The sequence below is a fragment of the Candidatus Sulfurimonas marisnigri genome, assembly GCF_015265475.1.
Taxonomy (GTDB): Bacteria; Campylobacterota; Campylobacteria; order Campylobacterales; family Sulfurimonadaceae; genus Sulfurimonas; species Sulfurimonas marisnigri.
Map to the genome: position 1 here is coordinate 1,325,965 of NZ_CP054493.1, position 115,343 is coordinate 1,441,307.

100 protein-coding genes, 5 tRNA genes and 3 pseudogenes (2 of these 108 only partly in view) are annotated in these 115,343 nt (G+C 32.8%); 38 read left to right on the plus strand and 70 right to left on the minus strand.

What is annotated here, in order from left to right:
* The 4 genes from fumC to mltG all read right to left on the minus strand — a co-directional run.
* On the minus strand, positions 1-1,158 hold the 5' portion of the coding sequence (gene fumC / locus HUE87_RS06730; protein ID WP_194365450.1) for a class II fumarate hydratase. The gene continues 234 nt to the left of window position 1, outside the view; only the first 1,158 of its 1,392 coding nucleotides appear in the window; its start codon is at positions 1,156-1,158; its stop codon lies off the left edge, out of view.
* 1 nt (position 1,159) lies between these two features.
* On the minus strand, positions 1,160-2,116 hold the full coding sequence (mdh, locus tag HUE87_RS06735) for a malate dehydrogenase (protein ID WP_194365451.1): 957 nt from the start codon (positions 2,114-2,116) through the stop codon (positions 1,160-1,162).
* Between the two features lie 184 nt (positions 2,117-2,300).
* Positions 2,301-4,472: an NADP-dependent isocitrate dehydrogenase gene (locus HUE87_RS06740; protein WP_194365452.1), complete on the minus strand. Its 2,172-nt coding sequence runs from the start codon at positions 4,470-4,472 to the stop codon at positions 2,301-2,303.
* 135 nt (positions 4,473-4,607) lie between these two features.
* Positions 4,608-5,528 (minus strand): endolytic transglycosylase MltG, encoded by a 921-nt coding sequence (gene mltG / locus HUE87_RS06745; RefSeq protein ID WP_194365453.1) that lies wholly within the window; start codon positions 5,526-5,528, stop codon positions 4,608-4,610.
* A gap of 43 nt (positions 5,529-5,571) precedes the next feature.
* Here mltG and HUE87_RS06750 point away from each other — a divergent pair, with 43 nt between their 5' ends.
* Positions 5,572-8,643 (plus strand): YhdP family protein, encoded by a 3,072-nt coding sequence (locus HUE87_RS06750; RefSeq protein WP_229855073.1) that lies wholly within the window; start codon positions 5,572-5,574, stop codon positions 8,641-8,643.
* Between the two features lie 10 nt (positions 8,644-8,653).
* On the opposite strand, the gene HUE87_RS06755 is transcribed toward HUE87_RS06750, so the two are convergent.
* Complete coding sequence (locus HUE87_RS06755; RefSeq protein WP_194365455.1) at positions 8,654-9,856, minus strand: ABC transporter permease; 1,203 nt, start codon at positions 9,854-9,856, stop codon at positions 8,654-8,656.
* Complete coding sequence (gene secA, locus HUE87_RS06760) at positions 9,853-12,444, minus strand: preprotein translocase subunit SecA (protein WP_194365456.1); 2,592 nt, start codon at positions 12,442-12,444, stop codon at positions 9,853-9,855. The genes HUE87_RS06755 and secA overlap by 4 nt, the downstream gene beginning before the upstream one ends.
* Before the next feature lie 177 nt (positions 12,445-12,621).
* On the opposite strand from secA, the gene lolA reads away from it, so the two are divergent.
* Positions 12,622-13,137, plus strand: a complete 516-nt coding sequence (gene lolA / locus HUE87_RS06765) for a LolA-like outer membrane lipoprotein chaperone (protein WP_194365457.1) — start codon at positions 12,622-12,624, stop codon at positions 13,135-13,137.
* Positions 13,138-13,222: 85 nt separating this feature from the next.
* On the opposite strand, the gene acnB is transcribed toward lolA, so the two are convergent.
* From acnB to flgL, 4 genes are all read right to left on the minus strand, one after another.
* Positions 13,223-15,808, minus strand: a complete 2,586-nt coding sequence (acnB, locus tag HUE87_RS06770) for a bifunctional aconitate hydratase 2/2-methylisocitrate dehydratase (protein WP_194365458.1) — start codon at positions 15,806-15,808, stop codon at positions 13,223-13,225.
* A 123-nt stretch (positions 15,809-15,931) separates the two neighbouring features.
* Entirely contained in the window at positions 15,932-16,324 is a 393-nt protein-coding gene (locus HUE87_RS06775) for a putative quorum-sensing-regulated virulence factor (protein ID WP_194365459.1), read from the minus strand.
* On the minus strand, positions 16,324-18,540 hold the full coding sequence (locus HUE87_RS06780) for a DNA translocase FtsK (protein WP_194365460.1): 2,217 nt from the start codon (positions 18,538-18,540) through the stop codon (positions 16,324-16,326). The genes HUE87_RS06775 and HUE87_RS06780 overlap by 1 nt, the downstream gene beginning before the upstream one ends.
* Positions 18,541-18,603: 63 nt before the next feature.
* Positions 18,604-20,703: a flagellar hook-associated protein FlgL gene (flgL, locus tag HUE87_RS06785; protein WP_194365461.1), complete on the minus strand. Its 2,100-nt coding sequence runs from the start codon at positions 20,701-20,703 to the stop codon at positions 18,604-18,606.
* Between the two features lie 159 nt (positions 20,704-20,862).
* Here flgL and HUE87_RS06790 point away from each other — a divergent pair.
* The 10 genes from HUE87_RS06790 (at position 20,863) to HUE87_RS06835 (ending at position 28,566) form a co-directional block, all read left to right on the plus strand.
* Positions 20,863-20,946, plus strand: a tRNA-Leu gene (locus HUE87_RS06790).
* Positions 20,947-21,012: 66 nt separating this feature from the next.
* Positions 21,013-21,882, plus strand: coding sequence for a flagellar basal body P-ring formation chaperone FlgA (gene flgA, locus HUE87_RS06795; RefSeq protein WP_194365462.1), 870 nt, complete (start codon positions 21,013-21,015; stop codon positions 21,880-21,882).
* Complete coding sequence (locus HUE87_RS06800; protein WP_194365463.1) at positions 21,879-22,397, plus strand: UbiX family flavin prenyltransferase; 519 nt, start codon at positions 21,879-21,881, stop codon at positions 22,395-22,397. Before flgA ends, HUE87_RS06800 begins: the two co-directional genes overlap by 4 nt.
* 1 nt (position 22,398) lies before the next feature.
* The gene (gene coaD, locus HUE87_RS06805; protein ID WP_194365464.1) at positions 22,399-22,890 is read left to right on the plus strand and encodes a pantetheine-phosphate adenylyltransferase; all 492 of its coding nucleotides are present in this window, start codon (positions 22,399-22,401) and stop codon (positions 22,888-22,890) included.
* Positions 22,875-23,450 carry a dTMP kinase gene (gene tmk, locus HUE87_RS06810; protein ID WP_194365465.1) on the plus strand — a complete coding sequence of 192 codons (576 nt, stop codon included), beginning with the start codon at positions 22,875-22,877 and terminating at the stop codon, positions 23,448-23,450. Before coaD ends, tmk begins: the two co-directional genes overlap by 16 nt.
* 28 nt (positions 23,451-23,478) lie before the next feature.
* Positions 23,479-25,395 carry a methyl-accepting chemotaxis protein gene (locus tag HUE87_RS12865; protein ID WP_272872673.1) on the plus strand — a complete coding sequence of 639 codons (1,917 nt, stop codon included), beginning with the start codon at positions 23,479-23,481 and terminating at the stop codon, positions 25,393-25,395.
* Positions 25,396-25,564: 169 nt separating this feature from the next.
* Positions 25,565-27,187 carry a cation:proton antiporter gene (locus HUE87_RS06820; protein WP_194365466.1) on the plus strand — a complete coding sequence of 541 codons (1,623 nt, stop codon included), beginning with the start codon at positions 25,565-25,567 and terminating at the stop codon, positions 27,185-27,187.
* 69 nt (positions 27,188-27,256) lie between these two features.
* On the plus strand, positions 27,257-27,628 hold the full coding sequence (locus HUE87_RS06825; RefSeq protein WP_194365467.1) for a phosphate-starvation-inducible PsiE family protein: 372 nt from the start codon (positions 27,257-27,259) through the stop codon (positions 27,626-27,628).
* Positions 27,629-27,660: 32 nt separating this feature from the next.
* The gene (locus tag HUE87_RS06830; RefSeq protein WP_194365468.1) at positions 27,661-28,143 is read left to right on the plus strand and encodes a mechanosensitive ion channel domain-containing protein; all 483 of its coding nucleotides are present in this window, start codon (positions 27,661-27,663) and stop codon (positions 28,141-28,143) included.
* Between the two features lie 168 nt (positions 28,144-28,311).
* Positions 28,312-28,566, plus strand: a complete 255-nt coding sequence (locus HUE87_RS06835) for a hypothetical protein (protein WP_194365469.1) — start codon at positions 28,312-28,314, stop codon at positions 28,564-28,566.
* A gap of 292 nt (positions 28,567-28,858) precedes the next feature.
* Here the strand turns inward: HUE87_RS06835 and HUE87_RS06840 are convergent, their stop codons facing one another.
* A complete protein-coding gene (locus HUE87_RS06840; protein ID WP_194365470.1) occupies positions 28,859-29,620 on the minus strand; it encodes a VIT1/CCC1 transporter family protein in 762 nt (253 codons plus the stop codon).
* Positions 29,621-29,862: 242 nt separating this feature from the next.
* Here HUE87_RS06840 and hisS point away from each other — a divergent pair, with 242 nt between their 5' ends.
* The 5 genes from hisS (at position 29,863) to HUE87_RS06865 (ending at position 36,605) form a co-directional block, all read left to right on the plus strand.
* A complete protein-coding gene (gene hisS / locus HUE87_RS06845) occupies positions 29,863-31,074 on the plus strand; it encodes a histidine--tRNA ligase (protein WP_194365471.1) in 1,212 nt (403 codons plus the stop codon).
* Complete coding sequence (locus HUE87_RS06850) at positions 31,075-32,802, plus strand: FMN-binding glutamate synthase family protein (protein WP_194365472.1); 1,728 nt, start codon at positions 31,075-31,077, stop codon at positions 32,800-32,802. It abuts the gene before it with no gap.
* An 8-nt stretch (positions 32,803-32,810) separates the two neighbouring features.
* Positions 32,811-34,640: a biosynthetic arginine decarboxylase gene (gene speA, locus HUE87_RS06855; RefSeq protein WP_194365473.1), complete on the plus strand. Its 1,830-nt coding sequence runs from the start codon at positions 32,811-32,813 to the stop codon at positions 34,638-34,640.
* An 18-nt stretch (positions 34,641-34,658) separates the two neighbouring features.
* Positions 34,659-35,360 carry a serine O-acetyltransferase gene (cysE, locus tag HUE87_RS06860; RefSeq protein ID WP_194365474.1) on the plus strand — a complete coding sequence of 234 codons (702 nt, stop codon included), beginning with the start codon at positions 34,659-34,661 and terminating at the stop codon, positions 35,358-35,360.
* Positions 35,361-35,435: 75 nt separating this feature from the next.
* Positions 35,436-36,605, plus strand: a complete 1,170-nt coding sequence (locus HUE87_RS06865) for a pyridoxal phosphate-dependent aminotransferase (RefSeq protein WP_194365475.1) — start codon at positions 35,436-35,438, stop codon at positions 36,603-36,605.
* Between the two features lie 20 nt (positions 36,606-36,625).
* Here the strand turns inward: HUE87_RS06865 and HUE87_RS06870 are convergent, their stop codons facing one another.
* The 15 genes from HUE87_RS06870 to HUE87_RS06940 all read right to left on the minus strand — a co-directional run bounded on the left by HUE87_RS06870 (position 36,626) and on the right by HUE87_RS06940 (position 52,140).
* Positions 36,626-36,829, minus strand: coding sequence for a hypothetical protein (locus HUE87_RS06870; protein ID WP_194365476.1), 204 nt, complete (start codon positions 36,827-36,829; stop codon positions 36,626-36,628).
* A gap of 50 nt (positions 36,830-36,879) precedes the next feature.
* Positions 36,880-37,830 carry a UDP-3-O-(3-hydroxymyristoyl)glucosamine N-acyltransferase gene (lpxD, locus tag HUE87_RS06875; protein WP_194365477.1) on the minus strand — a complete coding sequence of 317 codons (951 nt, stop codon included), beginning with the start codon at positions 37,828-37,830 and terminating at the stop codon, positions 36,880-36,882.
* Between the two features lie 3 nt (positions 37,831-37,833).
* On the minus strand, positions 37,834-38,307 hold the full coding sequence (gene ilvN, locus HUE87_RS06880) for an acetolactate synthase small subunit (RefSeq protein ID WP_430732971.1): 474 nt from the start codon (positions 38,305-38,307) through the stop codon (positions 37,834-37,836).
* Complete coding sequence (locus HUE87_RS06885) at positions 38,307-40,001, minus strand: acetolactate synthase large subunit (RefSeq protein ID WP_194365478.1); 1,695 nt, start codon at positions 39,999-40,001, stop codon at positions 38,307-38,309. Before HUE87_RS06885 ends, ilvN begins: the two co-directional genes overlap by 1 nt.
* Positions 40,002-40,078: 77 nt before the next feature.
* Positions 40,079-42,202 (minus strand): WD40 repeat domain-containing protein, encoded by a 2,124-nt coding sequence (locus tag HUE87_RS06890; RefSeq protein WP_194365479.1) that lies wholly within the window; start codon positions 42,200-42,202, stop codon positions 40,079-40,081.
* 6 nt (positions 42,203-42,208) lie between these two features.
* Positions 42,209-43,411 carry a threonine ammonia-lyase gene (ilvA, locus tag HUE87_RS06895; protein ID WP_194365480.1) on the minus strand — a complete coding sequence of 401 codons (1,203 nt, stop codon included), beginning with the start codon at positions 43,409-43,411 and terminating at the stop codon, positions 42,209-42,211.
* A gap of 10 nt (positions 43,412-43,421) precedes the next feature.
* Positions 43,422-43,847 carry a CoA-binding protein gene (locus HUE87_RS06900; RefSeq protein ID WP_194365481.1) on the minus strand — a complete coding sequence of 142 codons (426 nt, stop codon included), beginning with the start codon at positions 43,845-43,847 and terminating at the stop codon, positions 43,422-43,424.
* A 53-nt stretch (positions 43,848-43,900) separates the two neighbouring features.
* Complete coding sequence (locus HUE87_RS06905) at positions 43,901-44,680, minus strand: TIGR02757 family protein (RefSeq protein WP_229855074.1); 780 nt, start codon at positions 44,678-44,680, stop codon at positions 43,901-43,903.
* Entirely contained in the window at positions 44,637-45,905 is a 1,269-nt protein-coding gene (locus HUE87_RS06910) for an RNA polymerase factor sigma-54 (protein WP_194365482.1), read from the minus strand. Before HUE87_RS06910 ends, HUE87_RS06905 begins: the two co-directional genes overlap by 44 nt.
* Before the next feature lie 27 nt (positions 45,906-45,932).
* Positions 45,933-46,655: an LPS export ABC transporter ATP-binding protein gene (gene lptB, locus HUE87_RS06915; protein ID WP_194365483.1), complete on the minus strand. Its 723-nt coding sequence runs from the start codon at positions 46,653-46,655 to the stop codon at positions 45,933-45,935.
* On the minus strand, positions 46,642-47,061 hold the full coding sequence (gene tsaE, locus HUE87_RS06920) for a tRNA (adenosine(37)-N6)-threonylcarbamoyltransferase complex ATPase subunit type 1 TsaE (protein ID WP_194365484.1): 420 nt from the start codon (positions 47,059-47,061) through the stop codon (positions 46,642-46,644). Before tsaE ends, lptB begins: the two co-directional genes overlap by 14 nt.
* A complete protein-coding gene (trpD, locus tag HUE87_RS06925; RefSeq protein WP_229855075.1) occupies positions 47,058-48,044 on the minus strand; it encodes an anthranilate phosphoribosyltransferase in 987 nt (328 codons plus the stop codon). Before trpD ends, tsaE begins: the two co-directional genes overlap by 4 nt.
* Entirely contained in the window at positions 48,041-48,289 is a 249-nt protein-coding gene (locus HUE87_RS06930; protein ID WP_194365485.1) for an RNA-binding S4 domain-containing protein, read from the minus strand. Before HUE87_RS06930 ends, trpD begins: the two co-directional genes overlap by 4 nt.
* A gap of 123 nt (positions 48,290-48,412) precedes the next feature.
* Positions 48,413-50,371: an EAL domain-containing protein gene (locus tag HUE87_RS06935; protein ID WP_194365486.1), complete on the minus strand. Its 1,959-nt coding sequence runs from the start codon at positions 50,369-50,371 to the stop codon at positions 48,413-48,415.
* An 80-nt stretch (positions 50,372-50,451) separates the two neighbouring features.
* A complete protein-coding gene (locus HUE87_RS06940; protein ID WP_229855271.1) occupies positions 50,452-52,140 on the minus strand; it encodes a YgiQ family radical SAM protein in 1,689 nt (562 codons plus the stop codon).
* A gap of 173 nt (positions 52,141-52,313) precedes the next feature.
* On the opposite strand from HUE87_RS06940, the gene HUE87_RS06945 reads away from it, so the two are divergent.
* From HUE87_RS06945 to HUE87_RS06955, 3 genes are all read left to right on the plus strand, one after another.
* Positions 52,314-54,005, plus strand: coding sequence for an AMP-binding protein (locus HUE87_RS06945; protein WP_194365487.1), 1,692 nt, complete (start codon positions 52,314-52,316; stop codon positions 54,003-54,005).
* Positions 53,995-54,534, plus strand: a complete 540-nt coding sequence (locus tag HUE87_RS06950) for a flagellar basal body-associated FliL family protein (RefSeq protein WP_194365488.1) — start codon at positions 53,995-53,997, stop codon at positions 54,532-54,534. Before HUE87_RS06945 ends, HUE87_RS06950 begins: the two co-directional genes overlap by 11 nt.
* A 61-nt stretch (positions 54,535-54,595) precedes the next feature.
* A complete protein-coding gene (locus HUE87_RS06955) occupies positions 54,596-55,075 on the plus strand; it encodes a hypothetical protein (protein WP_194365489.1) in 480 nt (159 codons plus the stop codon).
* A 4-nt stretch (positions 55,076-55,079) separates the two neighbouring features.
* Here HUE87_RS06955 and HUE87_RS06960 read toward each other — a convergent pair whose 3' ends face one another.
* Positions 55,080-55,997: a manganese-dependent inorganic pyrophosphatase gene (locus HUE87_RS06960; protein ID WP_194365490.1), complete on the minus strand. Its 918-nt coding sequence runs from the start codon at positions 55,995-55,997 to the stop codon at positions 55,080-55,082.
* Positions 55,998-56,101: 104 nt separating this feature from the next.
* Between HUE87_RS06960 and HUE87_RS06965 the strand changes: the two genes are divergently transcribed.
* Positions 56,102-56,359 (plus strand): hypothetical protein, encoded by a 258-nt coding sequence (locus HUE87_RS06965; RefSeq protein WP_194365491.1) that lies wholly within the window; start codon positions 56,102-56,104, stop codon positions 56,357-56,359.
* Positions 56,360-56,416: 57 nt separating this feature from the next.
* Here HUE87_RS06965 and HUE87_RS12930 read toward each other — a convergent pair whose 3' ends face one another.
* The 4 genes and pseudogenes from HUE87_RS12930 to HUE87_RS06980 all read right to left on the minus strand — a co-directional run bounded on the left by HUE87_RS12930 (position 56,417) and on the right by HUE87_RS06980 (position 60,362).
* Positions 56,417-56,776: a CZB domain-containing protein gene (locus tag HUE87_RS12930; protein ID WP_430732983.1), complete on the minus strand. Its 360-nt coding sequence runs from the start codon at positions 56,774-56,776 to the stop codon at positions 56,417-56,419.
* A 6-nt stretch (positions 56,777-56,782) separates the two neighbouring features.
* Positions 56,783-58,228, minus strand: a pseudogene (locus HUE87_RS06970) (methyl-accepting chemotaxis protein); the annotation flags it as partial.
* Between the two features lie 177 nt (positions 58,229-58,405).
* A complete protein-coding gene (locus HUE87_RS06975) occupies positions 58,406-59,275 on the minus strand; it encodes a radical SAM/SPASM domain-containing protein (protein ID WP_194365493.1) in 870 nt (289 codons plus the stop codon).
* Positions 59,276-59,297: 22 nt separating this feature from the next.
* On the minus strand, positions 59,298-60,362 hold the full coding sequence (locus HUE87_RS06980) for an ADP-ribosylglycohydrolase family protein (protein ID WP_194365494.1): 1,065 nt from the start codon (positions 60,360-60,362) through the stop codon (positions 59,298-59,300).
* Positions 60,363-60,551: 189 nt separating this feature from the next.
* Between HUE87_RS06980 and HUE87_RS06985 the strand changes: the two genes are divergently transcribed.
* Positions 60,552-61,451 (plus strand): AEC family transporter, encoded by a 900-nt coding sequence (locus HUE87_RS06985; protein WP_194367913.1) that lies wholly within the window; start codon positions 60,552-60,554, stop codon positions 61,449-61,451.
* A gap of 10 nt (positions 61,452-61,461) precedes the next feature.
* Here the strand turns inward: HUE87_RS06985 and uvrA are convergent, their stop codons facing one another.
* Together uvrA and HUE87_RS06995 are read right to left on the minus strand one after the other, a co-directional pair.
* A complete protein-coding gene (gene uvrA / locus HUE87_RS06990) occupies positions 61,462-64,293 on the minus strand; it encodes an excinuclease ABC subunit UvrA (protein ID WP_194365495.1) in 2,832 nt (943 codons plus the stop codon).
* A complete protein-coding gene (locus HUE87_RS06995) occupies positions 64,286-65,023 on the minus strand; it encodes a sulfite exporter TauE/SafE family protein (protein ID WP_194365496.1) in 738 nt (245 codons plus the stop codon). The genes uvrA and HUE87_RS06995 overlap by 8 nt, the downstream gene beginning before the upstream one ends.
* Before the next feature lie 131 nt (positions 65,024-65,154).
* Between HUE87_RS06995 and HUE87_RS07000 the strand changes: the two genes are divergently transcribed.
* The 3 genes from HUE87_RS07000 to HUE87_RS07010 are packed head-to-tail and all read left to right on the plus strand — an operon-like array spanning position 65,155 to position 66,811.
* Positions 65,155-65,580: a chemotaxis protein CheX gene (locus HUE87_RS07000; RefSeq protein ID WP_194365497.1), complete on the plus strand. Its 426-nt coding sequence runs from the start codon at positions 65,155-65,157 to the stop codon at positions 65,578-65,580.
* Complete coding sequence (gene fliN, locus HUE87_RS07005; RefSeq protein ID WP_194365498.1) at positions 65,577-65,921, plus strand: flagellar motor switch protein FliN; 345 nt, start codon at positions 65,577-65,579, stop codon at positions 65,919-65,921. The genes HUE87_RS07000 and fliN overlap by 4 nt, the downstream gene beginning before the upstream one ends.
* Entirely contained in the window at positions 65,918-66,811 is an 894-nt protein-coding gene (locus tag HUE87_RS07010) for a hypothetical protein (protein ID WP_194365499.1), read from the plus strand. The genes fliN and HUE87_RS07010 overlap by 4 nt, the downstream gene beginning before the upstream one ends.
* On the opposite strand, the gene HUE87_RS07015 is transcribed toward HUE87_RS07010, so the two are convergent.
* The 9 genes and pseudogenes from HUE87_RS07015 to gltB form a co-directional block, all read right to left on the minus strand.
* Complete coding sequence (locus HUE87_RS07015) at positions 66,808-67,941, minus strand: hypothetical protein (RefSeq protein ID WP_194365500.1); 1,134 nt, start codon at positions 67,939-67,941, stop codon at positions 66,808-66,810. The two genes, HUE87_RS07010 and HUE87_RS07015, sit on opposite strands and share 4 nt — an antisense overlap.
* Before the next feature lie 10 nt (positions 67,942-67,951).
* Positions 67,952-68,905: a tRNA dihydrouridine synthase DusB gene (gene dusB / locus HUE87_RS07020; protein ID WP_194365501.1), complete on the minus strand. Its 954-nt coding sequence runs from the start codon at positions 68,903-68,905 to the stop codon at positions 67,952-67,954.
* Between the two features lie 15 nt (positions 68,906-68,920).
* Positions 68,921-69,937, minus strand: a complete 1,017-nt coding sequence (locus tag HUE87_RS07025; RefSeq protein ID WP_194365502.1) for a hypothetical protein — start codon at positions 69,935-69,937, stop codon at positions 68,921-68,923.
* Positions 69,938-69,950: 13 nt separating this feature from the next.
* Positions 69,951-70,301: an RNA polymerase-binding protein DksA gene (dksA, locus tag HUE87_RS07030; protein ID WP_194365503.1), complete on the minus strand. Its 351-nt coding sequence runs from the start codon at positions 70,299-70,301 to the stop codon at positions 69,951-69,953.
* Between the two features lie 17 nt (positions 70,302-70,318).
* Positions 70,319-70,777: a 23S rRNA (pseudouridine(1915)-N(3))-methyltransferase RlmH gene (locus HUE87_RS07035; protein WP_194365504.1), complete on the minus strand. Its 459-nt coding sequence runs from the start codon at positions 70,775-70,777 to the stop codon at positions 70,319-70,321.
* The gene (locus tag HUE87_RS07040) at positions 70,774-71,337 is read right to left on the minus strand and encodes a thiamine phosphate synthase (RefSeq protein ID WP_194365505.1); all 564 of its coding nucleotides are present in this window, start codon (positions 71,335-71,337) and stop codon (positions 70,774-70,776) included. Before HUE87_RS07040 ends, HUE87_RS07035 begins: the two co-directional genes overlap by 4 nt.
* Positions 71,337-72,182, minus strand: coding sequence for an acetyl-CoA carboxylase, carboxyltransferase subunit beta (gene accD / locus HUE87_RS07045; protein WP_194365506.1), 846 nt, complete (start codon positions 72,180-72,182; stop codon positions 71,337-71,339). Before accD ends, HUE87_RS07040 begins: the two co-directional genes overlap by 1 nt.
* 137 nt (positions 72,183-72,319) lie before the next feature.
* A pseudogene (locus HUE87_RS07050) lies at positions 72,320-73,704 on the minus strand (glutamate synthase subunit beta).
* 2 nt (positions 73,705-73,706) lie between these two features.
* The gene (gltB, locus tag HUE87_RS07055) at positions 73,707-78,146 is read right to left on the minus strand and encodes a glutamate synthase large subunit (RefSeq protein WP_194365507.1); all 4,440 of its coding nucleotides are present in this window, start codon (positions 78,144-78,146) and stop codon (positions 73,707-73,709) included.
* Positions 78,147-78,321: 175 nt separating this feature from the next.
* Here gltB and recO point away from each other — a divergent pair, with 175 nt between their 5' ends.
* The gene (recO, locus tag HUE87_RS07060; protein WP_194365508.1) at positions 78,322-78,939 is read left to right on the plus strand and encodes a recombination protein RecO; all 618 of its coding nucleotides are present in this window, start codon (positions 78,322-78,324) and stop codon (positions 78,937-78,939) included.
* A gap of 4 nt (positions 78,940-78,943) precedes the next feature.
* On the opposite strand, the gene tpx is transcribed toward recO, so the two are convergent.
* Genes tpx through HUE87_RS07105 form a run of 9 tightly spaced genes read right to left on the minus strand, consistent with a single transcriptional unit; the run spans position 78,944 to position 88,465 of the window.
* Complete coding sequence (tpx, locus tag HUE87_RS07065; RefSeq protein ID WP_194365509.1) at positions 78,944-79,516, minus strand: thiol peroxidase; 573 nt, start codon at positions 79,514-79,516, stop codon at positions 78,944-78,946.
* A gap of 40 nt (positions 79,517-79,556) precedes the next feature.
* A complete protein-coding gene (locus HUE87_RS07070; protein WP_194365510.1) occupies positions 79,557-80,111 on the minus strand; it encodes a class I SAM-dependent methyltransferase in 555 nt (184 codons plus the stop codon).
* A 10-nt stretch (positions 80,112-80,121) separates the two neighbouring features.
* Entirely contained in the window at positions 80,122-82,407 is a 2,286-nt protein-coding gene (locus HUE87_RS07075) for a bifunctional diguanylate cyclase/phosphodiesterase (protein ID WP_194365511.1), read from the minus strand.
* A gap of 39 nt (positions 82,408-82,446) precedes the next feature.
* Complete coding sequence (nspC, locus tag HUE87_RS07080) at positions 82,447-83,598, minus strand: carboxynorspermidine decarboxylase (protein WP_194365512.1); 1,152 nt, start codon at positions 83,596-83,598, stop codon at positions 82,447-82,449.
* A gap of 11 nt (positions 83,599-83,609) precedes the next feature.
* On the minus strand, positions 83,610-83,864 hold the full coding sequence (locus tag HUE87_RS07085) for a hypothetical protein (protein WP_194365513.1): 255 nt from the start codon (positions 83,862-83,864) through the stop codon (positions 83,610-83,612).
* Positions 83,865-83,900: 36 nt separating this feature from the next.
* On the minus strand, positions 83,901-84,743 hold the full coding sequence (locus HUE87_RS07090) for an HDOD domain-containing protein (protein ID WP_194365514.1): 843 nt from the start codon (positions 84,741-84,743) through the stop codon (positions 83,901-83,903).
* A 1-nt stretch (position 84,744) separates the two neighbouring features.
* Positions 84,745-85,929, minus strand: coding sequence for a saccharopine dehydrogenase family protein (locus HUE87_RS07095; RefSeq protein ID WP_194365515.1), 1,185 nt, complete (start codon positions 85,927-85,929; stop codon positions 84,745-84,747).
* A complete protein-coding gene (locus HUE87_RS07100) occupies positions 85,929-87,740 on the minus strand; it encodes an MFS transporter (RefSeq protein WP_194365516.1) in 1,812 nt (603 codons plus the stop codon). Before HUE87_RS07100 ends, HUE87_RS07095 begins: the two co-directional genes overlap by 1 nt.
* Before the next feature lie 14 nt (positions 87,741-87,754).
* The gene (locus HUE87_RS07105) at positions 87,755-88,465 is read right to left on the minus strand and encodes a DUF695 domain-containing protein (RefSeq protein WP_194365517.1); all 711 of its coding nucleotides are present in this window, start codon (positions 88,463-88,465) and stop codon (positions 87,755-87,757) included.
* 173 nt (positions 88,466-88,638) lie between these two features.
* Here HUE87_RS07105 and HUE87_RS07110 point away from each other — a divergent pair, with 173 nt between their 5' ends.
* From HUE87_RS07110 to HUE87_RS07125, 4 genes are all read left to right on the plus strand, one after another.
* Entirely contained in the window at positions 88,639-89,880 is a 1,242-nt protein-coding gene (locus HUE87_RS07110) for a porin (RefSeq protein ID WP_194365518.1), read from the plus strand.
* Positions 89,881-90,010: 130 nt separating this feature from the next.
* Entirely contained in the window at positions 90,011-90,538 is a 528-nt protein-coding gene (locus tag HUE87_RS07115) for an FMN-binding protein (RefSeq protein ID WP_194365519.1), read from the plus strand.
* On the plus strand, positions 90,538-91,011 hold the full coding sequence (locus HUE87_RS07120) for a hypothetical protein (protein WP_229855076.1): 474 nt from the start codon (positions 90,538-90,540) through the stop codon (positions 91,009-91,011). The genes HUE87_RS07115 and HUE87_RS07120 overlap by 1 nt, the downstream gene beginning before the upstream one ends.
* Positions 90,995-91,441: a hypothetical protein gene (locus HUE87_RS07125; RefSeq protein WP_194365520.1), complete on the plus strand. Its 447-nt coding sequence runs from the start codon at positions 90,995-90,997 to the stop codon at positions 91,439-91,441. Before HUE87_RS07120 ends, HUE87_RS07125 begins: the two co-directional genes overlap by 17 nt.
* Here the strand turns inward: HUE87_RS07125 and HUE87_RS07130 are convergent.
* Both HUE87_RS07130 and HUE87_RS07135 read right to left on the minus strand, forming a co-directional pair.
* Positions 91,412-92,362 (minus strand): FAD:protein FMN transferase, encoded by a 951-nt coding sequence (locus tag HUE87_RS07130; RefSeq protein ID WP_229855077.1) that lies wholly within the window; start codon positions 92,360-92,362, stop codon positions 91,412-91,414. The genes HUE87_RS07125 and HUE87_RS07130 overlap by 30 nt on opposite strands.
* Positions 92,363-92,365: 3 nt before the next feature.
* On the minus strand, positions 92,366-93,394 hold the full coding sequence (locus tag HUE87_RS07135; RefSeq protein ID WP_194365521.1) for a bifunctional 3,4-dihydroxy-2-butanone 4-phosphate synthase/GTP cyclohydrolase II: 1,029 nt from the start codon (positions 93,392-93,394) through the stop codon (positions 92,366-92,368).
* Between the two features lie 190 nt (positions 93,395-93,584).
* Here HUE87_RS07135 and HUE87_RS07140 point away from each other — a divergent pair.
* The 3 genes from HUE87_RS07140 to HUE87_RS07150 all read left to right on the plus strand — a co-directional run bounded on the left by HUE87_RS07140 (position 93,585) and on the right by HUE87_RS07150 (position 93,844).
* Positions 93,585-93,661 (plus strand) — tRNA-Met (locus HUE87_RS07140).
* 18 nt (positions 93,662-93,679) lie between these two features.
* Positions 93,680-93,754: transfer RNA gene (locus HUE87_RS07145), tRNA-Gln, on the plus strand.
* 13 nt (positions 93,755-93,767) lie between these two features.
* Positions 93,768-93,844, plus strand: a tRNA-Met gene (locus HUE87_RS07150).
* Positions 93,845-93,893: 49 nt separating this feature from the next.
* Here HUE87_RS07150 and HUE87_RS07155 read toward each other — a convergent pair.
* From HUE87_RS07155 to HUE87_RS07220, 14 genes are all read right to left on the minus strand, one after another.
* Positions 93,894-94,676: an ABC transporter permease gene (locus HUE87_RS07155; RefSeq protein WP_194365522.1), complete on the minus strand. Its 783-nt coding sequence runs from the start codon at positions 94,674-94,676 to the stop codon at positions 93,894-93,896.
* Between the two features lie 21 nt (positions 94,677-94,697).
* The gene (locus HUE87_RS07160) at positions 94,698-95,684 is read right to left on the minus strand and encodes an ATP-binding cassette domain-containing protein (protein WP_194365523.1); all 987 of its coding nucleotides are present in this window, start codon (positions 95,682-95,684) and stop codon (positions 94,698-94,700) included.
* A gap of 6 nt (positions 95,685-95,690) precedes the next feature.
* Entirely contained in the window at positions 95,691-96,650 is a 960-nt protein-coding gene (gene wtpA / locus HUE87_RS07165; RefSeq protein WP_194365524.1) for a tungstate ABC transporter substrate-binding protein WtpA, read from the minus strand.
* Position 96,651: 1 nt separating this feature from the next.
* Entirely contained in the window at positions 96,652-97,890 is a 1,239-nt protein-coding gene (locus tag HUE87_RS07170) for a molybdopterin molybdotransferase MoeA (protein WP_194365525.1), read from the minus strand.
* Positions 97,883-98,863 (minus strand): cysteine desulfurase, encoded by a 981-nt coding sequence (locus HUE87_RS07175; protein WP_194365526.1) that lies wholly within the window; start codon positions 98,861-98,863, stop codon positions 97,883-97,885. Before HUE87_RS07175 ends, HUE87_RS07170 begins: the two co-directional genes overlap by 8 nt.
* On the minus strand, positions 98,856-99,230 hold the full coding sequence (locus HUE87_RS07180) for a winged helix-turn-helix domain-containing protein (protein WP_194365527.1): 375 nt from the start codon (positions 99,228-99,230) through the stop codon (positions 98,856-98,858). The genes HUE87_RS07175 and HUE87_RS07180 overlap by 8 nt, the downstream gene beginning before the upstream one ends.
* The gene (locus HUE87_RS07185; protein WP_229855078.1) at positions 99,214-99,600 is read right to left on the minus strand and encodes a ModE family transcriptional regulator; all 387 of its coding nucleotides are present in this window, start codon (positions 99,598-99,600) and stop codon (positions 99,214-99,216) included. The genes HUE87_RS07180 and HUE87_RS07185 overlap by 17 nt, the downstream gene beginning before the upstream one ends.
* On the minus strand, positions 99,593-100,381 hold the full coding sequence (gene fdhD / locus HUE87_RS07190; RefSeq protein WP_194365528.1) for a formate dehydrogenase accessory sulfurtransferase FdhD: 789 nt from the start codon (positions 100,379-100,381) through the stop codon (positions 99,593-99,595). Before fdhD ends, HUE87_RS07185 begins: the two co-directional genes overlap by 8 nt.
* Before the next feature lie 92 nt (positions 100,382-100,473).
* Positions 100,474-101,370: a formate dehydrogenase subunit gamma gene (locus tag HUE87_RS07195; RefSeq protein WP_194365529.1), complete on the minus strand. Its 897-nt coding sequence runs from the start codon at positions 101,368-101,370 to the stop codon at positions 100,474-100,476.
* Between the two features lie 9 nt (positions 101,371-101,379).
* Complete coding sequence (fdh3B, locus tag HUE87_RS07200; RefSeq protein WP_194365530.1) at positions 101,380-101,988, minus strand: formate dehydrogenase FDH3 subunit beta; 609 nt, start codon at positions 101,986-101,988, stop codon at positions 101,380-101,382.
* A 10-nt stretch (positions 101,989-101,998) separates the two neighbouring features.
* Positions 101,999-104,830, minus strand: coding sequence for a formate dehydrogenase subunit alpha (locus tag HUE87_RS07205; RefSeq protein ID WP_194365531.1), 2,832 nt, complete (start codon positions 104,828-104,830; stop codon positions 101,999-102,001).
* A gap of 19 nt (positions 104,831-104,849) precedes the next feature.
* The gene (locus HUE87_RS07210) at positions 104,850-105,053 is read right to left on the minus strand and encodes a twin-arginine translocation signal domain-containing protein (protein ID WP_194365532.1); all 204 of its coding nucleotides are present in this window, start codon (positions 105,051-105,053) and stop codon (positions 104,850-104,852) included.
* Between the two features lie 93 nt (positions 105,054-105,146).
* Positions 105,147-105,935: a TorD/DmsD family molecular chaperone gene (locus tag HUE87_RS07215; protein ID WP_229855079.1), complete on the minus strand. Its 789-nt coding sequence runs from the start codon at positions 105,933-105,935 to the stop codon at positions 105,147-105,149.
* Positions 105,932-107,632, minus strand: a complete 1,701-nt coding sequence (locus tag HUE87_RS07220) for a 4Fe-4S binding protein (RefSeq protein WP_194365533.1) — start codon at positions 107,630-107,632, stop codon at positions 105,932-105,934. Before HUE87_RS07220 ends, HUE87_RS07215 begins: the two co-directional genes overlap by 4 nt.
* A gap of 145 nt (positions 107,633-107,777) precedes the next feature.
* Between HUE87_RS07220 and HUE87_RS07225 the strand changes: the two genes are divergently transcribed.
* The 3 genes from HUE87_RS07225 (at position 107,778) to HUE87_RS07235 (ending at position 111,124) form a co-directional block, all read left to right on the plus strand.
* Positions 107,778-108,887, plus strand: a complete 1,110-nt coding sequence (locus tag HUE87_RS07225; protein ID WP_194365534.1) for an ABC transporter substrate-binding protein — start codon at positions 107,778-107,780, stop codon at positions 108,885-108,887.
* Positions 108,888-108,963: 76 nt separating this feature from the next.
* Positions 108,964-110,472 (plus strand): sensor histidine kinase, encoded by a 1,509-nt coding sequence (locus tag HUE87_RS07230; protein ID WP_347401024.1) that lies wholly within the window; start codon positions 108,964-108,966, stop codon positions 110,470-110,472.
* Positions 110,462-111,124: a response regulator gene (locus HUE87_RS07235; protein WP_194367918.1), complete on the plus strand. Its 663-nt coding sequence runs from the start codon at positions 110,462-110,464 to the stop codon at positions 111,122-111,124. The genes HUE87_RS07230 and HUE87_RS07235 overlap by 11 nt, the downstream gene beginning before the upstream one ends.
* Positions 111,125-111,143: 19 nt before the next feature.
* Here the strand turns inward: HUE87_RS07235 and yedF are convergent, their stop codons facing one another.
* Both yedF and yedE read right to left on the minus strand, forming a co-directional pair.
* Positions 111,144-111,389: a sulfurtransferase-like selenium metabolism protein YedF gene (gene yedF / locus HUE87_RS07240; RefSeq protein ID WP_194365536.1), complete on the minus strand. Its 246-nt coding sequence runs from the start codon at positions 111,387-111,389 to the stop codon at positions 111,144-111,146.
* Positions 111,379-112,595 (minus strand): annotated as a pseudogene (gene yedE, locus HUE87_RS07245) (selenium metabolism membrane protein YedE/FdhT). Before yedE ends, yedF begins: the two are co-directional and overlap by 11 nt.
* A 295-nt stretch (positions 112,596-112,890) precedes the next feature.
* Between yedE and selD the strand changes: the two are divergent.
* A complete protein-coding gene (selD, locus tag HUE87_RS07250; protein ID WP_229855080.1) occupies positions 112,891-113,925 on the plus strand; it encodes a selenide, water dikinase SelD in 1,035 nt (344 codons plus the stop codon).
* A 3-nt stretch (positions 113,926-113,928) separates the two neighbouring features.
* Here selD and HUE87_RS07255 read toward each other — a convergent pair.
* Positions 113,929-114,027, minus strand: a tRNA-Sec gene (locus tag HUE87_RS07255).
* Between the two features lie 59 nt (positions 114,028-114,086).
* Between HUE87_RS07255 and selA the strand changes: the two genes are divergently transcribed.
* Positions 114,087-115,343, plus strand: partial view of an L-seryl-tRNA(Sec) selenium transferase gene (selA, locus tag HUE87_RS07260; RefSeq protein WP_194365538.1) — the 5' portion only. It continues 93 nt past the right edge of the window; only the first 1,257 of its 1,350 coding nucleotides appear in the window; the start codon lies at positions 114,087-114,089; its stop codon lies beyond the right edge, outside the window.

Genomic DNA, 115,343 nt, shown 5'->3' on the forward strand with positions numbered 1-115,343 from the left:
ACAATGATCATTAAATGAAACAATTGAATCTGCCAATAGACGACATGATTGTAAATAATTATATGCAATAACAGGCTTATAAACATTTAACTGAAAATTACCTTGTGATGCACCCATAGAAATTGCAACATCATTCCCAAATACTTGACATGTAACCATTGTTACAGCTTCAGCTTGAGTTGGATTTACTTTACCTGGCATAATTGAAGAACCTGGTTCATTCGCAGGAATTTCAAGCTCACCAATGCCACAACGAGGACCTGATGCTAACCATCTAACATCATTAGCAATTTTCATCATGTCTGCGGCAAGTGCTTTTAGGGCACCATGAGAATAAACCAATGCATCATGTGATGTTAAAGCATGGAACTTATTTGGAGCTGTTATAAAATCATGTCCAGTTAATTCTGTAAGTTTTTTAGCAACCCTTTCACCTAGTTCTGGATGAGCATTAAGCCCAGTACCAACAGCTGTACCACCAAGAGCAAGTTCTCGAACTGCCTCTAGCGAGTCTTTAGTCATTTTTTCACACTTATTAAGCATTTCTACCCAACCACTAATCTCTTGACCTAATGTAATTGGTGTTGCATCTTGAAGGTGTGTACGACCAATTTTAACAATAGATTCAAATTTAGCTGATTTATCAGCAAGCGTAGCTTTAAGCTTTGCAATCGCAGGTAAAACCTGAGTCTCAACTGCTATAACAGAGGCTACATGTAAGGCAGTAGGATAAGTATCATTTGAAGATTGTGATTTATTAACATCATCATTTGGATGTACAAGTTTTTCAACTCTAAAATCTCCACCAAGAATTTCAGTAGCGCGATTAGCAAGAACTTCATTATTGTTCATATTTGACTGCGTACCAGAACCAGTCTGCCATACAACTAAAGGGTAATTACCATCTAATTTGCCAGATAACATATCATCTGCTGCCAAGGCAATAGCATCTGCTTTTTTGGCGTCTAATTTACCCAAATCTTTATTTACAAGTGCGACTGCTTTTTTTAGATACGAAAATGCTCTTGTTATTTCATAAGGCATTGTCTCTTCACCAATAGCAAAGTTTTCAATAGAACGCTGTGTTTGTGCAGCCCAATAAGCATCTATAGGTACTTCTATTTCACCCATTGTGTCTTTTTCTATACGTGTACTCAAATTATTCTCCTTCAAAAAATTTATTTTGATTAAGTGTGTTTATTAACTCTTGAACAGATGCGCATGAGTTTTTAAACATTTCTTGTTCTTTCTCATTTAGAGTTACTTCAATAATTTTTTCAGCACCATTCGCACCTAACATTACAGGTACACCGGAAACTACGTCACTATATCCATATTCACCTTCAAGATAAACAGCACAAGGATGAATCTGTTTTGTGTCTTTTAATATTGCTTCTACCATAATAGATGTAGATTTTGCAGGAGCATAGTAAGCTGAGCCTGTTTTAAGGTGTCCAACAATCTCTGCGCCGCCATGCCGAGTACGAGTCACAATTTCTTTAATCTCATCATCACTTAAAACATCAGTTAGTGGAACACCAGCTACAGTAGAGTAACGAGGTAAAGGAACCATGTCATCGCCGTGACCACCCATAACAGAAGCACGTATTTGACCACCGCCGTATCCAAGTTTTTCTTGAATAAAAGCAGCCATTCTAGAACTGTCTAATATACCAGCCATGCCTATAACACGGCTTCTATCAAAACCACTCTCTTTTAATGCTACATATGTCATAGCATCTAAAGGATTAGAAACCATAATGATTATCGCATTAGGAGAATATTTTGCAATTCCGACAATAACTTCTTTTGTAATATTTGCATTAATCATAAGTAAATCATCACGACTCATACCTGGTAATCTTGGACTACCTGCAGTAACAACAACAACATCACAATTTGTTAAGTCAGACATCTCTTCTGCAACACTTACTACAGTATGACTTCTAACAGCTGATGCTGCTTGACTCATGTCTAACGCTTTACCGCGTGCAACATCAATTTTATTGTCACGAAGGATTATTTCATGGCATGATCCAAGCATTGCTAGGGAGTAAGCTACTGTAGCGCCAACATTACCAGCACCAACTATCCCTACTCTTTTTCCTTGACTCATATGTACTCCTCAGTATAAAATATTATGATATTTTAAACAAATACACTTAAAAAATATGTGCTAACACATGAAATTTAAGTATATAGATATCATATTAAAGACTTATTTTGCCTTTTATATAAAACTAAAAAGTTCCATAAAAAAAGAAAACGATAAGAGGGTCACACCCTCTTATCTTGCAATACTATATGTTGTTTATGATAGCATTTAATGTTGCAGATGGTCTCATCGCAGCTTCAGCTTTCGCGTCATTTGGATGGAAGTAACCACCAATATCTTGTGCTTTACCCTCTGCAGCAAGAAGCTCAGCAATAATAGTATCCTCTTTCTCAGTTAGCTCTTTAGCTACTGGAGCAAATTTAGCTGCTAATTCAGCGTTATCACCTTCGGCAAGTGCTTTTGCCCAGTACTGTGCTACAAAAAAGTGTGAAGCTTTGTTATCTGGCTCACCACATTTTCTTGAAGGTTCTTTGTTATTATCTAAGTAACCATCGTTAGCAATATCTAGAGCAGCAGTTAATGCAGCAAGCTTAGAATCATTGTTTTTTTGACCGATAAATCTTAAAGACTCAGCAAGTGCTAAAATCTCACCTAGTGAATCCCAACGAAGGTGACCCTCAGCTAAGAACTGATCAACATGCTTAGGAGCAGATCCACCAGCACCAGTCTCATATAGACCACCACCAGCTAATAAAGGAACGATTGAAAGCATCTTAGCAGATGTTCCAAGCTCTAGAATCGGGTACATATCTGTAAGGTGGTCACGAAGAACGTTACCTGTTACAGCGATAGTGTTTTTACCTTCACGTACACGAGCATTTGTAAAACGTGTAGCGTCAGTAACTTTCATAAATTGAATATCTAAACCAGTAGTATCAAACTCTTTAAGGAATGCATCTACTTTGATTTTAACTTGTACATCATGAGCACGTTTTTCATCTAACCAGAAGATTGCAGGAATATTTTCAATTTTTGTTCTCTCAACTGTTAAACGAACCCAGTCTTTGATTGGAATATCTTTAGTACGAGACATTCTCCAGATATCACCAGCTTCACACTCAAAACTCATAAGAACGCCATCAGCACCAGTTACGGTAACAGTACCAGCTTCAGCTAATTCAAAAGTTGTTGGGTGAGAACCATATTCTTCAGCTTTTTGAGCCATAAGACCAATATTTTGCATCGTACCCATAGTTGAAACATCGTACTGACCATTTTTAACACAATCAGCTACCATTTCAGCGTGGAACATAGCGTAAGTAGAATCAGGAATAACAGCAACACACTCTACTGCAGCTCCAGTTCTATCCCATTGCTTACCACCTTCACGAACAACTACTGGCATAGAAGCATCAATAATTACATCGTTAGATGCGTTAAAATTAGTAGTACCTTTATCAGAATCAACCATTGCAAGCTTAGGAGAGTCAGACTCTAATGCAGCTAAGAAGTCAGCTTTTATTTCAGCTTCTTTAGCGTGACCAGCAATTTTTTTCTCTAAGTCAGACATACCTTGGTTTGGTTGAACTTTAAGTTCTGCAAATGTAGCTGCATGTTTAGCAAATACATCTTTAAAGAATATTTTGAAAGCATGACCGAACATAATTGGGTCAGAGATTTTCATCATTGTAGCTTTAAGGTGTAGTGACCATAAAACATCATTTGATTTTGCATCTTCAATTGTTTTTTCATAAAAATTATTAAGTGCAGCAATTGACATGAAAGTACCATCAAGAATTTCACCATCAAGTGTATCAACAGAAGTTAATTCTTTACCGTTAAGTGCGATAGTAACTTTTTGTGCTTTTTCAACAGTAACTGATTTCTCATTACCAAAAAAGTCTCCCTTACCTTCCATATGAGCAACATATGATTTAGCATTTTCTGGGAATGCACGTAATTTATGTGGATTCTTTTGAGCAAATTTCTTAACTGCTACTGCAGCACGTCTATCAGAGTTTCCTTCACGAAGAACAGGGTTAACTGCTGAACCCAAACAAGTGCTATATCTAGCCTGAAGAGCTTTTTCTTCATCGTTTGCCGGATTTTCAGGATAGTTAGGAATATCATAACCTTGACCTTGAAGCTCTGCAATACAATCTTTAAGCTGACCAACTGAAGCAGAAATGTTTGGAAGCTTAATAATGTTTCCATCTTCTTGAAGAACAACTTCACCTAACTTTGACAGTTCGTCTTCTGCTAGACCCATTGCAGCTAAAACTCTACCTGCAAGTGAAATATCACTAGTAACTACTTCTACGCCTGCTGCTTTAGTAAAAGCATTAACGATAGGTAATAACGAATAAGTTGCTAAAGCTGGTGCTTCATCAATTTTTGACCAAATTATTTTTGACATTTTTTGTCCTTTAGGTTAATATTTGTTTTTGTTAGTTAGTATTTGAGTTACAAAAACTTATAATGATATAGTACCACTAAGATAAGTAATATTCATATACCTTCTGTTAATAATTAGATATATTTATATTTTGTTTCATTTGGTAACACGCTTAATATTGCTCAAATGTGTAGAATAGTTACATGAGAAATCATGTGTTCCGCTATTTGATTTCATAAAATAGAGATATTTTGTCTGTGCCGGAAATATTGCTGCCCTGATTGCATCAAAGCTAACATTACAAACTGGGATTGACGGGAGCCCCTTGTTTCTGTATGTATTGTATAGAGACGTATCTCCTTTTATTCTACTTGGTGTTACTTTTACATGTGAATATTTTCCATAGTTAAGAGTACCATCCATCTGTAATTTCATTTTTTTATTGAGTCTATTGTATATGACAGAACTTACCAGCGGCATCTCTTTAGTATTAGCCGATTCTTTTTGAATAATTGATGCAACTGTTACAAAATGAAACCATTTCTTTTCATTATAGCTTCCAAATATTTTAACTGACAGGCTTTTCATTTGATCTAACGATGTAGAAAGTAAAATTTTAATTATCATTTTCTCTGTAATACCAATAGGCATTTTATACGTATTTGGAACCAGAGCACCTTCTACATGTGAGGCTTGTGAGTCATACTCTTTTTGTAGAACCTCTCTATCTAATTTTAAATCTTTAGACAATTGATCTAAAAAAACATATGTTGTCTCACCTGGAATTAGTGTTATCTCTTGAAGTGCTGCTTTTGCAGTTGTTAGTTTATATAAAAAATCTGCTCTTCTACTACGTATTGTTCCTATATCTATCCATCCACTTTGAGGAGAGCCTATAACTCTTAAAAGTAGTGAGTCAAGTTTACTTACATTGTAATTTTTATCACTCAAATGTGTTATAATCTTGTTAATAGAACCTTGAGGTATATAGATGACTTTGGGTGAATTTATAGGCTTATTTAGGTAGTACATGAACGACAAAATTATTATTAATACTATTTCAAAAATCCACTTCATACTAATCAGCGCTCTTTCTTTCATTTTATTAACACTTTCTATAATGTTTATACTTCTTCAAAATGGATTGTATATAGATGAAATATCATTTCCAAACTTTAAAGCTAAGAAATTATACATTAAATGGGATGAAAAAGTAAGTGTAATTATAGAAGAGTTAAATGTTGTCAAAGAAAAAAATTCTAAAGATTCTAAGCCAGACTATGAAATGTTTAGTGAAATTTTAAAAAGTACTGTGCATCTTGACAACTGGTTTGAAAAAATTATTATTAAAAAAATATCATTCAATGATATTGAAGGCTCTTTTAAATATATAGACGGTGGAAATGGCTTTTTATCTGCATCTTCCCCTACTTTTTCTCTTGAAAGTAGAATGTTCTTTGAATCACACATGTTTAACATTCAAATAGATGAATATAAAGATAGAAAAAGAGAGTTGCTCGTTAGCGGAAATTTAATCTTAAACACTATTGGTAAGATAGAGCTGATTACTTCATTAAGTATAGATATAAACTGCGATACAAACTTAAATGTTTACGCAATAAGCGATACTAAAAAACTTTCTTATAAAGTAGAGTCTACAAAGAATATAAAAAATAGCAGATACATTGTTGATCTGCTCGATATGAACCCTAAGGCAAAGTACTGGGTTTATAATGCAATTGAGATGTCAAGTCTATCAATTAAAAGTGCTTACGGTTGGCTAGAGTATGATAAAGTAAACGAAGCATATTTAAACCTGCATGTTAAAGCAACTGCTAATGATTTAAATTATACCTATGATAAGGAATTAGAACCAGTAAACACTGCTTATACTGACTTAGAATTTAAAAATGGTGTACTTTATATAAAACCGCAAAACGCTTTTTCCTATGGTTTTTTTCTTGATAAGAGTTGGTTAAAAATTGATTTTTCTAAAAAAGAGGAGCTTCTTTCACTATATCTACTATTTAAAGGAAAGGTTAATAAAGGCTTATTGAGCTTACTAAATAGATATAAAATAACATTACCTTTTATACAGACAGAGGGTGAAGTAGCTACAAACCTGGAACTAAATATCAATCTAAGGTCAGCACAAGTTGTAGCAGTAGGTGATTTTTATGCTAAACAGGGGAAAATAGAGTACCTAGGTTTAGATATAGATGTCTTTGACGCACACGTTTTTTTAAATAATTCACATATTAAAATAAAAGACATGTATGCAAAATACAAAGATATTGCAACCTCGTATGTAGATATGAATTTCAATGCTAGAGAGTCAGCTGGAACCCTGGATTTTAGAGTTAAAGAGATATCTTTGAAAGAGAGAGGTTTAACACTACAAAAGCTTGCGGAGCCTCTACATGTAACTTATGCTATTTCACCACAAAATGATTATTTAAGAGTTGAAAAATCTAACTGGATATTTAAAAATAAACTTTTTAAAGTTTCTTCAATGAAGATACCTTTTGATATAAAAAAATTAACGGCTCAAATACCGATTACTCCTGTAGAAATTCCAAAAATAGCATCTGCTCTTGTGTCAGGTAAAATACTATTTAAACCTATTAGAGCTAAACTAACAATTGACTTGCAAAAATTAAACTATGCAAATATTGAACTAAGCAAACCACCGTCATCTATAGACCTTGTTTACAATAATGGTTTTAGCCTCTCATCCAAAGATAAAATTATTTTAGATATTGACAGTGTTAATTACACATTTGGTAATGCCAGAATAGACTTTAATACAGACAATGTTAGTGTAAAAAATCTCTCTCTTAATATAAGTGATAAATTAAAATCAAAAATCAGTGCCATTTACAGTCTAAAAAAATCAGATGGATATATAGACCTTCATAGCATGGAATTTTCAGATTCTAAACTTGGAGAAATCTTTAAAAATGAGAAAACTACACGCCTACATGTAGAAGCAACAGGTTCAAACATCAATATAACTTCTAAAGAGTATGATTTAGATTATTTGAAGAGAGATGATGAGTGGAGATTAAAATTAAATTCTATAGAGAAAATCGCTAAGAGTTCTAAAGCTTTGAGAGAGTTTGGTTTAACTAATGGAAATTTTTCAATTTTTAAAAAAAATAGTGATAAAAATATAAAGTTTACAGCAAGTAGTGAATACAAGTATAAAATTCTTGTAAAAGACAACACTCCTGTAAAAAACTATCTTGTAAGTGGAGAGATAGAAAAAGAAGTTGGTAGTGTATCTCTAAGAGTAAATGACTCCGTTGATGTAAGCATAAATGATAAAATAAAAATTGAGGCAAATAGTATTGGTATAAATATTAATGAAATTCTGAATTTTATATCTGACAAAAACAACTCTAACAAAAGTAATAACAATCTAAAGCTATCATTAAATGCAAAAAAGTCTTATATATATTTTAGTAAAAATAGATATGCAATATCTGATAATATTGAACTTAAGTATAATAATAATATTACAACTTTAAATCTAGAACATAAGAATGGTAATGCTGATTTTAAGTTTAGTGATGGAAACTTTCATATTTATGGGAGAGATTTCGGTGATTTATTTATGGAAAATCTATTTGCTCACTCCGAGTTTAAAGGTGGTATCTTAGACTTTGCCATAACCGGTACACCGTATAAACATAACGGTATGATTTTTGTAAGAAAAACAACTATTCTTGATTATAAAATTCTAAATAACATACTTGCATTTGTTAACACTATACCATCTCTAGTGACATTCTCACTTCCAGGATACAACAATAAGGGATTAGCAGTCGAAAGTGCATATATGAGCTTTAATTTAAAAAATAATATATATAAAATAGATGATTTGTATCTTAAATCTAAAGAGATTGATATTGTAGGTAAAGGTAATGCCAGCATAAAGAACAACACTATTGATGTTGATCTAAATTTAAAAACAGACTTAGGGAGCACAATATCTAAGATACCTATTGTAGGATATATATTGTTAGGTAAAGACAGTATCTCTACTTCTTTAAAAATAAGAGGGAAACTAGATGATCCAGACGTAACAACTCAAGTTACAAAAGATATAATTGTTGCACCGCTTAATATTATAAAAAGAACTCTTATGCTTCCATTTGAACTTTTTAAAAGCGATGATGATAAAAAGTAATAAGTAGGTTTTACTCATTCCTTAATACAGTTAATATATCTATTTCACTAGCTTTTTTTGCAGGATAATATGATGATGCTACAACAATCGCAAATGCTCCAACAACTATAAGTATAAAGTCTTTAAAGCTTAAGTCAAGAGGTAGTGTAGATGTAGGGTAAACGTCTTTTGGTAAGTGTACTATATCAAAAGTACTTAACACCCATAAACCACTCATACCAAGAATGATTCCAACTAAAATACCGCTAATACCAATAACAATACCTAAATATAAAAATACTTTCTTCACTTCCGAAGATGTAGCACCTAATGATAAAAGCAATGCTATTTCGCTTCGTCTGTTCATTACATTCATTAAAAGAGAAGATATAATATTTATAGCTGCTATTAAAATAATAAGCATTAAAACTATAAATAGAGAGGCTTTTTCTAATTCCAAGGCTGCAAAGAAGTTAAGGTTGTCTTCCCACCAACCTTTTATAACGACACTGTTTGGAAGAAAGTTTTTTAGTTCTACAATGTCAACTTCTGGGTTTTTAGAGAAAATATGAATCCCATTATATTGATTAGTTGGTATATGTAACATAGTTTGAAGAGATGAGAGTGTTGTATAGCTATATGCTTTATCATAAGCAGATAGTCCTGAGTCAAATACACCCTTTACCTTAAACCTTTTTATTTTTGGAGTTATAGAGAGACCGCCTGGCTCTACTTGTGTAAAAATATACATAAGTCTATCATCTATAAAAAGATTGAACTCCTCTTTTAAGGACTTACCAATCAGTATATCAAATTTATTAAAATCACTATTTTGTATAGCCTCGCTTAAAATGCTGTTTACTTTAGCTTCACTTTTAAAATCAACTCCAAATATATAGCCACCCTCTAGCTTTGTTCCACTTCTTGCCATTACAGCAGATTGAACATAAGGACTAAAATGAAGCTGTGGAAATTTATTCTCCAAGTCTATTAATAAATTTTCATTAACTGAGCCATAAAACTTTGGCATAACAGTCAATGGGTAGTTCATAATCGTAAGCTTTTTTTTAAACTCTTTGTCAAAGCCATTCATCAGGGCCATAGCAATCAACAGTACCATTACACCAAGTGAAATTCCTAGAAATGCAAGTAAGGCAGACAAGAAAATAAATGGCTGCTCATTGTCAAATCGTAAAAAACGTTTTACTAGGTATGGTACTATCGATTTTTTCAAGAAACAGAAGCACCATTTCCAGCAAATACACCCTTCTTGGGACCACTTTTACCACAACACTGCTTGTATTTTTTGCCACTTCCGCATGGACATGTGTCATTTCTTGAAATCTTTTTAGAACCATATTCTACATCACTGTCGGAGTGACTAAGTTGTATAGCGGCTGCTGAGTGTTTGCGCTGAAGCTCTAACTGCTCAGCAACTTTTCTAGCTTCTTCTTCTGGATCTTCTACTCTAAACTGAATAATTTGAAGAGTTTTTATCGTGTTGAATTTAATATCACTAATTAATTCTGTAAAAAGATTAAAACTCTCTTTTTTATATTCTACTAATGGGTCTTTTTGGTTGTATGCTCTTAGTCTGATACCGGTTTTCATGTTGTCCATAGCATATAGATGCTCTCTCCAAGCACTATCTAGCTCTTTAAGATACAGCTCTCGCTCTATTTCATTTGAAATTCCATCATCTAATACACTCATCTTATTATCATAAGATTTTTTAATAGTGCTAACTAGAGCCTCTAATAATTCTTCATACTCAAGTGAAGAGAATTCATCTCTATTAAGTTCTAAATTAACCTCTTCGCGTAATAGCTTAAAAACTTTTTCTAAATTGAAATCTTCTTTGTCTCCACCCTCAAATATATCTGAACTTGCTAGAATATGTGCCACATACTCTTCTCTGACTTCATCAACCTTAGATGATATGTCATACTCACTATTAAGTAGTTGAGCTCTAAATTTATAAACTATTTTTCTCTGCTCATTTGCAACATCGTCATACTCAACAATCTGTTTTCTACCTTCGTAGTGCATATTTTCAACTTTTTTCTGAGCTTTTTCAACTGCACGAGTAACCATTTTAGACTCTATATATTCACCATCCTCAACACCAAGACGCTCCATTATAGATTTAATTTTGTCACTTCCAAAAATACGTAGAAGATTATCTTCTAATGATAGATAAAATTGAGTTGTACCAGCATCACCTTGACGACCAGAACGACCACGAAGCTGATTATCAATACGACGATTTTCATGTCTCTCTGTTCCCACTATATAAAGACCGCCAAGCTCTCTAACTTCATCATTTACTTTAATATCAACACCACGACCTGCCATATTTGTTGCAATCGTTACAGCACCTTTTGCACCGGCATTTTTAATAATTTCACCCTCTTGCGCATGGTTTTTAGCATTAAGTACAGTATGAGCAATTTTTTCTTTTTTTAGAACACTGTGTAGCACTTCAGATTTATCAATAGAAGCGGTACCTATAAGTACAGGTTGACCAGTTTTTGAAAGAGTTTTGATTGTATCTATTACAGCTGCAAATTTCTCCTCTTCTGTTTTATAAATTAAATCATTTAAATCTTTTCTAGTAATTGGAATGTTTGTAGGTATAGATATAACATCTAAAGAGTAAATTTGAGCAAATTCCGACGCTTCAGTCTCTGCTGTACCAGTCATGCCAGCTAATTTATCATACATTCTAAAGTAGTTCTGAAATGTGATATCTGCTAGAGTTTGTGTCTCTTCTTTAATGTCAACACCCTCTTTTGCTTCAAGTGCCTGATGAAGTCCTTCTGAAAAACGACGTCCTTCACTAAGGCGACCAGTAAACTCATCAACAATTACAACTTCACCATCATTAATTACGTAATCAACATCTATTTCAAAAAGATAGTTTGCTTTTAAAGCTTGATCCAGTACATGTGGAAGTGAAGAGTTCTCAGCAGAATAAAGATTTTCAACTTTAAACAGCTCTTCTGCTTTAGTTATACCATCTTCAGTTATAAGTACTACTTTGTCTTTTTCATCAACTGTAAAATGTTTTTCTTTTTCTAATTTTAAAGCTATCAAATTTGCGTCAGTATAGTCTTGCATAGTATTATTGGTTGGTCCTGAGATAATAAGAGGAGTTCTAGCTTCGTCAATTAAAATACTATCAACTTCATCAACTATAACAAAGTTATGACCTCTTTGAACCATATTCTCTGCTGAGTAGCTCATATTGTCTCTTAAGTAGTCAAATCCAAACTCATTGTTTGTTCCATAAGTTATATCTGCTGAATAAGCTTCTCTTTTAACAGATGAATCATGCATGTTTTCCAATAAAATACCAACAGATAGACCTAAAAACTCATATAGAGGTCTCATCTCATTACCATCTCTCGAAGCAAGATAATCATTAACCGTCACAAGGTGAACCCCTTTTCCAGTCATCGCATTCAAAACAATAGCCAGAGTTGCAACAAGTGTTTTACCCTCACCTGTTTTCATCTCAGCAATCCTACCCTCGTGAAGGACTATCCCACCAATAAGTTGAACGTCAAAATGTCTCATTTTAAGAGTTCTAACACTCGCTTCTCTAGTTATTGCAAAAGAGTCCTCTAGAACATCTTCTAAAGTTTTTTCCTCTTTTAATACGCTATTTTTAAGCTCAGAAAAAGCATCTTTTAATTCATTATCATTTAGAGCTTGATACTTGCTCTCTAACTCATTTATACTGTTAGCAATCTTCGTATATTTTTTTAATTCACGATCATTTGATGTACCGAATACTTTACCCATTAATGCTTGTAGCATCTCCAACCTTATATGCATCACCATAAATTATTATAATATGGCAATTCTGAAATTGCTATAATTTTATCACACTTATAATTACAATTTGCATAAATTTGTAAATGAATTTTATTATAATTAATATTATATAATATGTAAACAATCGCTTTGATATAATTTTCAACAAAAAGGAATTATTTGAAATACCTACTATTAACTATACTACTTATAGCACAAGCTACTGCCTCGATGAATGATGTAACCTCTTTTGAAGCTGATTTCACACAAAGTATAACTGATGACAAAGATAAAGTTCTAACTTATAGTGGACATATATTAGCCTCTAAACCTCAAAATGCAAAATGGAGTTATACTAAGCCATTTAAAAAAAATGTTTTTATCACTCAATTTGAAGTTACTATAGTTGAGCCTGAAATTGAGCAGGTTATTATTAAAAGAATAGAGTCGAATTTTGATTTTTTTAAAATGATTGCAAATGCTAAGAAGATAGAAAATAATACTTATGAGACAAACTATAAAGAATCAGTATTTAAAATAATTCAAAACAATAATTTAATAGAATCAATATCATATATAGATGAGTTTGAAAACAGAGTTCAAATACTTTTTAAAAATCAAAAACAAAATCACAGTATTGATTTAAAAGTTTTTATTCCTAATTACCCTATATACTTTGACATTATAAGAGATTAAATTTTAAATAACTAAGAAGTTAACGACGCATAAGTTGCGTCGCTATTTGAGTTTGCAAGAGGTAAATCCCTCAAGCAAGAAAAAATTATACTGGTTTAACTGTAATTCCGTATTTATTTTCAGCAACATCACGAGCTTCTAACTTATAGTTTTTAATCTCATTAAAGTTAAGGTATTTGTATACTTTATCTTCTTTACCAGCAAGTTTAGCAGGAACAACATCCATGTACTCTTGAACTGTTGGAATACGACCTAACTTAGCACATAGTGCAGCTAGTTCTGCAGAACCAAGATAAACTTGTGTTCCTTTACCTAAACGGTTATCAAAGTTACGAGTTGATGTTGAAAAAACTGTACATCCCTGACGAGCAGATGCTTGATTACCCATACATAAAGAACATCCAGGAACTTCTGTTTGTGCTTGAATCTCTTTGTACACGTCGTAGTAACCTTCGTTGATAAGCTGTTGCTCATCCATGCGAGTTGGTGGAACAATCCAGAATTTTTCAACTGCATTTTTAGTTTCACCACGCATAACTTCACCAGCTGCACGGTAATGACCGATGTTAGTCATACAAGACCCTAAGAATACTTCATCAATTTTTTCACCAGCAACTTCAGATAATAATTTAACATTATCTGGGTCATTTGGACATGCAAGAATTGGTTCAGTAATGGTGTTAAGATCTATTTCAATAACTGCTGCGTACTCTGCATCAGCATCTGGTTTCATAAGTGTAGGATTAGCTAACCAATCTTTCATCTTACCAATACGACGTTCGATTGTAGTAACATCGGAATAGCCATCTTTAGCCATAGCTTCTAAAAGTGCAACGTTTGATTTGATGTATTCAATAACTGGCTCATTGTTTAATAAAACAGTACAAGCAGCAGCAGAACGCTCAGCAGATGCATCAGATAACTCAAATGCTTGCTCAGCTTTAAGATCAGGAAGACCTTCAATTTCTAAAATACGTCCAGCAAATACGTTGATTTTACCAGCCTTAGGTACTGTTAAGTGACCCTGTTGGATAGCAACATAAGGGATAGCGTTTACAAGGTCACGTAAAGTGATACCGGGTTGCATCTCACCTTTGAAACGTACAAGAACAGACTCAGGCATAGTCAATGGCATAGAACCAGTAACTGCAGCAAATGCAACAGCACCAGATCCAGCTGGGAAAGAGATACCTAGAGGGAAACGAGTATGTGAATCTGCGCCCGTACCAACAGTATCTGGAAGAACCATACGGTTCATCCAAGAGTGAATAACACCATCACCTAGACGTAAAGAGATACCTGAACGGTTAGAGATAAAGTCAGGCAGTGTATGTTGCATTTCAACATCAGATGGTTTAGGATATGCAGCTGTATGACAGAAAGTTTGAAGTACCAAGTCAGCATTGAAACCTAGCGCTGCAAGTTCTTTGATCTCATCACGAGTCATAGGACCGGTAGTATCTTGAGAACCAACTGTGTTCATTTCTGGCTCTACGTACATACCTGGACGAACACCAGCAAGACCAGAAGCTTTACCAACCATTTTTTGTGCAAGCGTGTAACCCTTACCTGTATCAGCTGGTTGTTCTGCAGTTAAAAATTTATCAGAAGCTGGAAGACCAAGAACTGCACGGGCTTTAGACGTAAGGCCACGGCCAACGATCAATGGAACACGTCCACCTGCTTGTACTTCGTCCGTGATAGTATTAGGGTTTAGCTTGAAAGTAGCAACAGTTTTACCGTTGATTTTAGCTTCACCTTTGTATGGTAAAAGTGTTAAAACATCACCTGTTTCCATACCAGAAACGTCCATCTCTAATGGAAGTGCACCTGAGTCTTCACACGTAGCAAAGAAAATTGGAGCAATAGTAGAACCAATAACAACACCGCCAGTGCGCTTGTTAGGAACACCTGGAATATCTACACCCATATGCCATTGAACAGAGTTAACACCTGATTTACGAGATGAACCCGTACCAACAACATCACCAACATAAGCAATTGGGTGACCTTTTGTTTTAAGTTCTTTAAGAGTATCTAATGGGTTGTCCATTCTGTTAATAAGAAGAGAGTTTGCATGTAAAGGAATGTCAGAACGTGTAAACGCTTCAGATGCTGGAGAAAGATCATCTGTGTTTGTTTCGCCTGGAACTTTATAAACAGTTACAGTAATTTCATCAGCGATTGGTGCTTTAGAAGTAAACCACTCAGCGTTTGCCCATGAAGTCATTACTTTAGTAGCAGCTGCATTACCATCTTTGTGTAGTTTTTCAACATCGTTAAATGCATCGTAAACTAAAAGTGTTTTGCTTAGTGCAGCAACAGCAGCGTCAACAACAGCAGTGTTTGAAGAGGCTAAACAATTAACCATAGGAAGAACATTAAATCCACCTAACATCATACCTAGCATCTCTACTGCTCTTGTAGGAGTAATAGTTGCAACTTTAATATTCTCAGCGGCTACATCATTTAAGAAAGCTGCCTTAACTTGTGCAGAATCGTCAACACCTGGTGCTACACGACTTGTAAGTAACTCTAATAACTCATCAGTACATTCAGTTTTGATAAGTTTGATAACAGTTGCAGTTTGCTCTGCAGTTAGTGGTAGTGCTGGAACGCCTAAAGCTTCGCGTTCAGCAACATGTGCTTTATATTCTTCAATAAATGCCATTGTAATTCCTGTTTATTTTAAATTTTATCGATTATATCTAAATATTAGGAAGCAGAATAAACAGTGTTACCATAGTAAACATATTTTTGGTTATTTATTTTATAATTGTGTATATTCGTAACATTATAGAGACCTGAAAATAATTTCAGCCTCAAGTATCTCTCTATCTTTACCTTTATAATTACTTTTTAACCATAAAAGGTATGCATCAGGAATATCTGAATAAAACATTCCCTTGTATTTTCCAAATTCTACTTTTCTTTTTTGTTGAACTTTTAATATTTTTTCTTCACAAGAAGCTTCTAATAGTATATGCTCAAGTAGCAGAGTAAATTCATTAAACTCTAATCTTTTTTTAATAACAAATATATATGTATCAAAATCAAATATACCATTACGTTCAGATACAAAGGCTTCTATCTGCTGTATCTGCTCTACTGAGAGTTTCTCCAGGTTACTTACATGTACACTAAATGAGCTTGCATACTTTGTGAAAATAAAATGTGCTTTAGCCATTAGAGAATTTCACGAATACCTTTAGTATTTGGAGAAGATAAAACACCCTCATTTTCTAGCTGTTCTATAATTCTTGCTGAACGGTTATAACCTATTTGTAGCTTTCTTTGAAGATATGAAATAGAGGTTTTTCTGTCTGATAAAATAACATTTCTAGCATCATTATAAAGTTCATCCAACTCTTCGTATGTTTCATTAGTAGAATTACTAAATTCATTCTCTTCAACTAGAAAGCTTTTATCATAATTTGGTGCTCTTTGAGATTTTATAAACTCAACAATATTTTCTATTTCTGCCTCTGTGCTCCACGGTGCATGCAGACGAACTAAACCAGTAGAACCAGGAGGAGTAAAGAGCATATCACCTTTACCTAGGAGAGATTCAGCACCCTGCTGGTCAAGAATAATTTTAGAATCAATTCTTTGCCCTACTCTATAAGATATACGAGATGGCAAGTTTGCTTTTATTAATCCAGTTACAACATCCACCGATGGTCTTTGAGTCGCAACTACTAAGTGTATTCCAGAAGCTCTTGCCATCTGTGCAAGTCTTGCTATTGAGTGTTCAACATCTTTGCCGCTTGTCATCATTAAGTCAGCTAACTCATCTATAATTACTACTATATAAGGAAAGTGTTCACCACCCTCTTTTTTTACTTTTTCATTATAGTTTTCAATATTTTTTGTTCTGTTCTCACTCATAAGCTCATAACGGCGTTCCATCTCAAAAACCATATTATTAAGAGCTACTATTGCCTGCTTGGGCTTCGTTATTACAGGAGTTAAAAGATGCGGGATATCATTATATATTGAAAATTCAAGCATTTTTGGATCAATCATAAGAAGTCTTAACTGATCTGGGGAATTTTTGTATAAAAGAGATAAAATCATTGCATTTATACCAACACTTTTACCGCTACCTGTAGTTCCAGCGATAAGAAGATGTGGAAGCTTTTTCAAATCAGTAATAAAAGGTTTACCTACTATATCTTTACCTAAAACTATAGTCAATGGTGATGACGACTCCTTAAATATCTGACTATCTAATAGATCTCTTAAGTATATAGTATCAACAGTTGCATTTGGTATCTCTATACCTACCACATCTTTACCAGGTATTGGTGCTTGGATACGTATAGTTTCAGCACTAAGTGCCATTGCCAAATCATCCTGAAGGTTTAAAATCTTTGACACTTTTACATTTGCAGCCGGTTTAAATTCAAAAGTAGATACAACGGGACCTGCGTATGTTCTTACAACATCACCATCTATTTTAAAGTGTGCAAGTTTTTCTATTAAAAAGCCTATTTTATCATCCAACTCACTCTCATCAACACTATGGGCTTTAGAGTTTGGTTTTTGTAAAAAATCTACTGATGGAAGAGTAAAATTTTTGGGCTTTTCCACCTCTCCCTTTTCTATAGAGGCTAATAGCTTTGCATTTTCCTCTAACTCTTCTACAACAATCGCAGAACTTTGCTCTTTTATCTCATGAACTAATTCTAATATATTATGTGGTGTTTCTTGTTTACTTTCCAAATTAGCTTCACTTACCGATGATTCTAAAACTTCGCTACGCTCTTCTTTTCTTAAATATGCCGGTTTATCAATTTCTTGTTCAAACTTTTCTTCAACTTTTTCAATCTCTTGTGTTACATGTACTTTTTTTACCTCTTTAGGCTTTTCTACATGTACTGGTGAAACTCTTTTTTCTACAATAGTTGATTTTTGGTTTTTAGCAGTGTTTTTTTTAAATGCAATTTTATTTTTTACTCGTCCTAAAAATATATCAACCAATTCATGAGCACTTTTATCTAGTATTATAACTAATGAAACAATTGTAATTATTAGCCAAAATATCCAGAGCCCAAATGAACCAATATAAGGAGAGAGAAACTCTACAAAATCAGCACCTACATTTCCTCTTAACTTATCATTTACTAAGAGTGCTTGAGCCAACAAAAAAGAGAAAAAAACTAAAAAAGAAGTTATTGCTAATTCAAATTTTCTTATGTTTAACACAGTGTTTTTATAAAAAAGATACAGAGGTATTAAAGAAGCAAATATATATATGTAAGACATGTAACCAAAATAGTTATGATTATATTTAGCAAAAGTAGCGCCATAACTACCCATTATAGAGTTGTCACCAAGGAGCGTAGCGAATCCAAGATATATCAGTAAACCAAAAATTATTATAAATATAGTATCTTTCAAACTATAGCTGCCTTTAAAAATAGATAATATTAATTAAGGAAGTATAGCCAAAATCGTTCCATATTATAAGTAATTAACTAGGCTTAATTGCGAAACTTTACCAACTGTATATAGCATTGCCGAATAATTATTTGTTAATTGTGTCAACTTCAAAGATGCTTCAGCTAAATCTGTATCTATCACAGATGAACGAAGTGACATTGTTGTAATTTCAAGTATTTGTGTTCTCTCCAATGAGAAAGTAAGAGCATTTGATTGAGCTCCAACTTGAGCATGAGATTTAGACACATGATCTCTTAAGCCTGATAATCTTGAAATTGAGTTTCCTATCCCTATACTTCTCATATCGCTACTTGAACTATCTGGATGCAATTTATAATTTTCAACAGAAGTTATGATTTCATCTAAGGTTTTAAAAAAATCTGTTTTTGGATCACGAATTGTCAGTGCATTATTTGCATTAAAAGACATAACAGACGAATCTGCGCCAACAGTAAAATCACCGCTATTTGAATCATGAATAGAGATTGTAGCCTGCGTACTACTTGAGTTTAAATCTTCAAATTGAACTTTTCCATCATAGCTTAAATAAGTACGTCCATTTGAATTTGAATTTACAATTGCTGAATCAAATTGAGCTTCAGTACCTGGTGCAGCAGCCGGAAAACTACTTGTAACAACCATATTGACAACATCCATCAATTGACGATATGTCATATCATCAGCAGCAACTGCAACTCTTGGAGTTTGCATATTGAAAATATCATAATTTGTTAAGCCACCATCAAGGGAAAAAGTCGAACCAGCGGTAGCAAAATCTATCTGTGCCGTATATGCAATTCCACTAACATTGGTTCCAGAGAGTGTAAATTGTGTGCCATCTAGTGTGCCGGCTGTTCCTTGAGATAGGTCTGCTACTTCTGAAATTTTTGTAGATGGTTGAGCAAAAGCATTTGTTGTTTTCAATATTTGAGGAACATTCGATGATAATTTTGATCCATCTTTAGTAAACTCCGTTCTATCGTACAGTAAAGAGTCTATATTTACTACTCCACTATCATCGGAAGGAGCAAAAGGAGATTTTACAAATTCCTTTACATGTAAATTTGAATTTACTGCTGTGCTTGTAGCAAATATTATTTTATCAAAATCCTTTTCACCACTATCCAATAAGTCTATGTTATTCACATCTGCAGCAACACCACCACTTAAATCTGTAGCACCAACCATATGAAAATCTAATTTACTAGAACCTTTTAACTTATCTTCAATAACTATTTCTCCGGAGCCATTCAAACTTACGTTAACAACATTTAATGATGCTGTGTTTCCATAAAAATCTCCAATCTGATCTAAAAGTGAATCAATTGTGTCAGTATCTGTCATAACTATTTTTTCACTAAATGAGGTTCCATCACTTTGTGCACCTCTAAGGTAAAAATAATGATTATTTGGAGGTACTATAGCATTGTCTGTATCACCCATTAAATCACGTATAGTATCACTACTTACAACAGTCACAGGAGTTCCTGTAACTGTTGCATCTGTAAAGTCAGGATATTTACTACTTAAATTAGTTTGAACAACATTACTTGTTATTTCTCTTTTAACACGAACCTCTTCACCTAAAAACAGTTCAGAACCAGTGAGATTAAATTGTTGCTCTATTCCTGAACCTAAAAATGCATTCCTAGAAACATCATTTCCCATGTATCTGCCATCTGCAGCAATTGGTTTAGTGTCTACTGCTGAACCAGAGAAAAGATATTGACCATTTATAGAAGTATTTGACAAGTTAATAAAATGATCTTCAAGTGCCCTTAATTCTGCTGCTATTGCATCAAGAGAAATACTGTCATTTGTACCATTTGCAGCTTGAACCAGAAGAGTATTCATACGATTTATACTGCTCTCAAATTCATTTAAAACAACATCTGTCTGGTCTGAAGTCTTATATCCACTTTCAGTACTTTTAGTAACTTGTTTTAACGTGATCAACTCATTATCAAGCCTCATGGTATCCGTAAATACGCCTATATCATCACTAGCATATTGAATTTTAAGACCAGACGCAATCTGCTTGTTAACATCAAAAAGCCTCTCATTTGCTCTAGAGCTCTCAGCGGTTACATTTTTGTAGTACATACTAGGTGTTACTCTCATGATGCACCTCCATTTAATCTTTAATATTTTACTATATTTTTGCTTTATCTAATTTAACCAGCAATATAAGTTCCATGCTACATATATCGGCTAAAAAACATTTACTATTCATTTTAAAAATATTTTAAGTTATAAACCACTATCATTCCACTCTTTCATGCCAGAGTGGTGGAACGGTATACACGGCGGATTCAAAATCCGCTGCCGCAAGGCTTAGGGGTTCGAATCCCCTCTCTGGTACCACTTTTTTATAATATCACACTAAATATGTTAGAATTCTAAAACATTTTATATTGGATTATTATTGACATGCTAGCAAAAACTTTTTTTTCACTACTTATCTCTCTAACATTATATTCAAATAACACTCTTAACAAAACATATCATGTAAATACAAAAGATATTAACCTCTCACATATTATTCCACATGTTAAAAGTGATTTAAAGCTATTTTCAATTGAAAAGAGTAAGCATACAAAAAGGGTAAAAACAAAAGATTTATTAAAAACTCTAAAAAAACTTGGATATACAGACTATAATTCAAAAAGTAGCTACACAAACTTTAAATTGAAAAGTCCTATTGATACATCAAAAATAGAGCTAAAACTTATAAACTATTATCAAAGCAAATATGAAAATATTAATATTACAAATATTTTTATCGAGCCAAGAGGTTATTTAGCCTCCTTGCCTAATAACTATACAGTTAATATTAGAGATAGAAATTATCTTTCTAAAAGTGGTGTTTTAGATATCAAAACATCAAATAATAAAAAAATCTTCTTTAACTACAATATAACAGCCACATTATCAGTATATAAAACTAGAAAAAAGATGAAAAAAGATGCTCAATTATCGGCAATAAATGTAAATAAAAAGCGTGTAGTTTTGGATAAATTTGTAGACAAACCAATACAAAATGTAACCAAGGGTAAATATCAAAGTAAACGCCATATATCTAAAAACAAAATCTTAACTATTAGAGATGTCGAAGCATTCAATGTTGTAAAAAGAGGCTCTTTAATAAATATCAGTTTAAGAAGTGACAATATGTCAATCAACTTCAGTGCAAAAGCTCTTCAAGAGGGCAAGATAAATGATATAATAAGAGTTCAAAAAAGCAATGGAAAAAAAATTAAAGTTAGAATTATTGGAAAAAATAGAGCGGAGATGCAATGAAGTTAATAGTAGCTACAAGTGGTGCTAGTGGTGTAAACTTAGGTCTTAAAATACTTAAACTACTCCCATTAGATATAGATAAACATTTTATTATGACAAAAAATTCTGAGATTGTTTTAAATAAAGAGATAAATGTTACTATACATAAAAATGAAGATATTTCTGCGAGCATAGCCTCTGGTTCATTTGGAAGTGATGCTATGATTATTGCACCATGTAGCATGAATACACTTGCAAAAATAGCATGTGGTATTTCTGACAACCTTGTAACAAGATGTGCCAGTGTTATGATTAAAGAACAGAAAAAGCTTATACTTGCTCCACGAGAGATGCCATTTTCTGCAATAGCATTAGAAAATATGCAAAAACTAGCAACTATAGGTGTAATAATTGCACCACCAGTGATGGCTTACTACTCTGAACAACAAACGCTTGATGAGATGGAAAATTTTGTAATTGGCAAATGGTTTGACATGCTAAATATAGAAAATAACTTGTATAAAAGATGGGAATAAAATGAGAAAGACAGCACTTTATCCTGGGACATTTGATCCTATCACAAATGGTCATTTCGACATTATAGAGAGAGCATTAAGACTTTTTGATGAAGTAATAATAGCAGTCGCTATTTCTCAAGATAAAAAACCAATGTTTTCACTTGATGAGAGAATAGAAATGACTAAAGAAGCTGTAAAAAGCTTAAGCAATGTAACTGTTGTTGGTTTTGACAACCTGACAGTTGAGTTGGCAAAAGCACACAATGCAAGCATAATTATCCGTGGTCTAAGAGCCGTGAGTGACTTTGAGTATGAGCTCCAGCTAGGATATCTAAACAATTCTCTAGATGACACTATTGAGACTGTATATCTTATGCCTAAACTTCAAAATGCATTTGTAAGCTCATCAATTGTAAGAAACCTCCTAAAGTTCAATGGTAAAACTGACCACATACTTCCAAAAGAAGTTCAAAAAATAATAGGAAATATGACCTCATGTACATTGCACTAGAAGGGATAGATACCGCTGGTAAAAGCACTCAGATAAGTAATATATCGGAGTATTATCCAGATGCAATAATTACAAAAGAGCCTGGGGCAACAAAAATCGGTAAAGAGATAAGAGAGATGGTTCTTAGCGCTCGTGCTAAAAGTAAAAAAGCTGAATTTCTACTTTTTTTAGCAGATCGTGCAGAACATATAAAAGAGGTCATTGAGCCAAATATATCAAAAATGATTATATCTGACAGAAGTGCAGTAAGTGGTGTAGCTTACGCTTTAGTCCAAGGCGAAATAGATAAAAAAGATTTAATAGGGTTAAATAATTTTGCAACAAACGGCATTTATCCAGAGAAAGTTTTCTTGCTTAAACTAACAAAAAAAGAGCTAGAATTTAGACTTTCTCAAAAAGAGTTAGATGGGATAGAACTTAGGGGTTCACAGTACCTATTGAACATTCAAGATGCTTTGATTGAGGCTACGGAACTCCTAAACTTGGAACTTGTAGAGATAGATGCAACAAAAAGCAGAGAAGAAATAACAAAAGAAATATTAGATAATATTAAGTATTAATTGCCTTAATATAATATGAGGAATATTGATGAATAAGAACACAAGAAATCTTCTATTGGTAATTACTTCCATATTATTCATCAGCATAACAGCCATATATTACACATATGATGAACATAAAAAAGTCACGAGAAAAAATAAAAAGATTATAAAAAAAGAGCAAGTTGAAATTGTTTTTTCAAATAAAAAAACACAAATCGAACAAGCTTTTAAGAAAATGTACGAGAGCGCGAGGACAATCTCTCTACTTCCTTCTGTTAGACAGATAGACAGTGGGAACAGATTGAGTGAAGAAGAGGATATTGTAGCGACTGGAAGATTTTCAGAAGACGCTTTTTCAACTGTTCAACAACTTTACAATGATTTGGTCTCCAACGTTAATGTATCAGAAATATATGCTGTTGCTGATGGACTTGATTTTCAAAAGGGTCAGTTTCCGTTTTTTATGTTTGATTCTTTAGTAATAGGCAATGAACAAGAGCATGAATATGCTAATGTAGTTAATCCAGATTTTCCAGAAGAAGCCGAAGAGGCTGAGTATTTGTACTACCCTACTCAAATTGAATATTTTAAGAATAACTATCCGACATTTAATTATAAAGATTTAAGTGACATACCTGCAGTTTTTTCGCCACTTCTAAGAACTTGTGATAATACTCAATATATCTCAAAATCAACCGGTAATGTAGAAGATAGTTTTGGTATCTTATATTCTATACCTTTTTATAACAATCAAAACAAAGTAAAAGGGATAATTTCTATTATTTTTAGAAAAAACCTACTTGAATCTTTACTAGTTGATGTCCCTTTTATCATAATCACTGACAAGGATAAAAAAGAGGCAAAAGAGATCAGTTTCTCTATGCCAAAGGAGTTCAGTCAGTTTGTTTTGTATAACAAACAAAATGATATCTATATTGCTGATAGACGAGATAAAGAGATTATTTCGTTTGTAAATACTAAAAACAAAAATGCTTCAAACTTTCATGAAGTGACAATTAATACAACTGGTGAGAGCGACTGGAAACTTTTTATGAGAATTCCAGAGACTCTATATACCGAAAATCTTAAACAAGAGAGTGAAATATATATACTAAAAATAGGTTTTATCGTATTTACAACTCTATTCTTGATTATATTCATGATTTATAGAACTAAAAAATTATTAAGCAATGCTAATAGTGGAACAAAAGAGTTTGAAGATGTTGTACATGATTTGATAAACAACATTTCATTATTAGTAGAACAATCATCGAAAAACAAAGATATTCTTTATACTACAAATGAGAGCATAGAAAATAGTTTTTTGATGACAAATAAAAATAGTGAGAGACTACAAATAACTTATAAAGTTTTAGCAGAATTAGTAACTAGTTTAAAAAATGTAATGTCAAAAATAAACGCAAACAGTGCAAAACAAAATGATGCTGTGCATGCTATGAACCAATTAAATGGACAAGCTGGTGAAATCATAAAAGTTATAAATTTCATTAATAAAATTGCAAATCAAACAAATCTATTGGCATTAAATGCCGCAATTGAGGCAGCTCGTGCTGGGCAACAAGGGTTAGGGTTTTCAGTAGTTGCAGACGAAGTTAAACAACTAGCCAATAAAACAAAAAAAAGCCTTATAGAGATTAGTGCAACAACAAAACTTATTACGCAAAGTATAAGCACTATAGGAAGTGATTTAGAGCTTAACTCCCAAGAGATTTCAGATGTATCTGAATATACAAAAGAGCTTGTAGAAAAAGCGGACTCAACAAAAAATGAATTGACAAAAACCATAAGCGCATCAGAGAGTCTAATATTAAATAACCATGAAGTAAAGGAAAATTTAGAGACTCTATTAGAAGGTATGGAAATTATCACTGATTATTCAGAGAAAAATAAAAAATCTAGCGAAGATATTCAAGCCGTTGCACTTAAGAGATTTAATGTTTAAAATATTAGAACACAATTTTTAGATTTAACCCATCATCTATCAGTACAAGCATGGAAACGAGGAAACAAATTTACATATTTGTTTAATGGAATAACTACAAATATTATTTTCTTTTAAATCTTTAATTTTGCTATTATATCCTTATATTCATTTTTACAAAGGTCTTTTTATGGAATCCATTCTACAAATACTTCTCATTACTGCGTTACTTTCAATTTTGATCAATACTTTTTTAAAGAAATATGATTTCCCACCGATAATCGGTTATATTATAGCAGGTGCTTTTGTTACATACGTATTTTCTTTAAGGGATACTAGCCTGCATATCCTTCATGAAATTTCTGAGTTTGGAATTGCTTTTTTAATGTTTACAATCGGTCTGGAATTTTCAGTTACGAACTTTAAAAAGTTAAAAAAAGAAGTTTTTATTTTTGGAACATTTCAGGTAGTTCTAAGTGGCCTGCTTTTTACTATAATATCCAATTATCTATTCCACTTAAGTCCTCAATCATCTATTATAATTGGGTTTGCTTTGGCCCTTTCTTCAACAGCAATTGTTTTGAAAATAATCAATGAAAATCGTGATGTTCAAAAAGATTATGGGCGCATGGTTCTGGGCATCTTACTTTTTCAAGACCTTGCTGTCATTCCTATTCTTTTAATGATTACCTTCTTTAGTACTAGTGGTGTTGCACTTGAAATAATGCTAATCAACACACTCATTAGTGCCATATTGGTCTTACTTATTTTGTTTTTTGCTGGAAAGTATCTTGTTACCCCCTTTTTAAGATTTGTTTTTAATTCACATTCGCATGAACTTTTTATTGCTTCTGTACTATTAATTGCTACTGCAGCATCTTATACCGCTTATCATTTTGGATTTTCTTATTCTCTTGGTGCTTTTATAGGGGGGATGCTACTAGCAGAAACACCATTCAAACATCAAATTCAAGCAGATTTAACCCCATTTCGAGATCTCTTACTTGGCGTATTTTTTGTTTCTGTAGGAATGCAGGTCAGTGTGGAGTTTCTTGTCTCTAACATTGCAGATATATTAGCTGTAATGACAACAGTAATGCTTCTAAAAGCATTTGTGATTTTTTTTATATTAAAGTTTTTCACTGTGGCCTCTAATGCTCTCAAAAGCGCCCTTGCTCTTTCTCAAGTAGGAGAGTTTTCATTTGTAGTTCTCGAACTTGCACGAATAAACGGTATAACAAGCCAGGATATAAACCAGACACTTATTATTGCAGTTGTATTTTCAATGATACTCACCCCTTTTATTGTTAAAAATCTACAAACAATTGTTGAAAAAATTTTACGCTCCAAAGAAAAGCTTACAGAACCATTTTCTACGACAGGAATCAGTGGACACATTGTGGTTTTAGGCTATGGAAGTCTGGGTCAACAGATATGCAAAATTATCAAAGAAAAAGGACTTTTATATATAGCTATTGATAATAAACACAAGCTTGTAAAAACAAGTCAGGAAAATTCAGATCCATTTATTCTTGGAAATGCCAATCAGAAACATATCCTCTGTGATGCTAATGTCAAAAATGCCATGGCTGTCTTAATTACAGTTGAAAATGATGAAGATACTAATAATTTAGTTGAATCAGTTTTTCATCTTTCACCAACAGTAAATATTGTTGTATCAAGTAGAGTTGATAAATCAAAGCTTATGTTCGATAAACGTATACGCTTTTTTGTACACGAACATGAAGAAGTTGCAGCACGGATGACGCTTCATGCGCTCACCTGCAATCTTACGCAAAGTGCAAAACTATAAATAGAGAAGCTCCATCTTGGACAATACTTATCAAAAAAGAGTATACTTCGTAAAAAAAAGGACGTTGCAATGAGAGACTATTTCAGAATTGAAAAAGCTCCTGTATTTATTAAATTTTTTATCACTTTACTTCTTTTTATATTCGTCAGTGATATCCATTCAATCAACTCCTTTTCCAAGCTGGTCGTGGCTCTTTTAGAATTTATTATCATCCTTGAATTAGTTCGTATGCTTGTCGAGTTTTTGTTTAGTGATGAAAATCGTATTAAGTTGAGACTTGTTCTAGATTCTACTATTGTCTTTTTTATACGGGATATTATGTTAATCGCTAATGACAAGCTAGATATTCTGAAGATTGCATATTTATTAGGTATTATTGCAGTTTTATTTATTCTTAGAATTTTTGCAATGAAATATAGCCCTGCAAAACTGGAAAAATAACAACAAATAAAAAAACTAAAGGATTTCAAAAAATGGATAATAGTATCTTTTGGAGCTTAGGAACTCTTCTTATTACTTATATTTCTATTCGCCTTTTTAAGCGCGCTATTAAAAGAGTTGCAAACAGTAAGCATGTTGCAGAAAAAAGAATCTACTATATTGAAAAAGTTTTTGAATTTCTTTTTATAATAACTGCGTTTATTATTTTTGCGTTTATATGGAGTGTTGATATCAAAGGAGTCTCAGTATTTGCTTCTTCTATTTTTGCTATTATTGGTGTAGCTATGTTTGCACAATGGTCTATACTGAGTAATATCACAGCAAGTATTATTATCTTTTTCACATTTCCAGCAAGGGTTGGGGATAAAATAAAAATTGTTGACGGAGATAATAGTATTGAGGGTATTATCAAAGAAATAGCACTCTTTCAAATTGAGCTTAGAGACAGTGAAAACAATCTTGTAATGTATCCAAACAATCTTTTATTGCAAAAACCAGTCATAAAAATAGTTTAAGTACTTTTTATAAGTATTAAAGATTTGATACTTATAAAAAAAAAGGCAAATAGGGTTGAATCTCCACTTTTAAAACAAACATGTCAATCTATCATATTTTTCTACATGTAGAAATAAATCTAATAAAATGCCTCTGTTCAACATACTATCTACAAGTAAATGATTTTTATGCCAACTAAACCAAAAATAGTCTTTACAGGGTATCATCACACAATCAACAGAGGAGTTAATTGTTGTAATATCTTCAATAAAAAGTATAAAAGAAGCGGGTATCTTTGGCAAGACCGTTATAAATTTAAATATATAACGTCCGAAAACTACTTATACACTCTTCTTAGATACATTGAATACAATCATTTAGAGGCAGGTATTTCTTTACATGTAAGTGAATATCCATATACTTTTTGGTTCAGCAATATTTAACTCAAAAAACTATTATTCTTGCACAAACAATTATATTATGATTAATAAGTTTGATATTAAAACGCTGAGTGAGTTTTTAAATAAGCCGATTATAGAAAATAAAATTAGTTTTCTTAAATAAAAACAAAACTAGATAGAAACATTACAATAATAAATGCTTATTTTGATGGATATACGCAGTCAAATATAGCTTTATATTTAAACCTTTCTAAGTCACTGGTATCAAAGGTGATAAAAAGTGGAGTTACTTCTTATACAATATAATAGACTAATGTATTGAATATTTATTATTTTACATTCCACCAATACCAAAAGTTTCTTGCAATATATAACCAGTTAAAAATGCAAGACCAGCGGCTGTTCCACCAGTAAGTAGTGTACGCATGCCAGAAATAAACATTGGTTTAGAAAAGAGAAAGCTTTTTAGCATTCCAACTGTAAAGAACATTATTCCAGCTAGAAATGTACTTAGCATAAACTGCTCCTTCATTTCTAATTGTGGTATAAGAAATGGCATTAATGGTATTCCTCCGGCAAAAATAAATGATAAGAATGTAGTAATAGCAGATTTCAAAGGATTTGCTTTAGTTTTTTGTATTCCGTATTCCTCTGTTATCATTGTTTCTACCCATAAACCCTTATCCTTGCAGATGGTATCTATTATTTCATCAAGGACTTCTCCTTTAAAACCTTTTTCTAAAAATATTTGCTTTATTTCTTCTCGTTCTCCAATTGGATATTTATTTATATGTTCATCTTCGGTTCTTCTAACCCCATCTGCAAATTCTTGCTGAGCATTTATTGATTCATAGTTACTAACAGCCATACTAAAACCATCCGCGAATAGATTTGCAAAACCTAAAACAAGAGCAACCGAGGATGGAAAGCCAGCACCTACAGCGCCTGAAACTATTGCAAATGTCGTTACACATCCATCTATTGACCCAAGAACAGCATCAGAAATATTTTGAGGTGTTTTAAAGTTTTCTAAGCGTCTTTTAATCGCCTCTATCTGATGCTCTCTAATATGCTCCGAATAGTTATTTTGATTCATTACCACCCTCTTTGAGAATCTTAACAGCACTGTTTATGTAAATAATTTTTACTATATTTAAACATTGTTTAATTTTACACTATTGTACTATATAAAATATAGTTTTTCAAATACTTTGATATGATTATAAATCAATATATAACTCAACTATCAATGCTATTTGTAAATCAGATATAAGCAAAAAATGGTATCCTTTCATTTAAATTAAACTTAAATAATATTGCACACTACTAAGGATAAAAATGATTAATTCACTAAGAGGAATGAATGATATTTTAAGTGAGGATTATGAAAGATTTACCTACTTTATCAACACAGCCACAGATATAGCTCAAAAGTATGGTTTTCACTTTATAGAGACTCCACTTTTAGAAGAAACTGCCCTATTTAAACGCTCTGTTGGTGAATCTAGTGATATAGTTGGCAAGGAAATGTATCAGTTTATAGATAAGGGTGAAAACGATGTTTGTCTTAGACCTGAGGGAACAGCCGGTGTTGTTCGTGCATTTGTACAAAAAAAGCTTGATAAAGCAGGTGGAATTCAGCGTTACTTCTATCACGGTTCGATGTTTCGTTACGAGAGACCTCAAAAAGGAAGACTAAGACAGTTTCACCAGTTTGGTGTTGAGAGTTTTGGGGTAGATAGCGTTTACGAAGATGCAACTATGATTATGATGGTTAGCGATATTTTAATAAAGCTTGGTATTGGCTATAGACTTCAGCTTAATTCCCTTGGTGACAACAATTGTATGCCAGATTATCGCACTAACTTAGTTAAATTTGTGCAAGCGTGCAAAGATGATATTTGTGAAGATTGTGTAAGAAGATTAGACACTAACCCTATTCGCGTACTTGATTGTAAAAACTCTAAATGCCAAGAGTTATATGTTAGTGCTCCAAAGCTTATACAAAATCTTTGCCCTACATGTAGCGATGACTTTGAGACTCTTAAGAAAATTTTACAAAACAATGGAATAGATTACGAAATTGACACTAATTTAGTTCGCGGACTTGATTACTACTCTAAAACTGCATTTGAATTTGTAAGTGACAACATAGGAAGCCAAAGCGCAATAGCTGGCGGTGGAAGATATGACAGACTTGTTGAGTTTCTAGATGGTCGCCCTACTCCTGCTGTTGGTTTTGCAATGGGAATAGAGAGACTTATGGAGCTTATAGTTATGCCTGAGAGTGTAAGAAGTGGTTACTATCTTGGTGCTATGGATGATGAAGCTATTGATTTAGTTGTTAGTTTAACTCAGAAAAAAAGAGCTACTGACAGATCTACATGTGAGTACAAAACAAAAAATCTTAAAAACCATCTAAAAGGTGCTGATAAAGTAAACGCTAAATATTGTGCAGTAATAGGCTCAAATGAAATTGCAGATGGTACTATATGGGTCAAAGATTTAGAAAATAAAACGGAACAGACAATACTTTTGGAGGAATTTTAATTGGAAATACTGCATGCAATATGGGCTATATTTATAGACTTTATCGAGTTTTTTTTATTGGCGGGTATTTTTTTAATCGTCATACTATTTGTTTATGACAGATACATACAAAGAAGACATGCACTACTAATTAACTATCCAGTAATAGGACGTTTTAGATACCTATTTGAAGCATTAAGAGAACCACTGCGTCAATACTTTGCAGAAGAGACATTTTATGACTCAAAAGACAAAGTAGACTGGGTATATACAGCAGCTAAAGATAAACCAAATTATAAATCATTTTCAGTTGCACAACCATTTTCAGGTTCAAGATTTATTATTAAACATGCAACAAATGTACTAAATGATGATGAAGTAAGTGATGACATATCTGTTGTTTTTGGTAAAAATAGAGAGATTCCATTCACTTCACATACTCCAATAATCCGTTCTGCCATGAGTGATGGATCACTTAGTCCTGAAGCTGTTCGTGCATTCTCTATCGCTGGTGAAAACTCAAATTTAACTATTAATACTGGAGAGGGCTCACTAACCTCAAACCACCTATTTACACACAAACCTGACCTTAAAAACTGTGACTATCTTGAAATAGTTCAAAGCAGTCCATATGCAGAATTTATATTTAAGATAGGTAGCACACTGTTTAATAATGCAAGAGCTTTGAAATGGTACAGAACAGTATTATTAAACAAAAAAACTCAAAATACATATATATATGACACAACTTCACATGTACTCTTTCGTGTAAACTGGAAAGCACCTCTGGAAGCCTTTCCTAAAGAAGTTCCATCTGATATACCTAACATAATTTTTCAAATGAGTTCAGGACTATATGGTGTTCGTGATGATGATGGAAAATTTGATGAAGTTAAATATCAAAAAGTTATGAAATTTTGTCGTATGACAGAGATTAAGATTGCACAAGGGGCAAAGCAAACTGGCGGAAAACTTTCCGGCTCTAAAGTTACAGCTGATATTGCATACTACAGAGGTGTACCTGAAGGTAAAGATGTTTTTTCACCAAACCGTTTCCCTTTTGCAGACAGCACTTCTCATTTGTTGGATTTCGTAGAAAAACTGCAAGAATTATCTAAAAAGCCTGTTGGATTTAAAATAGTTATCTCTGATGCCAAAGATGTTGAAGAGATAGTAAGGGAAATCTCTGCAAGAAAGTCTGCTGGAAGAAATATTCCAGACTTTATTACAGTTGATAGCGGAGAAGGTGGAAGTGCTACAGCACCACTAGAACTTATGGAGTCAGTTGGTCTAACAACAAACAATGCACTTTTTGTGCTTGACACTCTTCTGAAAAAATATGAAATCAGAGAAGATATTAGCATTATTTCAAGTGGGAAAATTTTAACTCCAGATGATGCTATAATTACTTTAGCTATGGGTGCTGATGCTGTTGGCATTGCTAGAGGTTTTATGATGAGTGGTGGATGTATTCGCGCTAGAATGTGTTCAGGGTTTGGTTCACACGTTTGCCCTGTTGGAATGGCAACTCAAGATGAAAAGAAAAGAGCTTCATACCTAGTTGTAAAAGAAGGTAAAGAGATAGGTAACTATCATACTAATCTGATTAAAGGAATGAAAGTAGTTTTAGAAGTTATGGGAATTAAACACATTAGTAAATTAAACCGAAGTATGCTTACTTTTAAAAACCAAAATGAAGAAATATTTTTTGATGTGGAAGAGTATTTTCATCATAAACTACATGTATAGGAAAATAAATGAATAATTTCGGTCTTGACATTTGGGCAAACAATAACTTTATAATTGAAGATGGGCAAATTAAATTAAACTATAAATGTATGCCATCAATATTACAAATAGTTGAAGAGATTCGTTCTGATAATGTAAAGGGGCCTATTTTGCTAAGGTTTCCTCATCTAATAAAAAGACAGATTAAAACTCTTTACTCGTATTTTGACAAAGCTATACAACACAACAACTATCAAGGTAGTTTCAATGCTGTATTCCCACTCAAAGTAAACCAATTTCCTCATGCGGTAGAAGCTATAACATCACAAGGTGCTACATACAACTATGGATTAGAAGCAGGAAGCAAAGCTGAACTTATCTTAGCAATGAGTAAAACTCCAAATGGGGCCAATATAACAGTAAATGGATTTAAAGACAAAGAAATGATTACTCTTGGTTTTATTGCGGCTCAAAGTGGACATAATATTACACTCACAATTGAAGGACTTGGTGAACTTGAAACCATAATAGAAGTAGCAAAAGAGTGTGATTTAAAAATACCAAATATAGGTATCAGAATAAGACTACATAGTGCTGGAAGTGGAATCTGGGCAAAAAGTGGTGGTATGGATGCTAAATTTGGACTAACTTCAACAGAAATCATAGAGGCTGTTAATCAACTTAAAGAGGCGAAACTATTAGATTGTTTGAGTATGATACACTTTCATATAGGGTCTCAAATGTCAGATATTGCGCCTCTTAAAAAAGCGCTTAGAGAAGCCGGCAATATTTACGCAGAACTTAGAAAAATGGGTGCTTCAAAACTAAATAGCATCAACATTGGTGGTGGTTTAGCAGTAGAATATGACCAACATACTCACTCAAAGTCTCGTAATTACTCTATAGATGAGTTTTCAAGCAGCGTTGTATTTTTACTTGGTGAGATTATGAATGCAAAAAATGTTAAACATCCAGATATATTTACAGAATCTGGAAGATTTATAGTAGCTTCACATGCAGTATTAATCACCCCTGTATTGGAACTATTCACACAAGATTATCAAGAAAAACTACTTAACTTTAAAACAGTTAATCCCCCTCTAATAGAAGAACTTGTAGAGTTAAATAAACTTTTAAACAATACAAACTGTATAGAATATCTGCATGATGCACTTGACCATATGGAATCACTGTTAACACTATTTGATTTAGGTTACATAGACCTGCAAGACCGTTCAAACGCCGAAATTTTAGTTCATAATATTATAAAAAGAGCTTTATATTTAAAGTCGGCAAATCCAACAGATGAGCTTGAACAATTACAAGTAAAACTACAAGAACGCTACCTTATAAATGCTTCTATTTTTCAAAGTTTACCTGACTATTGGGGACTTAATCAGCATTTTCCAGTTATGCCATTACACCACTTAAATACACAACCACTTAGAGCTGCATCTCTATGGGACATTACATGTGACAGTGATGGAGAGATAGGTTTTAATCCAGATAAACCTCTATACCTGCATGATGTGAACTTGGATGAAGAGGATTACTTTTTAGGATTTTTCAATGTTGGTGCATATCAAGAAACATTAGGAATGAATCATAATCTATTTACTCATCCAAGTGAATATACAGTTTACATCAATGATACAGATTATAAAATAACCAACAAAGTTGAATCAAAAAGTATATTGGATATTCTAGAATCACTGGGCTATAACAAAAATATAGTCTCTGATAAACTTAAAAATGATTTATTAGCTTCCAAGTTTATTACAGAAAAAGAAAAAAATGATACACTAGCCAAATTAGAACTATATTTAGATCAAAATGGTTATTTAAGAACAACAAATTAATTATTTAGGACTTTAACCTTGGGACTTTATGCTGAAATAAAAGAAGACTTTTCCAATGCTTATAACAATGATCCTGCACTCAATTCAAAGCTTGATTTTTTATTTAATTACCCTGGTGTTTGGGCTATAGCTTGGTACAGAGTGGCTAGTAAACTGTACAATGCAAACTTTAAAAGTTTTGCCAGAGTAATCATGGGTTTAACTCAGATATTAACAAATATAGATATTCATCCAGCTTCAAGAATTGGAAAAAGAGTTTTCATAGACCATGGAACTGGTGTAGTTATTGGTGAAACAACAATAATAGAAGACGATGTGTTAATATACCAAGGTGTCACTCTTGGTGGCGTATCTCTAACGCATGGTAAAAGACATCCCACTATTAGAAACGGTGCTGTATTAGGTGCTGGTTCAAAGATTCTAGGAAATATAGTAATCGGCGAATATGCAAAGATTGGAGCAAATTCCGTAGTAGTTAAAGATGTTCCAGATAATGCAACTGCCATTGGCATTCCTGCACATGTAATAGAAAAAGGGAGATGTAAAGATCCTCTTATGCATAATATGCTTCCAGATATAAACAAAGAGATGTTTGAATATATGTTAAAAAGGGTTGCAGTTTTAGAACATATATTGGTTGAAGATAATAAAGAGCTACTAGAACAAGACTTAGAACTGGAAAAAATATACGAATCTTTTATTACAGCTATGAAAAATTAAAAAACCACTCCCCCTTAACTCATATATATTATTATTTTAGTATAATGTATTCATTATTTCACCTAAGGGTTTCAAATGCTAACAAGTCGCATTAACGCACTATCTGAATCGATTACAATCGCAATCTCAACGCTCGCACAAGAGCTAAAGTCACAGGGTAAAGATGTCATAAGTTTTTCTGCTGGAGAACCTGATTTTGATACTCCTCAAATTATAAAAGATGCTGCTATAGAAGCTATTAACAGTGGCTTCACTAAATACACTGCTGTTGATGGAATCCCTGCTCTTAAAGATGCTATTGCTAATAAATTAAAGAGGGATAATGGATTAACCTATGCTCCTAATCAAATAATAACCAACAATGGTGCTAAACACTCTTTATTTAATCTTTTCGCTGTAACTATTGATAAGGGTGATGAAGTTATTATCCCCTCTCCATACTGGGTAACATACCCTGAGTTAGTTTTGTATCATGGTGGAACTGTAGTTGAGATAGAAACTCATGACTCCAGTGAGTTTAAAATTACTCCTGAGCAATTAAAAGATGCCATAACAATAAACACTAAAATGCTAGTGCTAACAACTCCGTCAAATCCAACTGGTTCTATTTATACAAGAGATGAACTAATCGCACTTGGAAAAGTTCTAGAAGGTACAAAAGTAATAGTTGCAAGTGATGAGATGTACGAGAAACTTATCTATGACGGTGAGTTCACATCTGCTGCATCTGTAAGTGATGATATGTATCAAAGAACTGTTACCATAAATGGTCTAAGTAAATCAGTTGCTATGACTGGATGGAGATTTGGTTATATGGCAGCTCATGACACTGAACTGATACAAGCTACTAAAAAGCTACAAAGTCAAAGTACTTCAAATATCAACTCTATTACTCAAAAAGCTGCAATCGTTGCTCTAAACGGAGATGCAGATGCTGATATAGAAATGATGAGAAGAGCATTTGCGCAACGTCGTGATGAGGCTGTTAAACTAATTAATGCAATCGATGGATTAAGTGTTTTCAAACCTAATGGTGCATTTTACCTTTTTGTAAATATAAAAGAATTAAGCAATGATTCAATGGAGTTTTGTAAAGAGTTGCTAGCTAAAAAAGGTATAGCTGTAGTTCCTGGCGTTGGTTTTGGAAGTGAAGGTTATTTCAGATTTAGTTTTGCAACAAATATTGAGAGTATAAGAACTGGTATAAAGCGCATCGAAGAGTTTGTAAAAGAACTTAGAGTATAGTATTTTAAAGTAGGTTAAACCTACTTTAGTGATGTAAGTGCTTCTATTACTTCATCAAGATTTTCAAGTGGAATGTGAACTTTCCATTCAGGTTCATTTGCATTTCCAGCTAAAGATATACCAATACTTGCAACTGGTGTACTTTTTTCACCATAAGGTTTATCTATTTTTGTTACAGAAATAACACCTTTTTTTGTTCCATTTAATGCGATAGTTTTTGACATTTAACACTCCTTAATTTTATAGTTTCTTAACCAGAAGGCTAATATGCTAATTATTTAAGTAGTCTAGCAATTTTCACCTGAAGTCTAAGCCACATTTTGTGTTCCATAAGTGGAAATCCTGAAAATGTCTTACCGCTCTCTTTTATACTCTTCGTTATTCCACTTCTTGCTGCAAATGTATTGAAAGGTGCAATTTCCAAGTGACCTGCTGTCGCAGATTGTCCACCCATAACAACATTACGTCCAAGTTTTGTAGAGCCCGCAAGACCAGATTGAGAAACCATTACACAATACTCGCCAATCTCGCAGTTGTGTCCAACCTGAACCAGATTGTCTATTCTGGTGCCTTTTTTAATTAAGGTCGTACCAAACACAGCTCTATCGATTGTTGTTGAACTTCCAATCTCTACATCCTCCTCGATAGCTACATTGCCGTTTTGATAAATCTTTTTATGCTCACCAAGTTTATTGGTAGCAAATCCAAAGCCATCACTCCCTATAGTCGTATTCGCGTGAATAATACAATCATTTCCAATGGTGCAGTCTCTGTAAACAGTTACATTGGGGTAGATAATAGTGTTGTCACCAACAACTGTTTGGGCGCCAATATATACATGTGCTAAAATCGTGCAGTTCTTGCCAATCTTTGCTCCATTTGCTATTTCAGCTTTAGGAGATACTCTGCTCCCCTCGCCTATCTCTGCATATGGCAATTGATCGTCCTCAATCGGAGGAGAAAAATATTTTGATAACACTGCCATCGACCAATAAGGAGAGTCAACCACTAAAGCCGCGCACCCTTGCGGTATATGGCTTTTTAAAGATTTGTCTATTATAACAGCAGCTGCTTTGGTATTTTGTATATCTTTTATATATTTAGAATTTGAAACAAAAGTGACTTCGTTTGAACTTGCTTCTTTAAGTGTATTTAAACCTGTTATTTCAAAACTAATGCCATTAAATTCAGCACCAATTATAGAAGCTACTTCAGTTAAATCCATTTACTATCTCTCAAGTGCTACTGCACCGCTTCTAACAATTTCTTTTGGATTATATCTTTTAATAACTTGTAAAAAATTATCAACTCTTTTTGGTTCATCAGCAACCATAACTATAATAACATTCTCACCAACATTTACTATTTTGCCATTATATGCTTCACAAAGAGTACTTATATCAGTAATATTTTCAGTTACAGGGAACTTTACCAAAGCCATCTCTTTTTCAACCAAGTCTGCATGTTCGTACACTCTAAGAACAGGAATAAGTTTATGCAGCTGTTTCGTAATCTGCTCTATTACTCTTATAGAACCTGATGTAACAATAGTAAGTCTAGAATATCTACTATCAGGTATTGGAGCAACAGTTAAAGATGTAATGTTGTACCCACGACCAGAGAAAAGATCCGTAATACGAGATAAAACACTAGCCTCGTTTACTACAATAACAGAGATAACTCTTCTTTCACTAGCTTCCATTATTTCTCCTTCTTCTCTAATAACATCATGTTAAACAGTGATCCACCAGATGGAACCATTGGCATAACGTTTTCCATTCTTTCAACAACAACATCTATAAATGCAACTATGTTTTTCTCAACAGCATCTTTTAAAGCTGCATCAAATTCATCTTTTGTCTTAACTCTGTATCCGATTCCACCAAATGCTTCAGAAAGCTTTACAAAGTCAGGCTGAACACTTAAATCAGTCTCACTATGTCTTTTATCGTAAAACATTGTTTGCCACTGACGAACCATTCCAAGAAAATTATTGTTAAGAATGATATTTATAACCGGAAGTTTTTGCTCAACCGCAGTCATCAACTCTTGACAATTCATAAGGATTGAGCCATCTCCTGTAAAGTTAACACTTATCTTTTCGGGACAAGCTGATTTTACACCTATAGCCGCAGGAAAACCAAAACCCATAGTACCTAGTCCACCAGAACTAATCCACTGACGAGGTCTTGTGAACGGATAAAATTGTGCAGACCACATCTGGTGCTGCCCAACATCAGTAGAGATATTTGCACTATCACCAAGAAGTTCACCAACACGTTCTATAACCCACTGAGGTTTAATTCTATCTGTATCTTCATGGTATGCTAATGGATGTAATTCATCAAATTGGTTTATTGTATCTCTCCAAGATGAATACTTTTCAGATTTAATTTCAGATGATAACTCTAACATCTCTTTTACAACATTTTTAACATCACCAACGATTGGATAATCAGCATTTACAAGTTTAGAAATAGATGCAGGGTCTATATCTACATGTATAACTCCAGCATTTTTAGCAAATTCAGAAAGTTTACCAGTTACACGATCATCAAATCTAGCACCAAGTCCTATCACTAAATCAGTTTCACTCATAGCCATATTAGCAGCGTATGAACCATGCATGCCAAGCATAGATATAAGTAAATCATCATCGTGACTAAGAGTACCTCTAGCCATAAAAGTCTCAACAGCAGGAATTCCAGTTTTGTGAACTAAATCTCTAACTTCATAAGCAGCATCTGCATTTATAATACCGCCTCCAAGATAAAATAGTGGTCTTTTAGCTTTTGAGATAGCTTCCATAGCTTTTTTAATTTGACGAGGATTACCTTTAACATGAGGCTTGTAAGTCTCAAGATTAAGCTCTAAAGAATAATCAAATTCAGCTATCTGAGCAGTAACATCTTTTGGGATATCTACGTGCACAGGACCTGGACGACCAGTTGATGCAATATGAAATGCTTCTTTGAGTATACGACCTAAATCTTTAGCGTCTGTTACAAGATAGTTATGCTTAGTACATGAACGACTTATACCAACGGCATCAATCTCTTGAAATGCATCGGTACCAATAAGACTCATCGGAACCTGTCCGCTAATTACAACTAATGGAATTGAGTCCATATATGCATCAGCTAAACCAGTTACAGCATTTGTAAAACCAGGTCCACTAGTAATCATTGCAACACCAACTTTACCACTAGCTTTTGAGTAGCCCTCAGCAGCATGTACAGAAGCTTGTTCGTGTCTTGTCAAAATATGTTTAAAGTCATTTTGCTTATAAATCTCATCATAGACATTCATGATAGCTCCGCCTGGGTAGCCAAACACTGTGTCAACGCCCTCTGCGATTAAAGCCTCAATGACCATTTGTGCGCCATTTATTTGCATGAAAGTCTCCTCTAATAAAAAATTTGCTTATTATACCTACCTTCCCTATATTTTACTTTAAAGAAGTCAATATATTTCTATTCTATTATTGATTTAACAATCATTGAGGGTCTCCATTTATTTATAGAACCTTCGGTTTGAGACTCTAAATTTAATTTTGTTTTAGGATGGTTTCTTTTAAATTTCTCAAAAAAAGTAAAAATCTTATCCTCTAACCCATAATATAAAATATAATTTTTAATGCCATTTTCAATATATAATTGTTCTTTTCTCTCTCTTATACTTGCTTCGAGTTGAACAATATAGCAACGTGCAAAAACATTAGCGATTGGAAGAATTTTTGAATTAATTTTCATATATTTATCTAAATTTTTTTTAATTTTAATTGCATCGCCTCTAAATACATATTCGCTTACAGCATATAAATCATAATCCCATAATTTTTGAAGATTTTCACCCTCTATAGTGTTTTGCAAATCATTATAACTCTCTAAAAGATTATATGCTACTGTAATGTCATTATCTCTTATAGCGTTAAAAAATTTATGCCTACTCTCTATTTCGATTATAATATCTTTCGCCTCATTTTTAAAATCTTCAAAATCAAGTAAAATTCTAAGAAGTTTTACCGCAGAGTGAGTGTCATTTTTTTCAATAAATTTTTGTGAGTTTATGTACAAATTGTCGGCGTATTTACTTAAAGAATCATATTCAGAGTACTCTTTTAAAAATGGGTGTATTTTCAGTAGTTCATATACAAGTTTAAAATCTTTTTGAGCAATTGCAATTTTAAACCTTCTATGAATTTGGGCATTAGTTAACAAAGCCTGGATATGTTTTGACTTTTCGCTTATCCCCCGATATGGAGCTAAAATTTCATTAACTTTATCTGCAGCTTTTGGCTCAAGTATATACTTCTGCGCCAACATAAATGATTTTTTCCAATTTAATTCCAGCGATTTATAAACAGGTGTCTCTTCGTATAGTGGGTGTTTTTTTGCCAGCGTATAAGCCTGTGTTATTTTGCCATGCTTTACAAGCAGAACAAACTTATCAAACTCTTCATACTCTTTAATAAGATTATTCATTATCTGTTTTTTACTTGGAATTGTTACAAAATTTCCAAATATACCAACTGCTCTTTTTTTATCACTTTTTCCAAATAATTCTTTTGCTCTTTGTACTGTTTTTTTCCATAAAGTATCTAAAATCAGGTAAGTCTCTGTATATTTTAAAAGTGGATTTTTTTCAATCTCTGCATATATCTGGACGTAATTTTTTTCTCGCAGAAACTGAGTTAATTTATTTTCACCAAGATATATTTCATATAAAATCAACTCTCCACTATCTGAACCAATGATAAGATGCTTGTTGTTTTCATCAAAGTTTATTGAAGTAATTTTATTATTAAGTTTAATATATCTTCTTGATATCAACTTATAACTATGTAAATCGTACACTAAAACATATCCAAGTATACTTGCTAAAAATAAAAATTTATCATCACCAACAGCAACTTGCGTAATGTCGTCATGAATCCCATCAAGTCTTGTGATTATTTTACCGTTATTTGTGTCCCATATTATTGCACTGTTGTTTTTATCAATGCTAAAGAGTCTGTTTTTACTTAAAAACTTAAGTTTCATAACAGGAGCTGAGTGAGCTCTTAACTTATGTATTAATTTCATTGTATTCAAACTAGATATATGTATATTTTTATCATAACTAGCAGTTGCGACCAATTGTGCATTATCACTAAATGATATGTCGTTTACGCAATCAATATGACTAGTAAGGGTAAATGCAAGCTGTCCACTTTCAACATCGGATACAAAAATTTTACCATCATCGCCACCAGAGAACATATATCTGTCTTGAGGGTCAAGTGCGACAGAAGAGACATCTCCGTGATGCCTATCTATCTTAGAGATAATTTTTTTTGTTTTTATGTCATAAAGCCTAGACTCTTTGCAATCAGAACTTATAACAACAAAATATTTTGCATTAGAGCTAAAACCAAAAACATCAGAGCTGTATCTAAAGTGGACTATATTGCACTTAAGCACACTCTTCACATTGAGTGTGCCTATGTCTAAATAGTGCATCGCAGTGGCTGAGTCAACAACTAAAACACTATTCTCATTTATAACTTTAGTATATACGACTGCTTCACTAAAACTACTACTTTTAACAGGTAACATTATATATTAGTCCCTTATGTAGCCCTCTTGTTTTAAAACATTATGAATATCAGCTTGATGCTGCTCACCTTTAGTCTCTACATGTACGGTTACATTTGCATCACCATAGTCAAGTGAAATCGATGTTCTATCATATGAAATATGAACAATATTGGCATTTAATTCTTGAAGAAGCTGTGTAAAATGCATAAGAGAACCAGGTTTATCAATTAGAGTAACGGTCAATTTCATCTTTCTTCCAGACTTCAAAAGACCTTTTTCAATAATAACAGAAAGAAGTGTAACATCCATATTTCCGCCGCTTAGAACTACTGCTACTTTTTTACCTTTTAAATACTCTAACTTTTTATGAAGTAAAGCAGCTACACCAACAGCACCTGCACCTTCAACAACAAGTTTTTGTTTCTCTAGTAAAAACAAAATTGCACTGGCAATCTCTTCATCATCTACGCTGATAAACTTGTCTACGCTACCAAGCATGTATTCTAACGTGATAGGTGAAGTATCACGAACTGCTATCCCGTCAGCTATCGTCCTAACACTGAGTGAATCAACAACTTTTTTAAGATCGTATGAATTTTTAAGGGCTGGAGCACCGGTGGCACTAACACCTATAACTTCAATATTTGAATTTATACTTTTTATAGCGCATGCCATTCCAGATATAAGTCCTCCCCCGCCAACTGGGATGATTACAGCATCCAAATCTTCACATTTATCCAGAATATCTAAAGCCAATGTCCCCTGTCCGGCGATAACCTCTTCATCTTCAAAAGGGTGAATAAATGTTAAAGAGTTTTTCTTTCCATACTCTGTTGCGTATGCATAAGCTTCGTCATAATTACTTCCGGCGAGAATAACTTCTGCACCATAATATTTAACACCATTTACTTTTGTAAGAGGCGTTGATTCAGGCATAATAATCACAGCTTTAATATTAAACTTTAGTGCTGAGAAGGCAACACCCTGTGCATGGTTTCCAGCACTTGCCGCAACAACACCACCAGCTCTTTGCTCATCATTTAATGATGCTATTTTATTGTAAGCACCTCTTATCTTAAATGCGCCGGTTATTTGCAGATTCTCTTTTTTTAAGTAAACTTCACATGCAGATATTTTGCTTAAATATGGTGCATATGATAGAGGTGTATCAACTACAATATCTTTTATACGCTCTTGTGCCTCATATATCTTTTTTATATCTAACAATAAACTTTCCTTACAGAGCTTTATGCTCTATCATACTACACATATTTTGAACAACCATCATTCCAGCATTTTTTGCTCTTTGTGCCGCATCATTATTAACAATCTCTTTTTGAGCCCAAAAAACTTTTACATCTTTGCGTTTTATGCAGGCATCAGCAACATTATCCAGCTCTTTTGATTTTCTAAATATATCAACCATATCTATTGCAAAAGGTATCTCTTCAAGTGAGCGATAAACTTTTTCACCCAAAATCTCATCCTCTTTTGGATAAACCGGAACTATTTTAAACCCTTGTTCTTGAAGATATTTAGCGACTCTATGACTTGCCTTTGAAGCATCAGGAGAAAGCCCTAAAACTGCAATAGTTTTTACACTGCTAAAAATATCTTTTATCTCTTGCTTATTTGAATTAACAGAAGGGAATTCACACTCCATAAAAGTTCCTTATTATTTAATATATTTGAGTGATTATATCAAAAAAGAACCATTTATACATCAATTTTCTCTTGACCTATCCTGTATAAAGCAAAGTCATATTTCAACGGATCATTATTATCAAAAGATTTTAAAGTTTGAGTCAGCTCTATAGCCGCTTGAAGATCATAACTTTTTCTTTGCAAAAGTCCAAGTTTTAGAGAGACATTAAATGTATGCGTATCAAGTGGCATAATTAAGTCTGCTTTATCAATTCCATGCCATAAACCCATATCGATATTATCATCTCTTACCATCCATCTTAAAAACATCATCCACCTCTTAAGTGCACCTGCTCCTTTTGTTTTACTGGTAATTTTTCCTATTAAAAAGTTATAACCTTGTGACTGATGCGGATACTCCACATGTAGAGTTTTTATAAGTTCATTTATTCCATCAATTACACTGTTATTCTTAGTGTAGCCACTCTTAAATATAGCCTCTAGAGTACTTTTTTCATTTAATCTTTTAAGGGCAATAAACAGGGCAATAACATCTTCGCTTTTTTGAAATCTATAGTAGTGATTTTTTAAAGACTCTTTTATCTCATCATCACTTTTTTGTAAAATAGAGAAGTCAAGTGAGTCCAAAAACTTAACTATCTGCTTTACATTTCCATAAGCAAAAAGAGCGCATACCAAAGAGATATTGGGGTCTTTGTAGCGGTGTGCAACTAAAATCGGATCTAGCTTATCATAAGATATCTCACTTGTGCTGTTTCTTTTAAGAACTTCTAAGTCAAGTCTTTTTTTAATGTAAATAATAGAGTTTTTTCCTCTCGCTTGAACCTGCAATGTTTAACTGTTTTCTATACTTTGCAATTGTCCTTCTAACCATTGTTACTTTGAATTTTTCTTGAATCATATCTAGTAGTTTCATATCACTGAGTGGTTTATTATGATTCTCTCTCTTAACTATAGTAACCAAGAACTCTTTTATTGCTGCATTTGAAACATCTTCATCTATAGCAGTTGTAAAGAACTCTTTCATTGCAAAAACACCTCTGTTACATGCTATATACTTATTTGCGATTGCTCTTGAAATAGTAGAGGGGTTGTGTCCAAACTCATCTGCCAAAGTCTTCAGAGTAAGAGGCATTATCGCACCGCCTGTAAAAAACTCATACTGATACTCAACTATCATAAGCCCCACTTTATACAAGGTAGCTTTTCTCATGTCAAGTGCGTCAACAAGGCTCTTTGCCTCTTTAATTTTTTGCGAAATAAATTCATGCTCAACCGCATAACTTGTGTCTATAAGAATAGTCGGATAATAGGCATCATTTAGCTTGACCTCTATGGCTTCATCATCATTAAAAAATATCATCAAATCTGGAATAATCTGAGCTGAATCCTCTTGGTACTCTATTGCCGGAGGATTTTTAAATGTTCCAAGAACACGCATAACTTCACTGAAGTGTTCTTTTCTTGAATAGCTGTGAATATCCTCCATATTATTAATAACTTCCACACACAGAGGATAGGCCTCTTCACTTATGTCTGAACTCTCCAGCTGAAACACAAATGACTCTGCCAAATCTTTTGCAGCAACACCAATTGGCTCTACATGTGAGAACCTCAAACGAACTTTTTCAAACTCCGAGATATCAATATTTTTGATTTTACAAAACGCTTCACTGTCACCTTCATAGTAACCATTTTCATCCAGATTAGCCACTACAAATGAGGCAATAGATTGCGATATAGGCGTTGGAAACAGTGGCGCTTCTAACTGCTCATCTAAGACATCATAAAGAGATCTTTTTTGAATAGTCAATGCTTCTATCTGCTCAGTTCTAGAGTTGCTTACCTGACCTGAAATTATTTTTCTAGGAATCTTTTTTTCAAAATTTTCTTCATATCCTGACTTTACTTCCACAACCGGATTTGCATCAATAAAAGGGGACATGGCTTCACCCAAGTCGCTTAAGCTAGAGTGTAAAATAGGCAACCAATTACGAAGTGTATTTGAGAGCTTATGCTTATTCTCTACGCTTTGATTTTGCCTTAATGCTGCCATTTATCTACAATCCATTGAATTTAAGCTCTAAAGCTTAAAGTCCTCACCAAGATAGTGCTTACGTACATCGCTATTTTTCCCTATCTCTTCGCTTGTTCCGCTGGCGAGTAACTCACCGGACTTGATTACATATGCTCTGTCACATACGTCCAATGTTTCACGAACATTATGGTCTGTAATAAGAACTCCTATCCCGTAAGATACAAGCTGTTTTATAACAGTTTGTATATCCAAAACAGCAATAGGATCAACTCCGGCAAAAGGCTCATCAAGAAGTAAAAATTTAGGCGCATTTACAAGTGCTCTTGCTATCTCAACACGACGGCGCTCGCCACCGCTTAAACTAATACCTTTGCGAAAACGGATCGGTTCAATATTAAACATATCCAAAAGTTCCAATATTCTAACCTCTTGGTCTTTTTTATCTTTTATACCAACTTGAGCGGCAATCATCAAGTTCTCTTCAACGGTTAAATCTTTAAAGATAGAAGCCTCTTGGGGGAGATAACCAATTCCTTTTAAGGCTCTTAGATGTAGTGGCATTCCAGACAAATTTTCTTCATCATAATAGACCTCTCCGTCACTTGCCTCTACAAGTCCGCAAATCATATAAAAGGTAGTTGTTTTTCCAGCTCCATTCGGACCAAGAAGTCCAACTACCTCTCCGCTAGAAACCTCTAGACTCATACCTTTTACTATCTCTAAATCTTTTATTTTTTTCTTTAAATTAATTGCCCTAAGCGTATGCATAATCTACCTTATATTGTCTAATTTCATCTGAGACTTTTTCTATATCTACAATTAATGTACTTATACCTGCAGAGTTTAAAATCCTAACTAGTTCATCATCACCCCACTCTACAAAATGGAGGCCATCTTTGTCCAGCTCCTCCAACATTCCAAGTGATATAAAATGATCTAAACCGTGGTTATACATGTCATAGTGAAAAACCATCTCCCCGTAACACTGTTGCAAAGAGAATGTAGGAGAGGTTACATCATCTGCTAGCCCTAAAAATTTAACAAACTCTTTTACAAAAGTAGTTTTTCCAGCCGCAAGATCACCTCTTAATATAATTACACCGGAACTAAATTTTTTCCCAATATCTTCAACTAAAGTATTAAGTTCTTCTAATTTAAGCTTATAAATAATCATAGTTTATTTGATATTTCAATGATATTTTTCAGCTTTTCTTTGGCTTTTCCTGTTTTAAGAGCTTTTTGTGCAATTTCTAAACCATCTTGAATATCTCTAGCTAATCCATCAACCACTAAGGCAGATGCAGCATTAATAAGCACTATGTCTCTTTGAGCATCCGTAGCCTTGTTATCAAAAATATTATGTAAAATCAAGGCATTATCTTTTGCATCTCCACCCATTATTGCTCTAAGAGGAACTCTTTTAATTGCATATTCTTCGGGATCTATTTCAAACTCGTGAACCAAACCGTCACGAAGTATAGAGGCATAAGTTATATCGCTTATACTAATCTCATCCATCCCCTCCCGTGAGCTAACAACCATAGTAGACGTTGCACCGTTAATTTTAAGTGCTTCTGCCATCTTTGAAACGAAGTTCTTATCAAATACACCAAGAAGGGATTTTTTTGCTCCTGCGGGGTTTGTAAGAGGTCCTAGAATATTAAATATTGTCTTATCAGGTATCGTCTTTCTGATTGGAACTATGAAACTCATTGCTGGATGATGATTCTGTGCAAACATAAAAGTAAAACCTGACTCTTCCAAGAGTCTAGCACTGTTTTTAATACTTAAATTAAGTCTAATACCCAGCTCTTCAAACATATCTGCACTGCCAGATTTTGAAGTTATAGAACGACTTCCGTGTTTTGCGACAATACTTCCACAAGATGCAACTAATAGTGCAACAGTTGAAGATATGTTGAAACTTCCAATTTTGTCTCCACCGGTCCCAACAACATCAAGAGCCTTCATGCTAAGTTCATTTGAAATAGGAAGAGGCATAGAAAAAGAGCGCATTACTTCTGCCGCTGCTGCTATTGACTCAACAGAGGTGTAGTCGTCTAACTTCATACTTAACAAAAACTCTATCATAGCTTCATCACTCATCTCATGATTAAAAAGTGAAGTAAACTCTTTTTTTGTTTCATTATAAGTCACGACAACTCCTTGATATACTCTGCTTGTAGAGATTTTGGGGTAGATTTAGTGGTAGGAATCTTTATTACTTCATATTTTTTTGTTTCATTAAGATAGTTAATAGTTAAAATATTCCCAACATCAATATTTTTACTAGCCTTAACCACTACATTGTTTATTAAGACCACACTGTTGCTTATCATATCTTGTGCAACCGATCTTCTTTTTGTAATATTTACTGAATTTAAAAATTTGTCTATTCTCATGATTAATACTCTTAAAATAATATTTTTTCATATTGTAGAGTATTAAAACTGAAAGGGATGTAAGAGTTGGAACATTTTTTGCATTATATAGTGCCTATTATCAAAAAAAATATTTTTATACTCTTAAATAATCTCTTTTGTTGGTGCACCTAAGTAATACCCTTGAGCATAATCTATATTAAGTTCAACAAGCTTATCATACACACTTTTGGAATGAACGAATTCTGCTATAGTTTTTATTCCCATTTTTTTAGCAAACTCAGCAATAGTTTCTACTACCATTTGTGAGTTAACATCTCTATCAATAGTCTTTATCATAGAACCGTCAATTTTTATATAATCAACTTTTAGTTTCATAAGGTATTCAAAATTTGAGTATCCAGTGCCAAAGTCATCAATAGAGATACTACACCCATAATGTTTTACTTGCTCTATAAATTCAATTACTGCTTCAAAATTTTCTATGCCCTCTGATTCTAGTATTTCAAAAGAGACATATTTCCCTATTCCAGTTGATTCTAACTTTTCAATAATTAATTCTACTACTTCAACATGTGAAATATCTTCTACTGAGATATTTATAGAAAAATGGTATGGCTTTTTTTCAAATTTGGCAAATGTTTTTCTAATCATAATTTTTGTCAATTCATGATAAATTCTATTTTTCTTAGATAATGCAAGAAAATAAATTGGAGGAATATAATCGCCATTTTCATCTTCTATTCTCATTAGTGACTCATATTTAACAATTTCCTGAGTTTTACAATCAACAATTTGTTGATAAAATGGAACTACCATATCATTTTCAACTGCAAATTTAAGTTTTTTTGTCCATTTTAAATTATTTTCATATTCTTGTGTCTTTTTCATATTTGATTCATACATTAAGTATTTTTTCTTCTCTTTTTTTGCAACTCGTAAGGCCATATCTGCTTGTGTCAACAGATACGAATCTCCATAAGACATACCTATGGTTACATTTATATAAACACCATTGTCTTTTTCTATTGAAAAATACTCTTTTGTTATACTGTCTACAATATGCAAGGCAATACCTTCCAACTCTTCTAAATCAAACTTCTTAACACAATATAGCACATATTCATCTGCATGTAATTTATAAAATTGATTCTCTACATCTATCATGCTTTTTATTGAAGTAGCCAGTTTCTTCAAAACAGTATCACCTATATCATGACCATATAGATTATTAATTTCCTGAAAGCCATCAATATTAACAATCATAAGAAGTGCTTCTTCTTTACGTTCTAAAACGTCCAATAACCTTCTTCTGTTTGGTAAGCCTGTAAGTGCATCATTGTAAAATTGATTTTCTAAACTATCTAGCATATTGTTAAAAACATTTTGCATAGAGTTGATCTCTGTTATATTATTTTCCAGTGTTAATCGCTTACTGATGTCACTATCATTAGATATTGAGTCTACTGTTAATATAAAATTTTTAATAGGCTTAATTAGGTATTGATTAAATTTAAAGAAGAGCAGAATAAATATAAAAAATGTAAAAAATACTATAAATAAAACAAAGAAATTTGTCATTTTCGCCAAAGATACTTTTACGTCAACAATTGGATATGAGATTTCAATAACACCTAAAACATCTTGTTTTTGTGCATTTGTATGGCATTTTAGACACTCTTGTGTTGCAATAACTGGGTAGTGAAACTGAATAATATCGTCTTTTGTAATTTCTAAAATTTCTTCGCCTTTGAAAGCTTTTGCAAGAGAATTTAAATTTGTATTTTCTTTTTCATTTTCATTTTTTCCAAAAATTTCTGCAACTTTTTTACTCCTAAAAACATTTATATTCATATTTTTATCAATCTCATTGAGCCTAGAGATCGTATTGTCAATATCTTCCTTCGTCCACCCTTTGGCCATGCCAGAGTAAAGAGATTCAAAAATCAACATACTGGTTTTTTTTGCATCATCTTTGGAGAGACTTAGAATAGCTTGTTTTTTCATATATGTGCTATAAAAAAATACTGATATAAGAGTAATTGTTAATGACGCAAGAATAACGCTGCCAATAACTTTTGTATAGCTTGTTCTTTTTTTCAAATTAATACCTAATTATAAATATAATACTGCGTAATACTATTAAATATTTCATTAAAGACTGATTAAAGACTTTTTTAACGTTATGAAGCAAATCCACTAGAAAAGCTATCTTTCTCAACAACGATGGCCTTTTGCTTCTCTTTTCTTTTTGTGTCTTTTTCAACAAATATTTTTTTACGAGTTTTTGGGTCCATCTCGGTATAGTACATAACTGCGGAGTATGTTCCTGGAGTTGGGGTAAATACCTGCGCCTGTTCTGGATTCATTTTCAACTCATCAGTTGTAAATCTTTTTAATTCATGCATATCTTTCTCCTCACACCCAGGGTGAGCTGCTATAAGATAATAAGTTAAAAACTGATTTTTACCCTCTTCTCTATTTAATTTATCATACATCTTTTTAAAATCTATAAGTGTTTGCTTACCTGGTTTTCCCATAAGTTCAAGTACATGCTGCTGTGTATGCTCAGGAGCCACCTTCATCTGCCCTGATATATGATGTTTAACCATCTCTTTTAGGTAAGAGTACCCATGCTTCTTATCTGCAGTAATCAAGTCATATCTAACGCCAGAAGCTACAAAAGCTTTTCTTACTCCATCAACTTCTCTAACTTTTCTAAGAAGATCTATATTTCTACTATGATCTACATGCATTACCTTACAGAGTCTATCTGCATCAACACAACGTATATCATCACATGTACCTTTTTTAAGCTTTTTACCACACTCATATCCGTACATATTAGCAGTTGGTCCACCTACATCAGAGATAATTCCTTTATAATCTTTATACTTGTTGAAATCTTTTGCTTCTTCTAATATATTGCCTTCACTTCTAGTTCTAATTGTTCTGCCTTGATGCACACCAATGGCACAAAAGTTACACTCTCCCCAGCATCCATGATGTGTCATAATAGAAAATTTTATAGTCTCTAAACACTTCACTTTACCCATTTTTGCATAGTATGGGTGAAGTTCTCTTGTAAAAGGAAGATTTGAATTTGCATCCATTTCAGGTTCATCCAAGTAATGACATGGAGGGTTTTGAATTAGAAAACGGCTATCTACAGGTTGACAAAGTCCATTAGCGGAAACAGGGTCATTATTATCATAAAAATCATCAAATAGATCTATATATTTTTCTTTCTCATCCAAACACTCCTGATGTGATGGAAGCTGTATAAACTCATGCTTAGGCTCTTTTGCTATGTAACAGAGACCTCTTACATCTGTATAATCTTTGCCATCATCCAAAGCTTTTGTTAACTCTTCAAGGGCTATTTCACCCATTCCGTAAATTAAAATATCTGCTTTTGAATCAAAAAGAATTGGCTTTTTAAGCTTATTTGACCAATAGTCATAATGAGTTACTCTTCTTAAACTAGCTTCAATTCCTCCAAGAACAATAGGGGCTGTACTTTTATAATATCTTCTAATTAAGTTGCAGTAGACGCTCAGTGCGCGGTCTGGTCTTTTGTCATTTTTCCCACCAGGTGTATAATCATCAGAGTTTCTGAATTTTTTAGTTGCTGTATAATTACTAACCATACTATCAACGCTTCCTCCACTAACACCCCAATAAAGTCTAGGTTCACCAAGCCTTTTAATATCTACATCACTATTAATATCAGGCTGACCAATCATTCCAACTTTATAACCCTTTCTCTCCAACATACGACCAACCATTGCAACGCCAATAAAAGGTGAATCTATGTAGGCATCTCCACTAACTAAGATAATATCACACTGGCTCCAACCTTTTGCATTCATCTCTTCTTTTGTTGTAGGAAGAAAGTCTTTATTTGTAAATATTATAGTATCTCTTTTAATATCTTTTGTCTTACTTCTTCTACTCAAAATCTAGCCTTTTGTACATTTAAAAATTATAATTTATCTTTTATGAGTATAATCATACTAAATCAATTTGAAATAAGAGATTACGTATGACTTACCCCTATAATAATTTAGAAAACTTTACACTTCATAGCCTGCTAAACCGCTCAATTAAACTCTATGAATATGAGCCATCATTTGGCATGGTTGGAGAAAAAGCCATGAGCTATAGTGAGTTTATGCAAAAAATAAACAAAACAATAGAGCTTCTTAGAAAAAATGGAATTTCAAAGGGTGATAAAGTAGTATTACTTAGTGAAAATATGCCTAATTGGAGTGTTGCATACTTTGCAGTAACATATTTCGGTGGTGTAATTGTTCCAGTACTTGTCGATTTTCACCCATCAGAAGTTCACCATATTATCAGACATTCAGAAGCAAAAGCAGTTTTTGTATCAGATAAGCATATATCGACAATGGAAGAGTGTGAGAATACAGATGTAGAGTTTGTCATAAAACTTGATAATCTTAGGATAGTTGATGAATTAACTACTAAAGATTATCTCTCACAAATAAAGCAAAAAACAAAAGAGCTTACTCAACAAATCTATAAATCTGCAAACGAACTTACAAAACCTAATGAAGAAGATTTATGTGCCATCATATACACTTCCGGAACTACTGGGCACTCTAAAGGAGTAATGCTTTCACATAAAAATTTGGTAACTAACGCTATGTCAATGCATACAAAAGCTACTATATTGAAAAGTGATGTGCTTTTATCAATTTTGCCACTTGCACACACTTTTGAGTGCACTGTAGGACTTATTGTCCCTGTTCTTCACGGATGTAGCGTTTACTACATAGATAAAGCGCCAACGCCAAGCGTACTTATAAAATCATTTGATATAGTAAAACCTACTATTATAATAAGCGTGCCATTAATAATTGAAAAGATTTATAAAAACAAAATTTTGCCAAACTTCACAAACTCATGTATTGTAAAAAATCTATATAAAGCTTCTTTTGTACGAAAAAAGCTAAATAAAATAGCTGGTAAAAAGCTTATTAAAAAATTTGGTGGAAAACTCAGACTGTTTGCAATTGGTGGAGCAGCTCTATCTCCGTCAGTAGAAAAATTTTTAATAGAGGCAGAATTTCCTTATTTAGTTGGATATGGCTTAACAGAAACTTCCCCTATGCTTGCTGCTTCTGCTTTAGGAGAAACAATTAAGCTAAAATCAACTGGAACTGTAATGGCAGGTGTTGAGTTAAAAATCAAAAATCAAAATTCTGATACTGGCGAGGGTGAAATTCTTGCATTATCTCCAAGCATTATGATGGGATATTACAAAGATGAAGAGAAGAGTAAAGAAATTATGGAGGATGGATGGCTTTTAACTGGAGATTTAGGCTACATTGATAAAGATGGCTTTTTATTTATAAGTGGGAGAAGTAAGAACGTAATCATTGGTTCTGGTGGAAAAAATATTTATCCAGAACAGATAGAGGCTGTCATAAATCAAAACGAAGCGGTTTTAGATTCTTTAGTTATGGAACAAAGATCTCAACTTATAGCTAAGATACATCTAAATTATGAGTTCTTAGATAAGAAGTTCAAAGCTTATAATACTTCTGATACTAAAGCAGCAGATGATATAGCAAATTTTTTAGAAGAGATGAGGATTGATGTAAATTCTCAAGTGTCATCTTTTTCTAGGATAATTAAATTTATTGAGCAGAGAGATCCTTTTATAAAAACACCAACTAAAAAAATAAAAAGATATATTTATGAAAATTAATATTAATGCAATAACCCTACGTAATTTCGTTAAAAAAACAATATTTGCCGTAATTTCTCTTATAATCCTTTTGTTAATTATTATAGGTGTTAGACAATCAGATTTCACTAATATCAAAAAATATGATAGTGATGATAAATCACCCAGAGAAGTAGTCTATAATCCTAATAAAATAACTTTAAATTATTACACTACAAAAGTTACTTTAAATAATGAAAACTCATTAGCAAACCTTGGTGACTTTGTATTTAATGTTGCAGGAGATAGAAAACTAATTGCAAATATTTCATTAAAGTATAAATCAAATAACACTTCTGAAAACTGGATTCAAAGTGATAATAACGCAGGAGAAGAGATTGTTAAAAAAAGTGTAGTGCTTAGAGATGCAATAATAAATACCATGATTGGAAACCATAATGCAACTGTCAATAGTAAAAAAATGAGAAATGATTTAAAAGAGAATATAAACAAGAACTTATCAAGTGGTGAAATCGAAGAAGTTTATTTTAATTCATTTATACTTCAATAATAAATATAATGCTAGAGATTGAAATATTTTATATCAAACAATCCAACTCTAAAGGGTACATATGGTCAATATAGAAAAAATAATGCATAAAAATGAGTCTGTGCTTGTAAAAGCTGAAATATCAAAAACTTTTTACACTGGTATAGTATCACTTTATGCTCTTGGTGCACTGCTTCTTTTTATTGGCTATGAGTATGAGATTGGAGTAATAGGTATTGTACTTATTATACGAACATTTTATGTCCATCTACAAGAGATTAAAGAGAAAAAATCATATCAGTGTTTACTTACACAAAATCGACTCATAATTTTAAAAGGGCATAAAAAAAGGGAAATATTTCCAATAAATCTAAAAGATATAAGAACTATTTATATCAAACCAATAAATAATTATTTAAAAAACATTATTGATATTGGAACGCTAGAGGTAATAACAACCAGTGGTGGCAGATATGTGATTAGTAATATCAAAAAACCATATACCTACCATCGAGCAATAATTGGAGATATTGTAAGCGCTACACACTACTCCAATAAATAGAAAATTAAAACTGTCGTTGAAGAAAAGGTATAACCTGTTTTTTACGGCTTAAAACTCCATCAAGCCAAACTTCTGAATTTTCAAGTTTACATTCAAAAGCAGACTCTACTTTACTCTCATCATCACTCACAACTAAAAGTTGTGAGCCTTCCTTCATTATGTCTGTTAAGAGTATAAGAACAGATTGTAGACCACTCTCATCTTTTAGCTTTTTCATGTCTTTAAATAAATCATATTTAAGATTATCAAATACACTTAAATCAACTACTTCAAGCTGCCCTATTCCCAGTCTAGAACCACCCATATCAAACTCTTTGTAATCACGAGTATTCAATTCACGGGCTGTAGCACCTACCACTGCAGATTTAACTATAAACATCTCCATACCAAGTGCTTTATAGTCTTCTATTTCGGCAATTTTAGCAAGCTCTTTACAGACCTTAGTATCTGTTTTAGTACATGTAGGTGATTTGAAAATTACAGTATCACTTAAAATTGCACATAGCATCATCCCTGCAATATCTTTTGGGATCTCCACTCCATGGTAATCGTACATTTCTTTTATAACTGTGTTTGTACACCCTATAGGGCGAATCCAGCACTCTAAAGGGGTATCAGTAGTTAAATCACCTAATTTATGATGATCAACTATTCCTAAGATTGTAGCTTCCATAATATCTTTTGGAGCTTGAGCTTTATCAGAAAAATCAACTATATAAACTTTTTCCCCTGCAACAGAAGTTTTTAGCTCTGGCAATGTTCCGCCAAACTTATTTAAAATAAACTCTGTTTCTGGAGATATCTCTCCTTGACGAGTAGGTACACACTCTTCACCAAGCTGATTTTTAAGATATGAAAGAGATATAGCACCTACAATAGAGTCACTATCTGGATTAGTATGACCAAAAATATACGTTGACATTTAATAACCTTTAATTTTTTTCGCAATTATACTAAAATTTTACATTTAAAAAGTTATATTCTTGTTATTAGTTGATATAATACATTAAAAAAAAAGGTTCTTTAATGAAAAAAATTACATTTGCCATAATAATGACTTTTACCTTTACCGGAAGTATTTATGCTAACGAGTGTTTAGAATCACTTAATAAATATAATGAATATTCTGACTTATCAAAAGATGCAACAGATAACAAAATAAAACTAAAACATGAGAGTGCATCAATGGATTATTTAAAAAAAGTTTCTATATATTGTGACCACCTTAAAGAGGAAGAGAGAGAAGATATTGAACAAGTTTTAGAAGATTATAAGAAAAAATAGTTTTAAAAAACATATCTCTTCTTTGGGTTATATCCCCAAAGAAGGTAGTGCACAAGATTAATTAGCCTCTTCAACCATTTCATCCAATATACTAAACAGCTCCATAGATACTTTTTCTGTTTTAATAAAATCATCTATTATCATGTTATCTGTATTTTTATCTCTATCTCTGGCTACATTCAGAGCAATCGCATTGTTTATATTTGTATGAACTGTTGCATGAGGTATTTTTATCTGTAAGTAAGCTTTAGTCTTACCAAAGAACTCTTTTCCTTCACCTTCATACCATTTGCCAAACCTGCAGCTATGGTGATCTGAGAGAAGCTTATCTTCATTGTTAAACACAGTTCTGTATCCATTTATTTTAAATAGAACATGATCTAGTTCAGCAAGCGTAATAAATACTTTATTTGCAATATAACTACTGCTATGGTTTAATTCTTCTACAGTTTGTGCCATCTCAACAAAACTATCTTGAAAACCATCAACTTTATCTTTTGCCTCACTTGATACTTTCTCCATAGTTTCACTCTGCTCAAGCATAGTTGATGAGCTTTGATTTACAACACCAATACTTACTTCTATCTCACCTGTAGCTTTTTGAGTTCTCTCAGCTAGTTTTCTTACTTCATCAGCAACTACTGCAAATCCTCTACCATGCTCACCAGCTCTTGCTGCTTCAATAGCCGCATTAAGTGCAAGAAGGTTTGTCTGGTCTGCAATCTCCTTAATGAGCTCTACTACTGCTGATATTGAAGCTATGTTTTCATTAAGTTCATCTGAACTTCTTTTAGTCTCCGAAGATGCTTCCACAATATTTTCAAGTGCCTGATGCAATCCACTGTTATTTTCTCTAAGTTCGCTAATACCTTGAGAGCTTTTTGAATTAAGTTCAGACATAACTTTTATTTCAGCTAGGTTGCTCTCTGTGCTTGATTGAACTTTTTGTATACTATCTTTTGCTCCTGAAGAGAAAACATTACCCAACTCTACAACAAATTTATTTCTTAAAAGAGAGTGTTCAACTTCAATAGTTTTTTCTTTTGCAGCCTCTGTTGCTTGTTTATTCTCTTCAATTGACTCTTTTACTCTAACAACCAACTGATTAATACCTCTACCAATTGAAGCAATCTCATTTTTTCCTTTCATATTACAAACACTTTCAAAATTACTATCTGCAAGTGTGGAGAGATAATTTTTTAGTTTATCTACAGACAAAAGAATATTAACAACAAAAAGCATGCCAATACCTGCAATAATAACTAACATAAGAGACGAAATAGCAACCTCCGCATCTGCTACCTTTAGTGAATGATTCATCTCTTCCATAATTAAAAGGTTATTATTTATATGTTCAGATACCCAATTTTCAATTTTTTCATATAGCTTTTGTGTGCTGACATCAACTTTAGGCATATAAATATTACCTGCATCTGTACCATTATTTACATATTCATCAGTCATCTTAAGGGTTAAATCATAATAGTTTTTCAACTCTATTCTAAATGTTTTTAAATCACTAACCATATCCGATTGTTTGTCGCTCTTATGATATTCTATTAATTCATCTAATCTATTATTTGCTTCATTAAAATGTTTTTTTGCCTCTACATAACCTTCATCAAGACCATCTTTAGCCCTTGTTGCAGCTGCGTCCGTAAGCCACTGCTGAATTTGTATAACATTAACTTGTAATTTTGTAAGATTAAATGCGTGCGGTAAAACCTTCTCAGCAGAATTTTCTATCGTTCTCTCAACACTCGCTATATTTGAATGATTTAAGAAAGCCGTTACAGACATTGAAATAAAGACAACAATCCCCACTGTTGTTAAAATTTGTTTAATACTAAAGTTCTTTGCAAAATTCATATCTACATTCCTTAATTTAAATTAACATATAATAACTAATTAATTATTAAAGGGCAAGTTAAAATAGATTATTGTTCTAATATGTTAAACAAATAACAATATTATTGCAAATATGTTACTATTGTTCACATATTTAGCATAATAGAATAGTAGTATTTTGTTATTAACATTTTAATATTAGTTAAATTTTGTACGGTACAAACAGTGACGACATAAATCTTCAACTACATCACCATTTTTAAATCCATTAGTAATAGCTTTAGAACGTTCTTTATTTATAATGTCAGAAATAGATTCATCTTTAACATTGCCCAAATTTATTTTTGCTTCATAGTCAAAACAACATGGCACAACTTCTCCACTGCTTAAAATTGCCATTTGAGAACTTAACCCATGACAATAACCTTTTTCACTAACAAATTGGGCCTCTAGTGATGGCCAAGAAAAAAGAGAATCAAAATTAAATAAAACTTTAGAAATTACACGCATTTTTTTAGTCATATCTCCTGTAGACAGCAATTTGGAACCAAGTTTATTAAATATTATAGATATTACTTCATTGTTATAATCTTTATGAGAGTTGTCACTATCTTCATTCCACAGTCTGTAATTAATAAAAGATTTATTATTGAGAGCACGAAAAGCAAGTGTAAATTCAGCTATTTTAGTAAGGTAAACTTCTAAAGAGATTGGGAGTGTATTTGCTCGGTAACTGTTGAGAGAGAAGTTAATCTGCTTTATGGCTGGATGATTTAACACTTCTACATGTAGAGGTTTAAGATAGTATCCAGCAGTTGTAATATGGACATTAAGACCCGCTTTATAGCTAATATCAAGATACTCTTTTATATTTTCAACTAAAAGCGGGTCACCGACAACATGGTATGCTATATCGTCAGTAAAGAATTTTGCCTCAATATTTACTTTTTCAAACAGTCTCTTATCCATATTTGAGATAACCCTGTTTGAAGATGGACAAAAGTCACATGACAATCCACATTTAGATGTGAGTTCAATGTAGACTTTGTGCATTCTCTTTTTTGACATTTACCCTCTTTTTTTCTAAATATTAACTTTTTAGCAATGGTAGCTGATTTAGTAAACTTTCACAATACTCCCACTGATCAAGGGTATTTTTCCATTCATTTGGTACTGCATCTACACCCTTATAAGCACCAAGAACCATACCGATGGCAATAGCGCGTGAAGCATTGTCCCCACCAACCATAGCATTTGCTTGAAGAGCCCTCTTAAGTCCATCTTCTTCGTCTGCATATTTTAGTATAAAGTAAACTGCCCCGGGAAGTGTCCCTTCCGTTGGGCTGGCTTTTCCTACTTTTATTGGCTCAGAACGACCTACGTCCCAAAGTCTAGCCATGCTTGTGATAGCCAAGTCATCACTAAACTTTTCTCTTGAGAGAGATGAATCAGGGTCAGCCTCTTCTTTATACTTGTCAATGGCTTGAGCAACCTTAGTGTCATAAAAGCCACCCATCTGTAGTCCGACATTCTCTATTGCATCAATTGGTTTTTCTCCATTAATAACTCTGTGGGTAACACGGGCAAAAAACTCTCCACCACCTAAAGCTTCAGCATTTATATGTGTAAACATTGCCTTTCTTGCAACATCAACAACTTCTTCTTCTGTATCGTAGTATCCATGGGCAGCTACATGTCGAATTGCCATAGCATTTGAAAAACCTCCAAGACGCTCAACCGGGACCCCTTTTTTCACCTGAGCGTATGTCTCTTTTGTCATAGTACATATCCATGACCCCCACCCATTTTCCAGTCTATTCATCCAGTGAGGAATCATATTGGCAACACTAAAAGGGCGTACTTCATCACTTATGGTAGCCAAATGCTCTAAAACTAAAATATTATAATCGCCATAGTCAGTAGTTCCACCAGCTTTTTTACCTGGATGGTAATTTCTCTCTCCCCATCCTATTCCATGTGTTTGTCCACCCATCATCTCTCCTGGTGACATAAACTTTTCTATTGGCTGGCTTCCATATGCTTCATGAATCTTTTTTGCATCATATTCGTAATGACTTCCAAGACAAAGTGCATCCCCAACTATTGAGGCAAAAAAAGCCCCTTTTATTCTCTCTTGTTTTGTAATAGTACTCATAATTTCTACCTATTTTTTACTTAATTCTAACTAAGTAATATTTAGGCTGGCTATAAATTTTAAGTGCATGTAATAGTTTATAATTTCATAAGGTTTTAATAAACATAGTATTGTTATAGAAGTTATAATATAAATAAAATATTATATACTTACAAACTCAATTAAACAATAGGGATGATTAAACAAATAATGGAGAATTTTGCGTTAATACTTGTGTCAATTATTATTGGTTATTTTATAAATAAATTAAAAATATTTCCTAAAGAGACCCCTATTATATTAAATCAGTTTGTTTTGTATATTTCATTGCCGGCAATGATTTTACTCCAGATTCCTAAACTAACATTTTCAATAGAAGTAATTATACCAGTTGTTGTAGCCTGGATAGTTATTAGCGTAAGTGCCATAATTATACTATTTACATCTAAGATGTTAAACTTTTCAAAAGAGATCACAGGTGCACTACTGCTTGTAGCTGTATTAGGAAATACATCATTTGTTGGAATTCCTATAATTAATGCCTACCTCGGTGAATCTGCTCTTGCCTATGTTTTAATCTATGATCAATTGGGTTCTTTTATAATTTTATCAACATATGGAACTTTCATTGCCTCTTACTACTCAATAACAAGCGAATTAAATATTAAAATTATTCTAATTAAAATATTAACTTTTCCAGCATTTATTGCGTTAGTCATAGCACTCTTTTTTATAGGAACTACTTTTCATCCGGTAGTAACTAGTGTTTTATCCTCACTAGCTGTCACTATTGTTCCAATTGCCTTGGTCGCGGTTGGCTTACAGCTTAGATTCAGACTTCCATATGAAGATATAAAACCTTTTAGTGTTGCTTTGATTACAAAACTTATTATTGCCCCTTTAATAGCATACTTAGTATGTTATATATTTTCATGGGATAATCAAGCCTCATTAGTCTCCATAATGGAGTCAGGTATGGGACCAATGATAACAGCGGGTGTCATAGCTTCTATGGCAGGTCTAGCACCAAGACTAAGCTCCGCTATTGTCGGATACGGAATACTTATATCATTTTTCACAACAGCAATTTTATTTAAACTTATAACCTAACATATAGATACTAGTTATTATGTAAAGCTAACTCTTTTTTCAGATACTCACCTGTATAGCTTCCTGTTTTTTCATACTCATCTGCTAGTGTTTCTGGTGAGCCTTGCGCAATAATAAGTCCTCCGCCAGAACCACCTTCAGGTCCCATGTCTATTACCCAGTCAGCATTTTTTATCATGTCTAGATTATGTTCAATTATTAGTACACTGTTTCCAAGTTCAACAAACTGATGCAATACATCTGTAAGTCTATCTACATCTGCAAAGTGAAGTCCCGTCGTAGGTTCATCCAAAATATAGAGAGTCTGTCCTGTGTCTTTACGGCTCAACTCTTTACTTAGTTTAATTCTTTGAGCTTCACCACCTGAGAGTGTAACAGCATTTTGACCAAGCGAGATATAACCAAGTCCAACATCTACAAGAGTTTTCATTTTTTGGTGTATTTTAGGAATAGGTTTAAAGAACTCAAAAGCTTCATCCACACTCATATTTAACACATCAGATATAGTCTTGCCTTTATAAAATACTTCTAAAGTCTGTTGGTTATACCTTGTACCATGACATGTATCACACTTCACCATGATGTCTGGCAAAAAGTGCATCTCTATTTTGATTTGACCCTCACCTTGACACTTCTCACATCTTCCGCCCTTAACATTAAAACTAAACCTTGACGTTGTATATCCTCGTATTTGTGACTCTTTTGTTTTAGAAAACAGATCTCTAATTTCATCCATTACACCAGTATATGTTGCCGGATTACTTCTTGGAGTCCTCCCTATTGGGCTTTGATCAAGATATATAACCTTGTCTACATGTTGAAGTCCGGTTATCTCTACACCTGCTACTTTTTTTACTTTTCGTGCATGATTAAGAAGCTCTCTTGCAGTAGGGAGAAGTGTTTGAAGCATAAGTGAACTTTTTCCACTTCCACTCACACCTGTAATACATACAAAGTTATTAAGTGGTATTTTTGCACTTAAATTCTCAATATTATTGATAGTGACATTTTTTATCTCTATATATTTATCTTGTTCGCGTCTGTAAAAGTACTCTATCTTTTTTCTACCATAAAGATAATCAGCAGTAAGTGTTTTAGCTTTTTTTAGCTTATCTAATGTACCGCTAAACACAACCTCTCCACCAAACTTCCCTGCCCCACTACCTATGTCAACTATAAAGTCGGCATTTTCAATAGTCTCTTTGTCATGCTCAACTACAATAACGCTGTTGCCTTTCTCTTGAAGACTTCTGAGAGTACGAATTAGCTTTAGAGTGTCTCTCTCGTGAAGACCAATACTTGGTTCATCTAAAACATATAAAACACCTGTTAATCCACTGCCGATTTGTGAAGCTATACGAATTCTTTGAGCCTCGCCGCCACTAATAGTTCTAGCATCCCGACCTAGAGTAATATAAGCGAGTCCAACATCAAACAAAAAGTAAAGTCTCTCTCTTATCTCATTTAAAATAGGTGCTGCTACTTGCGTATCTTGAGTGTTCATATGGGTAAAGTTCTCTTTGTTATTAAACCATTCGTATGTTTTTCCTATAGGCATATCCAAAAGCTCTGCTATCCCTTTATCTGCAACTCTGACAGCCAGTGATTCTCTCTTAAGTCTGTGTGAGTCACAAATATTACAAACTTTTTCGCTCATATAGTCTGCTAATTCTTTCTCATCTTTAAACATGTCATATGCAATTCTAATAATTCCAGGCCAGACTCTTTTCACTTCATGATTTTTCCAAAGAAATGGAACTTCTTCTATACCACCATGTAAAATAGCTTTCTTCTGGTGCTCTGGTAATTCAGAGTAAGCAATTTTAATATCTATCTTGTTTGCCGCACAAAATCCCTTTAAAAATGTAAAATAGTATCCTTTGTTAAAGCCATATACTATTTTAACCGCACCTTTTTCTACACATAAGTCACTATCTATAATTTTTTCATGGTCAAGTGCATAACGAAGTCCAAGTCCATCACATTCAGGGCAAGCGCCCTTAGGTGAATTAAACGAGAAAGAGAGAGGCTCTAGCGGTTCAAAGCTTATCTTACAATCAAAACAAGCATTGTGCTCACTATAGTGAATTTGTTGCGCTTGTATACCTAACTCTTTATGGTTTAATATATCTATCTCTAACTCACCATAACTCTCTTTTAAAGCTTTTTCAACATCTGCTGCTATACGCTCTTTGTTTTCAGGCTTTACTACAACTCTGTCTATAACAACTTTAATGGTATGTTTTTTAGTTTTACTAAGTTCTATATCTTCATCTAGCCTAACCATAACACCATCTATCATTGCCCTTACATAACCTTTATGAACAAGGGATTCCAACATGTCTGCATAAGAGCCTTTTTTCTCATTTACAAGCGGAGCTAAAAGGACCAACTTTGCACCCTCAGGGAGCTTTGCAACTTCACTAATTATATCTGATGCACTCATTTGTGAAATTACTTTTTTACACTTATGACAGTGCTGAACTCCAACACGTGCATATAAAAGTCTAAAGTAATCATAAATTTCTGTTATTGTTCCAACAGTTGAACGAGGATTTTTAGAAGTAGTTTTTTGATCAATTGCTATGGCAGGGGTCAAGCCCTCTATTTTGTCAACATCCGGTTTTCCAACACGGTCAAGAAACTGTCTTGCATAAGAAGAGAGTGACTCCATATATCGTCTTTGTCCCTCTGCATACAGAGTGTCAAAAGCTAAAGTAGATTTACCGCTTCCACTTAGACCTGTAAAAACAACTAATTCATTTTTTGGGATTGTTAAGTTTATATTTTTTAAATTATTTTCTCTTGCACCAGTTATCGTAATTACATCTTTTTTAGCCATTTATAAAAATCCTATTTATTAAATATATCACTACAAAAAGGTAAAACCCAACTAAAAGTTTTTTTTGCAGCTCTGAATTTACTCTATCTTTTAAAACTATTCCTACATATACACCAAATAGTGATGCTAATCCAACAATAAGTCCACTCTCAAAATCTACATGTTTACTTAACGATTGAGAAATCAATCCTGCTACTGATGAGAAAACAACAAAAAAAAGCCCAGCTGAAATAGCTTTTTTTAATTCTACATGTAGAAATCCCACCAAGATTGGAACAAGCATAATACTTCCGCCAACACCAATAGCCATACTAACAGCACCCAATACAAAGCCAATTATAAATAGTAGAACTCTGTTTAATTCTTTTTGCGGCATATTTTGCACTGTTTTAAAAAATAGCCTGAGAAGTGCAAAAATTGCAAAAGCCAAGAAAATAATTTCTAAAGTTTTATCATCAAAACTTGAAGTTATTTTTCCACTAAGTAGTGCTCCAAAAAAGCCGCCAGACCCAATCACAATAACCATAGGCACATCAAGTGTACCTTTTTTATTGTTTAAGTAACTACCATACACAGAACTAAAAACCATCTGCACAACCGATATGCCTATCGCAGATTTGGTACTATAGCCTAATAGCAGTAACAGAGGAACTAAAATAGTTCCACCACCAATACCAAAAAAGCCGGATAAAGTACCAACACCAATACCTAAAAAAATTAATTCAATCATATATTAAAACTTTTTGGGAATTATACTCAACATACACTTTAGAGTAGTTTTATGTAAGATTATACACTATTGTTTAATTTTATTTTGAGATTCAATAAAGTATAATGACTGCAATTAAGGGATTATATAAAATGTTAAAAACGATTATACAAGCTTCGGAAAATTTTTGTATCCATCAAGTAAGGGAGCCTTATGAAATACATAACAACATTATTAAAACGAGAACACTTATTGCTTATATAGACATAGAAGCTTCAAATAATGTAATGTATAGGGTTTATCTAGCCATATCACCTAGTTTTGCTCAAAGAATATCTACACTTATGATAGAAGAAGATGAGAGTGATGAGAACACTCTAATAGATATGACTTTAGAAACTGCAAATTTGATTGTTGGCAGTGCTAAAGTCCTTGCTGAAGAATCAGGAAAAAACCAATTCAACATCAGTGTTCCTCATTTTGAAAAACTTGATGTATTTGACTTTGAGTATGATTATGCAAAAGTCGTTAAGATACAAAAAGATGAGATGATCATTGCAATTAAGGAACTAAATTGAGCAAAAACAAAAATCGCAATCCATATGGAGAGAAACCAGCAGTATATAATCCAGAAGAAGAGTTGTCATGGATGAATTATGGCGGTCTTTTAGACATGGAAGTGGAGTTTGTATCAATTTTAGGTGAAACAGAACTAACAGTTGGAGAAGTTCTAAAGTTAACAAAAGGTTCTCTTATTGATTTAAAAAAACCAGCAGGTGAAAGTGTTGAATCTTATGTCAATGGGCGTATCTTAGGCAAAGGTGAAGTAATGGTTTATGAAAAAAACCTAGCTATTCGTATAAATGAAATTTTAGATTCAAGTGCTGTTTTATATCACCTGTCAAAAGAGAAGCTATGAATAAACTTTTTCTTATTTTTTTACTTCCCCTCTCCTTATATAGCTCAAAAATTTTAAGTTACAATATTTATGAAAGAACAGACAGAGTAGATGTTATGATAACGTTTGATACACCATATGATGGAATAATAAAGCAAAGTATTGGCAAATCAACAATTACTATTAAACTTGAAGACGCAACGATAGAGTCAAGAAAATTAAAACAACTATCTTCAGACTATATAAGATCTTTAAGCATAACACCAATGGAAGGATATACCAAAATAGTTGCATCGGTTCCTTCATCTGTAATTATAAAAGCTTCAAAAACATCTGATGCTTATGGACTAAGACTTAGATTTACGACTAAAGCAGAAGTAATAAAAAAATCTTCAACTACAACTAAAGCCGAAAACTTACCATTTGGTTCACTTCCAACAAAAAAAGATACTGGCATGTCTAAAAGTTACTTTATTGTTACTGCAATACTAATACTTGGAATTATCATACTACTGTTTATTAAAAACAAAGTTGCTCCAAAGAATAGTAAGCAAAAACAAACTTCATCTTGGTTGTTTAAAGAGAATTTAGAATCTCAAAATGAGATTTCTCAGCACTCAGATGATGTTAGCATAAGGTTTCAAAGTTCAATAGATAAAGAAAACAGTGTTGTAATGCTTGATTTTGGTGAACAGAGTTACCTTGTTCTAATGGGTAAAAGCAATGTACTTCTTGATAAGTTCAAAGAGAATAAACCTGTTACTCAAGATGATTTTGATACTATTTTACAAAACAGACATAAAGAACTTGATGATTTTCTGCATTCAAATGATGGAGCTAATAGTGCAATAGCAAAAGAACCGCTTCAAGCATATAAAGAGAGAGCAGCTTCTATAGCTTACGAGGCTTAGGAATCTCTTTCAAATCGCTCTCTTAAAAGCTTTTTTATTGTTTTAATATTTGAATTATTTAATTTATATTCATCATTCATCATTTTATCTATATGATAAACTTCCGTAACTGTTATCCCATAAGGGTCTTTTTTTTCTTTAACAACTTTATTATCATCAAAAGAGTACAAATATAAGTTTTTACGAGTAAGTTGCACATAAAATGTAACTACTATCTCATTAGTATGTTTCTTCTCAATTGCTACAACTACTCTTTGAGTATCACTATACTTTGAATCTAAACCTAATTCATCTCTAACATCAATAGCATTAATAAAGCCTACATAAAACTTATTATACAAATCGAGGTATCTTTGAGTATTTACACTCATTAAAAAGTTCATATCAATTATATGTTTAGCATGGCTTCTTATGCTTTTAGTAATCCAGGACATTGTGTTATAGTATCTAAATTGATAGTTCCTTAGTGAATGAGCTTCTATCATCTTTAGTGAATTTACTTTTTGCTTTGGTAATAGCTCTCTTGGATGCTTGTCCACAATATAGTCAAGTACATTTTGAGCTGAGAACTCCTCTGTAACCCAAACTTTACAATAATCAGGAAATTGCTTAATGCCAGTAGCACCAGCATTTAAAATGATTAGAGCTTTTATATCATAATCTGGGAATATTATTTCCAAAAGAGCTTTTTTCTTTCTAAGCCTTTTTCTTAATTTTAACACAGATTTCACAAGTGTCATCTCTACAAAATATAACTCTTTGTCTTTCGTAACAAGCATAGCATCAAATTCACTAATCTCTCTGCTTTTTGTTCTATAAACAATCTGTTGCTTTTCACTTATAGAGAGGGTATTTGCATATGCTTTAAATTTATTTTGATGAAAACCTTTTAATATAAACTTATCTATATATTGGTTTTCTTGAGCATATCTTAATAGCTTTTCATATATAAAATTTTCAAATACTTCGCCCTCAAAAGAGCGGTAGGAGCTTAAGAATAGTGGATCTTCTCTGTCCATCCCTTTTTCTATAAGAGAAAGAAGATGCTTAACATTGTACTCATAGTGGAATAAATTATCACCTATATCTCTATCGTCTAATACTTTTATTGAATTACTTATCTCTAACATATATTAATCATCAAGTTAACAACTCACTATTTTTAAAAAAGTCATCTATTACAGCGCGATATTCTTCTATATTGCTAATACTATTTACGCTGTTTCTAAGTGCTGATGCACCTCTATAACCTTTAGAGTAAGTATGGGTATGCTTTCTAAACATTGCAACACCATATGAATCATAAAACTCTATCATTTTGTCAAAGTGCTCCATGATTATATCATGCTTAATATTTTTGTCAATATCCTTAGTTCCTGTTCGAAGTTGATGAAAAATCCAAGGAGCACCAACAGCACCACGTCCAATCATAATTCCATCAACTCCAGTGTGATCTAAAACCCATTTTGCTTTGTCGAATGAGTCTATATCTCCATTTGCAATCACTGGAATATTAACAGCTCTTTTTATCTCCGCTATTGCATCATAATCAACAGCAGACTTAAATTTTCCAGCCCTTGTTCTACCATGAACAGCTAAAAAGTCAGCCCCACTATCTTCAACCATTTTCGCAATCTCTATATGATTTTTTTCTTCAAAGCCAAGTCTAATTTTTACACTTGTTAAGCTTTTATTTGACGTTTCTTTTATAGTTTTTATTATATCACCCATAAGTGGCAAGTTTAAAAGCAATGAACTTCCACTTCCATGCCCAACCACCTTTGGAACAGGGCATCCGCAGTTTAAATCAATGATATCAATTCCATCATACTCATTTAAAATCTCTACTGCCTGCTTAACTACATCGACATCAGAACCAGAAATTTGAACAGAATAAGGATCTTCTATAGGGGATTTTTCTAACATGTGCAGAGTTTTTTTAGAACCATGAGCTAAAGCATTAGAACTAAGCATTTCACTAACAGTGAGGTCAGCTCCAAATTTTTTAGTAACACTCCTAAAAGGTAGGTCTGTAAATCCAGCAAGTGGAGCTAACACATATATTGGTTTATCAAAGGATAAGTTTTTTAACATTTTAACATTTTGGTATTATAAGAATAGATTAATGTCAAAATATTTACCACACTCTCTTAATGAGCTATACGCTTTGAAATAAGTATAATCATTATCTTGAGAATTATCTAGTATCTCTTGTGCAGGTGCCAACATCTCTAAATCGAATAGGGTATAGAGATATGCCTCCATAATCTTGTCATCTTTAGTACTAAGTGTCTCAAAAAGTATAATTCTTTGATCTGGAACCATTGTTTTTGAAAGTACTTGAGATACTTTCATATAGTCATCTGAAGTTAAATCTAAATTACTAAAGAGAGAAATCAAAGAATCATTAGAAATCTCTAAAGTATTTTCATCAGCATTTACTCTAGATAAAATTACAAATAATGACTCTTTAGTTAATGAACTTTTATACTTTTCTATAGCATTCAATGGTGCATCTTTTACAAAATCAACATAAACTTCTCTACCTAAAGAGTCATCATGTTTACTCATATTACTCAGTATATCTTCGTGTGTCAATTCACCATTTTTATATTTATTTCTAGTATTTTGAATTACAAACTTATTAAATGATGGAAGTGAATATTTTTTAAGTTCCACCGATTCACCACATTTAATTTTATTGATAATAGTAAGAACTTCACTAACCTTACTGTTGTCAATATTGGAATCTAGGCCGCCATTAGGAAGAATAGCTGCATTATCAACAAGTGCCCCCAGAAGCTTGTATCTTTCTGTTTTAAAGCTATGAGAACGGTTTTCTTTACCAAGGTAAGCATCTACAATTGCGTCTACAATTTTTTCATAATCTTTATCATACTTACGAAGTTTAAAACTCCCTAAAAGTGCATAAAATGACATATGTGCAACAGTTGCAATATACAATACAATTAAAGGTACAATAACCAGTATAGCTATAGAAATTGATGGTAATTCAACACCAAACAAGATAATATTGGCACTCTCTTGTGTTATAAAAGCATAAACATACCAACCCACTAAAACAATTAATATAAATGCTGATATTGTGTATCTTTTTATGTACATTAATAAACTCCTATTATCTAGTTTTTTCTACTATTTCCCTACAGTCAATACAGTATATCGCGTGTGGTTTAACCTTCAGTCTTTGAAAGCCTATAGGTTCTTCACACATTTCACATGTTCCATAATCACGAGTTGATATTTTTCCTAATGTTACATTAATCTCTCTTAATTCTTGCTCTTGCTGTCTTACTATCGCGCTCTCTACCATTGAGCTATTGCCTACAGATGCATGATCTGCCTCATCATTTAACTCTAGCGAATTAAGCTGGTCAAGCTCATCATTAAAGCCTGAAATATTTTTCATTATTTGTACTTTTCTACCCTCTAAAATCTCTTTGAAATAATTAAATTCGCTTTCTTGCACTGATATTCCCTTTTATGTTATTTATGATATGGATGGTTACTAAGTATAGAAAAACCTCTATAAATCTGTTCAAGCAAAACTACTTTTGCTATTTTATGACTCATAGTCATATTTCCAAGACTTATTACAGCGTCGCTTTGTTTTAAAAAACTATCCTCAAAGCCGTAAGCACCACCTATAAAAAATTTAATCGCAATTTTACCATCTAATAGCTTACTAAACTCATAACTATCGATTATTTTTCCATCAGGATGTAAACTTACACTAAATCCTTTGTTTATGTGTGGATTCAAAAGCTTTGTATATGCCTGCTTTGAGGCCATTGATGAAATAGTGTGTGCTTTTGTTACATCTTTGTTGAAAAGTTCAATATCTTTAACTTTGGCAAAGCGAGAAATCATTTTAGTAAGCTCTTTGTACAATGGGTCATAAGTTGAATGCTCTTTTTTTGCAATTGAGACTATATCTATATTCACTTTATAAGTCCGCTTCCAATAACATGATAAGTGACATGAAGAAAATCATCATCAGATGTAACGCCTCCAATAGCACCAACTAAATGTTTTGATTTTGAAGCAATCTCATCAAGTCTGCTCCCAAGAACTGTTGAGATACCCTCTTTGGTATTTGTTTCCCTAAAAGCTCCTAAGCCTATATAGTTTAGATCCATATTATTTGCTTGCAAAACCTCTTCTTCATTATGGGTAGATATACCTAATATTTTATCTTCTTTTATAACACTTCTTAAAATTTTAACAGCTTTAAAGACATTCTCATCTATAGCTTTGAGATCTTCTTGTCCTACATGTACACCATCGCAAAACTCAATAAGTTCATAAGAGTCATTTACAATTAAAAATCCGTCATAAATTTTCCTTATTTTAATTAACTGTTGCTTTATAAATGTAATATCTGCATTTTTATTTCTATACTGAATAATCTCTGCTTTTTGATTTCTAGCAAGTTCTACAAATTTTTCTAATGAAAGGCCTTCTCTATCTAGAAGGTCCTGATCGCAAAGTGCATAAAGTCGCATTAAGCAACTTTAAATAGTGCTAGAAGGTCTGAAAGTGTGTTTTTTAAATTATTTCTATTAACTATCATATCAATAGAACCTTTTTCAAGTAAGAACTCTGCTCTTTGAAATCCATCAGGAAGAGCTGAACCGATTGTTTGTTCTATTACTCTCTGTCCTGCAAAACCTACAAGTGCTCCAGGCTCTGCAATAATAATATCTCCAAGTGTTGCAAAAGATGCGCTTACACCACCCATTGTTGGGTCAGTTAAAACAGAAATATATGGTAAGTTGTGCTTTGCTAATTTTGCAAGAGCGGCAGATGTTTTACTCATTTGCAAAAGTGAAAATGTACTCTCTTGCATTCTAGCTCCACCACTAGCACTTAAAATTACAACACCATGTCTTTTATCAATAGCACGCTCTATTGCTCGAACAATTTTTTCACCCTCAACTGAGCCTAATGATCCGCCCATAAAAGCAAAATCAAATATAACAACCTGAACAGGCACGCCATTCATCTTGCACTCACCGCTAACTACTGATGAAGTTTTACCAGTCTTTTTTGTAGCCTCTTCAATTCTCTGTTTATAAGACTTTTTATCTGAAAATTTTAGTGGATCAACAGGTTTTAAATTACTATCAAACTCTATAAATGTGCCCTCGTCTGCTAAAAGTTCAATGCGCTCTTGCACACCTATTCGTATATGATAGCCACACTTTGGACAAACATGTTTTTGTTTTTCAACCTCTTTGTAAAACATTAGAGAGTGACAAGATTTACACTTCACCCAATGAGATGGTGCTTCACTTTTTATTGGCTGTTTTTTTTCTGAGTTAAAAGAGAAAATGCTTAAGAGGTTCAAAATGTATCCTTATATTATAAATAATCGGGATTATATCTAATTTTGACTTTACTTATATAATTTATAGTGATTTTACATTAAAAAGGTAAGCTGTTTTTCTACATGTAGACTATCCACATGTAGAAAAACTATTGTAATTATTTAAGTAAAGATTTTATAATATTTCTTGCAGCTTCACGACCATCATATGCTGCTGTAACAACTAAATCAGCACCTCTATAGCAGTCTCCACCAGCATAGATGCCAGCAGTTGTAGTTTCGTGGGTATCTTCATTTACGATTATTTCACCCCACTTATTTGTATCAATTCCGTTTTCTGCTAAAAAGGCTGGAACTTCTGGATCAAAACCTAATGACATAATTACTATGTCAGCATTAACCCTAAACTCACTACCTTTTAATTCTTCCATTTTTTGACGACCGCTATCATCTTTGACTCCTAAAGTGGTTTTAACAACTTCAACAGATACAGCTTTGCCATCTTCATTTAAAATAATTTCTTTTGGGGATGTTAAAAAAGTAAAATTAACACCCTCTTCCATAGCATTTTTATACTCTTTTTGACTTCCAGGCATATTATGTGCATCACGACGATAAAGACAAGTTACAGATTTTGCACCTTCTCTTTTTGCAGTTCTAAGACAGTCCATAGCTGTATCTCCACCACCAATAACAACAACATCTTTATCTTTAAAATCAAACTTTTTATCATATGGTGTTTTAAAATTCTTCTTTTGAATTGATGTCAAATAATCCATAGCACCATAAACATTAACAGCATTTTCACCTGCTAACGATGCACTTTTAGCCTTTGTTGAACCAACGCCGATAAATATTGTATCATGGGTATTTGCAATATCTTCAAAGGCAATATCTTTTCCAACTTCACAATTTAAAATAAGCTCCATACCTGCTTCTTGTAAAAAATTTACGCGACGATTAACTATTTTTTTGTCTAGTTTAAAGTTAGGAATACCATATGTTAAAAGTCCACCAGCTCTGTCACTTCTCTCATACATAGTAACAGCAATTCCGGAACGTAAAAGATAAGTTGCTGCAGACAATCCAGCAGGACCACTTCCTATCACAGCTACTTTTTTATTCGAGGTAATTCCTGGAAATTCTGGCTTAAAGCCTTGTTTAAATCCCTCTTCTGTTATATGTGTCTCAATTGAACCAATTGTGATAGCTCCATGCCCATCATTCAGCGTACAATCACCTTCACAGAGTCTATCATGTGGACATACTCTACCCATTACTTCTGGAAATGGAGATGGCTCATTTGACAATTTAAATGCAAACTCTAAATCTTTTTCACTAATAGCCTTTAACCACTGAGGAACATAATTATGCAAAGGACATTTATTTAGACAAAATGGGTCTCCACATTGAATACATCTATCACTCTGACTTGCTGCTTCACCACGCTCGAAAACTTCATAAATTTCACTAAAATCTTTTGTTCTCTCAACGACTAATCTTTTTTTGCTTCTATTCTATCAATTGTTAAAAATTCTCTCATGATTAATCTCCGATCTCTAAATTCATAGGTAATTTAGTTAAATTTTTAGGTTTTACCAACCAGAAATTTCTTACCTCTATTCTAAAGTTATCAAGTAACTCTTTTGCTTTTTTACTACCAGTTTCTACTACGTAGTCTTTTAATAATTTTTTCAAGTAGTGTCTAGCCTCATCGCCATCATCTGTATCAATTCGAATAGACTCAACTAACTCACGGTTTACATTCTCAACAAAGCTATGACCTTCATCATAAACAAAAGAAATACCACCAGTCATACCAGCACCAAAATTTATTCCAGTACGGCCAAGAATAACAACTATACCACCTGTCATATATTCACAAGCATTGTCACCTGTACCTTCAACTATAGAGATTGCACCAGAGTTACGAACAGCAAACCTCTCACCTACACAGCCAGATATATAAAGTTTACCGCCTGTAGCACCATATAGACAAGTATTACCGCCAGCACTAAAATTTTCACCCTCGTTCTTAGAGGTAATAATAATCTTGCCACCATGCATACCTTTACCAATATAGTCATTTGCTACACCATTCAAGTAAATAGATACTCCTGGAATTAAAAATGCACCCAAGGCTTGTCCTGCAATACCATTTAAATTAATTTCGATAGTATCAGTTTTAAGTCCTGTATCACCATAATATTGAGCTATTTCACCACTGATGAGTGCACCAAAACTTCTATGCACATTAGTAATGTCTCTATTTATTCTAATAGGATGTTCTGGATGTTTAATAGCACTCATAGCCTCTTTTAAAACATCTTTTTCAAAAGCATTGTCATCAAAGGGGTGATTAAATTTTTGCTGATGAGTATCAACACCATCTTCATGATGAAGAACAGAACTAAAGTCAAACTTTTGCGCAAAAGGGTCTTTAACAACCTTTAGTAAATCAACACGACCAACCATCTCCTCCATAGTAGAAAAACCTAAAGTTGCCATAATAGATCTAATATCTTCAGCCATATGAGTAAAATAGTTTATAATTTGATCAACGTGTCCTTTGAAAAATTCTTCTCTAAGCTTTTCATTTTGTGTTGCAATACCAACAGAACACTTATTTACATGGCAAATTCTCAACATCTTACAACCAACAATAGTAAGGACTCCTGTACCAAATGCGTAAGATTCAGCACCTAAAAGTGCAGCCTTTACAACGTCCAATCCAGTTTTTAAACCACCATCAGCTTGAACTTCGACTAATCCTCTAAGGTTATTAGCTTTAAGAGCATTATGTGCTTCTGATAGACCTAATTCCCATGGGTTACCCGCAAACTTAATAGAAGTAAGTGGGGCAGCACCTGTACCGCCATCTCCACCAGAAATAATAATTTTATCAGCGTATGCTTTTGCAACACCAGCCGCAATTGTACCGACACCGATAGTTGAAACCAGCTTAACAGCTACTCTAGCTTTTGGATTAACCTGTTTAATATCAAAAATAAGTTGTGCTAAATCTTCAATAGAGTAAATATCGTGGTGTGGAGGTGGTGAAATGAGTGTAACACCTGGAACTGTATGACGAAGTTTACCAATAAGCGCAGAGACTTTGTGACCTGGGAGTTGACCACCTTCACCTGGTTTTGCGCCCTGAGCAACTTTAATTTGTATCTCTTCAGCTGAACGGAGATAAGCTGGCGTTACACCAAATCTACCAGATGCAACTTGTTTAATTTTAGAATTTCTCTCAGTACCAAAACGAGCTACATCTTCTCCGCCCTCACCAGAGTTTGACTGAGCACCTAGTCTATTCATTGCTATAGCTATTGTCTCATGTGCTTCTGGTGAGATAGAACCAAGGCTCATAGCTGCTGATGCAAATCTTTTAAATATTTCTTCTTTAGGTTCAACTTCAGATATATCAATAGATTTTCTATCAGATTTCAGCTCAAAGAAATCACGTATAAACTTCAGACCGCGTTTGTTTACTAAATCTCTTAATTTATCATAATCTTTCTTCTTGCCACTCTGGGCAACTGCATGTATAGCATGAATAACAGCAGGACCAAAGTCGTGGTGCTCTTGTCCATTATAAAACTTATAAAATCCACCAATATTAAGCGGGAAAATCTTATTGAAACCACTCTCTTCAAAAGCATCTTTATGGTACTTTGTAAGTCTTTCATCTATATCACTATAACTTAAGCCATGTAGTACTGAATTTGAACTCTCAAAACACTCTCCAACAATCTCTCTACTAAGTCCAATAACATCAAATAGTCCAGCATTACGGTAAGATGCAATAGTTGCTATACCCATTTTTGACATAATTTTAAGAAGTCCACCATTAAGAGCACTGTGAACTGATTTTAGAGCTTCACAACACTCTATTTTAACAACATTAGATTTTTTCACATGCGCTGCTGTCGTTGAAAATAGAAGATTTGGATATATAGCACTAGCTCCATAGCCAATAAGCACTGCTGCACCATGAGAATCAATTACTTCTCCTGTAACTGCAATCATAGAGACAAGATAACGAACACCAGCTTTTAGCAGTGCCAAATTAAGACGACCTATGACCATAGCCATAGGAATAATTTTATTTGACTTATTAAAATCATGATCATCTAAAATAATTATTCTAGAACCATCATTTTTAACTGATTCAACTACATTTATAACCAATAAGTCCAGTGCTGCTTTCAATTCACTACTATAAGCTGTTGAGAATGTTTTGTTGTGATAAAAAGCTTGGTAACTAGGTGATTTTTTATCTCCAAATGATTTTAATACATCTAATTTTTCACTAGTAATAATTGGGGAGATAGCTTTGAGTCTATGTGCATGAGTTGGAATCTCATCTAAAATATTATGAACTTCACCAAAACCAGTGTTTAAACTCATAACAACTTTTTCACGAATAGGGTCAATAGGCGGGTTTGTTACTTGAGCGAATTTTTGTTTAAAATAGTCTGTAAAATTTCTCTGCTTATTCGAAAAAGCTGCTAAAGGAGTGTCATCGCCCATAGATCCTACTGGCTCTTTAGCTTCACTAATCATTGGTTCAACAATTTGTTCTATTACTTCTTGAGTAATATTAAAATATCTTTGTCTATTTATTAGATCCTCGTCTTCAAAATCACACTGAGACATATACTGCTCTTCAACATGTTCTTGCAGATAAATCATATGCTCATTTAACCACTTCATGTACGGATTTGAGCTTTTTAAATAATTGTCAATTTCATCACTTTTAAGAATTTTTCCAAACTTTAAATCAAGTCCTAGCATCTCACCAGATTGTAATCTGCCGCGCTCTTTAATCTCATCCTCTGCAATATCAACTACACCATATTCACTAGCAATAAGAAGATTATCATCTTTTGTAACTATATACTTTGATGGGCGAAGACCATTTCTATCTAAAACACATCCAATGTAGCGACCATCAGTTACCGAAAATGCTGCAGGACCATCCCACGCTTCAAATACTGTTGAGTGATATTCATAGAATGCACGAAGCTCTGGATCCATATGTGGTGAATTTTGCCAAGCACTTGGAATAACTGCGCGAACTGCTTTAAAAAAGTCCATACCGTTTACGATTAAAAATTCAAAGAAATTATCAGCACTTGCGCTATCTGAAGAGTTCAACTGAAGAATTGGTAAAATTCTTTTTATCTCTTCATCTGTAAAAACTTCACTTTTAATTGATTCTGATTTTATCTCAACATTTATACGATTTCCCTCCACAGAGTTAATCTCTCCATTGTGAGCAACAGCACGAAATGGTTGCGCAAGTCTCCATTCAGGAAGTGTATTTGTTGAAAACCTTTGGTGGAAGAGAGAAAAAGATATTTTAAAGTTCTCATTTTGTAAATCTTTGTAAAATTCTTTAATATGAGTAGGCATAACTAGCCCTTTATATGAAAGAACTGTTGAACTCATCGATGCTATGTAAAAATTTCTATCATCTACTAATTTATGTTCACACTCTTTACGAGAAAGATATAAAAGTGCATCAAATCTATTTGTTGCCATAATAGAATTTGGAGTAATAAATAGTTGAATGATATTTGGTAATGATTCTAAAGCTTGTTTACCTAGTGCATTTGTGTCAACAGGTACCTCACGTCTAAATACAACTTTTAAATCATTGTTAATACAAATTGATTCGATTATGTCTAGATGAGCCAACTCTTTTGTAAAAACAGATGCTACTGCGAATTGCTTTGGCAATTCAATACCATTTATAGATGCCTCATTACGAAGAAAATCTTCTGGTAAAGAGAGAAGTAATCCACTACCGTCACCTGTTTTCCCATCAGCTGCAACTGCACCACGATGCATCATTCTCTCCAACGCTGTTACAGCGTCGTTTAAAACTTTATGAGAAGCTTTATTCTTAATGTTGGCTACAAGCCCAAAACCACAATTATCTTTGAATGATCTTAACAAATCATGATATTCAACCATATTCACTCCTAAATTTTACAATTTATGCAAATTTTTTCAAATTTTAATCTCTTTTTAATATAACTTAGTCTATTTAGAGATAGGTCTTGTATTGTACTATTTAAAGGTTTAAGAAAGTATAATATCAGTAATATTTTTTTAATAAATTTCAATTATGTAGGGAAAAGAAGCAAATATGCAAGGTTTCATTTTAAATCTTAATAAAGTTAAAGATGAAGATTTGATAGTTACAATACTATCAAGAGATAGCTTAGATACTCTTTATAGATTCTATGGAGCAAGACATGGAGTTATAAATCTTGGTTTTAAAATTGACTACGAAAAAGACAGCTCTGCAAAATCAACTATTTCAAGATTGAAAGATGTGATCCATATAGGTTTTAAATGGTTAAATGATTATAAATTATTAAGAGTTTGGCAAGATTTTTTGGCACTTTTTTACAAACACCTAAAAGATGCAGAAGATATTGATGAATTTTATTTTAATTTGATAGAGAATGCTTCACAAAATTGGAATAAACAAAACCCAAAAAGGGTAGCAATAGAATCTTATATAAAAATGCTAGAGTATGAGGGAAGACTACATGTAGAGCTTGAGTGCTTTTTGTGTTCGCTACCTATAAAAGATGATATATCGCTTATACGTGCATTTCTACCAACTCACAAAGGTTGCTCTCATACCTTAAGCATAAAAGAAGCAGCATTCAATGAGTTGTTTCAAAACAAGTCTACTCTATTTCTAAACGATAAAGAAGTAAATAGACTTTGGCATGTTTTACTTGAAGGACTTTAGATATTTATAACAATTCAGCAGTATCAATAGCATTCATCACTTTATTATAATTAGGATGCATTCCAATATCTGGCACAATTTCTTGATACATAATCTTGCCATCTTTATCTATTACAAAAATTGCACGAATCAACAAGCCTTTTAACTCACCGTCTGTAATAACAACACCATATTTTTCACCAACTTCTCTATGAGCAAAATCTGAAGAAACATCAATATTTTTTATGCCACGTCCTTCACAAAAACGGTCATCTGCAAAAGGAAGGTCCATCGAAACAACAGTCATATCAACATTTGGATAATTCTTAATCTCATCATCAAACCTCTTTGATTCCAAAGAGCATACAGGTGTATCGATTGATGGAACTGTTGCTATCACTTGTACTCTGCCACTTTTACCGCCTATCGTTTTAATAGACATATCCGTCTTTACAACACGTGCTATTGGTGCATCTTGACCAATTACTGGAAAGTTTCCTTTAAACTTTAATAGCTTTCCTTCACTTTTAACGACTACGCTAGAAGCAATTAAAAGTGTAGTTGCTAGAATTAGTAGTAATACTGTGACTTTTTTCATTAGATTGTACCTTTTATTTTAAATATAAAAATGTTTTGAACTAGGACTTTTTAGCAACCAAAGAAGCAATCTTAACTCTTTCACCCTTTAAGTTTGTGTCAATTCTCTCTTCATAGTAGATTATATCCATCCCAATAAAAGAGTGTAAAAGTTCATTTTTTCTCAAAAGATAGTCTAAGTTTGTAGTTGGTAAATTAAAGTCACCGTGAGCCACTATAAATGTCTCAAATACAACCACTCCTCCTGTCTTTAATGCATCTTTCATTTGAGAGACTAAGCGACGATTTAAATAGTTTATATTGACAATTAAATCATACTTATTTGGTGTTATGTTATATTTATCTAAATCAGTGTCAAGCTTGTTTATTGTAGAGCTGTTTTTAACACGATCCAGCGCATAGTCTGAAATATCAATAGCATCAACATAAAAACCCAAATCAGCTAAATAATGAGTGTTTCTACCTGTGCCGCATGCCACATCAAGAGCTTCCCCAATCTTTACATGTTCTATATATTTTTCAAGTAAAGGAGAAACTGCTTGAGGCATAGGGTTTTCTAAATATCTATCATTCCATCTTTTTTTATCTTCTAACATGTGAGGCCTTTTATTTGTTATGTTTTAAATATTGTAGCAGATTATTATTAGAAAGTGGTTTTGAGAAGTAATAACCTTGAAAAATATCACACATGTGATTTTTCAACACCGCTACCTGTTCCTCTGTTTCAACTCCCTCCGCAAGAGTTTTCATATTGAAATTTTTTCCTATGTTAATAATACTTTGAACCAAAGCTTTTTGTCCTGTATCATATAATATTTCATCAATAAAACTTTTGTCTATTTTAAGTTCATTTATTGGTAATTTTTTCAAAATACTAAGCGATGAATATCCTGTACCAAAATCATCTAATGATATTTCTATTCCATTCTCCCTTATAGCAAGTAAAAGTGGTAAAACTTCATCTAAATCCTCTATAGACAGGCTCTCTGTAATCTCTAAAGTCAACATAGATTTATCAAATTTTTCATTTTCTATCAACTGTAGAATATGTTCTAAAAAATCAGCTTCCATAAGTTGAACTACAGAGATATTTATTGACAAATTAAACATTATATTTAATTCAGATTGAATTTTTTTGATATCTCTTAATGAAGTAGTTATAATAAACTCTCCAAGCCCTCTCATAAGTCCTGTCTCTTCAGCAACCACAATAAATTTATCAGGCCCGACAAAACCAAGCTTTTCATTTTCCCATCTTGCCAATGCTTCTACTCCATGAATGGAACCATCTACATTTATTTGTGGCTGATAAGCCATCCAAAGTTCATTTTTTTCTATTGCCGAACGAAGCTCTTGTTCAATATCAGCTTTTAAAATATTATTATGACGCATTTTTTCTGAGAAAAAGCAGTATGAATTTTTTCTTTTTTTAGCCTCATACATTGCTGTGTCAGCCAAACTCAATAACTCTTCAATAGTTTGTGCATCTTTAGGATATACAGAAATTCCAATACTAAGACCTACTCTAAATTCTTTATTGTCAATATGATATGTTTTAGATATTTCATTGATTAATTCTAAAAATTTGCTATCTAATATTTTTTCATTTTTACACTTTTTTAAAATAATAAACTCATCCCCGCCTTGACGTACAATCATCTCACCTTCAGTAAAATAAGATCGAAGTCTATTTGCCACTTCTACTAAAATATCATCGCCAATCATATGACCCAACTTATCATTTATATTTTTAAAATTATCCAAATCAATAAATAGCACATAATATCCATTTGTAGTATAACGGCTCCATCTATTAATATTTTTATACATGTAACTTCTGTTTGGCAATAGAGTCAATGTATCATGTAGTGTCTGAAAAACCAATGCATCATTTTTTCTTTTTTCTGATGTAGCAATGTTCTTAAAAAGTAAATAAAACACAATAAAGCTAAAAATAAAAATTAGTGAATAGACTATTAAAACCGACAAGAATTCACTATATATTTCATTAGATCTATTTTTTACTAAACACCACAATCTATATTTTTTGTTATATGTCAAACCAATAATAGCTTCCTTTTCCATCATATCTTTTATTTTGAAAACAATTATTTGGTTTGTATTTCTCAAGTCATCTATTGAAAGATTATACTTTTTTTCAATGCTTTTAATTGATGAGTTAATGATTTTTTTTGAAATAACTCTACTATATAGAAACTCATCATCTACAGTGTTTTTACTGCTGTCATACAGCTTATAAAAACCTTTTGTATCAACAGAATCTTTGATAATCATTACAGATTTATTTTTTGCTGATGTTAAATTACTTAAAAAATTGTATTCACTGTTATGATCCATCGCAGCGTTTATCACACCTATAATATTTCCATTTGTATCTCTTATCGCTTTTCTTAATGGAATAACCCACTTACTAAGAGATTTCATAAACATAGCTCTGCCAACTACTATACTATCACTATACAGTACTTCTTTAAAAGAATCTTTTGTTGTTTCATTTTTTAATAAATTTGCATTTTTTGGCAACTTAATATTTGTACTTGTCAAAAGAATATTACCTTCAATATCCGCTAATCCAAATCCTAGTAATAGTGAGTCTTTTATCAATAAACTATCTAATATCTTTTTACTATCTTCTACATTTTTATAAGCACTATTTTTCAGAAGTTGATTGCCTAAAGTATTTAACAGCATCTCTTCTTGAGTGAAAATTGAGTTTGTAGCTTGAGCTATAATTTCTGTATAGTATTTATACGATAGTAGGCGTCTATCCTCAATTTCATAATATCTGAAATATAAGAGTAACGAGTAAAAGGAAAAGGCAACAATAAATATAAAGTAAAATATTATCCATACATTTTTTTTAAAAATCATAGTTGGATTATATCAAAATAATTTTGTGACAATATCTATTTATGAAAGTCTATTTTTATATTCTTCATAACCAAACTCTTTTGTTACATGTAGGGTATTATCTTCTTTCAATATTACCAATGATGGAAGTTTTATTCCATTAAAAGTAGTGTTTTTTACAAAGGTATAGTGGATTTGGTCTTCAAATATTATTTTATCTCCAACTTTTAATGGTTCATCAAAAGAGTAATCACCCATAATATCACCAGCTAAGCAAGTGTTGCCACCAAGTCTATAATTATATTTTTTTTCACCGGCTTCACCGCTTCCTCTTACATCTGCACGATAAGGCATAGCTAATGTGTCAGGCATATGTGCTTCTGCTGAAGTATCAAGTATCGCTATATCTATACCATTGTGGACTATATCTAAAACTGTACTGACCAATACTCCTGTCTCCCATCCAACAGCTTCGCCCGGTTCTAAATACACTTCTACATCATACTTTGCTTTAAACTCTTTTATAATTCTAATTAATTTCTCAATATCATAACCTTTTTTGGTTATATGGTGTCCACCGCCAAAATTTATATATTTTAAACCTTTAAAATATTTTGAAAAGTTTTCTTTAAAAGCTACTAAAACCTCTTCTAGAGCATCAACATTTTGCTCACATAGTGCATGAAAATTTAAGCCATCTATATACTCTAAAACACCCTCATCAAAGTTTGCTAGAGTTGTCCCTAAACGGCTATAAGTTCCGCATGGATTGTAAATATCTTTTGGAGATGATGATACTTCCGGATTTATTCTAAGAGATATACTCACATATGGATTTATATTTTTAACTCTATTGCAATATCTAAACAGTTGTTTTGGTGAGTTAAAAACAATATGGTCTGAAATTCTTGCAATCTCATCTATATCCTCATCTTTAAAGGCTGGAGAGTATGTATGAACTTCTTTCGTTTTGTCATCTTTGGCAAACTCTTCTCTGGCTAGAAGTGCTTCATGAAGTCCGCTTGCTGTACAGCCTTTAAGGTATTGTTTTACCAAAGGGAATGTACTCCACATAGCAAAACCCTTAAGTGCTAAAATAATTTTAGCACCGCTTTGTTTTTGTACATAATCAAGTAATTCAAGGTTATTTCTTAAAAGTTTTTCTTCACATATATAACATGGTGTTTTTATGGATGAGTCGTAAAATATCATATCTATCTCATTTATAATTTTAGTGGATATATTTCATTATTTTTCTCAATTTCATATATACAGTACAACTCTAGTTCTTTATTAAGTTTAACTGATGTCTGTATACCTTTACTTCTGCAATAATCTCTAACTACAAGCAACTCTTGATTGTCATGAAATGTTAACTTTAATATATCTGCACCTTCATAACCTTTATAGGTATGTATATTTTTAACCTCATAGTCCATAGATTTTTCAATAATTTCACGCATATTATCATTATACATATTTACATCCTTTAATACATTAGCTCTATGTTCTAACTAAACTTCCAACTCTTTTGCAGCAACATATGACTCTTTTACTCTATACGCTATTTCTTCAAAGTCGGAGACATCCATTCCCATCTTTTTTACGATTTCTGAAGCTTTTTTAATAGACTTATCTGATAAGATTTCTTTCACATTTATGGCAGTTTTAATAACTTTTAGTACATTTTCATACTCTTTCATTTTAAAATCACCATCTTGTTCAAAATCTATTCCTTTTAAAATATCTATATATAAAGGTTCTAAGTTCCAATGTTCAAATAGTAAAGCACTTACATAAAAGGATGTAGTTTCAAACAGTTCTTTCTCATACTCTTCAATATCTTCACACTGATATAGGCCACTTAAATACTCCTGCAGATAATCACTGTATTTAATTTCTTGTTCTAAGATTAATTTTCCTGTTTCCATCATTAAGACCAATGGAGCCAAAAATTGAGCATCTCGTATATTTATTCTAGAGTACCATCTAAGTATTAAATTTCTCTGTAAATGACACATTTCATTAAAAGAAGAACCTGATAAACCATAAATTCCAGTATCTGACCTTAGATGTTCATTAATTGCATACTTAAGAACTACCCCGTAAATAGTATTTATTCCAAACAGTGCTACAGCCTGTGAAATAGAAGATATTTTGTAAGATAATCCATAATGTGGGACATTTATCATCTTTAATATATTTGCTGTTAAAATAGCGTCTGATTCTATAGTTTTTACAAGCTCTCTCGTATTTACATTATATGCACCATTTGCAAACAGCCTTTGAATTGAAATAGCAACATCAGAAAGCGGTGGAAGTGATTCGATGCTAGCTACTAAATTCTTAAATGTCATACTAAGCTTCTAACTCTTCAACTTTCCAAGGAAGACCTTGAGTATTCATCTCAACCATAAATGGATCTGGGTCTAATTGTTCAATATTAAACACTCCTTGTCCACTCCATATGCCTTTTAACATAAGTTTAGCCCCTATCATAGCAGGAACACCTGTTGTATATGAAACACCTTGGGAGTTTGTCTCTTTGTAGCACTCTTCATGGTCTTTTACTTGATAGATATAGATTTTTTTCTTAACTCCATCTTTTATGCCCTCAGCGACGATACCTATATTTGTCTTACCTTTAGTTCTTGGTCCCAAAGATGCAGGGTCTGGCAAAAGAGTCTTTAAAAATTCCATAGGAACTATCTTCTGTCCCTTATGTTCAACCTCTTTAATGCCCAACATTCCGACATTTTCTAAACACTTCATATGTGTTAAATAACTTTGACCAAAAGTCATAAAAAATCGTATTCTCTTAAGACCCTTAATGTGTTTAACAAGTGACTCCAACTCTTCATGATAAAGTAGATATGAATCTTTTGGTCCAACTTCCGGATAGTCCCAAACCATTTTAATCTCCATAGGTTCTGTCTCTATCCACTCCCCATTTTCCCAATAACGACCTTTTGAGCTAACTTCTCTAAGATTTATCTCCGGGTTGAAGTTTGTAGCAAATGCATAGCCGTGATCACCAGCGTTACAGTCTAAAATATCTATAGTATGGATCTCATCGAAGTAGTGTTTTTGAGCATAGGCACAAAACATATTTGTAGCACCTGGGTCAAATCCGCTTCCAAGCAAGCCCATAATACCGGCCTCTTTAAATTTTTCGTCTCTTTCCCACTGAAGTTTATACTCAAACTTTGCCTCATCAGGGTGTTCATAGTTTGCTGTATCCAAATAAGGTGTCTTAGTAGCAATACATGCATCCATAATGGTTAAATCTTGGTACGGAAGAGCTACATTTATAACAATATCAGCTCTACATGTAGAGATAAGTTTTACTAACTCTTCAACACTGTCTGCATCAACTTGAGCAACTTCAATATTTGCATCTGGTAGTTCATTTTTTATATCTTCACATTTAGAAAGAGTTCTGCTAGCAAGTACAATTTTGCCAAATACATCACTGTTTTGTACACATTTGTGCACAACTACACGGCTAACTCCGCCTGCTCCAACAATAAGTGTTGTTTTCATTACTTATATCCCTTTAACTTAATAATTTTATTTCTAAGCTCATCTGCTTTAATTTCATCTGAGATAGGCTTTCCAAAGTGAACAGTTATTTCTCTTTTTTTGAAAAAACTTTTTTTTGTTTTGCCCTTGTGTCTTGAAAATATACTTCCAAAAACACCGTCTATATAAAAAGGCACTATATCTGCACCATCTCTCTCAATAAATTCATAGCCTCTGTAAAATTTTGAAACATCAGAATTCCTAGATATTTCACCTTCTGGAAATATTGCTATTATTTTACCATTTTTTAGTCTATTTGAAGCCTCAAAAAAAGAATTTTTAGATGCTTTTGATGAAAGTGGTATTAAGTCGGCTTTTTTAAATATAGCGTTAAAATAGTTCCAGTTATAAATATCTTTATCTATCATATAATTTATTCTTCGCTCTATTGGAAGTTGAACAATAAACCAATCTACCCAGCTTACATGATTTCCCAAAAGAAGCACACCTTTATCTTTTGGAATATTTTCCAATCCTACATATTTATAACTGTGACGACTCTTTAACATTAGTTCAAAAACAACCCAAAACAGCATTACAAAATATCGTCTAAAAAGCATTACACTCAGAAAAAGACCAACAATAGCCATAATATAAAAAAGTATCTTTGCATTAGCACCAAAGTATGCAAATAGTGTTGTAATTATTAAAAATATAAACATAAAAATAGTTTGTATAAAATTATTTCCGGCGAGTATAGTGCCCAGATGTACATTAGGTGATAAATACTGAATTTTTGCATTGAGAGGAACCATCAAGAGTCCAGAAAAAAGACCAAAAAGCATAAACTCAATCGCTAAAAATATAACCGAAGTTGTAAATGGAATTGACAGTACCACAATTGTGACTCCAACAGCACTAAGAGCCGACAGCCCTGTATTTATATAATATTTTGAAAAGTTTGCGGCCAGTATTGAACCAAACACTATCCCAAACACTGCCAATGACATAATGCCTTGAACAACCAACGCATTAGTGATGCCAAGCGCACTCTTTGCGTACTCACCGAAAATTGCTAAGATAACTTGAGAGATAGACCAAAAGAGACCAAGAGCTATAATGTTGTCAAATATCTCTTTTTTTCTTTTTATCATCATTATATTTTTCTTTAAATATGCACCAAATATATATCTCTTAAATCTAAACGCTCTTAAACTTTTTTCTGCCATTTTATTTGGCAGTTTAGAAGCTAAATACCATTCAATAACTGAACCCAAAACTAAGAGCCACCCTAGAGGTGCTATTACTTTTAAAATCTCCTCTTTTGTGTAAGCAACATCGCCAATCATACCTTCAAAGAGTGCGGTGTAAAAAATAATGCCTATCAGTATTGCTGATGTAGTTATGGCTTGAACCGCCCCATTTCCAGCACTTATAAACTTTAGGCCGACCAGCTCTTTTATATACCCATATTTGGCAGGTCCATATATTGCACTTTGTAGAGCCAATAAAAAAGTCAAAGCGAATGCAGCTAAAAACCACCCTTGGTAGTACGAGTAGGTAATCAAAAGTGTTATAAAAACGGCAGAGATTGAAGCGTATTTCATGATTAAATTTTTAGGAAACTTATCTGCCAAAAAACCTGCTGGTGAAAACATTAAGATAAAAGGAAGGAGCATAAGTGAATTTACTATTGCTGTTAAGACTATCTGAGTGCTTCCGTCATAAACTTTAAAGACAGTATTTTGAACTATTATTTTATGTCCTAAATCTGTAAAAGCATTTAAAAATATAACTAAAAGATAGTTTACAACACCTGCAATTCTAAACATATCTCTCATTCTATCTAGCTTTGAGTCTCAACTAAGGTTGTACTCCAAAGTTCGTACTCTCCATGTTCTTCTTTTATAAACTCCAATAATGGAGCTATCACCTCTCTTAGGTCATCTTCATTTAGAGTATGCTCTTTTGTTAATGCCACTCCATACTCAAGTTCATCACTGCTAATATCATCTTTAAAAGTAAATCCGCATGTCAAAGCTTTTTTAATAAATCTCTCTTTTTGTGTAAAAGTATCAAATGAAGCATAATGTTCTACCTCTCTGGAGATAGATTTATCATCACCCTCCTCTTGCATAAGAGAGATTATATGCTGACTCTGCATTAAACATAATTCTAAATCAGTTGGAAAAATATTAAAATCAAAGAACTGCCAATCTTTATCTCGTGCAGCATTACTCTCATATATGTAGCCTGTCGGTTTTAATATTTCTGTCACGACAGAATCCAATTTCTTTGAATCAGATGCATAAAAATAGACCTCACTCCACTCACCAACTATTCTGTTTCCAACATAATATGCTCTGTTTTCAAGCTCCAATGCAATAATAAGAGACTCTTTAGTCTCAAAAAATGAATCAAGTTCATCATTAATTGCGTCAAACTTTATAAAAACACTAAATATCCAAGGACAATCCTCTTTATGCTCTTTGGCATCCAAATATACTTCTATATGAACAACTTCATTATCTTCTAATCTACTAAATGTTTCTCTCATATTTCACTTCATTTATTTTTTATTTATTATAACAAACTTAGACATAAAATATAGAATTAACTCTTATCGATAACAATTATCATTTTAATATTCATTTAAGAATATTTAATATATAATTCTTCTACAACAATAAATTAAGACAACATTTGTTTTAATCATTAAAAAGGAAAATTATGAAATTATTAAATAACAAACTAGGATTAAGTGTAGCAACAACACTTTTACTATCAACTTCGGCATTTGCAGATACAGCTTCAGATATAGCAGAACTTAGAAAAGAGATAGCAGATCTTAAAGAGCTTTCAAGAACTTTGGTTGATGAGACAAGTGATCTTAAAACTGGTTTTAACTATACTAAAGTAGATTCTACTAAATCATACAGCGGTATGGGTGCAGCAGCTTCTAAAGTATACTACTCTAAATCTCCACTAAGTATAGGTGGTTATGGTGAAATGTATTACGCTCATACTTCAAATGAAGGTGCTACTAATTCCGATGTTATTGATGTTTATAGATTTATTCCATATATTGGTTATAAATTTAGTGACAACATCATCTTAAATGTCGAGTTAGAATTCGAACATGGTGGTGGCGGAGACAATGCATCTGGGGATGGTTATGTTATTGTTGAGTTTATGTACCTTGATTTTCTTTTCAACGAAAACATAAACGCAAGAGTTGGTAATATGTTAATGCCAATGGGTCTAATCAATGAGAGACATGAACCAACATTATTTACTACTGTTCAAAGACCGAACACATCTAAGAGGCTAATTCCATCTACATGGCATGAAAATGGTGTTATGGCTTATGGAAATATAACTGATAGTTTGTCATATAAAGTTGGTGCATTTTCAGCTCTAGATTTAACTTCTGGAGCAGGAGAAGGTGATGACTGGATGAGAAAAAGTCGTATTGGCTCATATAGAAATCAAAATAGATTAGGATTGGCTGGTGTTGCAAGAATAGACTATACTGGAATTAACGGTCTTTTAATAGGTGCATCAACATATATGGATTCAGATTTAACAATGATTGATACACATGTTGATTATAATCTTGATGCTCTTCGAATTTATGGTGTTTTAACTCAAACAAGCCGTTCTAGTACTCCAATTGGTGAGCCTAAAAAAGCAAAAGGTGGCTTTTTAAATGTTGGTTATGATTTACTGTCATTTACTACATCTAAAAATAAAATGCCTGTTTTTATTCAGTATGAGAGTGTAGATGCTCAAGATGAAGTAGTTCTTCCTGCAACATCTTCTGATTCAACTGAAACTATGAATACAACAACAGTAGGCATTAATTACTTTCCACATGAACAAGTTGTACTTAAAGCTGATTATGCGATGCAAACACAAAATGGATCATCGGATAAAGATGTCTTTAGTCTTTCTATGGGTTTCATTTTCTAAAAAGTTTTATTATCCTTTTGTGGCGCTCCTTTTCTCTCCTGTTTTGGAGCGCTATACAAATCTTTACTAAAATTATTGACAAAAAAACTATTATTCTATACAATCAGCAAAAAATTAAAGAGACCCACCTATGAAAAAAATTATTATATTAGCTTTTCTACTTTTATCAATACAACTAAGTGCTCAAATGCTTATTTCGCCTTATGATGCAATGAAAGCTGCTTATGGTGAAACAAGTGAAATAAGTAAAAAAAACATTGTATTAAAAAACACTCAAGCTAAAAAAATCTCTCAAGATGCAAAAGTTAAACTTTATAGCAAAATCACTAGAGTTTTTACAGCTAAAAAAGAGAATGAGCTACTAGGACATGGCATCTTAATAAGCAGAACTATGAGAACAAAAACCGTAGTAGTTTTATATATAATCACTAAAGATTCTGTTTTAAAAAGTAGTGAAATAATCGCTTTTAATGAACCAATGGAGTATCTTCCTTCAAAAACTTGGCTTGAGCAGTTTGAAAATCTATCTACTGATAAAAGACTTAGAGTCTCTAAAGATATCCCTACCATTACTGGTGCTACACTGACTGCTAGAGGTTTAGTGGATGGTTCAAGAGTCGCCTTTGCTTTTTATGAAGAGATTATAAAAGGTAAATAATGAAATTTACACTTATCAACAATATAGAAAAAGATAGTGCTATGAGTCTTATATTAAAAGGCTTTTTGATTTTTATATTTTTATATTTAATAGCAGATGTTTTAGTTATGAAATCAAGTTTTGGCATATCTATTGAAACAATTAATACAACACTTTTTGGTAACGAAGAAACATACGCAGACCCCTTAACAGAGTCTGCTTTTTTAGAGTTTTGGCATACACAAATATTTTTTATAATGATGGTTTTACTGACACTTAACGCTATATTTATTAGAGTTGCAAAAAGAAGTAGAGTTATTTTAACGAATATGCTTATGATTAGCGCAATAAGCTCTCTAATCTCATTAGCTCTAGCTTTTTACATGTCAAATATATTTGTAAATATATATTTATTCACTTTTTCAACTTGGCACGCAGTAGCTGTTTATATGATTTTCTACTCATTTTGGAAACTAAATGCAAAAAGTATATAAACTCTCCATACTTTACTATCTACTCTTTTCACTGCTTCTTATTGCAAGTTCTGTTATGTTGTTCGAGCAAAAAATAGGTTTTAGTTTTAACAATGTTTTAGATTATTACCTTGGCAATGAAGATAAGTTTATTCCTGCTAAAAACAGTGGTGCAATTTTAAAAACAATATTGCCGCATATCTTTGTATTTGGACTGATTACTATGGTTCTTACACACTTTTTAGTTTTTACAAGACTTCGCTACAAAAAGAGTACATTAATTCTAATTTATCTAACTTTTATAACTTCTTTTTTAGAGATGGCTACTCCATTTTTAATAGTTAACGGGTTTGAGTTTTTTGCTTACGTAAAGATACTATCTTTTTTTCTTTTCTTAGCGCTTATTCTATATATATCTTGGCTAATTTTTCACAGCATTGTTTACGAGTAGATTTTTTGTAAACTTAGATATATTTTCACTTATTATAATCTTCTTATCACACTGCATAACTATATAACCTACACCAAGAGAGTTTAAAAACTCATACCCTTTCTTAGTCGGCATTACGCTAGCAGCTGTAGCATAAGCGTCTAAATCAGCACTAGGCATACTTCCAATCAATGTTATAGATATAAACTTAGTTTGTGGTGCTTTTAGCTTTGGATTTATTAGGTGATTATTCTTAGTAGTTCCAACATATCTGTTATAGTTTCCGCTTGTTGTTATCCCCAAATCATTTTTACTTGTCTCAAATGATAGCAAATGACCTTCGCTAAATGGGTCTTGCACATGTAGCATACATGTAGAGAGACATCTTATATCTCCGCTAGCGCGAATAGTTGCATTTACAACGTCCTTATTTCTAAAATACTCTGCCACTTTATCAACAGCAAAACCTTTGCCCATTCCACCCAAATCAACCTGCATACCATATTCCATACAGGCTTTTTCTTTTTCTACATGTAGCCCTTGTATTTTAACTATTGCACCACTTAACTCTTTGCTTGTCGGCACTCTTTGTTCTTCTCCAAATTTGTAAAGTTTTTTAGTAACTGAACCAATTGTAATATCAAAATAGCCATCTGTCCGTTTATAATATCTTTGGCTTAGTGTGAGTGCTTCGTAGCTATACTTATCTAAACCTATTTTGAATAAATTTTTATTAAGTTGATAAATTATAGAATTTGGATTATATGAAGATATAGAATTGTCAACATCTTTTATGATATTAAAGGCATCTTCAATGTAGTTTTTATTTTCTTCTTCTACTGAGACAGTTACAAATGTTGACATAATTATTTGAGTGCGAGAGATTGTTTTAGCCTCTAAAGAGAGCACTAAAACAAAGAAAAGTAAAACTATTTTAGACATAAGCTATATATCAATTACCTCATTTACCTCTAATCCAAAACCGCCCAAACCTACAAACTCTGCCTGTTTTAGAGATGTAAGCAAGTTCATTTTAGAAATCCCTAAAGATTTTAAAATCTGAGCACCAGTTCCTATCTCTTTCATAGCAGCATTATCTTGATGATTTGTTTTATTTATAAATACTAGAACTCCACTGTTTAGTTTTAAATACTCTATAGAAGACACAAGATTATTATATTTTTTTTGATTCAAAAGAAGTTCTATATCTGGTACAACATTGTGAACTCTAACATTTGCAACAGCTCCGGCATTGTGAAATACAATAGCAGTATGTTCTACTTTATCGTGGTCTGTAAAAGTATGTTGCTTAACTTTAGTGCCAAAAAATTCCATTTCTTGAACATTAGTCTCATTAACAAGTCTCTCATTTGCTAAGCGATATTCAACAATATCAGATATGAAAACAGTTTTAAGATTATGCTTTTCACCAAAGATATCCAAATCATCACGTCTAGCCATCGTTCCATCTTCTTTAATGATTTCACATATAACAGAAGACTCACTAAGTCCCGCTAAACGGCATAAATCTACAGAACCCTCTGTATGACCTGTTCTTACTAGTGTACCACCATCTTTGGCGATAAGAGGGAAAATATGACCGGGCTTAACTAAATCATCAGCATGACTAATTGGATTTGCTAAAATCTTAATAGTATCATCTCTCTCAGAAGCAGATATACCGGTTAAAGCATTTTTTGCATCAACTGACACAGTAAAAGCTGTCTCATATGAAGATGTATTTGAACTTATCATTGGATTAAGCTCAAGTCTAGTAGCAATAGTCTTACTAAGAGCAACGCATATAAGTCCTCTCGCATGTGTTGCCATAAAGTTTACATGTGCAGGGGTTGAAAAAGCCGAGGCATAAACTAAATCACCCTCATTCTCTCTATCTTCATCATCACACATGATGACCATTTTACCCTTTTTAATCTCGTCAATTGCTTCTAGTACTCTTTGTATAGGTGTCATATATTTTCTCTTTGTGTGAATTAAATAATTTTTTTATTATATATAAAACTTATTTAAAAAGAGTTCAACTGCAACTATGAAACTTACTTTATTGGGAATATTCAAATTTAAGCCTATAACACTTGACAAATAGAAGTAAAAAACCTATAATTCCGCTCCATTAAACGCACTAGTTGCTTTTAATACGTGTCGCGGAATAGAGCAGTTCGGTAGCTCGTCGGGCTCATAACCCGAAGGTCGCAAGTTCAAATCTTGCTTCCGCAACCAATTTTATAATACAAATGATGGGGATTCGCCAAGTGGTAAGGCACTAGCTTTTGGTGCTAGCATTCACAGGTTCGAATCCTGTATCCCCATCCACAACTTTCAATGTCGCGGAATAGAGCAGTTCGGTAGCTCGTCGGGCTCATAACCCGAAGGTCACAGGTTCAAATCCTGTTTCCGCAACCAATCAAACACACTTTAAATCCCACGAACAAGTAATTTTATATATTAAGATCTAACTCAAACGATTTGTAATGAATCTTACTACTAAAAATACTAACATGCTAAATCCTATAATAACTGCTGCCAATGGTGCACTGTAACTAAGCCCATAACTATTGAACCTGTCAAATATAAGCACTGGTGTTGTCATTGGATGATAAACTAAGATAACTATTGCACCAAACTCTCCAAGGCCTCTACTCCACATCATTAAAGCACCATTTATTATGTCTTTTTTTGCATTAGGTATTGTAATTCTAAAAAATACATTAATAGGAGAAGCCCCTAATGTTCTTGCTGTTTTTTCAAGTTTGACATCTACTTTTCTAAATCCATCTTTTGCGCTATTTATTAAAAATGGAGCCGATAAGAACATCATAGCTATCATAATTCCGTACTCAGTGCCTATAAACTCTATTCCAAAAAATTTAAAAAACTCACCTATTTCAGTATCTCCAAAAGTTGTAAGAAGAGCTATACCTGCAGCAGTGTGAGGTATCATAACTGGAATATCTATTAATGACTCAACTAAACTTTTTCCAAAAAAATCATATCTTGCTATTACATAAGCAAGTGGCAAACCTGTAAAAAGTACAAAAACCATTGCCCACGCAGATACTTTCATAGTAAGGATAATAGAATCAATTGCTTCACCATCTTTTATAGTCTCTAGTAGCTTTTCACTTCCCACACCAATAAATATTTTAATGATAGGAATGCTTAGAAAAAACACTATAATAAGCGCTAAGACTATTAATGTAATGTTAAATAAATTGCTTTTGTTTATTGCTTTCACTGTACTTCCTTTTTTAATAATCTATATAAAACTAATATCTTTTTTATCAAACCCTATTTGGATTGTCTTTGTTCTATCTGTATAACACCCTTCATAGTCTCTTTTTAAAATTTTTATAAAAAACTGATGTTGCTTAACTTTTACAAAAAGTTTGTAATGGTCAACTATCCCCATACATTCATCAACTACTCCCTCAAAAATATAATCAGCTTGAATATCATCATCTTTAGATACTTTAATAACATTTGGATCCACAGAATAAACCTTTGTAGAAGATTCATATCCAAGCATTGTTGCCGGAAAAATATTTTTAAAACCTAAAAATTTTGCTACTTCTATATTTGCAGGGTGATTTAAAACATCTTTTGCAGCACCCACTTGTTTAATCTCTCCATCCATAATAATTGCTATTTTATCAGCCAAGTAAGAAGCCTCTCTAAAGTTATGCGTTACATGTATAGTAATAACGTTATATCTTCTATGAATGTCTTTTAAACTCTTCATAATCGCATTTCTAAATGTTGGGTCAATTGCACTTAATGGCTCGTCCAAAAGTAAAATTTTAGGTCTTGAAAATATAGCTCTTGCTATCGCTACACGTTGCTTCTCCCCACCACTTAAGTCTTGAGTATCACGCTCAAGCAAAGTTTCTAATTTTAAAAATTCAACTATATCTTTAAACAGTTCATCTGATTTTTCTATCTTTTTATATCTAGATGAGAACCTAATATTCTCTTGAACATTCAGATTTGGAAATAGTGCAAAGTCCTGATATACAAAACCGATATCTCTCTTTTCTGTTGCTACCAAAGAGATCTCTTTACCTTTATAAATTATATTTCCACTACATGTATTTAATCCGGCAATGGTCTCTAGTAACATAGTCTTTCCACTTCCGCTTTGACCAAGAAGAACAAAATACTCATTATTTTGTATATCTAGGTTTATGTCTTTAAGTGAAAAGTCACCTCTATTGCTTGATAGATTTTGTATTTTTAAATTATCCATTTTTTATTACTTTCCAATTATGGAAGCATCTCCGGTAATAATTGCTGGAGATACAACTCCCTGACCATTTTTAATCATAATCTCTTGACCTTGCTCTGAAAGTACAAAGTTTACAAACTTGATTGCACCTTCTTTGTTTGCTGGTGACTTTTTATTTTGTGCAACTGTAATGCCGTAAATCATTGCTCCACCTTTTTTAGTGATGAACTGACCTGGTTTTTTTCCACTTATGTCAAACGAAGCAGTTTCATAGAACTCTTTAAACTCATTGTCTTTTAAAGAGACTTGCTTTGGCAGAGTAATATACTTTAATCCATGTTGCTCGGCAACTGACTTGTATATGAAAAGATAATCATAAGCATTAGCTTCGATTAGTCCTAATAAATCTGTCTCTTTTGGTCTAACTATAACTTTGTTTCTATCTTCTTCACCAACTTCATATGAATCACCATATCCAAACAATTTATCAAAAAAACCTGGAGTTTTATAATGCTTTTCTGCAAGTATTGTTACTAATATTGACCTATATCCACATGGATCCATGTTTGGATTTGAGTGTCCAACTTTTACACCCTCTCTTAGAAAGATTTCTGGCCAGTTTTGTGCATTTATCTCATCAGCGTATTTAGCTTTTGAGGTATAAGCTATTGCCATCTCATTAGTCGCAAATTGTGCGTTAAATTTCGCATGGTTTGGAATAAGCAAGTTGTTTATTACATTGTAATCAGCACTAGCCATTACATCAGCAGCTTTACCGATTTCAGAGATTTTTCTAGCAGCTGCCCTACTTCCACTAGCTTCTCTTTGTACATCGTACTGTGGATATTTTGCTTCAAATACTTTTTCTATTTCTGCAAATGGAACAGCTAAACTACCAGCATGAAATACAGTTATTTTCTCTTTTGCTAAAACGTTTGATGCCAATAAAGCACTTAATACTAATGTTAGTAATATTTTTTTATTCATCTTATTTTCCTAAATTAAATAAATCTGTTTTATCTTTTGTATATAGGCAATTAAATTTAATTATCTTTACGCTCTCTTGTTCTGAGATTGAAGCTGTTGACTCATCTGTCACAAGAATACAATTGCTTACATGTAAGACTGTAATCATCCCTGAGCCATATTTATTATCTTGGGTAACTCTATACTCTCCATTTTTATAAAAGCCAAGTACAACATTTACTCGGCCAGCTTTTGTTTTAAAACTTTTGATATTTTTTGCAATATCAATGTCATGAAAAACGCTCAAAGAGCCTTGCATTTTATTTAAAACGGGAAGTGCAAATAGATGCATGTTTACCATTGCAGTTAGAGGATTTCCCGGTAAGCACATAACGAAAGTTTTTTTCATTTTCCCCATCATAATAGGACGACCCGGTTTTATATTTACTCCGTGAAATGCTATATCTAAACCATTTCTCTCGAAGGCCTCTGCCATAAAATCTGCATCTCCCATAGAGATACCGCCAGTTGTGATGATTACATCATAGTTTTTAAGAGTGTCTAAAAAAGAGATAGATTTTTCCAAAGAATCAGGCACAACGTTTGTATATGTAGCATCAAAACCTTTCTCTTTTAAAAGTGAGATAATTGCATAAGAATTACAGTTGTAAATCTCACTCTCGCTTGCATCTTCCCATGGTTCTTTTAGCTCGTTTCCAGTAGATACGACAGCTATCTTTAACTTTTTATATACACTGAGCATTGTTATACCTTGAGAGGCTAATATTGCAACCATAGCCGATGTAAAAACTTCACCTTTATTAAATAATGCATCTTCTAAAGCTTTTTCTTCACCTTTAAATCTTAAACATGAATTTTTTACAACTTTTTCTTTAATTGTAACCTCATCATTTTTGTACTCTACAACATCTTCTATAGGGATGATAGTATCTGCATCATTTGGTACTTTTGCACCTGTCATGATTTTATAACACTCATTTTCATTTAAACACTCTACTGTGTCTTCACCAGCTAAAATTGTTTTGACAACTTTAAGTTTTTTACCTGCATCTGTTGCTTTTATGGCAAAACCATCCATGGCAGAGTTATTAAAAGATGGTAGATTCTTTATACAGGAAATATCTTGTGCTAAAATTCTTCCAATAGAATCTTGTATATGAACTATCTCCTCTATGCCAGTAATCTCTGCTATTTCTAGTGACAAAGAAACAGCATCTTTAAAATCTAAATACTTATCCATGTAAAGCCTTTATCTGTCTGTAAGATTTACCTATTTTTGAAGCTACATGTAGAATCTCTTCACTGTTTAAATTTTTGCAAAAAGACAAAGATATAGCTTGTCTGCTTTGTAACTCTGTATAACCCATTGCTTGAATAATTCTAGAAGGACGAGAGAGACCTAAAGAGCACCCTTCCCCATTTGTTACAAAAATACTTGAAAGACTTAAGTTTCTTATTACTTCTCTCGCTTTAATCCCTTTAAGTCCAAAGTGAACAACATTATTTAGTGTTAAGTCTGAATCGACAAAGAAGATAATGTCATCTCCTAAACTCTCTTTTAAAGCATTGATAAACTCTTCTTTACATGTAACTGCTTCCTTGTCTTTGTTTATGGCATCTGTGATAAGCTTTAGTCCTACAGTATCAATGCTCGCTAAATTTTGCTCTTTAAATAGGTTATTATGAAGTAATATTGAGTGTGTGAAATAACCGCTAAGTTTATATGCATCAAAATAAGCCACGTCACAGTGATTAGCATCTAATGTTGCTGATATATTAGAGATAACAGTTCCACTAAAAACTTCTTTGACCTTTTGTAAATCAACCTTTACAAAAGTATCGATTATGTATGGTGAGACAAACAGATACTCCTCTTTTATAGAGCTAATCGCCTTGTAGTCAATTGTTCCATCAGGCATAAGGTTTACGTACGTAACACTAAAACCTAATGACTCATAAAGCTCGGCTGCTTGAACTACGGCTTCACTCTCACCAAGGCTTACGGCAATGTTTGATTTGAACTCCAGCATTAAACCTAAGAAACCTTCTTTTGAAAAAGAGAAACTATGTAAAGATGAAAAGTTAAACCTTGATGTTAAATCTTTACTCATCTCTTCAAATTTCACATTAGAATTTAAAGGCTCAATACTCAGCGTTTTTGATACTGATACATCATTTGCCTGAGGATAATTCAAACAGTTTAATTTATACACTTTGGCTCTCCTTTGTGCAATTTATAGTCTCTCCATCTGCCATAAAAATCTCTTCAAATCTTTTAGTTGAAAAATCTCTAACTTCTTTTTCTAAGAGTTTATACTTGAGTATAAGTTCTTTTGCTTTGGGTGTTAGTGCAGTTCCGCCGGAATCTCTTCCTTTTTTAACCACCACTAAGTCATCTTCAATATACTCTTGAAGTATCTTTATGTGAGACCAAGCTTTTTTATAGTTCATCCCAACTCTCTTGGAAGCTTCTGAGATAGAACCTGTTTCATCGATTAGTTCTAAGATTTGAGTTTTACCACCACCAAAGACTAGATGCTCATTGTCATCTTCTATCCAGGTCTTAACTTTTACTACCATGGTGAATCCTTGTTCTAAAACATCCAAGTTGACAATATATAACTTCAATGTCACTTTTTTTAGTAGTTGAACCAACTTTATTTAAAGAAAACTCTTGAGCTACCTCCCAGGCAGCACTACAATCTAGTTTTTTTTGGGCATTAGCTTTTGCAGATAATTTTTCATATATATCATCTCTTGCATCGCCAAAATCTTTACTGCCAAAAACACCAAGTTCGCAGTTGTCAATTCTGATACCATGTTTTTTAGTAAGCTCAGCTATCTCTTTTGGTTCTACATGTAGCTCTCTAGCCAATTTAAAAGCATCTAAACAATTAATCTTTCCATCATTATTTAGATATTGCTTTAAAATTTGCTCTATGTTATCCATGAACTCTTCCACTGTGTGTATATATGTTCATTTTTCTTCCTCTAGCAAAGCCTATAAGGGTTATTCCGTGTTTATTGGCTGTTTGTACTCCAAGGTATGTCGGAGCAGTTCTAGATACCACTATGGGGATTCTATGCATAACTGCTTTTACAACCATCTCAGAACTTAGTCTTCCACTAACAAATAAAACTGATTTTGTTGTGTCAAGTCCATCTATTTTGCACTTACCAACAACTTTATCTATTGCGTTGTGTCTACCTATGTCTTCGGCAGTTACAACACTTGTATCTTCTAAAAACAGCGTTGCTTTATGAACACAACCTGTCAGTGTATACAGTTCACTATCAGCATAGAATTTTTTTACTTCATCGCTAATAGTCTCAGGGCTAATCACAAAACTAGTTTGATTAAATGGAATTTCCAGACTTCCGGCAACATTACCGGTAATTCCTCCACCGCAACCGCTTACTAGTGTTTTTTCTTTATATAGGTTTTGTAGTGAGTCTGTATCAACTGCTGCTTTGATATCAACTCTTAAACCATCTTCACTTACCTCTATGAATTCTACATCACTGATTTGAGTGATTACATTTTCACTCATTAAAAAGCCAATTGCATGAGCCTTTTGATCTTTGGGTATACACATCATAGATATGATCTTTTCACCATTTAGGTAAACATTTAGTCTTGCTTCTTCAATAGTTACATCTTCTACTTCTGTTATCTCATCACCATTTACTCTGTCAATGATGATTGTTTTTAAATATTTACTATTTGACATTTTGTCCCCTCTCTTAACTATGCAAATTTTGCATATTTAAAGTCTTTAAAAAGAACACTCCACCAAAATGGAGGAATGAACTAATTAATATCTTAAACTTCACCTTTTTCTTTTAGCTCTCTATAATAAGAACTATGAAGAACTTCAACTTCTTCTTCTTCTTTATAACCGCTTATCATACTGTGGATAGCACCCTTAATCGCAAATACTGCCATGTAGATATGTACAAAGAAAAGAGCTAAAATAGCTAATCCTAAAACATTATGAACAATAGCACTTGCTCTTAAAAAGTCAATTTGAGAGATATGGTATGTATTTAGTATTTCAAATCTAAAGTCTTGAAAATACATAGCCACACCCGTAACTATCATTAAAAAGCCACCAAGAGTAGCTAACCAATACCAAGTTTTCTGCCCAGCATTAAATCTACCTGCAGGAACCGGCTTTTTGTCTTTATTCAAATAACCGCCTACTATCATTAGCCACTTAATGTCATCCCAATGAAGGAACATCCATCTCAGCCACATAAAAAACATAGGTACAATACTTACTATAAAAAGAAGTGTTGAGATTGCATGAATCTCTTTATTTACTCTTACAAATTCTCCACCACCAAAAGTACTACCAAACATCATAATTAGACCAGTAGGAATAAGTAAGATAAATGATATACCTGCGATAGTATGAATAACTCTATGAAACAGAGTAAATACATAAATTTTCTTTCTATCGTGAGAGAAAATCATTGGACCAATTACCAGATAATGTACAACGAATACAGCTGGTACTCCAAATAAAACACCCAAAAAAAGTGGTTTAAAATATGTACTTTGTAAAATAGTAAAATATTGCCCTAAATGTAATGAACCTTTTTTATCGTAACCTAGGATATTATCAATTAGATTATCACTCCATACTACACTTTCACTAGCACCAAATGCTAGTGAAGAGAGTGCGATAAGAGCGATTATGATATATTTAATTTTCATAATAATGTCCTATATCTTAGAACCATATGCTGTTGACCATCCATAAGGTTGTGTTTTTACGCCATGACCAACTGACAATACTCTTTCTCTATAGATAGCAGAGATTGCTTCTGAATCACCAACAAGTAATGCTTTAGTAGCACACATAGAAGCACAAACAGGAACTTTACCCTCTGCAATTCTATTTTGTCCATAAAGCTCTCTTTCTTTATGTGAGTTAGTCTCTTGGGGACCACCAGCACACATAGTACATTTATCCATTACGCCTTTTACTCCAAAAGCACCATCCTCTGGGAATTGAGGAGCACCAAAAGGACAAGCATATAGACAGTAAGCACAGCCAATACATTTTTCTTTGTCGTGTAAAACGATACCGTCTTCTCTGATATAAAAACAATCAGTAGGACAAACTTGCTCACAAGGAGCATCTGTACAGTGCATACAAGCAATAGATAAAGAGTATTCTAATCCAGCAATACCTTCATTCATAGCAATTACTTTTCTTCTATTGATACCTGCTGGTAACTCGTGCGCTTCCGCACAAGCTACAGAACAACCATCACAAGAAATACATCTATGCTCATCACAAAAAAACTTTAATCTTGCATTTTCACTCATAACCAACTCCTTACGCGTATTCTATGCGGCATAACCCGCCTTTAGTTTCAGGGATTTGAGTAATAATGTCATAACCATAGTTAGTAACAGTATTAGCACTCTCGCCCACAGCATAAGGTTTTGTACCATTTGGATACTTATGAGATAAATCTTCACCTTGAAAATGCCCAGCAAAATGGAATGGAATCCAAATCCTATCTTCACTAACTGCATGAGTGTACTTAGCTTTAACTTTTATTTTAGTACCTTCTGGCGAGTGAATCCACATCATTGAACCATCTTTAATTCCATATCTACCTGCTAAATCAGGATTGATTTGACAGAACATCTCAGGACTTAGGGCAGCTAAATATTTAGAAGCTCTATTTTCCATACCCGCACCATTCATATTTACAAGTCTTCCTGTTACTAGATTGATAGGGAAGTCTTTAGACCAATCTTGTTCAGTTTGCTTAGAAACATATTTAGTATCAACTCTGTAATGGTCTTTTTTATCCGCATACGATGGATACTTATCAGCCAAATCTTTTCTTGGAGAGTGTAAAGGCTCTCTATGCATTGGAATCTGGTCAGGGAATGTCCATACTTTAGCTCTCGCTTTAGCATTTCCATAAGGAGCCATACCTTGTTCCATACATTTTTGGGCAATAATATTTGAAGTATCAACTTTCCAGTTTTTACCAATTCTCTTTTTCTCGTCAGCAGTTAACTTAATACCAAGAACCTGCTCAATATTAGCAGCAGTTATCTCAGGATATCCATCTTTATTTGCAGAGTCTTTTGGAGCACTTCCTTTACCTGCAAGTAAATCTTGTCCATCATGCTCTAAGCCAAATCTATTTCTAAATCCCATACCACCTTCAGCAACACTTCTGTTGATATTGTATAATAATGGGCTACCACCATGAGTCTCTGTCCATACTGGCCAAGGTAAACCATAATATTCACCCTTCATCTTGCCATAACCTCGTCCAGAGATTTGATCAAACATATGCCAATTTTCAGTATGATTCTTGATTCTCGCAGCAGTCCAACCAGTTAAACCAATTGTTTTAATAATTCTTGCAATTTCATCAGTAGCATCTTCAGGCCATGTAAAATCTTTTTTATTCTCTTTAACTTTCATACCGGCTGTATACTCATCATAAAAACCGAGTCTTTTTGCCAGTTCAAACATAATGTCGTGGTCAGTTTTTGACTCATACATTGGTTCAACTACTTTTGATCTCCACTGAACTGACCTATTAGTTGCAGTTACAGTTCCAGATGTTTCAAACTGAGTAGCGGCTGGTAAAATAAATACATCATCTTGCTTATCAGTTAAAATTGCTGCTTCATTAACAAAAGGATCACAAAGTACAATCATGTCTAAATTATCTAGACCTTCTTTTACCTTAGCTTGCTGAGCAATTGATGTAATACCGTTACCCATTACAAAAAGATTTTTAAGATTAGTTCCAGCGTTATGAATTTTATCATTACCGTTTTTACCATCTAGTACACCAGCCCACCAACGAGAAAGTGTAAACCCTTTTTTACCCATCCATTCTTTAGACTTAAATCTTCCAGCTAACCATTCATAGTCAACATCCCAAGATTTTGCAAAGTATTTCCATGAACCATCACTTAATCCATAGTAACCAGGTAATGTGTGTGATAAACAACACATGTCTGTAGCACCTTGAACATTATCATGACCTCTAAGAATATTAGTTCCACCACCTTCAACACCCATGTTTCCAAGAGACAATTGTAAGATAGGAGCAAGTCTAGTATTAGAACTTCCCACTGTATGTTGAGTTAAACCCATAGCCCAGATTAATGTACCAGGATTAGCTCTAGCATATAATGTTGTAACTTGAATAAGTTGATCAGCAGGTACACCTGTTACATCTTCAACTTTTTTCGGATTCCACTTTTTAGCTTCTTCCATTACATCTTCCATACCATATACTCTGTCTTTGATGAACTTCTCATCATGCCAACCATTTTTAAAGATTAGGTGTAACATTCCATACATAAATGGTATATCTGTCCCTGGTCTTATACGACAATAATGGTCTGCTTTTGCAGCAGTTTTAGTAAATACAGGATCTACAACAATTATTTTAGCATTGTTATTTTCCTTAGCTTTTAGGAAATGTTGAAATCCAACTGGGTGATTAACCGCAGGATTAGCTCCAAAGATAATAATAGCTTTAGAATTTTGAATATCTCCAAGTGAATTGGTCATAGCGCCATAACCCCATGTATTCGCCACACCGGCGACTGTTGCACTATGTCAAATTCTAGCTTGGTGATCTATATTATTCGTTCCATACATTGCGGCAAATTTTCTAAAATAATATGCCTGTTCAGTACTCATTTTTGCAGATCCTAAAAACATTGCTGAATCTGGTCCTGCTGTTTCATGAGAAGCTTTTAATTTTGTTGCGATTCTGTCTAAAGCATCGTCCCAACTTAATCTTTTCCACTTTCCAGCTTCTTTTACCATTGGATGCTTAAGTCTAACCTCAGACCTAACCATATCAATCATATCAGCACCTTTACAACAATGTCCACCTAAAGATATAGGATGGTCTTGTGCAACCTCTTGTCTTACCCAAACGCCGTTTTGTACTTCTGCGATAATACCACATCCAACTGAACATGCAGTACAGATAGTTTTAACATTTTTAGAGCCAGGAAAAGGATTTTTAACTTCCTCTTGTGTAGCAGCTCTTGTTACACCATCATTAGCAAATGCACTAGTAACACCAGTAGCCGTAGCGACAGCTGCCATTTTCATAAATGACCTTCTACCGATTTGGGCGTTGAGTGTTTCATATGTGTCAACTAACATACTCTTTCTCCCTTATTTACTATAAAGCTTGTTTGTAAAAATCGTCCCAAGCTTGACTTTTTTTGTAAAGAATCTCTTTTTTAGTAGATGTCCCTACAACAACTCCGTTTGAATCAGCTTCTATGGCTTCTTCCTTATTAGCAGCTAACGCCGTGGCACTGACAGCAGCAGTTCCAACAACTAATGCACTTTTTTTGAGGAAGTTTCTTCTACTTTCTTGCATCGTTGTCTCCTTTTGTTTGTGATTAGCCCCATAACTCATGAGGCTTAAATAAACCAAATTTTTTAGCTTATTTAAACCCCATGATGAAGATGACTAAATATCATCCTCCACATCATAAGCTATATCAAGAGGACAAGCACTTTGCTCTTCTTTTGGTCCTTTTTGTCTTAAAAGTCTGTTTCTTTCTCTTCTTGCAATTTCTTCATCTGAAAGAGAATCAGACTTAACTTTAGACTCTGGTTTACTTTTTTCAGTTAAAGGTGTTTGTACTTCTAAATAAACTCTCTCAAACTCTATAAAAGATTTAAGTAGAACAACTACATTTTTAAAAATATCTGCATTTTCATGTTCATATAATTCTTTAGAAAACTTATCTACAAATTCATTTAATATTTGTTCAAATATACAATGTGCTGTACTTTTATACTGTTCTTCTCCCTCTGAAATCAATTCACATAATTCGTTCATTACAGAAAAAATAAAACCTATGTGGTCCTCATAATCAGAGTAAGCTTTTTCATCTCTTCTGATTTTTGTTTTTGCTAGAAAGTTTTGCATCTCAATTCTTTTTTTTCCACTTTCTATATCTTCATCATAATATGAAGCAGTAGTTCTTACAGTTTGAGTCTCAGGCGAGTGAAAGATGTCATCAAACTCTTTCATAAATGCAATATTAGATTCAGATTTAACAACGGCTCTTATATTTTCAAAGGCTAAAGCCGAGCTTTTATCTAATGGGCTTTCTCTCAAAATATCTATAAAATCAATCAGCTCAAAATATCTTTTATTGTCAATTGTAAAAACAAAAAATCTTGAAAACATCGCATAGTATAAAGCTCTCGCTTTGTTCATTTTTTCTTCATTCATATTTTTGTCATTCATAGTGTGTCTCCTGGTGTTTTGTACTGATTTTTGTTTTGCATATAGCTAGTCATCATAACCTTTGGCTTACAACTCTCACAACAATATAGAGTTCTTTCTTTGATTGAATCCCCAGCAAAGATAGGAGACATAATCGAAGCGATTTTTTCTATTGCTTTTGTTGTAGCGAATTCTTTACCACATTCTATACATGGAAACAGAGTGTCTTTAGCCAGTATTTGTTCTTTAAACCAAATGGGATTTAGTTTTATTACATCTTGTTCAATAGTTAAACAATCTTTTTCTGGACACGAAACTTCACAAAAGCCACATGCTGTACAGATACTAGGGTTTATTCTTAAAGAATTATCATCTATGTTTGCAACTAGTGCATCTACATTACAAGCACCTACACATGATAAACATAAAGTACAGTTCTCTTCATTTACGTTCACTTTCGCATAATGAATGTGCTCACCAGTTTGCACTTCACCTAAGTCATATTCACCTACAATATTTTTTAGTCTTGTTGCGAAAATTTCTCTTTTTTTTGTATTCAACTCATTTATAGTATGTCTTGAATTTTTCACTAAACTAACTTTATTTAGAGCATCTACAAGTTCATCTTTATCCATTGCAACAATAATTGCATCAAGGTTGTGTTTCTTTTGATATATGTCATTTAAGATTCTAATTGCATCTTTTGTCCCCTTTGAAAGGAAATCAGAGTAAAAGATTACTTGTGAACCTGACTCTTGTGCAATAGTTAGTAGTGTTCCTTCATGTAAAAACTTTTCACCTTCAATAGCAAAAGGCAAAACATTTTCTTTTAGTTCTACATCCAAGTTTTTAATATTCATTTTTTGAGGTATAACTAAAGGAATATGCCCACTAAACAATCTTGATATATCATAAATACTTTCTCTATTTAAAGAGGCATAATCAAGTGCTCCAGATGGGCATACAGATATACATCCGCCACAACCATGACAATCTATTTGAGAAAATTGAAGATGTTTTACACTATCATCTCTTTGTATTGCGACTGTTGGACATACCTCTGCACACTTGCCACATGTAACATCTCTTCTTCCGTGATACTGACAAATGTTTTGGTTGTAAACAATAGCTTTTTTATATTCATAATTACTTATATTTGTACGCAAAGTTGCAAGAACATCATCAAGTGAGCTCTCAGTAGGATCAAAAGTTCCACTTTGTTTAGTTGCAATTTCTTCTTGGTCATACCATACTATTTGAGAAACATGAAGCGTTGCATCTTTGAAGTTATCATTTGCAATTACCGTTAAATTTCCAATATGTCCAGATATAGATTTTACAACATCAGGTGTTACATGTAAGAGATTAAACTCATTAGGAATCATAGATTTTAAAAACTCTTCTTTTTGTTCTTTAGTAGATACAAGTAAAACATCTGTTGATATTTTTTGGGTATATTTTATGTCCTGAGCCATATCAAATCTGATAGAGTTTATCTCATATAATTTCTCTACATTCTTAATCTTGTTTGCAATTGTGTCTTTTGAATTGCTAATATAAAAATCAATTTCATCTGCAATTATCTCACCATAAACATTTTTTGAATTTGATACAATAAAGTTATTATTTGAAGCAGTTGAGAGTGTAGAGGTAACAAGTATATTTTCAGAAAGCGGGAAGTCAAGCCCTCTATCGCTAAAATAGACAAATTCTTTCATCTAAACCCCTTTTGGTAAAATATATATTACCAATTTTAGCTATATAAAACTTATTGTATCCTTAAAATGTAAATAATTTTTTACCAATATTTAAACTGTTTTTTTATACAATGATTTATGTTATAATCAATAAAAAAGGATTTTAGTGCTTAAATATATAGTAGCTACCTTGATTACTTTTGTACTAATATTCTTCAATTTTAAAAGTGATGAGTTTGATGGCAAATCAATAAAACTAGGTTTATCCATACCAAGAACTGGAATCATGCACGCTGTCGGTGATGCTGTATATAGCGGAGCAAACGCATATTTTCTACATGCCAATCAAAACAAAGAACTAAAAAATGTAAAAGTTGAACTTATTGTTTATGATGACAAATATGAGCCAGACCTGACTTTAGAAAATATTAAAAAACTTATTGACAAAGATGTTTTTGCTTTTTTTGGTTTAGTTGGAACACCAACGGTAAAAAATATATTACAAACTATCAGAAGTACAGATATACCTTTAATAGCTCCATTTACTGGAGCTTCTTTTTTAAGAAATAATGAAGGTATTGATGTTGTTAATTTTAGAAGTTCTTATAAAGAAGAGATTGATTATATAGTTGAGTATTTACGAAATAAAAGAGACATCTCAAGATTCGCTGTTTTTTACCAAAATGATGATTATGGAGAAGAAGGCTTTGTCTCACTTCTTTACTCACTAAATGAGAGAGGCTTGACTTTAGCAGGAGAAGGGACATATAAAAGAAATACTCTTTCTATAAGACATGCTTTTTATGAAATAAAAAGTTCAAAACCAGAAGCAGTTTTTATGATTGGAGCATATAAAGCAAATGCTTTGTTTATTAAAACAGCCAAGAAAGATCCTATCTTCAAAGATACTCTTTTTTGTAATATCTCTTTTGGAGATGCAGATGAGATGATAAGAGAGTTAGATTACAATACAAAAAATTTACTTTTTTCTCAAGTTGTTCCAAGCTATAAAGATAGTGTTAAACCTGTAATTTTAGAGTACAAAGATGCAATGAAAAGGTATTTTCCAAATCAGCCATTGGGTTTTATATCTTTAGAAGCATTCTTAGCAGCTAAATCAGTTGTTGAAGCACTAAAGAACATAGATGGCTCTATTACAAGAGAAAAGTTCCTAAAAGAGATTAAAAATATACAAAAAAACACTCAACTGCACAATAGAGTTTATCTTTTCAAGTATGAAAATTCTAAATTCATAGAAGTTTACAATGAAAATTAAAAATATATTCTCATTCATTGATAAAATATCTTTTACATACAAGACATCTATATTACTTTTTATAATTATAGGAGGGATGATATTGATAATAATATTATCTCAAATATCTATATATACTGTAAAACACGATTTTGATATTTTGTTTGAAAAAAGGACAAAACCAATTATAAAGCTTGAGGCTATAAAAGATGCATATGTGGTTAATATACATGACACACTATATGATGTTTATCATAAAAACATAACTTTAGAGCAATCCTATGATGTTTTAAATTTAGGTAAGCAGCTTATTGAAAAAAACTGGAATAAATATTTGGAAATCACTTTTTCCAAAAAGTATGAAACGTCCTTGGTGACAAAAATAATCAAAAAGTTTTTTATTATAGGCAACCCAGATAAAAATAAAATATTACAAAATAGTATTATTTCAAATATCAATGACAAAAACAAGAACATAGAAGTGATTGTTAATGAGATAATTTTAGAGTTATCAAATAAAAATTATGATGCTGCATCATCTCTAATAGAACATGTTAATATTGAAATAAATACAATCTCCATATATATTACAAATTTGACTAATTATGATTTAAAGATGGCTATAAGCGAGAGAAAAGATACTCAAACGGTTTTTAATACTCTGGCTATGATTTTAAATATTTCTATCGTATGGGTATTTTTATTTTCAATAATACTTTCAATAGTAATAATCATACATTTTAAAAAACTTCATTTTGGTTTAGAAGAAGCTGTAAATGAAAAAACAAAAGAGTTGCAAGCTTTAAATGATTCACTAGAAAAAAGAATCCAAAATGAAGTAGCAGACTCACGAAAAAAAGATTTTATAATGTTTCAACAGTCAAGACTTGCTAGTTTAGGTGAGATGATTGCAAACATAGCTCATCAGTGGAGACAACCATTAGGTTCGCTTATGATGATTGTTCAAGGGATTCAAACTAAGATGGAGCTAGGAAAGTTGACTCCAGAAATTGTTGAAGAAAAAGTAAACGATGCTATTTTGTTAGCGGATAATATGTCCAATACTCTTGAGGATTTTAAAAGTTTTTTCAAGCCCAATAGAGATGAGGAAGAGTTCTCTTTAAAAGATTGTATTAAAAACTCATTTGAGCTCTCAAAATATGTTTTAGATAAAGAGAAGATAGAACTTCACTTAAAGATACTCCATGATGTAAAAATACATGGCTTTTACAATGAGCTCTCACATGTATTTTTAAATATTATCTCAAACTCTAAAGATGCTCTTATCTCAAAAGAACATAAAAGACTTATAGAGATAACAGTTAAAAAATCAAGAAATAATATAAGAATAAATATAGTAGATAATGGCGGTGGAATAAACGCAAAGGTGCTTCCACATATTTTTGAGCCATACTACACTACTAAATACAAAAGTGCTGGGACAGGAATAGGTCTTTACATGTCAAAGCAAATTATAGAAAAACATATGTTAGGAACAATTGATTGTAAGAATGTTTATTATAAAATAGCAAATCAAAATTTTGAGAACTGTACTCTCTTTACAATTACAATTCCTGCTAATAAAGGCGATAAAAATAATGACTAGAAATTTAAAAATACTAAATGAATTTAATGTACTATATCTAGAAGATGATGACTCTTTACTAAAACAAACAAGAGACATGTTAAGTGACTTTTTAAAAAATGTATATGCTGTAAAAACTTCAGCGGAAGCAAAGCAGGTGATTAAGCAGAAAAAAGTCGATGTTATAATCTCAGATATCCTACTTGAAAATGAAAATGGAATAGATTTCTTAAGAGAGTTAAAAGAAGAAGATATAAATATACCGGCAATTTTAACAACTGCCCATACAGATACAAAATATTTGCTCGATGCAATAAAACTAAAAGTAGAAAATTACATCGTTAAACCAATAAACTTAAAAGAGTTACTAAATACTCTTCACGACATACTTTTGCCTCTTATACAAGAAAGAGAAATTCATAAAAATTCAAATATAATAAGAACAATATCTGCCATAACTGATTCTAAACAAGTTGAGGTTGTTAAATTTTTATTTGATAACTTAAATGAAAAGAATGAACTTATCGCTTCATACAGTGACATAATGCAACAGATCTCCATATCTAAACCAACTCTTATAAAACTTTTTAAAGAACTCTCAGAGAAAAAGATTTTAGTAAAAGTTGCACATAAAACTTATAGATTTAATGATAAATCATTAGAATTAATTTAGGTAAAAATATAATTAATTGTCATCTTTTTACGAAATATCTTACCGATGGAGTACTTGTATCTACATGTAAGACTTGAAATCCGTGGTTTCTCACATCTATTGGTATATTGTTGATGCTTTGCGGGCAATCGCTGATAATTTCAAGTATATCATCATCCTCAAGACTTCTTAGTGCTTCTAGTGTTTTTATGGCAGGATAAGGACATGGCTCACCATGCATATCCAAACGATAAGTTGGTCTAGGAGCTTTAGTATTATTTTTCATTGTTTGCATTTCCTTTTAGTTTTTTAAGATAATTCTTTTCTAGTTTTAACACTAGTAAAAATAATAAAGCAAGTAGAGCATAGTTCATAAGAAGCCCACCGTAATTACCAAATGACTCTAGTAAATTTATCTTTGGCCAAGATGTTGCAAGTGGCCCAGAGATATCATCCCATACAAAAGCAAGCAGAGTCGCCCCTATAACATTCCCAACTCCAACTATCCAAAAATGAATTTGACCTTCTACTGCTCTATACATCCAACCACACTCACAAGCACCAGCTACAACGATACCAAAACCAAATAAAGCTCCACCAATAATAGCATTTGGTCCAGCCCACATAATTTTTGGCGGAACTCCTATCATGATGTAACTAAAAATACCGATGCTAGAAACTAACATTCCAAGAACAATAGCTCTTGTCATTTGGCTTCTACCAGTTGTGAAAATATCTCTAAATGCTGATGTAAAACAAACTTGTGCTTTTGCGATAATAAGTCCAAAAGCACCTCCAAAAAGCATAGCAAGACCAAGTTTTTCATGTCCTGAAAAGATAAGATATATTGCCCAAACCATCATGCCTAAAATACAAAAGTTCCAATAGTAAAAAATTGTTTTACTTTGTCTGCATCGCTACCCTCATTTGATTGAATAGGAATACTGCAAGATAATTTTTGTAATTTAACTTTTGATTGGAAAAATGGAAGTTGTGTTACCTTTACTCCCAAGTATACGCCAGCAATCATAGCAAAAGTGAAAAACCAAGCGTGAGCCGTAAACTGAGGTATACCTGTAAATAAACTAGCCAAGTTACAGCCCATACCAAGTCTTGCTCCAAATCCTGCGATAATTCCGCCTATAAGTGCTTGATAAATTCTTATCCGACTTGCTGGCATTCTCCATTTTACATTGTTTCCCCAAAAGGCCGCTGCGATAACTCCTGCAAACATACCAATAATCATAACACCATCCACGCGAGTAAAAATATTACCCTCCATATGCATGATTTTAAAATAGCCCCAATTACTAATATCAACACCGACAAATTCTAAGGCGTGACCACCCCATCTTGTAAATTCGCCTGTTACAGCCCAATATGTTCCTGTAATACCAAAATAGTAAACAGATAAAACCCCAAGTGCAATAACTGCTGGGACCGGTTGCCAAAAAGAAACTAGATATTTCTTCAACTCTTCCATAAAGTTCATTTTCTCTCCAATAAGTAAATTTTTTGTAAAAAACTCTAAGGTGACAAGAATGAAATTAAAAAAGAAAGAAAAATCAAATGTCTATTTGTACCACAAATCTAAAAATAATTGTATTGAAAGAATTCTTAATTTTTTATAAAATGGTAAAAAATATTTTACTATTTTAATATTGCTTTAACGTTAGAACCAGTAAAATACAATAAGCATTAACCTATGGATTAGGTGTACATAAATGTAATAAACTTCTTTACTACACTTCTTACACTTACTTCATAAAATACTTTTAAGGCTAATAATGAATAACGAATCTAAATTAACTAAATTCGTTCAAGCAGCTGGTTGAGCAGCGAAGATGGGTCCGGGAGATCTAAAACATACAATTCGCTCACTTATTCCAGATAATGAAAATGTGCTTGTAGGATTTGAAAATAGTGAGGACGCTTCTGTTTTTAAGATAAATAAAAATGAAGCATTAGTCCAAACTGTTGATTTTATTACACCAGTTGTTGATGACCCGTTCGTGTATGGAAAAATCGCAGCAGCAAACTCTTTATCAGATATATTTGCAATGGGAGCAGAGGTAAAAACTGCTCTAAACATTGTAGGCTTTGATAAAACTAACCATGGCTATGAAGTTCTTAGCGAAATACTTAGAGGCGGAAATGAAAAGATAAAAGAGTGCGGTGGTGTTTTAATCGGCGGTCATACTATAGAGTCACCTGAAATGTACTATGGACTTAGTGTTACGGGGATGATACACCCTAGTAAAATTCTAAGAAACAATACTCCTAAAATAGGACATGTTTTAGTGTTGACTAAACCTATTGGTATGGGTATCTTAACAACTGCTATAAAGAGAGACTTGCTTAAAATTGAGACTACTCTTGAGGCAGTGAAGGTTATGGAAACTCTCAGCTACTTGCCATCAAAACTTCTTAGTGTGTATGATGTGAGTGCTTGTACAGATATCACTGGCTTTGGTCTGCTCGGTCATGCTTTTGAGTCTACAAATGATGCTGTGAGCCTTAGTATAGATGCTAAAAGTGTCCCTGTTATGGCAGATGCATTTGATTTAGCAGACAGAGATGTAGTTCCTGGTGGAACAAAGAGAAATATGAAGTATTTAGAAGATAAGGTTACATTTGTGGGAGATGCTATAAAGTATAAACTAATGTTTTGTGATGCACAAACATCAGGAGGACTTTTAATATCTATGAATGAAAAAGATGCTTTAGAGTATGTAAAAAGAGTTGAAGATTTGACTTATGGTTATGCGTGCATAATTGGTTCTATAATCCCAAGGGGAGATAGACCGATAATCGTGTACTAAGTTTGGTGAGAAGGCGAAGGAATCGAACCCCCCGAGGCGTTTACACAAAAACCTCCAATCAGGTTTGAAACCTGTGGTGCCCACCAGGGTCACATGCCCCCCAAATGTTGTACGATTATATTCTACTGTATTAAAAATAAAATACATATAAAAGGGTAAAAATGTTTTTACTAAAATCTATTCCTAAGGTAGACAAGTTTATTGAGAATGAGCAGTTTAATGGTTTGGCCACCTCTCTTGTGGTTAGTATTACTCAAGAAGTTCTTCAAAGTTTAAGAGAAAACATTTTAAAAAACAAGGTAGAATCTTTCAGTGAAGATGAACTAGTTCAAACAGTTGTACAAAAGTATAACGAACTTACAAAACCATCTCTGCAAAAGCTTATAAATGCAACGGGCGTAATTGTGCATACAAACTTAGGACGAAGCCTAATAGATACAAAAACATTTGATAAAGTAAAAGAGATAGTTACTAGTTACAATAACTTAGAATACGATTTAGAAAAAGGAAAAAGAGGAGAGCGATATTCTCATATCTCTAAACTAATATGTAGGCTTCTTGGATGCGAAGATGTTTTAATAGTAAACAATAATGCAAGCGCTGTCTTTTTGATACTAAATACCTTTGCAAAGAAAAAAGAGGTAATAGTTAGTCGCGGTGAGCTTGTTGAGATTGGCGGCAGCTTTAGAGTTCCTGATGTAATGAAACATAGCGGTGCAAAACTTGTAGAGGTAGGAGCTACAAATAAAACACATTTTAGTGATTACGAAGATGCTATAAATGAAAAAACATCTATGCTTATGAAAGTACATAAATCTAACTACTCTATCGAGGGCTTCAGCAGTGAAGTGGAGTTTAAAGAGTTGATAAAGCTGTCAAAGGAGAACAGCTTGATTGACTACTACGATATGGGAAGCGGTCATTTGGTTGATTTGCCTTATGGACTTGACATCTACGAACCATCGGTTTTAAAGTATATGAAAGAAGAGCCATCTCTATTAAGTTTTTCTGGTGATAAACTTCTTGGAAGCGTGCAAGCTGGAATAATAGTTGGTAAGAAAGAGTATATTGCAAAGTTAAAAAAGAATCAGCTCCTTAGAATGCTAAGAGTAGATAAGCTTACCCTAGCGATACTAGAGGAAAATATAAAATCAACTCTGCTTGGAAATATAGATGATATCCCTACTCTTAAGATGCTTTTTACAGAAGTAGATAAGCTAAAAGAGAATGCAAATATATTAAAGCGCAGTATCTATAATATTTGTACATGTAATATCCTAGAAACAAAAACAGTAATCGGTGGTGGGACTACTCCAAATAGAACAATTCCTACGGTTGCCCTTGTCATAAAGATAAAAGAGTATAAGCCAGCAAAGATGGAGAAACTCTTTAGAGAGAAAAAAGTTATTGGTCGAATA

Bases quoted from the DNA above. Each gene is read 5' to 3' on its own strand.
- mdh (WP_194365451.1), bottom strand. From the start codon at position 2,116: ATGAGTCAAGGAAAAAGAGTAGGGATAGTTGGTGCTGGTAATGTTGGC.
- HUE87_RS06740 (WP_194365452.1), bottom strand. From the start codon at position 4,472: ATGTCAAAAATAATTTGGTCAAAAATTGATGAAGCACCAGCTTTAGCA.
- mltG (WP_194365453.1), bottom strand. From the start codon at position 5,528: ATGAAGTGGATTTTTGAAATAGTATTAATAATAATTTTGTCGTTCATG.
- HUE87_RS06750 (WP_229855073.1), top strand. From the start codon at position 5,572: ATGTTTATACTTCTTCAAAATGGATTGTATATAGATGAAATATCATTT.
- secA (WP_194365456.1), bottom strand. From the start codon at position 12,444: ATGCTACAAGCATTAATGGGTAAAGTATTCGGTACATCAAATGATCGT.
- acnB (WP_194365458.1), bottom strand. From the start codon at position 15,808: ATGGCATTTATTGAAGAATATAAAGCACATGTTGCTGAACGCGAAGCT.
- HUE87_RS06775 (WP_194365459.1), bottom strand. From the start codon at position 16,324: ATGGCTAAAGCACATTTTATTTTCACAAAGTATGCAAGCTCATTTAGT.
- flgL (WP_194365461.1), bottom strand. From the start codon at position 20,703: ATGAGAGTAACACCTAGTATGTACTACAAAAATGTAACCGCTGAGAGC.
- flgA (WP_194365462.1), top strand. From the start codon at position 21,013: ATGCTAGCAAAAACTTTTTTTTCACTACTTATCTCTCTAACATTATAT.
- HUE87_RS06800 (WP_194365463.1), top strand. From the start codon at position 21,879: ATGAAGTTAATAGTAGCTACAAGTGGTGCTAGTGGTGTAAACTTAGGT.
- coaD (WP_194365464.1), top strand. From the start codon at position 22,399: ATGAGAAAGACAGCACTTTATCCTGGGACATTTGATCCTATCACAAAT.
- tmk (WP_194365465.1), top strand. From the start codon at position 22,875: ATGTACATTGCACTAGAAGGGATAGATACCGCTGGTAAAAGCACTCAG.
- HUE87_RS12865 (WP_272872673.1), top strand. From the start codon at position 23,479: ATGAATAAGAACACAAGAAATCTTCTATTGGTAATTACTTCCATATTA.
- HUE87_RS06820 (WP_194365466.1), top strand. From the start codon at position 25,565: ATGGAATCCATTCTACAAATACTTCTCATTACTGCGTTACTTTCAATT.
- HUE87_RS06825 (WP_194365467.1), top strand. From the start codon at position 27,257: ATGAGAGACTATTTCAGAATTGAAAAAGCTCCTGTATTTATTAAATTT.
- HUE87_RS06830 (WP_194365468.1), top strand. From the start codon at position 27,661: ATGGATAATAGTATCTTTTGGAGCTTAGGAACTCTTCTTATTACTTAT.
- HUE87_RS06835 (WP_194365469.1), top strand. From the start codon at position 28,312: ATGCCAACTAAACCAAAAATAGTCTTTACAGGGTATCATCACACAATC.
- HUE87_RS06840 (WP_194365470.1), bottom strand. From the start codon at position 29,620: ATGAATCAAAATAACTATTCGGAGCATATTAGAGAGCATCAGATAGAG.
- hisS (WP_194365471.1), top strand. From the start codon at position 29,863: ATGATTAATTCACTAAGAGGAATGAATGATATTTTAAGTGAGGATTAT.
- speA (WP_194365473.1), top strand. From the start codon at position 32,811: ATGAATAATTTCGGTCTTGACATTTGGGCAAACAATAACTTTATAATT.
- HUE87_RS06865 (WP_194365475.1), top strand. From the start codon at position 35,436: ATGCTAACAAGTCGCATTAACGCACTATCTGAATCGATTACAATCGCA.
- HUE87_RS06870 (WP_194365476.1), bottom strand. From the start codon at position 36,829: ATGTCAAAAACTATCGCATTAAATGGAACAAAAAAAGGTGTTATTTCT.
- lpxD (WP_194365477.1), bottom strand. From the start codon at position 37,830: ATGGATTTAACTGAAGTAGCTTCTATAATTGGTGCTGAATTTAATGGC.
- ilvN (WP_430732971.1), bottom strand. From the start codon at position 38,307: ATGGAAGCTAGTGAAAGAAGAGTTATCTCTGTTATTGTAGTAAACGAG.
- HUE87_RS06885 (WP_194365478.1), bottom strand. From the start codon at position 40,001: ATGCAAATAAATGGCGCACAAATGGTCATTGAGGCTTTAATCGCAGAG.
- HUE87_RS06890 (WP_194365479.1), bottom strand. From the start codon at position 42,202: ATGTTACCTGTTAAAAGTAGTAGTTTTAGTGAAGCAGTCGTATATACT.
- HUE87_RS06900 (WP_194365481.1), bottom strand. From the start codon at position 43,847: ATGGAGTGTGAATTCCCTTCTGTTAATTCAAATAAGCAAGAGATAAAA.
- HUE87_RS06910 (WP_194365482.1), bottom strand. From the start codon at position 45,905: ATGGCAGCATTAAGGCAAAATCAAAGCGTAGAGAATAAGCATAAGCTC.
- lptB (WP_194365483.1), bottom strand. From the start codon at position 46,655: ATGCATACGCTTAGGGCAATTAATTTAAAGAAAAAAATAAAAGATTTA.
- tsaE (WP_194365484.1), bottom strand. From the start codon at position 47,061: ATGATTATTTATAAGCTTAAATTAGAAGAACTTAATACTTTAGTTGAA.
- HUE87_RS06930 (WP_194365485.1), bottom strand. From the start codon at position 48,289: ATGAGAATAGACAAATTTTTAAATTCAGTAAATATTACAAAAAGAAGA.
- HUE87_RS06940 (WP_229855271.1), bottom strand. From the start codon at position 52,140: ATGAATGCAAAAGGTTGGAGCCAGTGTGATATTATCTTAGTTAGTGGA.
- HUE87_RS06945 (WP_194365487.1), top strand. From the start codon at position 52,314: ATGACTTACCCCTATAATAATTTAGAAAACTTTACACTTCATAGCCTG.
- HUE87_RS06950 (WP_194365488.1), top strand. From the start codon at position 53,995: ATGAAAATTAATATTAATGCAATAACCCTACGTAATTTCGTTAAAAAA.
- HUE87_RS06955 (WP_194365489.1), top strand. From the start codon at position 54,596: ATGGTCAATATAGAAAAAATAATGCATAAAAATGAGTCTGTGCTTGTA.
- HUE87_RS06960 (WP_194365490.1), bottom strand. From the start codon at position 55,997: ATGTCAACGTATATTTTTGGTCATACTAATCCAGATAGTGACTCTATT.
- HUE87_RS06965 (WP_194365491.1), top strand. From the start codon at position 56,102: ATGAAAAAAATTACATTTGCCATAATAATGACTTTTACCTTTACCGGA.
- HUE87_RS06975 (WP_194365493.1), bottom strand. From the start codon at position 59,275: ATGTCAAAAAAGAGAATGCACAAAGTCTACATTGAACTCACATCTAAA.
- HUE87_RS06980 (WP_194365494.1), bottom strand. From the start codon at position 60,362: ATGAGTACTATTACAAAACAAGAGAGAATAAAAGGGGCTTTTTTTGCC.
- HUE87_RS06985 (WP_194367913.1), top strand. From the start codon at position 60,552: ATGGAGAATTTTGCGTTAATACTTGTGTCAATTATTATTGGTTATTTT.
- uvrA (WP_194365495.1), bottom strand. From the start codon at position 64,293: ATGGCTAAAAAAGATGTAATTACGATAACTGGTGCAAGAGAAAATAAT.
- HUE87_RS06995 (WP_194365496.1), bottom strand. From the start codon at position 65,023: ATGATTGAATTAATTTTTTTAGGTATTGGTGTTGGTACTTTATCCGGC.
- HUE87_RS07000 (WP_194365497.1), top strand. From the start codon at position 65,155: ATGTTAAAAACGATTATACAAGCTTCGGAAAATTTTTGTATCCATCAA.
- HUE87_RS07010 (WP_194365499.1), top strand. From the start codon at position 65,918: ATGAATAAACTTTTTCTTATTTTTTTACTTCCCCTCTCCTTATATAGC.
- HUE87_RS07015 (WP_194365500.1), bottom strand. From the start codon at position 67,941: ATGTTAGAGATAAGTAATTCAATAAAAGTATTAGACGATAGAGATATA.
- dusB (WP_194365501.1), bottom strand. From the start codon at position 68,905: ATGTTAAAAAACTTATCCTTTGATAAACCAATATATGTGTTAGCTCCA.
- HUE87_RS07025 (WP_194365502.1), bottom strand. From the start codon at position 69,937: ATGTACATAAAAAGATACACAATATCAGCATTTATATTAATTGTTTTA.
- HUE87_RS07040 (WP_194365505.1), bottom strand. From the start codon at position 71,337: ATGCGACTTTATGCACTTTGCGATCAGGACCTTCTAGATAGAGAAGGC.
- gltB (WP_194365507.1), bottom strand. From the start codon at position 78,146: ATGGTTGAATATCATGATTTGTTAAGATCATTCAAAGATAATTGTGGT.
- recO (WP_194365508.1), top strand. From the start codon at position 78,322: ATGCAAGGTTTCATTTTAAATCTTAATAAAGTTAAAGATGAAGATTTG.
- tpx (WP_194365509.1), bottom strand. From the start codon at position 79,516: ATGAAAAAAGTCACAGTATTACTACTAATTCTAGCAACTACACTTTTA.
- HUE87_RS07070 (WP_194365510.1), bottom strand. From the start codon at position 80,111: ATGTTAGAAGATAAAAAAAGATGGAATGATAGATATTTAGAAAACCCT.
- HUE87_RS07075 (WP_194365511.1), bottom strand. From the start codon at position 82,407: ATGATTTTTAAAAAAAATGTATGGATAATATTTTACTTTATATTTATT.
- nspC (WP_194365512.1), bottom strand. From the start codon at position 83,598: ATGATATTTTACGACTCATCCATAAAAACACCATGTTATATATGTGAA.
- HUE87_RS07085 (WP_194365513.1), bottom strand. From the start codon at position 83,864: ATGTATAATGATAATATGCGTGAAATTATTGAAAAATCTATGGACTAT.
- HUE87_RS07090 (WP_194365514.1), bottom strand. From the start codon at position 84,743: ATGACATTTAAGAATTTAGTAGCTAGCATCGAATCACTTCCACCGCTT.
- HUE87_RS07095 (WP_194365515.1), bottom strand. From the start codon at position 85,929: ATGAAAACAACACTTATTGTTGGAGCAGGCGGAGTTAGCCGTGTAGTT.
- HUE87_RS07100 (WP_194365516.1), bottom strand. From the start codon at position 87,740: ATGTTTAGAATTGCAGGTGTTGTAAACTATCTTTTAGTTATATTTTTA.
- HUE87_RS07105 (WP_194365517.1), bottom strand. From the start codon at position 88,465: ATGAGAGAAACATTTAGTAGATTAGAAGATAATGAAGTTGTTCATATA.
- HUE87_RS07110 (WP_194365518.1), top strand. From the start codon at position 88,639: ATGAAATTATTAAATAACAAACTAGGATTAAGTGTAGCAACAACACTT.
- HUE87_RS07115 (WP_194365519.1), top strand. From the start codon at position 90,011: ATGAAAAAAATTATTATATTAGCTTTTCTACTTTTATCAATACAACTA.
- HUE87_RS07120 (WP_229855076.1), top strand. From the start codon at position 90,538: ATGAAATTTACACTTATCAACAATATAGAAAAAGATAGTGCTATGAGT.
- HUE87_RS07125 (WP_194365520.1), top strand. From the start codon at position 90,995: ATGCAAAAAGTATATAAACTCTCCATACTTTACTATCTACTCTTTTCA.
- HUE87_RS07130 (WP_229855077.1), bottom strand. From the start codon at position 92,362: ATGTCTAAAATAGTTTTACTTTTCTTTGTTTTAGTGCTCTCTTTAGAG.
- HUE87_RS07135 (WP_194365521.1), bottom strand. From the start codon at position 93,394: ATGACACCTATACAAAGAGTACTAGAAGCAATTGACGAGATTAAAAAG.
- HUE87_RS07160 (WP_194365523.1), bottom strand. From the start codon at position 95,684: ATGGATAATTTAAAAATACAAAATCTATCAAGCAATAGAGGTGACTTT.
- wtpA (WP_194365524.1), bottom strand. From the start codon at position 96,650: ATGAATAAAAAAATATTACTAACATTAGTATTAAGTGCTTTATTGGCA.
- HUE87_RS07170 (WP_194365525.1), bottom strand. From the start codon at position 97,890: ATGGATAAGTATTTAGATTTTAAAGATGCTGTTTCTTTGTCACTAGAA.
- HUE87_RS07180 (WP_194365527.1), bottom strand. From the start codon at position 99,230: ATGGTAGTAAAAGTTAAGACCTGGATAGAAGATGACAATGAGCATCTA.
- HUE87_RS07185 (WP_229855078.1), bottom strand. From the start codon at position 99,600: ATGGATAACATAGAGCAAATTTTAAAGCAATATCTAAATAATGATGGA.
- fdhD (WP_194365528.1), bottom strand. From the start codon at position 100,381: ATGTCAAATAGTAAATATTTAAAAACAATCATCATTGACAGAGTAAAT.
- HUE87_RS07195 (WP_194365529.1), bottom strand. From the start codon at position 101,370: ATGAAAATTAAATATATCATAATCGCTCTTATCGCACTCTCTTCACTA.
- fdh3B (WP_194365530.1), bottom strand. From the start codon at position 101,988: ATGAGTGAAAATGCAAGATTAAAGTTTTTTTGTGATGAGCATAGATGT.
- HUE87_RS07210 (WP_194365532.1), bottom strand. From the start codon at position 105,053: ATGCAAGAAAGTAGAAGAAACTTCCTCAAAAAAAGTGCATTAGTTGTT.
- HUE87_RS07215 (WP_229855079.1), bottom strand. From the start codon at position 105,935: ATGAATGACAAAAATATGAATGAAGAAAAAATGAACAAAGCGAGAGCT.
- HUE87_RS07220 (WP_194365533.1), bottom strand. From the start codon at position 107,632: ATGAAAGAATTTGTCTATTTTAGCGATAGAGGGCTTGACTTCCCGCTT.
- HUE87_RS07230 (WP_347401024.1), top strand. From the start codon at position 108,964: ATGATATTGATAATAATATTATCTCAAATATCTATATATACTGTAAAA.
- yedF (WP_194365536.1), bottom strand. From the start codon at position 111,389: ATGAAAAATAATACTAAAGCTCCTAGACCAACTTATCGTTTGGATATG.